The organism is Arthrobacter sp. TmtSoilC51 (assembly GCF_055388015.1).
In genome coordinates this window covers 284550-395797 of sequence record NZ_AP035877.1, presented here as the reverse complement: position 1 = coordinate 395797, position 111248 = coordinate 284550, and the positions used below count along the sequence as shown (strand labels likewise).

Sequence of the window (111248 nt, the reverse complement as noted above, 5' to 3'; positions counted from 1 at the left end):
CTCATTAACTCCCATACCTCGGACGATGGAGACACTTTGCGGTGAGACGACTTATCGAGACAAGCCGGTGTGGAGAAAAGTCCCGGGATTCCATGCTCCGCGTTCCGCTGCTAGGCGCTTGGGGATGCGGACCACAGGTGTCTCATAAACCTTTAGGTTTTCGAGCGTTACGCGCTGCATCGCGGCGCATCCCGAGTTTCGTCGTGCTCATATCGAATGGAGCCAGACCTGAGACACGAACGTCTGACGAAGCCCGTGCCCTCCAGTCCTGATGGCGGCACCACTACTAGCTAGGGCCTGGGGGTTCGGGACGCAGGCTGACTCCGCCGCCACGGCTCTACTCATGCCGCGGTGGGAGCCGTTCCGCATTTTTTGCTCGAGGTCTGCCCAGGTGGGCACCTAGAATGCTCTGCACGGGTTTGTCCTGTAAATTGAAGATAGTTGGAGAAGTATGCCAACCCAGCCGGTCTTTTCAGCCGGCTTTTTTCATGCCCTCGTGCGCCCCAAATTCCGCAACGACCCGTTGTGGTCAACGTGCGGATCTGTTTGTGGACACACCACCTGAAGGGGAGGTCGCGCCCATGGAGGTTCTTGCAGATTCTGCTGGACACCTGTTCGCACCTGCGCTGCTTGTCGCGATTGGGCACTTCGTGCTCAAACTTCTTCCCATGGTCTCCGACCGCGTGAACGAACGCACTGTCCGGTTGGCCAAGGCGAAGAACAAGCAAAGCAAATAGCGAAACGCGCCTTACTGAAGGGTAGGGAGAAGTCTGCCCAAAATCAGGAAAAACGGCCCTACATTCATGGGATACCGCTCGAATCCCCTGGTAGACCTGCTGGGCTTCATAGCCACGGAATGCCCTGCGTCGACCACGGATTGCATTGACCTATAGGTCCTCGCCTGAGCGCCCGGGTTGAGGGTTCGTCGAGTTACAGGTCCTCCAACGTGGGGTGTGCCGCAGCCGAAGCAGCTTGCTGCCCGTAGTGCGACGGCTCCGCGCACGAAGACCCCTCCTCCCTGCTAGTCGGGGGAGCGTTGAAACATATTTAATATTCCTGAACCCGTACGGTACCTTAGGCGCTATCACCGGCGGGCCGTGATCGTGAAGCCTGCGAGGCGCTGACAAAGGACCCAACGAAGAATAATCATCGTAGAGTGCTACAGAGCCTCCAGATCGGAAACTACGAACACGGGCAGCCGTGTTCCGAGTGGACGCAGCTGATTAGTTGGTACGATGCACGCTCTGACTACGCTCACGGAGGCCTGATCAGGATTCCACCGATAGACGGTATCCGAAATATTGCCGAGCTGGAGTCTACGATCCGGGCTCGCGTGCTGAACATCTACCTGGTACCAATCCTCACCTGGTTGAGTGAACATCCCGTCCAACCAGTGACTGACCTTGACGATGAACTGAATGCTATGACGGGGTGGAGGGACCTTGGCACTGAATGACACGGCCTGCCGAAGAATGCACTTTGTGCTCAATACATGTTTGCGTGGCAACAGATCCGAGCGCGGGCGACCTCGAGGCTCTACCAAGGGAATACCAGGGCTGCGGTTCCGATTTTTCCCGATTGGATCCGATCCAGGCTGGCTTCTGTACGCAGTCGGAGTAAAGAAAAACCCCGCCAATCCCCAGTGTTACTGGGAACTGCGGGGTTTTCGCTGGTGGCTCCGACCGGCGTCGATCCGGTGACCTTTCGATTTTCAGTCGAACGCTCTACCAACTGAGCTACAGAGCCTAGGTGACAAGTCACCTTGAGAACCGAAATTACTTCCGGCGCCCAGAGCGACCCTGACGGGACTTGAACCCGCGACCTCCGCCGTGACAGGGCGGCGCGCTAACCAACTGCGCTACAGGGCCTTGCGTTTGCAGTATCTCTACCGCGTTTTTTTCAAGGCTTCTAGCTTACCAGACTTTTTTCATCCGATTTACCACTTGCCTTGCGTACCCCCAACGGGATTCGAACCCGTGCCGCCGCCGTGAAAGGGCGGTGTCCTAGGCCGCTAGACGATGGGGGCCTGAACTCAATTCGGATTATGCGAGGAAAAACAACACTTTATGCGTTCTTTTCGGTTCTCACCCGTCCGAACTGGACTCTAAAACTTTAGAGCATAGATGGCGATATTCCCAAATCGAGGTCTGCACGCCCCTGAAATAGTGTCTACGGGACATGCTCAAGGAGGTCGCCGACCTGGCAATCGAGCGCCTCGCAGATGGCTGTGAGCGTAGAGAACCGGATCGCCTTTGCCCGGTCATTCTTGAGAACGGACAGATTGACGAGGCTCACCCCCACGCGACGACTCAGTTCCGTCAGGGTCATACCGCGGAGCTCCAGCAACTCGTCCAGCTTGCAGTGAATGGCGATCGTTTCTTCGGCCGGCATCAGACAAGGCCTTCAGTGTCACGCTGCAGGCTCCGGCCGAACTGGAACACGCCCGCCAGCAACACGAGTGCGGCGCCAGCCACCAAGGATGTGGGGTTGAACTCCGCGATGTACACCAAGGTTTCATCGGCGCTCCCCGGCATGGCTCCGAGCTGTTCTGCCAGCCGGTACTTGGCGGTGGAATCGAGGATCTGGGCGGCGCTCCCGGAGATGGCCAGGAGCGCACCGGCAAGTCCAACGACCGCAGCGGTGTGCGGGGCGAAGAGAACCTTGCTCGTGAGCCGATATGCCAGCAGGACCAGAAGGGAAACAACGCAGAGGACCGCGACCAGGTTCATGGTCGCCGACCACCCCAGCATGGAAGCCTCATATTCCGGGAGGGCAGGAACGGTCACCTGCATTTGTGAGTAGCGTCCCACGGCACCCAGGCGGAGTGTTTCCGGCTCCGGGATGGACGGGTCCAGGGGCAGCCGCAGGACCACCTCTCCGGCGCCATTGCTGATGATCGCCGATACAGTCGAAACGGATGTGGCAATACCCACCGCCACCGAGACAACAATGAGCACTGCCGAATCCACTCTCGAAAGCACCCGCACGCGCGCCAGCGACTCTGCGATGTTTCCTCGTAAACCCATAATTCCCCCACCAGTTATCGAAATTCGTTAACATCGATCATCGATAAGGTAACGCGGTGAACTGCACGTCGTCAAACATTGGCAGTTTCTTGCCGTGACGCGTCCGAAAACCGCCAGCCCGACTAGCCTCCCCGGCACTAGATTGGCTCTATGACAACCACCACCCCGGCCGAACCCGGCCAGCCGTCCCCGGGCATGCAACCGCGCAACACCCCCGCGCCCGCAGCTCCCATCAGCAAACTTGGCATCGCCGCCGTCGTCGTCACCGTGGTCCTGTGGGCCTCTGCGTTCGTTGGCATCCGGGCTGTTGGCCCGAGCTTCTCCCCCGGCTCCTTGACGCTCGGACGGTTGGCGGTTGCCGCCGTCGTTCTTGGAATCGTGGTGCTGCCCACCTTGAAAGTCTGGCCGCGCGGCAAGGAATGGTTGCCCATCGTGGCGTACGGCGTGATGTGGTTCGGCGGCTATAACGTGGCTTTGAACGCCGCGGAACACATGCTCGACGCCGGCACCAGCGCCATGCTGATCAATGTCTCGCCGATCCTCATCGCTGTCCTCGCCGGAGTGATCCTCAAGGAAGGCTTCCCGCGTTGGTTGCTGATCGGCAGTGCCGTCGCGTTCGGTGGCGTCGCGATGATCGCCCTCGGCTCGGGACAGCGTTCGACGGCGGATGTCGCCGGGGTGTTGTTGTGCTTGCTTGCCGCCGTGCTCGCCTCTGTGAGCGCGATCCTCCAGAAGCCGGTCCTTCGGAAGTTTACGGCCGGGCAAGCCACGTGGTTCGGCATCATGGTGGGCGCTGTTTGCTGCCTCCCGTGGACAGGGCAATTGATCGCGGAAGTCCAGTCAGCGCCGCTGCCGGCCACACTCGGCTTGGTCTATCTGGGCATCTTCCCTACGGCCATCGCCTTCACAACATGGGCGTATGCGCTGTCCTTGATCTCGGCCGGGAATCTGGCCGCCACGACGTACCTGGTCCCCGGCACCACCATCCTCATCTCCTGGGCCGTGCTTCAGGAAGTCCCAACCATCTGGGGACTGATCGGTGGCGTGGTGTGCTTGATCGGCGTGGCGCTGACCCGGCGCACGCCAAGGGTTGCCCGGCGCACGCCAAGGGTTGTCCGGCGCACTGCAAAGTGAGCTAGCGGGCCATACTCGCAAGGAGCTCACGGTGCGTGGGCGGATTGGCGCCTGGGCGGCCCACGGTAATGGATGCCGCCATGGATGCCGTGGTGCCGATCCGTTCCAGGACCGTGGGCGCTAGACCGTCGCTGCCACGCAGGAGCAGTCCCATAATGAGCGCCGACATGTATGAATCCCCGGCGCCGATGGTATCGGCCACGTCCGAGGGGATGGCGGGTACGGTGAGTTGGATGTGCCGGGTTGCCATGAGCGAACCGCTGGAGCCCTGGGTCACTACGGCGAGTCCAGTGCCAAGGGCCAGGAGGTGACCCGCAGTTTCCTCGAGCTCCTTGCCCGGGTACAGCCAGCGGGCGTCGTGCGCGCTCATTTTTACGACGTCCGTCAATGGCACCAACTCTTCGAACAGTGAAAGCGCCTCATGGTGGCTGCCGAGGAGGGCAGCGCGGATGTTGGGATCGTAGGTAATCATGCAGCCGCCCTGCGCTTGCTCCAACAGGCTCCGGACAACGCTGGCCCCAGGTTCAAGGAACGTGGCGATCGAACCTGTGTGCAGGATTTTTGGGGCATATGGCAGCGCGAGCGGAGCAAGTGCCCAATCAATCTCGAACGTGTACTCAGCCGAACCGTCGGCAGCGATCCGGGCGGTCGCCGTCGCCGTCTTGCCCAGCGACTTTGATCCGGGCAGCAGTACTACGCCGGCGCCTTGAAGGTGTGCGGCAATGGCGTCGCCCCGTTGGTCCCGTCCGATGGCGGTGAGCAGGCCCGCCTTCACATCCAGTCGGCCGAGTCCGTAGGCAACGTTGGCCGGTGAGCCTCCGGGATATTCGATCTCCCCATCGGGCGACTCCACGATGTCGATGAGCGCCTCACCCACCACGACGACGTCGAGGGGCTCGGGAGCGGAGGTAGGAGTGGCGGTCATGCGGTTCCTGTTCGTTCGTTGGTGAGATGCGGGGCTGGCCTACGGAATGCCGTTCGACGAGGTCGCATTCGAACAGTTCAGCATGACCAGGGGACGGTGCACCAGCGAGTATCAGCCACAGGGCGTCAATGTACCTTGTTGGGACTAGAGTCGGATCATGTCCGCGAATCTCCCTCCCGGCCTGCCCATCGTTCCCGACGGCGATCTCCCGTCCTCGCCGCTTCCGGAGCGGAACGCGGTGCACAGTCCGATCGAGCACGCTTCCAGCGGCGGTGCCGGGTTGCCCGGAATTGACGCGGATTTTCCTGCCGGTGCTCCGTTCGAAATGTCGGCGGAGGACTTCGAAGAAGCTGTGAGCGACGCTTTGCAGCTGATCCCGCCCAAAGCCGCCAGCGCCATGGACAACGTGGCGATCTTCATCGAGGACGACTACACCCCGCGGGCCGGCGAAGATCCGGACACCGTATTGCTTGGCTTGTACGAGGGCGTCCCGTTGACCGAACGCGACTCATGGTGGGAAGCGGGTTCGTTGCCGGACCGGATCACCATTTTCCGCCAACCCATCCTGGACATCTGCTCTACCCGCGAGGAAGTCATCGACGAAGTGGCCATCACGGTGATCCACGAGATCGCACACCACTTCGGAATAGACGACGACCGCCTGCATGAGCTCGGCTGGGGCTAGCCTTGTAAGCATGGGGCACGATCACAACCACTCCCACGGAGTAACGGCAACCGGCAAGCATCGGAAGCGGCTCATTGCCGTCCTGGCCATCACTTTGGGTGTGGTGGGCATCCAGGTGGTTGGTGCGCTGGTCTCTGGCTCGCTGGCTCTGCTGGCCGATGCCGGCCACATGTTGTCCGACGCCGCAGGTGTGTTCATCGCCTTGATGGCTGCCTGGATCGCTACGCGCCCGGCAAGTGATCAACGGACTTACGGGTATCAGCGGGCCGAAGTCCTGGCAGCGTTGGCCAACGCCCTGGTTCTCATCGTCATCGCCGTGGTGATTATGATCGAGGCCATCCGCCGGTTCGGGGAGTCCCCCGAAATCCATACGGACGTGATGCTGTGGGCGGCGATCCTGGGCGCAGTAGCCAACCTCGTCTCCCTGATGATCCTGCAAGGAGCGCAAAAGGAGAGCCTCAACGTCCGCGGGGCCTACCTCGAAGTCCTGGGGGACCTTCTTGGCTCGATCGCTGTCATTGCAGCGGCCATCGTCATCATGACCACGGGCTTCACCGCAGCCGACCCCATTGCCTCCGTCCTGATCGCCCTCATGATCATCCCCCGCGCCTGGCATCTGCTCCGCGATGTTGTGGACGTACTTCTGGAAGCCACGCCCAAGGGTGTGGACGTGAACATGATCCGCGAGCACATCCTTGCAGTGGACGGCGTGGTGGAGGCCCACGACATCCACATCTGGACAATCACGTCCGGGGTCCCCGTGTTCTCCGCCCACGTTGTGGTGGAAGACGAGGTCCTTAATGCCAGCGGGGCGGACAGCATCCTGGATCAGCTGGGATCCTGCCTGGGCCGCCATTTCGACACCGAGCACTGCACCTTCCAGCTGGAACCCGTCAGCCACTCCGAGCATGAGTCACACCAGCACGCCTAACGGGGTGCGTCACTTGGTGTTGTAATTACCGTTCCTGCTGCTCCATCCACAGTGATGATCTGGCCTGAGCTGATCCGCAGGGTTGCGTCGGGCACGCCCACCACGGCCGGTATGCCATATTCGCGGGCCACTACAGCGCCATGGGAGTTGGGACCGCCCATTTCCATGACCAGGCCGCCCGCGGTGAGGAACAACGGTGTCCAGCCGGGGTCGGTGGAGGGCGCTACCAGGATTTCGCCCGGCTCCAGATGGGCACCGACGGGGTCCATGATGACCCGCGCAGGGGCTGTGATGACGCCCGCCGACGCCGGACTGCCGGAGAGGGCTCCGGGAGAAGCTGGGGTTCCGCCAGCCGAAGCAGTGGCTTCAGGTTCTGTCCCGTCTGAGAGCAATACCCGCGGAATATGCCTGCGCCTCAGTTCCTGCGCGTAGTCTGCGCGGCGATCTGCCACGAGCTGGTGGAGCTTGTTGCCAGCCAAGGCAGTCTCTACTTCGTTGAGGTCCAGGAAGAAGATATCCTCGGCGCGTTCAATCCGCCCTGCCTCTGCCAGTTCTGCTCCGACCAGCGACAGCTGTTCCCTTGCCGAAGCCAAGCCGAGGACGAGGTTGTATTTGGGCAGCTCCCTCATCCCGGCAAACCTGCGCGTACGGTCCAACGCCGTGCGGACCAGCTTGGCGTGGAGCGGACTCTTTGCCCTTGCCCGTGCAATGAGTCTCGCTACCTGTTCGTCTGCCTCCTGTGCGGCTCTCTCGAACTGCTGGTCTGGTGCGTCCGCGCTGTGCTCGAGACGAAGATAGTTGACCACGACGCCGAGAATGTGTGTGGGGTCATCCGACCATCGGGGCATTCCAAGGTCGATCTCTGCCACAGCCCTGTGCCCATAGGTGCGCAGGAAAGCCTCCAGCCCGGATTGCGCAACTGCTGGTAAGGCTCTGTCCTTGTATTGCTGAACGAGTTCCTCGAGTGTGGGGTAGCTCAGGAAGGCCAAGGCCTCCGGGTCATCCCTGATGTCCTTGGCAAGCTGCCACAGGGCAAGGTCCATCTCGGTGGTGACGTTGTTGGGCAACCCACGAATGACTGTTTGGAGTTGGTCCCAGGAGGCTTGCTCGCCCAACACTTTCCGGACGAGTCCAAGCATCGCAAAGCCCAGAACAGGAAGGGGCAGGACTTGGGGAACCGTTGCGAATACTTCCTCCCCCAGGATTCTCTGCACGTGTGCAATTCGCTGATGGGCGGTGATGCCCTCCGGCACCCGGAGGGCATCGTGGAGTTCTGCCTCAAGCTGCTTTTGGCGCTTCATTGCAGCATCGGGACGGAAAAGGGCCCGGATCACCGTCTCCGGAACGCGGTACTTCGCCGCAACAGGGGCAACGTGCCTGATGAGTTTTATCGGAGTCTTGATGGTCACGGAAAACCGCGGGTCATCGAAAAGGCCACGAATCACCGCCGCCGAACGGGCCTCCATGATGTCAAAAATCCGTGGCACGATTGCCCGGCCCACCCTGCTGCGCAACACGGACGTGAAGTCGAAGAAGATCCTCTGCCCGACCTCATGGTAGGGCGAGGGCCCGGACCTTGGATCGGGGACGTCGAACGCAGCCCTGCGGGCAACACTGGAGGCTAACAGTCGGATACCCGCCAACCCCATGGGCGTCAGTGGCCTGGTGAGGCCCTGGGCGAGACTGAAGTTCAGGAAAGCGTGCTCGCCGGGAGTCGCCGGGAGGCGGGAATTCAGCGGATAGAGGGTGGTGATGGGTCTTGCCTGCGTGAGCCACAGCTTCCCGGACGAATCGATGGCCCATTCGGTATCCTGTGGCGCTCCAAAGTGGGCTTCCACCCGCCTTCCCAAGGCGGCCAGCGCCCGGATCTGGTCATCGTTGAGACACGGGAGAACCCCGTGGTTCCCTGCCTCCCCGGCACGGCCGGGCCCCCCAATACGTTCGGTGCCCCCACCTGCAAGCGAACGGATCTCCACCTGCCGGTCACCCAGCGTCCGCTTCAGGATGGAGTTGCTCTGCGTATCAACCACGTATTGATCGGGATTAACGGCACCTGACACCACGGCCTCGCCCAGGCCAGGGCTGGCATCGATTACAGCTTCACGGCGCCGTCCGGTGACAGGGTTGGCCGTGAACATCACTCCGGCTGTGGCAGAATCCACCATTTCCTGGACAACCACGGCCAGCGTCACCGTTGCGTGGTCAATCCCGTTGGTTGTCCGGTAGCTCACCGCGCGGTCCGTCCAGAGCGATGCCCAACACCGGCTTACAGCGTCAAGGACTGCCTCTTCTCCCACCACGTTCAGGAAGGTGTCCTGCTGCCCGGCAAAACTGGCGAAGGGCAGGTCTTCGGCAGTGGCGGAGGACCGCACAGCGACGGGGGCGGCGTCTCCCAACTTTTGATACGCCGCCCGGACCGACTCGGCGACGTCGGTGGGTACTCCGGCGTCGAGCACCAACGACCTCGCCCGGGCCGCGAGCCTATTGAGTTCGTCCAGGTCAGATGCCGCGGCGTCCTGCAGAAGTGCAACGACGTCCTCCATCCCAATCGCTGAGAGGGCGTAGCGGTAGGCGGACGTTGTGAGACAAAAACCTGGCGGCACCGGCAGGCGGGCGGCACTCAACTCGCCGAGATTGGCAGCCTTGCCGCCTACCTCGGGGAGCATGTCCGCCCGGATGTCGGCAATATCCCGAATGAACACCGGGGCGTTTACATCCGGGCCCGCACTGTTTTCCTGCCGGTGTTTCCCAGGCTGCTGGTTATCCATGGGCGGTGCGCGCCAGCGCTCTAAGCCGCGCCGAGCATGGGTCCGAATTTGGGACGGTCCGCGAGTCGCGGATCCTCGCGGTCCGGAACAACGAGGACCGGCCCCTTGGCGTGATGGAGAACGCCATCGGAGGTGGAACCAAGGAGCATGCCCGCGAAACCACCGCGGCCCCGCGTACCGAGGACAACCAGCTCCACCCCGCGGCTGGCCTCAACCAGGACGTCAACGGGTGAGCCGTCCCTCAGCTCGGTTTCCAGAGGCAGCTGGGGAAAATGGCTGCGAAGCCAGGCGGCACCTGCATCCAACTGCACTTTGATGTCCGCAAACAAGGCATCGCGGTCCAAGGGTGCCGGCACCCAGGCCAAGGAGCCGCTGTACTGCGGGACTGCGCATATGACGCGGAGCTTGGCCCCCATCCGCTGGGCTTGTTCGGCTGCCTCGAGGACGGCGACGCGGGCTTGCTCGGAACCGTCCACGCCCACTGCTACGACGTTTTCCACCGTGCGCGGCCCGGCCTTGGCGTGCTCAGCCTTGATGTGCTTGTCCGCGGTGTTCTCACCCAAACGGTCGGCGCAGTAGAGCGGGACCGTCACGGTAGGGCATTTAGCGTGGGCAGGCAAGGCGCTGCTGACCGAACCCAGGAGACGCCCGACGAAGCCGCCGCGGCCACGGCTGCCAAAGACCAGGAGCGCGGCGTTCGCGGAGAGATCCAGGAGGACACCCGCGGCATCGCCGTTCTCCACAGACGCATCGACATCGATGTTGTAACCCGAGACCTTATCCATGGCCTGCTTGACGATGGCTTCCGCGCCCTCGCGGATCACAGAATCGTCTACGGTGGCGTATCCGCCGTCGAGGCCGGATGCTGCGAAGATGGGCACCGAATACGCCGTGACTATATGCAGGGGAAGCTGGCGGCGTTCCGCCTCACGAGCAGCCCAAACCAGGGCGCATTGACCATGCTCGGAACCGTCCACTCCGACGACGATTCCACCAGGCGCCACTGCTTGGTCCTCGCCGTCCCGTGGTTCTTCAATGTGTCTGCCGTGCTGGTCCATTGGGCCCGCCTCTCCACCTACTGCTTGATGTTCCGGCCATTCTGCCAGAGGTTCTCCGTACCGGTGTTCCCTTGCTGGTGTGCAACCAATAGCCGGGGCCGAAGAAACCCGCGGGTTCTCCTTCCAATGCCCACTATTCTCGGTTGGCATTACCGAATCAAGGCGACTTTGGGCTATGTGCATAACGGTCCGGGCTCGGTTTTCGACACCTTCATCGACCTCTGGATTGCGCTGCCGATGAACATCCAAAACACGCAGTCGCCGAGGCTATCCATGGCAGAAAAAGTTCGGTAGTGTTCGAGTCACCGAATGGCCGGCAAAAGTGTCCCAGGACACAATCCGGCCATTTATTTGCGGCCGCTTGGGGAACTCGGACGCGATCCCACGCGCTGCTGAAAGGCACACACGTCAAGGAGGAACCCAAGCAGTGTCACTCACTCCTGATTCCGTCACGGAACGGACTACCACCGTGGTGATCGGCACCGGCCTCTCCGGGTTGGCTGTTGCCAGCGAGCTCAGCCGCTATGGCGTGGGTTCCATCGTGCTGGACGGCTTTGGTGCTTTATCGGCCACCGGACCATCAGTCCATACGGGAATGCTCCAACGCTGCGACGCTGCCGACCCCGCAGCAATGCAGGAACGCAACGAGATCCTGCGCCACTTGCGCAACTACGCCGCCAGCCACCATCTGGATGTCCGCAACACCACACGCGCTGTTCGCCTGGACTTCCTCGGTGGAGACTCCACGCTGCAACTTGGATATGGACTCGCAGCGAGCCTGAACACGGCCAGCCTCAAGGCCGGGCTAAGTGTTTACGGGCCGCTTGAATCCACCCCACGGCAATGGGCCGTGCATACGGCCAGTGGAGTCCTCCTGGCCGACCACATTGTGGTGACGCGCTGCGCCCAGAGTCAACTGCGCCGCATGCTGGCCGATCTCGGCATCGCCATTGGCCAGAACCTCGTGGCAGCCATGCGTGCCGTCGGCATGCACTTGGTGGGCGTTGGCGAACTCATCACCCCCACGCCCAAGGAAGTACTCCGGCAAGCCAAAGCCGTGGGGCAAGCGATCTCATCCAAGGTGGCTCTCCCAGCTGGGCCGGGCATCGCCCTGGCGTAGAAACCACCGAAGGCCAGTTCAGTCCTTGCCTTAAACGAACAAAAATTAACTCAAAAGAGCGGTACGTAAAGGGTCGATTGCTAAAGGGCCGGTTACGAAAAAAGGCCGATGCCTTCGAAGACTTTGGTCCTCGAAGGCATCGGCCTTTTGAGCTGGAGCGTGAAGCTTAGGCGCCAGCGCGTACGTACGTGATGGGGCCTGTTGCGGTAAGCCAGCTGATCGGGTGGATGCCCGTCTGGTTACCGTTGATGCCACCGCTGATGGCCTGGCCGTTGCCGATGTAGATAGCTACGTGGCCGGACTGGACGATCATGTCACCGGGCTGGGGGTCGCTGACAACCTTGCCGTAGTTCATGAACTGCATGGGTGCGAGGTCGCCAACCGGAATGCCTGCGGAGCCGAGGGCCCTTTCGACCATCGCGGTGCAGTCCTGGAAGATGCCGATCTGGGCGTAAGCCGAGGCGACCATGGCAGCGTTAATGCCACCAACAGCCGGAGCTGCAGCAGCAGGGGCAGCCGCGACGGGAGCGGCAGCAGTGGTTGCCGCCGCCTGAACGGTAGCGGTCGCAGGAGCCTTGGCCGCCGGGGCCGGAGCAACGGGCGCCGGCTTTTCAATAACGGGAGCCGCTACGGAAGCAACCGCAGGGCGCTCGAAGTTGACCTTGGCCGTGGATGCGGCCGTAACAACCTTGGTGGGACCCTCGGTGACGGTCTCGGCGACCGTAGCAGGGCTGGAGTCGCGCTGAACAGGGGTTTCTGCTGCGTGGGCAGCAATGGAACCCGTAAGGACGAGGCCCGAAGCTGCTGCGATGACAGCGGCCTGGCGACCTGCGCCCGAGGCGTTGCTGGCAACGGCCTTGGAGATTGAGATGAACGGATTAGGACGTACGCTGTCCGCCTTACGACGGCCGCGAAGAATGCGTGAAGACATGAAAGAGCCTCTCCCGATGCCTGCGAGGTTAGCTGTCGGATTCGGATGGGAGTCACCCGGCCACTATCCCCCGCTGTTCAGCGGAAGCTTCGTGACTTCACCCCAAGGCGCGCTCTGAAAGCGGGCCAAAATGGGTTCCCCGTCTCTGCCGTAGGTTTGTCTGCGAACGGATTCCGGACTGCGGCAGAGCTAGGCAATCAGGCCGGAAGTGCCCGCTACGTGGAACAGGCACAGGTACAACCGTACGGGAAGATCATCTCAAAGTCACATTTACGTAACGAGAAGTTCAGTTTTGGCGTGTCGCGGTGACCATTTCGAGATCTTCGCAAGTATGTAGAAAACCTTGTTATTCCGGGGAATTTTCGCCATCCGGGTCGTTGGGAACCGCGAGTTTCTTCCGGGCTGTAACAGCGAGGAAGATCACCAGGGCAATCGCCACCACGGCGAGGCCAACGATGCTCCAGGGGAAGGGCTGGGAAGCGGCCGGAGCCGGCTCAATGTTTTCGGTACCGGGGGCCGCCGTGCCCGCCGTCGGAACAGCCACCGAAGCCGACTGGGAGGCACCTGCCTGGCCGCTCGCCGTCGTCGTGCTTGTCCCGGATGCCGTAAACGTAAAGGTGCCCTCGATGGGGTGCGAGTCGGAGCTGACCACGCGCCAGACCACCGTGTATTCGCCGGCCGGAGCACCCTGCCGAAGTTTCTGCACGGCCATGTTGTCGATGATTTCCACTGCGCCGTCCGCCCAGTTTTCGCCACCAGAGGTGACAGTCACACCCGAGCCGATGGCCAGCGGCCGGTTGTTGAACGTGATGGATACCGACGCCGGCACTTCAGTCACCCGGGCACCGTTCGCCGGGTTTGTTGATTCGGCGACGTCGTGGGCGGAGGCCGGGGCGGCGGCAAACAGCAACGCTGAAGCGAAAGCCAGCGCGGCGACGACGGCGGCCAGAAGCGGGCGGATGGTACGCATGGGGCGGTTTCTCCTAGTGTTGGCTTCCTTACAGACTAGGCGAATCGTCCCAGCGGCCCACATTGGCGGGCATAGGATTTGAGAGCAAACTCCCCCGATCCCCGGAGACCTTCATGCTTAAACAAGGTTCTGCAATCGACCGTTACTTCAAGATCTCCGAACGCGGTTCCACGTACTCGCGGGAAATACGTGGCGGATTCGCCACCTTCTTTGCCATGAGCTACATCGTTGTGCTGAACCCGCTGATCCTTTCCGGGGCAGACTCCAGCGGAGCTTCGCTCGGCTTCACGGCCGTCGCGGCCACTACGGCCTTTGTGGCCGGTATCCTCACCATCCTCATGGGCGCTTGGGCGAAGCACCCCTTCGCCGTGGCAACTGGCCTTGGCGTGAACGCATTCGTAGCGGTGACAGTTGCCTCCCACCCGGAGCTGACGTGGCCGGACATGATGGGCCTTGTGGTGCTTTCGGGCGTCACCATGCTGATCCTGGTCCTCACCGGATTCCGCACGGCCGTTTTCAAAGCCGTCCCGGAAGCTCTCAAGACGGCAATCGTGGTGGGCATTGGCCTCTTCATCGCCCTGATAGGCCTTGTCAACGCAGGCTTTGTCCGGCGCATCCCGGATGCCGCGGGCACCACTGTCCCGCTCGGCCTGGGTGTGGACGGCAAGCTGATGGGGTGGCCTACGTTGGTTTTCGCTGTCGGCCTGATCCTGACCATCGCGTTGGTAGTGCGAAAGGTCCGCGGCGCGATCCTGATCGGCATCGTGGTCTCCACTGCCCTGGCCGCCATCCTCGAATTCACGCTCCATATTGGCCCAAGCTTCGACGGCAAGAACGTCAACCCTCGCGGCTGGTCCCTCGTGGCTCCCACACTTTCCGAATGGGGCGCTCCGGACCTCTCCTTGATTGGTAAAGCCAACCCCTTCGGCGCCTTTGAGCACCTCGGTTTCGTGGCCGCCGCGCTGCTGGCTTTCGTGATCCTCCTCAGCATCTTCTTCGACGCCATGGGCACCATGGTGGGCCTGGCCAACGAGGCCGGAACCGTGGACGAGCACGGCAACATTCCCAACGTGGACCGCGTCCTCCAGGTTGATGCCCTCGGGGCAATCGTCGGCGGCGGCGCATCCGTTTCGTCCAACCAGATCTTCGTCGAGTCGGGCGCGGGTATTGGCGAAGGTGCCCGCACTGGCCTCGCCTCCATTGTCACGGGCTTGCTCTTCCTGGTGGCGATGTTCTTCACGCCGCTCATCAACCTTGTCCCGTTCGAGGCCGTCGCTCCTGCGCTGGTGGTTGTGGGCTTCATGATGGTGTCCCAGGTGGGGAAGATCGACTGGCAGGACTGGGGCGTCGGCATTCCCGCGTTCCTGACCATCGCCCTCATGCCTTTCACGTACTCCATTGCCAACGGCCTCGGCGCAGGCTTCATCTCCTACGTCCTTATCCGTTCGTTCCAGGGCCGGGCGCGGGAAGTCCACCCGCTCATGTGGGCCGTTGCAGCGGCGTTCCTGCTGTTCTTCGGGATCGGAACTGTGGAGGAGCTGTTGGGCATCAAGTAGCGCTTAGCTGAAGTCCGGGATTCCGGACACGCCCCGTGCTGGATTGCTGGTTTTTGGGTCCGTCGTCAGGTGTGCTTGAAAGTATGGGATCAAGAACCAGCACCAGCCTCACCGTAGATGTCAGCCCGACGCCGTGGACCGGCCGCTTTGACGGCGACGGCGACGAACACCGACGCTGGTGGCAAGCCGTAACACCCCACAATTCCACAGCCGCCGCAGCTGCCTTACGCCCCGCCGTCGTCCTGGGTTTCTGCAGCGACGCTGGCGTGCGGCGCAACAAGGGCCGCGTAGGTGCCGCCGCGGCTCCGGCCGCTATCCGCTCGGCGCTGGCCCCGCTGGCCTTCCACCTTGACCGTGACGTGTTCGACGCCGGTGACGTGGTTGTGGAGGACGACTCACTGGAAGATGGACAACAGCGCGCCGGACGCGCCATTTCTGAACTGCTCGACGCCGGAAACCTCACGGTCGTGCTCGGCGGAGGCCACGAGACCGCGTTTGCCAGCTATTTGGGCCTGGCCGGTTCGGAGACTGTGCGTAGTGGCAAGCGGCTGGGCGTCCTGAACCTGGATGCCCACTTTGACCTGCGTGACGAGCCCACTCCGAGTTCCGGCACGCCGTTTCTCCAGATGGCCCAGGAAGAACGAGCCGCCGGACGCGAACTGCACTACGCCGTCGTCGGTATCTCCGAACCCAACAACACGCGCACGCTTTTCGACACCGCGGACCGTCTCGGCGTGAAATACCTGCTGGACGAGGACTGCTCCGCAGAGCGCGTGGAGACGTTCGTGGCCGACTTCGTGGCTGGAATCGATGTGCTTTACCTGACGATCGACCTGGACGTGCTGCCGGCTTCGGTGGCACCGGGCGTCAGCGCCCCTGCTGCGTACGGGGTGCCACTGCCCGTGATCAATGCCGTTTGCCGCCAAGTAGCCGCGAGCGGGACACTGCGGCACTTGGACGTTGCTGAGCTGAACCCGGGCTTCGACATCGATGGACGAACCGCGAAAGTGGCAGCACGGCTGGTGAACACACTGTTGGCCTAGGGCCTGTTCCCAGGCGCTGTCCTCCGTTTAGCCTGTGTGGAGGTGCGGAGGGACGGATGGCGATGGGCGCAACTCCTGTGCAGGACAAGTGGGCCTGGGTGGCCGGACCCGTTGCTGTCGCTTTGGGTCTTTCCGCGCACGTCGTCTCAGGTGGCAGCGCCCCGGCGATGCCCGTACTGCTGGCCTTTGTTGCCCTCGCTGCCCTGGCCGCGCAATTGATTGCCCGCTGGATCCATGGGCCTTTGCTGTTGTTGCTGTTGTCCGGCCTGGCCCAGCAGTTGCTGTTCTTTGGTTTCGACGCCTTGAGCGGCTCGTTTGCCGGCGCCGGATTCCTTGACCATTTGCACGGGCAGGCGCAGCAACCAGTGGACGTACCTGCGGACAGTCAGGCGGGCTCAGGCCAGGTGCACACTGCTGACCTCATGCTTTACACGCATGCTGCTGCTGCCATTCTCACTTTGCTGATGGCTGCGGGAGTATCCAAGCTGGCGCGGAGGGGCCGTCACGGAGGGCAACGTTCCGTAGCTTTTCCGTAGCCCTGCGAAAGCCAACGTAGCCCTGCGAAAGCCGGGGCAATGAACTTTGATCGTCCTGCCTTCGGGCGCCTAGTGTCGGTTGCACGTGGTGTACCCGAGAGGCCAGGGAGCTGCCTGCAAAGCAGCGCACGCGGGTTCGAATCCCGCCACCACGTCTGCTGGCCTTCGCGAGATGGCAGTTAATGCCGATGTTCTTCTCAAACATTGGCATCTACTGCCATCTCGCTGCGTTTAAGCGATCATGAAAGCATGTCCCCCAGGATCGAGCCGGCGGACGGGTTCCTGACCGACTACTACGAGCACGTGGCCGACGACGACGTCCGCAGCTACACACCGGAGACGCTGCTGGAACGGGCGCGCTACCACCGCTCGCTGGCCGAACGCCGTGAACCGGGACAAGCAGTCATCGGAGTCCTGAACGAAACGGACTCCAGCTTGGTGGCAATCGTCGCGGATGACATGCCCTACCTCCTTCCCTCCGTGACAGCCGAGATCGCCCGGGACACCGCTTCCATCCGGCTCCTGGTCCACCCCACTTTCAGCGTCACGCGGGACCCGGGCACCCACCGCCTCACCGACATCCATAGGGGACCTCACCGCTCGGGGCTACCAACCGGCGTCGAACGTTCCGATGGTGACGCGGCGGCGGCCGCAACTTCGAAGCCGGTCCTTTCCCCAGACGGGCACGACGCCGGACCGCTCACCGAGGCGTGGATAGCAATCGAGATCCCCCGGATTCCGGACGACGCGAGCGCCGAGGTCCTGGTTGGCCGGCTGAACATGGTTCTGGAGGATGTTCGGGCAGCCGCCGAGGACGCCGAGGCCATCCACGCGGAACTGGCACACGAAATCAGTGCCCTGGACGAGGCCGCCACAAAAGACCGGACCGCGCGCGAAGCCCAGGAGCTGCTGCGCTGGCTGGACGACGGGAACTTCGTGTTCCTGGGGTATCGCGGGCGCCGTGGGCTTGGACTTCTCCGGGATGCGGCCAGTCCTGCCGCCCCAAGCGATGTTCCTTCCGAGGCGCCCGTCCTTACCCTCACCAAATCCACCCTCCGCTCAACGGTCCTTCGCCGGGCCTACCTCGACGAGATCACCTTGGCCGCCCACAACTCCCAGGGAACAGATACTGAGGGCACAGATACCAGCGGGTGCACCTTTGTTGGCCTCTTCTCCCCCAGCTCAACCGCCCGTTCCGCACAGCAGATTCCGGTGATCCGGGACACGGTGGAGGAAGTGCTGCGGGCATTCGGCTACCCACGGGCATCGCATCATGGCAAGGAGCTTCTTGCGGTGTTGGAGGCTTACCCGCGGGACGAACTGTTCCACATCGATGCGGAGCAGTTGGCCATCCGTGCCCGCGAGATCCTGCGACTCCAGGAACGCCACAGCACCCGGCTGTTTCTTCGTCCGGACTCGTTCGGTCGGTTCATGACAGCACTGGTTTTCCTACCCAGGTATAGGTACAGCACGGCCGTCAGGCTCAACATTGAGCGCGAGCTGCGTGAAGCGTTTGGGTCCGACGCAATCGAGTTTGAGCTTCGGTTGGGCGAATCCGCCATGGCCCGCGTGTTCTTCCGGATCCTTTTGCCACAGGACCCCTCACGGCACGAAGGCACTCCCGCGGTGGTAGATGCCGCGGTCCTGGAGCAGAGGATCGTCGCCGCTACGAGGTCATGGGCGCAAGGCCTCGACGAGGCCCTCCAAGCAAGGTATCCCCGGAAGGAAGCGGCCCAGCTGTCCAGGCAATGGGCAACTGCGTTTCCGGCGAGCTATAAGGCCGATTACGAGGTGGAGGACGCAGTTGAGGACATTGCGAAGTTTGAAAGCTTCCCGGTTGCGTCCGCTGAACCGGGATCTGCAGACCAAGCCGACCCCCTCCTGACCGTTTACCAACGTCCTGGCACAGCCGTCCTCATTGAGGACGCCCGGATCCGCCTCTACTTAACCCGCCCGCAGAGCCTTACCGAGATCCTCCCCTTCTTCCATAACCTGGGTTTGAAGGTCCTGGACCAGCGGCCTTTCGACGTTCAGCGGGCCGACGGCCGGCAGTTCTTCCTCTACGACCTCGGCCTGAAGTTTCCCCGAGGCGTGGACCCCCTGGCCACGGGCGATCTGCTGGCCGGCGCATTCTGTGCCGCGATGCGCGGTGACGCGGAGTCGGACGCTTTGGACGCTCTGGTCATCAAGGAGGGCATCGACTGGCGGCGGGTCGCCATCCTCCGCGCTTACGCCAAGTACCTCCGGCAACTGGGGAGCACCAACTCTTATGGCTTCATCGCGGACACACTCCGCGGCAATGCCACGGCAACCCATGCCCTGCTGGAACTGTTCGAGGCGAAGTTCAACCCTGACCGCTTCGCTCCGGACTTGTTTGATCCGGACCTCGTCAATTCCAGCCATGGGGAAACCAGGCTGCCCGGGGGAGATCTGTTCGAAGAGGGAAGCAGCGAACTGAGCCACCGCACACAGGCCGTCCACGCAGCCCGAACGAACCTGACCAATGCCATCGACGCCGTCCCTGTCCTGGACGCCGATCGGTTGCTGCGTTCCCTCGCGAGCCTGGTGGACGCCACGCTGCGCACAAACTTTTATCTCGACAGACCCTTTATAAGCTTCAAGCTCAACCCCGCCAGCATCCCCGCTGCCCCTGCACCTCGTCCGAAATTCGAAATCTGGGTGTATTCACCGCGCGTTGAAGGCGTCCATTTGCGTTTCGGTCCCATAGCCCGCGGCGGCCTCCGATGGTCGGACAGGCGGGAAGACTTCCGCACGGAAATCCTGGGGCTCGTGAAAGCCCAGACCGTCAAGAATGCCGTGATTGTTCCCACCGGAGCCAAGGGCGGATTCTTCCCCAAACGTCTCCCGGATCCGGCAGAGGACCGTGCTGCCTGGCTCGCGGAAGGGCAGGAGAGCTACCGGACGTTCATCCGCGGCTTGCTGGATATCACGGACAACCTGGTGTCGGATCCCGACGGCGGAAGCAGCGGCCGCGTGCTCGCGCCGCCCCGGGTGGTACGGCACGACGGGGACGACTACTACCTCGTGGTAGCCGCCGACAAGGGAACAGCAACCTTCTCGGACATCGCCAACGCCCTCGCAGCCGAGTACGGGTTCTGGCTGGGTGACGCCTTCGCTTCCGGAGGCTCAGTGGGTTATGACCACAAGCAAATGGGGATCACGGCCCGAGGTGCCTGGGAATCCGTGCGGCACCACTTCAGTGAACTCATGATCGATTCCCGTGCCGAGGACTTCACGGTTGTTGGCATAGGAGACATGAGCGGAGACGTCTTTGGCAACGGGATGCTCCTGTCCCACCACATCAAGCTCGTGGCCGCATTCGATCACCGGCACATCTTCCTGGATCCCACACCGGACCCCGAGGTCTCCTACGCCGAGCGGGAACGGCTCTTCAAACTCCCACGCTCCTCCTGGGCCGATTACGACCGCACCAAGCTGAGCCCTGGCGGCGGAGTATTTGCCCGGACGGAAAAATCCATCCTGCTCACGGAACAAGCCAGACTGGCCTTGGGATTGGATGAAGGTGCCGATCCCCATGGCCAGTTGGCCATGAGCCCAGCCGAGCTTCTCCGTGCGGTCCTCTCCGCCCCCGTAGACCTCCTGTACAACGGCGGAATCGGCACCTATATCAAGGCATCCACGGAGTCCCATGCCGATGTGGGAGACAAATCAAACGACGCCATCCGCGTCAACGCCAACGAACTGCGTGCGCACATCATTGCCGAGGGCGGCAATCTTGGAGTCACCCAGCGCGGCCGGATCGAAGCTGCCTTGGCAGGCATTCTGGTAAATACCGACGCAATCGATAATTCAGCCGGCGTGGATTGCTCGGACCACGAAGTGAACATCAAGATCTTCCTCGACCGGATGATCTCCGCCGGCAGGATGTCCGCGGCAGAACGGACTGGATTCCTGCACTCACTCCAAAACGAGGTGGGACAGCTTGTCCTGAAAACCAATGATGACCAGAACGTCCTGCTCCTCAATGACAAGCAGCTGGCGTTGGAATGGAGTCCCAGCTTTGAACGGACCATGGACTGGCTGGAATCAGTCACGGACCTGGACAGGGGACTCGAATGCCTCCCCAGCAACGCCGAACTTCAGGCACGGGTCCTGACGGGCAAGGGACTAACCACTCCTGAACTCGCTGTTTTGGCGGCCTACGCCAAGATCGAACTCGCCCGAGAACTCACAGAGGGCGGTTTGTCCGATGATCCCTGGTTTTCTCAAACCCTTCGTGGCTATTTCCCCAAGCAAGTCTCAGCGCGGTTCGGTAAACATCTCTCCACGCATCCCCTGCGCCGGGAGATCGTAGCCACGGTGGTGGCCAACGACATGATCAACATGGGAGGCATCGCCTTCGCTTTCCGCGCGATGGAGGAGACGACGGTTTCTGCCTCCGCAGTGGCCCGGGCGTTCGTGGTGATGCGGAAGATCTGGGACTTTGACGCCCTCACCGGCAGCATCGCCCAAGTGCCGCCCACCACACCCCGTGAGCATGGAGCCGCCGTTGCCCTGGACCTGCGGCGACTGCTGGACCGGTCCGTCCGCTGGTACGTGACCCATGACTTCCGCGACAAGCCTATTGCCGATGCCTTGGCCAGGCTTGAGCCGCCGATGTCCTTGATGCGGGCGAACCTCACGAGCTTCCTTCATGGAGTCAACCCTGACCACGCCCAGAAACGCCTGGCCCATACAGACTCGGTGGGCTTGCCCCATGATCTGGGTATCAGGGCATCCGAACTGCTGGTCAGCTACGGATTACTGGACATTTCCGTTATCGCGGAGGAGCTGCAAGAGCCGGTGGAAGCAGTGGCCGAGGTGTACTTCGCGGTCTTCGAACGCATCTCGGCGATCCCCCTCCTGGAACACATCACCATGCTCCCCCGGGACACCCATTGGGAGTCGCTGGCCCGTGCTGCGTTGCGGGATGACATGTATCTGGTCCTCGCCGACATGACCAAGGCCGTGGTGCGGCACACACCCCGCATCTCTGGTGCGGTGACTGCCGTGGCGTCAGATCCAGTGGAGCGGATCATGGACTGGGAACGCGGAAACATCGAACAACTGGCCCGGGTCCAGGAAACCATCAAGGAGGCTATCAAGCCAGGTCCGGTGGACATTGCAGCGCTTTCAGTGGCGGTAAAACTCCTCCGTGCCATGGTTCGGAGATGAGGCATCGCCGACCATTGTTGCCGGTCATCTTACAAATATTGGGCCAAACGTCCTATGATTGATGGGTCGCCCTCGCATGCGGCAAGTAATAGGAGGCCCCCAAATGACCCCTGCAATGACTGCAGAACGCGAAATTCGCCTGTCCTTTTCCAAGGCAGACGAGATCCACGACGGACTTGAACGCGCCGTGGATGCATTGATCAAGGATGCAGCAGCAGATGCTAACTGCGGCATTCTGGTGACGCGGCACGAGCCCGGCACCTACACAGTGGCCCTGGACGAATCCGTTCCCTTCGGTCAGACCCACGAAGTCCTCGCTGCGTAATAGTTTGCAGTTGCAGTAGCCAAGCAAAAAGCCGGGGCCAAGGCCCCGGCTTTTTGCCGTTACGCCCGGCGGAGAGTTACGCCGTCGGACTTCATGAACAATTCCTTGCCTTCCTCGGTGACGCCAGGCCCTGAATGCTCAAGCCACACCACGTTTCCACTGCTGGAGACTTCCTCGATCAGCCCGGCGGCGATCACATGGGCATACTTGACTACCTCCACGCGCTCACCAACCTTAAGTTGCCTCCAGTCGGTAACCGTAGCCGAGTGTGCGTTTCGTCTGGAGAGGACTGCTCCACGTGCCTTCATTGAACTTCTACCCCTTTGTGGATGTTCGCTGTTGTGTATTGAGTTATTAACGGTTGACCGTCAAGCCCACGACACCGTTGGCGTGGACGTGACGTACACCATAAGTTCTACTACATTTGTCACGCCCCGGAGATTGCGTTGCGAACAATTTCCGGGACGTGACAAATTTGCCCATCAAATGAGCGTTTTATTCGACGTCAGGCCAAGTTCCCGACGGCGGATTCGGCGGCCGCACGGACCGCACCGGAGCCAACCAGGCGGTCAGCCGCTTCGAGTTCGGGCGACAGGAACCGATCGGTGCCCGGTCCCTGGACCACTTCGCGAAGCACCTCGAGCACAGCGGTACCGGCCGGACCCGGGGTGAGCGCGCCGTCGGACATCTGCGTACGCATGTCGATGGCGCGGGCGCTGGTGACCAGCTCCACTGCCAGGACGCGGCGGAGGTTCTCCACGGCCTTGCGCAGCTTGCGGGCCGCGTGCCAGCCCATGGACACGTGGTCTTCCTGCATGGCGGAGCTCGGGATGGAGTCCACGGATGCCGGAACGGCCAGGCGCTTGTTGTCCGAGACGAGGCCGGCCTGCGTGTATTGAGCGATCATGAGGCCGGAGTCGACGCCAGGATCGGCGGCGAGGAATGCCGGGAGACCGTGCGAGCGGGCCGGGTCCAGCATGCGGTCCGTGCGGCGTTCAGCGATGGAGCTGAGGTCCGCGACGGCGATTGCCAGGAAGTCCAGGACGTAAGCCACGGGCGCGCCGTGGAAGTTGCCGTTGGACGTGACGCGGCCGTCCGGGAGGACCACCGGGTTGTCGATCGCAGCGGCGAGTTCGCGGGACGCCACCAGTGCGGCGTGGTCCACGGTGTCGCGGACTGCACCGGCAACCTGCGGAGCGCAGCGCAGCGAGTAAGCGTCCTGCACCTTGGTGTCGTTGATCCGGTGGGATGCGACGATCGGCGAGTTGGACAGCACGCGGAGCATGTTATCCGCGCTGGCAGCCTGGCCGGGGTGCGGGCGCAGGGCTGCGTGCAGTTCCGGCAGGAACACCTGGTCGGTGCCCAGCAGAGCCTCGACGCTGAGCGCGGCGGTGACATCCGCCGTCGCGAGCAACATGCGGATGTCAGCGATGGCCATCAGCAGCATGCCGAGCATGCCTTCGGTGCCGTTGACGAGGGCCAGGCCCTCCTTTTCGGCCAGCGTTACCGGCTCGATGCCGTGCTGCGCGAGCAGCTCAGCAACAGTTTGCTTCCCGGGGACGCCGTAGAGTTCGCCGTCGGGACCGGTTGCTTCGCCTTCGCCCATCAGCACCAGGGCACAGTGTGACAGCGGGGCAAGGTCGCCGGAGCAGCCGAGTGAACCGAACTCGCGGACCAGCGGGGTGATGCCTGCGTTGAGGACGTCCACCATGGTCTGCAGCACCACGGGACGGACGCCCGTGCGGCCCGAGGCGAGGGTCTTGGCCCGCAGGAACATGATGCCGCGGATGACTTCGCGTTCAACGGCCGGCCCCATCCCCGCAGCGTGGCTGCGGATGAGCGACTTCTGCAACTGGGTACGGAGATCGTTGGGGATGTGGCGGTTGGCCAGTGCGCCGAAACCCGTGGAAATACCGTAGGCGGGAACGTCGCTGGTGGCGAGGCTATCGATGTGGGCGCGAACCTTGGCAACGTTATCCAGGGCTTCCTGGGAGATGGTCACCTTGGCATCGTGGCGTGCGACGGCGACGACGTCTTCCGGGGTCACGCCACTGGAACCGAGGGTAACGGTCAGGGGTTCGTGGGTAGTAATAGTCACTTGTGTTGCCTACTTTTCGTTCATGGGGATGCGGACGCCGCGTTCGTTGGCGACCTCGACGGCGCGGTCGTAGCCGGCGTCGACGTGGCGGATGACGCCCATGCCGGGGTCGTTGGTCAGGAGACGTTCGAGTTTCTCCGCGGCCAGATCCGTGCCGTCCGCGACGGAAACCTGTCCGGCGTGCAGGGACCGGCCGATACCGACCCCGCCACCGTGATGGATCGAAACCCAGGTAGCACCCGAAGAGGTATTGATCAGCGCGTTCAGCAACGGCCAGTCAGCAATCGCGTCGGACCCGTCGGCCATGGCCTCGGTCTCCCGGTACGGGGACGCCACGGAACCGGAGTCCAGGTGGTCACGGCCGATCACGATCGGGGCCTTGACCTTGCCCTCCTTCACGAGCTGGTTGAACAACAACCCGGCCTTGGCACGTTCACCGTACCCGAGCCAGCAAATACGGGCCGGCAAACCCTCGAACTCCACCCGCTCCGCCGCGGCGTCGAGCCACTTGTGCAGGTGCTTGTTCTCCGGGAACAACTCCTTGATCGCCGCGTCCGTCACCGCGATGTCCTCCGGATCACCCGAGAGCGCCACCCAGCGGAACGGGCCCAGGCCCTCGCAGAACAACGGGCGGATATATGCCGGGACAAAGCCGGGGAACTCGAACGCCCGGTCGTAGCCGCCCTTGCGTGCCTCGTCGCGGATCGAGTTGCCGTAATCAAACACCTCGGCCCCGGCGTCCTGGAACTCCACCATCGCCTGGACATGCCTGGCCATGGACGCCTGGGCCTTCTTCGTGAACCCTTCCGGGTCCGCCTCGGCCTCGGTGTGCCACTCCTCCACGGTGATGCCCTCGGGCAGGTAGGACAACGGGTCATGGGCACTGGTCTGGTCCGTGACCACATCAATGCTCAGCTCCCCGGCCTTGTGCCGGGCCAGCAGCTCCGGGAACACCTCCGCGGCGTTGCCCACATACCCCACGGACCAACCACGGCGCTCAGCCTTGGCCTTCTGGACCTTCGCGATCGCGGCGTCCAGGTCCGTTTCGACCTCGTCCAGGTACCGCTTCCCGGCCCGGCGGCGCAGGCGCGTCTCGTCCACGTCCACAATCAGGCACGCGCCGTCGTTCAGGGTCACGGCCAACGGCTGCGCGCCGCCCATCCCGCCACAACCACCAGTCAACGTCAACGTCCCCGCCAAAGGACCCTCAGTGGAACCAGCTGCGGCCGGGGCCGGGTGGCCGGCGGTGTTCTGCCTGGCGGCGGCCAGCTTGTTCCCCACCGCGGCGAACGTCTCATACGTGCCCTGCAGGATGCCCTGCGTGCCGATATAGATCCAGGACCCGGCCGTCATCTGCCCGTACATCATCAAACCCTCGGCCTCCAGGCGGCGGAACTCCGGCCACGTCGCCCAGTCCCCCACCAGGTTCGAGTTCGCCAAAAGCACCCGCGGAGCCCACTCATGGGTGCGGAACACACCCACCGGCTTGCCCGACTGGACCAGCAGAGTCTCGTCCTTCTCCATCGTCTCCAACGTCCGGGTGATCGCATCAAACGCAGCCCAGGACCGCACAGCACGGCCCGTACCGCCATAAACCACCAGATCATCAGGACGCTCAGCAACCTCAGGATCCAAATTGTTCATCAACATACGCAACGGCGCCTCGGTCTGCCACGACTTGGCAGTAAGCTCAGTACCCCGCGCGGCCTTAACCGGACGGGCACCAGTAGTGAAATCGGCGGGTGCCATAATGACTCCTTCGTCTTTGGGAAGTGTGTTGTGGAAAGATCTTCTGCTTCTACTAAAGCCCCTTTGCAAGCCCCCAGGAATGGCTTTTCGAGCGGTGCTGTCCGGGATTACAGACCCGCGCCGACCCTCGCATTCGCGCGACATTGAGCGCATGCTGGAGCCATGGCAACGTATCGTGTGACGACGCTCGTAGCGGCACCCCCAGAACGCGTCTTCGAGACCTGGACGGACCCGGATCGGTTCCGGGAATGGATCGGCGGAGTCACCCGCGTGACGGACCGCGTCGGCCCAGTCGACCAGGCCGGCAGCCGCTACACGGTGTGGTTCGGACGGATGGCCAGCCCCACAGAAATCCTCGCCGTTGAGCGGCCCTGGCACTTCCGCACGCGGTTCGGCAATGCGATCCTCAAGGGCGAGTCAGATGTGCGGTTTGCTGCCGAGGGCGATGGCACGCGCATCCACCAGGAGTTCGAAACCAGGGGATTTATCCCGGCGATCTTTGCGTGGCTTTTCTCCAGGGGATCCTACCGGGGTAGCTTCCGAGGTGAGCTGGAGACCTTCCGTAAACTCGTCGAGCGCGAAGCCTTGGGGCCGGGCTAGCCCGCAGGGCGGCCGTGTATTCTCACCGACAGTTCGTCGGCAGCCTTCCGGATGCGCGCAGCGAGTACCGGCCATTGCTCAGCCGGCACTTTGTCCTCCAGGAACGTGACGGCGACTGCCGCCGTCGGCCATCCCACGTGGTCAGTCACAGCGGCGGCGATGGAGCCGAATCCAGGCGTAATCTCGCCGTTTTCCGTGGCATAGCCACGCTGCCGCACCTGGTCCAGGTGGGAGGAGAGGGCGGAATACTTCATGATCGGAAATTCCACTTCGTTGCGGGACGTGAAGGCCGCGGCGTTCGGGTACAGGGCACGCACTTGCGACTTTGGCAACGCGGCGAGGATCGCGCGGCCCGAGGCAGTGAGGTGGCTGGGGAGGCGAACCCCGACGTCGGTCACCAGGCTTGGGCGGTTCTTGGCGCGTTCCTCCACGATGTAGAGGACGTCGCGGCCATGCAAGACAGCCAGGTGTGCGCTCTCGCCGATCGCATCAACCAACGCAGCAAGCATGGGCCGCCCCAGCCGGGACAGCGGTTCCTGCCGCGAATACGCGGAACTGAGTTCGAACGCACTGATGCCGAGCCCATAGCGCTGCTCCTCGTGCAAGTGGAGGACGAAGCCGTTGGCCTCCATCACGCCTAGCAGGTGGTACACGCTGGAACGCGGCAAGCCGAGCGCCGTCGCAATGTTCGACGCCGCCATGGGACCCCGGCGCGAGGCCAACAGTTTCAGGATGCGCAGCGTATTTTCGGCGGCAGGGACCTTGGACGTGGCCTTGCCTGGTGCCAGTGGCGTGGTGGTCATGGTTCCTCATTGCTTGAGACTGCTGAAAGGGACATCGACCACAAGTGTCCGGTATCCCGTACTCAAGCGTGCCCCCTAAGCCCGAGTGGCGCCAGACCATTACGTTACTTGGGTGTCTGAAATACCAGACTCATCTTCCACTTTGGGACCGTGGCAGCTCACACCGCGCCAACCTCCCGACGCCGTACGGCCACGACTGCGAACAGCGAAAGCGCCACTCCAATCCCGAGCATCCAAAAGCCTCCGCTCCAATCGGTTCCGGTGTTGGTAACCACTGGCGAGTGCGTGAAGGGAGACAGGTCCCTGAGCCACTTGTCGAAGCCCAGCATTCCGCCGTAGACACCCAGCACCACGCCCAATGCCAGCAACGCCCAGCCGACCGGAACAGTAGCCCGGGGAAAGGTAACAAAAACCGCAGCCGGCAACGCCAGGTAAAGCAGCGCAGCCGGGATTTGAGCCACGGCCGTTTCCCACACGTTGCCCACCTCAACGGCCGATTCACCGGAGACCAGCAATGAATACCAGGCGCCGAAGGCCGCGAACACCATCACCAGAACCACCGAGGCTGCCCCGAGGCCCAGAAAGCTGCCAAACCAACGGGTGCGTCCCAGCGGTTCCGAAAGTACCAGTTCTGCTGTGCCCGCCACTTCTTCCTGCCTCAATCGCAGAACGGCTTGGAGTCCGCACGCCGCCGCCAGGATGCCACCGATTTCAAATAGAACAGCAGTGACCAACTGCGTCATGGATGTTCCTTGTGCCTCGATCATGGCCCTGAGAATCACTGTGACGGAGGAATTCGTGATGCTGACCTGCTGGATGGCAGCGCCCAGCGTACCGGTGAGCAGGCCAGCGATAAACCCGCCGATACACCAACTGACGATCGCGCCCTGCTGGAGTCGTAGTGCCAGCGCGAAGGTTCCGCGGAGTGAGCGGCGGGCGTCCGTACGGCCTCGTCGTCCGGCCAACACGCTTGCGCCAACATCGCGCCTGGACATGACGACGGCGGTAAGCGAGACGCATACGACGCCAAGACCCAGCGGTAATAGCAGTGGCCACAATCGGTTTCCCGTGTAGGCAAACGTCTGCTGTCCCCAGCCGATGGGCGACATCCAGCTCGGCCACGCCGCCGTTACAGTGAGCCCGTCCTCGCTGACCTCGCCGGTCGCGTCACCGAAACCGCGAAGAAGATAGGCAGCCACCACCAGCCCCGCTGCCGCTCCGTTTGCCCCGCGCGAGGTACTCATGAATTCGGACGCAAGCAGTCCGAGCGTCAGGAACGCCAATCCAACGGCTCCGGCCGCAAGACCGGCCACGAGCGAACCTGCGGCGTCGAGCCCACCGGCGATAAAGCCGAACGCGACCGCCGCGGCCACCAGCACGTTCGCCACGAGCCCATGGATCACGGTCGCCGTCAACGGCATCCATCGGCCCGCTGCAGTGGACGCTACGAGCTCAGCCCGGCCGGTTTCCTCCTCCGCGCGCGTATGCCGTACAGCCATGAACGTGTTCATCAACCCGGCCAGGACGCCGATGAAGGCGAAGATCTGGAAGAACGTGAACGCGTCCAGGGCAGGGCCGCGGACCAACCCGCGGAGTATCAAGATAGCGGGTGTGGCCGTGGCAATATGCAGGATCTCGGCGCGGGAAGCATCGTCACCATATGCCGAGGCCACCGCTGTTGTGGCGAAATAGGCCAGTGCACCGATGGAAGCAACCCAGCTCAGGAGTTGCCAACGGTCGCGGCGGAGTCGTTGCCAATACAGATCCAGGAAGCGGTTCATCTCAGCGGCCCGTCCTGGCGGGCGGGCGGCGGCGCCGATGGTGAGTGCCGCCGTCGGCCTTCGCTTCTTCTGATTGGGGTGGAAGGGCAACGCCGTAGTGCCGGAGGAACAACTCTTCAAGCGATGGCGGAGCGACCAGCAGGCCCTGCACGCCCAGGCGACCAAGAATCGGCAGGACCTCGTGGACACGATCCGAATCGGCACTGAACTTCACCCGTCCTGCGGCCAAGGTGAGATCGTGGACCTGGGCGAGGCCTTGGAGGGCCCGGAGGTCCACCTGGTCCTGCACGAAAGAGATCCCTGTACGCGTCAGGTGGCGAAGGGAATCGAGCGTCCCGCCGTCCACTATTCGGCCTGCGCGGATGATGCTCACACTGTCGGCCAGCTGCTCCACCTCGGAGAGGATGTGGCTGGAGAGAAGGACAGTAGCTCCTTTCTCACCGACCAGCCGGCGAATCTCGCGGGTAAAGACCGCCTCCATGAGGGGATCCAAACCACTTGTCGGTTCGTCCAGAAGGTAGACCTCGGCGTCGGCAACGAGGGCTGCGATGAGCGCAACCTTCTGTCGATTGCCTTTGGAGTAGGCGCGGCCTTTCTTGCTCGGGTCAAAGTCGAAGAGCTGGCACAAACGCTCCTTGCGGCGTCGATACTCAGCGCGATCCGTCCCGCCGTCCCGCAGCCGGGAGAGGAAATCAATGGTCTCTCCCCCTGAGAGATTCGGCCAAATGCTTACGTCACCCGGCACGCTGGCCACACGGCGGTGCAATTCAACGGCGTCTGCCCATGGGTGCAATCCGAGGACGCTTGCACTGCCCGACGAGGCCCGTGCCAGGCCAAGCAGGATGCGCAGAGTGGTGGACTTCCCGGCACCATTCGGGCCGAGGAAGCCGTGGACTTGCCCGGCAGGGACTTCGAGGTCAAGGCCGTCGAGTGCCTTGACCCGACCGAAATTCTTATGGAGATCGACGGTCTGGATGACAGGGTCCATGGACCCGACGTTACGCAGGAACGGCGCCCCTGTGAAGGACAGGAAGGCCCTGTGCGCGTTAGGAAATCGTCAATATTTTCGGACACCTGCTGCGGGGTTGAGCCTCGCGGACATCGTATCTGAGATTCGACTGTGACTCCTGTCGCACTGTCTGCGATCGAAGACACCAAAGGCCCGTGAGGCCAATCACAAGACCGCCAAAAGTGATGTGCTGGTTAGCGATCCCCTCCCAAAGACGAGAAGGTTTTACCATGCAACAAACCACGCTGGCTTCGAAGGACACCGTCCTCCAGGCCGCCGGTACGGCACTTAGCCGTGGCCTCAACGTCCGTCACATCCGCTTTATGGCACTCGGATCCGCGATCGGCACGGGACTGTTTTACGGTTCTGCGTCCGCCATACAGAAAGCCGGCCCTGCCGTCCTGCTGGCCTACATCATCGGCGGCGCTGCTGTCTTCATGGTGATGCGTGCGCTCGGCGAAATGGCCGTCCGACACCCTGTGTCCGGCTCATTCGGCCAGTACGCCAGCAAATACCTTGGACCGTTCGCAGGCTTCGTGACCGGCTGGACGTACGTGTTTGAGATGGCGATCGTCGCAATAGCCGATGTCACCGCCTTCAGCATCTACATGGGCTTCTGGTTCCCACAGGTGGACCGCTGGATCTGGGTCCTCGCGATCATCTTGTTCCTGGGCGCCATGAACCTGTTGAGCGTAAAGGTCTTCGGTGAACTCGAGTTTTGGTTCTCGCTGATCAAGGTGGTGGCGATTATCGCCATGATCGTCGGAGGTGCAGCGATCGTCGTCTTCGGCTTCCAAACGGGCGACGGCGGTGGCGTGGCACCGGGGCTGGGGAACCTCGTGAACCATGGTGGTTTGTTCCCGAACGGTTTCGAGGGGCTCCTGGCCGCGTTCGCCGTCGTGATGTTTGCGTTCGGCGGGATCGAAACGATCGGCATCACCGCCGGCGAAGCAGCCGATCCCAAGAAGGTCATTCCACAGGCAGTCAACACTGTGCCGGTCCGCGTCCTGTTGTTCTATGTACTGACCCTGGGCGTGTTGATGAGCATCTTCCCGTGGAACGAGGTCGGCAGCAGCGGCAGCCCGTTCGTGCAGATCTTCGACGGCCTGGGCATCCCTGCAGCGCCGCACATTCTCAATGCCGTGGTCATCACTGCTGCCCTTTCCGCTATCAACAGCGACATCTTTGGAGCAGGCCGCATCCTGTTTGGCCTCGCCCAGCAGGGCCACGCTCCGAAGAGCTTCGGCAAGATCTCCCGGCACGGCGTCCCTTGGATGACCGTGGTGATGATGGGCGGAATCCTGCTTGTCGGCGTCGTGCTGAATGCCGTGATTCCCGAAGACGTGTTCGTGCTCATCGCATCGATTGCCACTTTCGCCACCGTGTGGGTGTGGGTGATGATCCTCGCTTCGCACGTTGCCATGAAGCGGGAGATCAAGCGCAAGGGGCTTCCGGCGTCGGAATTTGGTTCCCCATTGTGGCCGGCAGCCTCCATCCTGACTATCGCATTCATGGCCATGGTGATCGTGATTCTCGGGGTCTTCGAGGACACCCGCGTTGCACTCTATGTTGGCGCCACGTGGCTCGTCCTGCTGTTCGTCGCTTACAAGCTGTGGGTCCGCGGTGGTGGCCTGCGCCGCGCCGAGCTCGTGGACGAAACGGCCTGATTTCCAGCGCCGAAGTGACAGTTGATGCCAATGTTTGCGCGGAACATTGGCATCAACTGTCATCTCGCGGGGGCTCGCGAGGCTGGTTACCGCGCCGACCAGCCGCCGTCCATGGTGTAGCTCGCGCCGGTGACCATACCGGCGTCGTCGGAGGCCATCCAGGCCGCCAACGACGCCACTTCCTCAACCTCCACCAGCCGCTTTACTGCCGACTCCGTCAGCATTACCTTGGCCAGGACCTCTGCCTCGGGGATGCCGTGGAGCCGGGCTTGATCGGCGATCTGGCGTTCCACCAGCGGCGTCCTGACATATCCGGGATTGATGCAGTTGGAGGTGACGCCGTGCTCTCCACCCTCCAAAGCAGTGACCTTGCTGAGCCCTTCCAGGCCATGCTTCGCCGAGACGTACGCACTCTTGTACGCGGAGGCGCGGAGCCCATGAACCGAGGAAATGTTGATGATCCGGCCGAATCCATTGGCGTACATGTGCGGGAGCGCGGCCCGGATGAGGAGGAATGGAGCTTCCAACATCAAGGCCAGAATGCGCCGGAATTCGACGGGTTCGAACTCCTCGATCGGCGCAACCTTCTGGATGCCGGCGTTGTTGACCAGGATGTCGCAGTCGAGGCTCAGTGCTGCCAAGGCGTCGACGTCCAACAGGTCCACGGTCCAAGCCGTGCCGCCCAGTTCGTCGGCGAGCGCCGCTGCTCCGGAGGCATCGACGTCGGCCACTACCACTTTCGCCCCTCGGGCGGCGAGCGCCCGGGCACAGGCCGCCCCGATTCCGCTCGCGCCTCCGGTCACCAGTGCTTTGCGCCCGTTCAAGGAGTTGTCCATCAAATTAGCCTTTCGCGGCGGCGCCGGCAGGAGAAGTGGCAAGCCCGTGCCGCACGGCATCGGCCTCGTCCACGTCCTGCAGCGCGATGCCCTTGGTTTCCTTGAGCGAAACGACTGCGACGACGGTGATCGCGCAGGCGACGACGAGGTAGATCGCGGTGGGGAGCCATGAGCCCGTGTCCTTGAGCCACTGGGTAGCCAGGAGCGGAGCGAGGGAACCGGCGCAGATCGACGTGACCTGCGAGCCGAGCGACACACCCGAGTAGCGCATGCGGGTGGGGAAGAGCTCGGACATGATGGCTGGCTGCCCTGCGTACATGAAGGCGTGCAGGCACAGGCCGATGGTCACGGCGAGCACGATGATCACGGCGTTCCTGGTATCGAACATGGGGAAGGCGAAGAAGGGCCACGTCGCTCCGGCGATGGCGCCCACCAGGTACACGGGCTTGCGTCCCCAGGCGTCCACGAGCCTTCCAACCTGCGGGATGACCAGGAAGTGGATCACGTGCGCAATGAGCAATGCCAGCAGCAACGATGACGTGTCGTATTTGTGAACGCTCTTGAGGTAGACGATCGCGAAACTGACCACCAGGTAGTACATGATGTTCTCGGCGAAGCGGAGACCCATGGCCTGAAGGATGCCCTTGGGGTATTTGCGGATGACTTCGCCCACGCCGTAGCTGATGGCCTTCGATTCCTCCACCTGTGCCTTGGCTTCGAGGAAGATGGGCGCCTCGGTGACGTGGGTGCGGATGTAGTAGCCGACGAACACGATCACTGCGGACAGCCAGAATGCTACGCGCCAGCCCCAACCGAGGAAGGCTTCGCTGCTGAGGGTGGTGGACATGATGAACAGGACCAACGTGGCCAGGAGGTTGCCCACGGGTACTGCGGCCTGCGGCCAGGATGACCAGAAGCCGCGCGACTTGTTGGGGCTGTGTTCAGCTACGAGCAGCACAGCACCTCCCCATTCTCCACCGAGCGCGAAGCCCTGGATGAAGCGAAGCGCCACCAGCATGGCCGGCGCCCAATAACCCAGCTCGGCGAAGCCCGGGAGGCAGCCCATGAGGAACGTCGAGACGCCCACGATCACGATGGTCAGCTGGAGCGTGGGCTTGCGGCCGAGTTTGTCGCCGATCTGGCCGAACACGATTCCGCCGAGCGGGCGGGCTACGAAGCCAACCGCATAGGTCAGGAACGCCTGGATGATTCCGTCCAGCTCGTTGCCGCTGCTTGGGAAGAAGTATTTGCCGAAAACCAGTGTTGCGGCGGTGGCGTACAGAAAGAACTCGTACCACTCCACCACCGTGCCCACCATTGATGCGGCGACGATCTTCTTCAGGCCGGAGCCCTTGCCGGATTCTTTCCCGGCCCTTGATGTGGAGCGCTGCTCTACGCTCATATCCATCTCCTCAGTGTCCTCGTTGACCCTTTTGACAGTGCCCTATTGCGCGCTGTGATCCACAACACGGAATGCTCCACTGAGTATTACTGCAGATTCCTCGTGTCTCAATGACCAAAGAGGCACGAAGTATGTGCAAAATTGCAGATATGAATCCCAATCCGGACGATCTCCTGATACTTCTCGCCGTTTCACGCTCGGGAAAATTCACGACGGCGGCACAAGCCTTGGGACTGAACCACACCACTGTTTCGCGCAGGATAGCGGCGCTGGAAAAGGCACTGGGCGGGCGCGTCCTCGCGCGCGCCGCTGGCGGATGGGAAGTGACAGAGTTAGGCGCGGAGGCGGTCCTGGTCGCAGAGCGGATCGAAGCCGCGGTGGGCGCGCTGGGACCCAGCGACGGCGCACCCGACCCCATTACCGGCGTCGTACGCATGACCGCAACGGATGGCTTCAGCGCGTATATCGCGGCACCCGCAGTAGCCCGTTTGAGAAGGGAACATCCCGGGCTGAGCGTGGAGATCGTCACCGTGACGCGCCGGGCGTTGCAGCAGCGCTCGGGCCTGGACATCGAAGTGGTGGTGGGAACGCCGCAGGTTCACCGGGCAGAGGCGATCCAACTGGGCGAGTACCGGTTGGGGATGTATGCCTCGCGCGCATACCTGGCAGACAACGGGACGCCTTCCAGTATTGAGGAACTGACGCAGCACCAGCTGGTCTACTTTGTGGATTCCATGCTGCAGGTGGACGATCTCGACGCGCCGAGAAGGCTTGTCCCCTCCATGCGTGACGGCCTGAGCTCAACCAACGTTTTCGTGCATGTGGAAGCTACTCGAGCCGGAGCCGGCATCGGTTTCCTGCCTTGCTTCATGGCTGATCGCCACGCAGATTTGGTGCGGCTCCTGCCATCTGACTTCGCGGAGCTGCTCCCCTACTGGATGGTCCTCCGCCCGGATTCCATGCGCCGCCCCGCAGTGGCCGCCGTCGTACAGGCCCTGCGCGAGGAGACGGAGCGCCGCCGGGAGGAGCTACTGGGTTGAAGCTGGCGCCGGATCGTGCCGAATCGGCGTACCTGCGGCGAAGGCCCGGACCTGTGCGTCGTTCCAGATGTGGGCCGGCACGGCCCCTCCGAGCAGCTTGCGGGCCAGGGTTGGATCGTCCCCGAACGGCACGTGGCTGCCGGCCATGATCATATTCCCGTAGCGGCGGCCCTTGAGCATGGCGGGGTCCGCGATGATCATGGTGTGCTCAAAGGTATCGGCGATGGTGGCGGCGTCGGCGCGTGCGTTCTTCAAGTCGGGGGCATCGCCCGAGTTGACCACGTATAAGCCATCCGGTGCCAGCACGGAGTCGGCATGGGCATTGAACTCACGGGTAGTGAGGGCGCGGGGCGTGAAGGCTCCGGCGAAAACGTCCCGGATGATGAGGTCCCGGGTATCAGGGGTTAGGGACTCGGTCACCTCCCGGGCTTCACCCACACGGATCCGCAACAAAGGCGCCTTAGGCAGTTCGAACCAGCCACGGACGTAGTCGGCGAGCTTCCCATCAAGCTCCACCACCACTTGCCGCGCATCCGGATACGCCGCGTTGAAGTATCGCGCCATCGAACAGGCACCCCCGCCCAGATGCAGGGCGCGCAGCTTTGGCCTGGTCTCCCGCGGCCATCTCGATTCCACCAGAGCAGCGATCCAGCGCATGTATTCAAAGTCAAGGAACAACGGATCGGCAAGGTCAATATGCGAGCTCAGCACGCCGTTGATTTTCAGGAGCCAACCATTGTTGTTATCAGGATCGGGAATCAGCTCGCAGTCGCCGGTGTCGATGTAGTAGACGCCTGCTACGGGGCCGTTAGGTCGGGTGCCGCTGGGCACCTCAATGACGCCCACCGCGGACCTTCCCGCCCGGGCGGACTTGCTTGCCTTGCTGGATTTACCGGGTCTGGCCACTAAAACCGTCCTGCCTGATTCATGGCTCCAGCCTAGTGGAGCAGCGCATCATCGTGTTCCGCCGAAGGAGTTAATAAGGATGCTTAGCATTCTGCGCCAATGGGCCATAAGATCTCTTCATGGAAGCTTTGGGTTCGGTTTGGGTGGAGGTGTTTACGGTCGCGTTCGCCTGGCTGACCGTGGTCTGCCTATTGATTGCCCGGGTTCCCAAACCGCCCAGCCTCCTCGAGGAGGAGCCCCAGGAGACTGAACACCCCGGCACCATACAACCAGCGCCCGGAACTCGCCAAGGACGGCTACGGCATCTCCTGCCCGCGCCCCGCGCAGCCAAGCGTTCCCGGCCGCGCCACCATGAACACGCCTGAAGGCAAGGCCTCCAGACATTAAAGCCCGACGGCGGGACGCACCATCCGGTGTTCCGGCAGTGAGTACCACGAGGGATCGCACAGCTGCCGCTTGCCGTCGGGCACGAAACCGTTGCGGCGGTAGATCCTGTCGGGCAGGGCAGCTTCCTGCTTCGCGAAAAATTCCGGCGGCAGCAGGTGCCCATAACTCTCCCGCCATGACTGGATGTGCATGCGGGTCATGGCTTCGGCGTCGTCAACCACTGCCGGGCGAAGTGTGAAATCCATCCATTACCGCACTCTGGCCATGGCGAAACCGTCCCAGCCCTTGCTGCCCACAGTCTGGATTGCGGTGGCATCAAGGCGCGGATCCTGGCCCAGCATTTCCAAGGCCTTGACGATTCCCGGCGCGTTAACCTCGTCCCGCGCAGGCTCCAGGATGGAGCCGTCCCAAATGACGTTGTCGATCACGATCACCGTGCCTGAGTGGCCAAGACGGATCGCCCAGTCAAGGTAGTTGGCGTCGTTTTCCTTGTCCGCGTCGATGAACACAAAATCGAACGATTCCTCGCCTACCAGTGTGGGAAGAGTGTCCAAAGCAGGGCCTACCCTGATGTCCACTTTGTGTCCGACTCCTGCCGCGTCCACATTCGTCCGGGCGACGTCAGCGTGCTTCTGGAGGAACTCGCACGTCACCAGCCTGCCGTCGTCGGGAAGTCCCTGCGCCATCCAAATGCTGCTGAACCCGGCCAAAGTGCCAATCTCCAGAACGCGCCTTGCGCCGGACAGCTGCACAAGCATCCTGAGCAACTTCCCAGCATTCGGCGCGACTTCGATCTGCGGCATGTCCGCCTCGACTGCTGATGTCAGGGCGCGCTTATGGGCAGGATCAGGACGTACGACGACGTCAGTCAGGTAATGCTCGACGTCAACCCACCCTGGCTTGGCCACATGTTCAATCATGGCCCCCAGTCTTGCACTGGTCGCTGGCAGGGGAAAGAGCTATTCCGCGGTGGAGATGGCTTCTTCCAGGCGCTCTACCTTGCCGGTCAGTTCGCCGCTGTACCCGGGCCGGATGTCCGCTTTGATCACCAAAGACACGCGACTGCCGTAGCGGCCCACGGCCTCCGTAGCCCGCTTAACGACGTCAAAAACCTCGTCCCATTCGCCTTCAATCGTGGTGAACATGGAGTCCGTTTGGTTCGGCAGGCCGGACTCGCGGACGATCTTGACCGCGGCGGCCACGGCATCATGCACGGAGGCATCGGGGGTGGGTCCGCCGTTGATGGCGGATGCGGGCTGGCCTGAAGGGGCGACTGAGAATGCAAGCAACATGAAATCCAGTGTTTCACGTACCGGTTTGTCACATAACGGCCTACTCCCGCGTAACAACGGGCCAGCCCCGGTCCGTTGCTACCCTGACAAGCATGGAACAGCCCTCCGAACGCAAGCCCCTCAGGGCAGACGCGGCACGAAATGTGGACAAAATCATCACCGCAGCCCGGCAGTGCTTCCGGGAACATGGCCCCGAAGTTCCCCTGCAAACCATCGCCGCCACGGCAGGAGTGGGTCCGGCTACGCTGTTCCGCAACTTCTCGGACAAAGAGCAATTAGTACTTGCGGCCTTGTCCCGCCAACTCCGCCAGCACGTGGATCCTGTTGCTGACGCATCCCTCGAAGGCATGGATGCCGCCGAGGGCCTCATCAAGGTCATCGACGCCGTCATGCAAGTGGCGAGCGAAGACGCCAACCTGCTTGACGCCGTCGCAGGCCGACGCGGACTCCTCATGGGTATCACCGGCGGCCTCATCGGCTCCATGGCCACGCTCCTGGAGCGCGGTCAGGGTCAGGGGTCGCTGCGCCGCGACATCACCATCGAGGATATGGTCCGGCTCCTGGCCATGCTGATAGGCGCCGTGGACACCATGGAACCCGGTTCCGAAGCCTGGAAGCGTCCTGTAGCGCTCATTGAAGACGCCATCCGGACCGAACGTCCGTCGCGCCCGCTCCCGGAACAATCACCCATCCCGGGCGTGACCCTGACGGAGGACGTCTAACTACCGCCAGCGTTCACTCCCAGCCAGCGTCTGTAGCAAGGCCGTAACCAGCATCTGGAGGTAGGCCGCAACCGGGTCCAGGGTGGGATTAACGCCCGGGTTGGCCGGCCGTCCGTCGAGCTCAAGCCGTCAGGAGCTGGCTATGACCCACCACGTCAGCGCGATGATCAGCGCCCACCCGAGCGGAACCAGCGGGCTGGACAGGGAGAAGCTGGCTGAATGTATCGCCGCCTGCTTTGAATGCAGCCAAGAGAACCGCCGCTGCCGACAGGCGGCTCGCCGGAGCAGTCGTCTAGCGAAGCGGCGCGGCAACTTGGGTCCGTGGTACATTCACCAAGCGAGAGAACGCTCTTATTCAGAGGGAGCAGAATGACCGGTACGTGACCACACACCAGTCCTTTTCCCGTCTGTGGATGGTTTCAGGTCGAATCCTGGCAGGAGAGCGACCGAGAAAACAGGAGGGTAAATGCTCATGGCTTTACCCTCCTGTTTTCTATGCTTTGGTTGACATTCTGGTTCTAGTCGAACTTTCCGCCGTGTCTGTTGCGGGCCGAAAGATGAGGTCCGTCAGGACACCAGCGATCAGCGCCAAAGTGAAGAAAGAGACTCCACCCATGACAAACGAGACGGCCACAAGGCCGGTGGGAGCTGCATGGACCGCGTCAAAGAACAATCCGCCACCTATTGCCGCAACGATAAGGGTTGCCAGAACAACACCCCGGACACTTCTGGTTATCGTGAATTTCCAATACGTCGCTATCACGGCAAGCCCGAACAGGATAGCCCCGATCTGGATCTCCCAAGGAAACCTTTTGACAACGGAAAGGGCTGGCGCGCCGGACAAATCAAAAAGGTAGCCCTTCGTCATTCCTTCCGCCTGGATTGAAAGGTAGCCAATAACCAGAACAGTCACGACTGTCGATGCGGCGGCAATGAGGTGCTTAGCGTATGTCAGGGGAGACAACGCCCTCCTTGAATGGCCGGATGATTGTGTTGAACTGGAACTTGACTGCACTATTGCTCCTGCCAAGCTCGACCTGTTGAGGAAGCGTGGTGTTTCCCGTTTGAACGATGATGTGCGCAGTGTCCCTGCCAGTCAATGCGCCGCTAGGTGTGGCCATGGCCCTAAGTGGAGCCGTGTCGACATCCCCTGGGAGGAGATACGCTTCGGTCGTCCTGACCGACGTGCCGTTTTCTTGAACTCCGACACTGACACCTCGTTGAACGAACTCTTGCTTGGGTAGGCAAGACGCACCGACTAGGCCCGACTTGCCCGTGGGTTGGCTAATGACGCAGACCTGTTGACCCGTCGCATCGAGAGCCACCGAGTACCTTCCGAGGGCGTTCTGCGCGACGACCCTCACCGTCGAACGATCGAACTCTGCCGCGAGCTGCCGCGGGAGGCTGTTGGCTACGTTCAAATCCTCCCCTGTTTGGGGTTGCGAGATCGCGGGAACCAACGTTGCGTTGTCCAGAGGCGTTATGGGTTGTGCCATGGAGGGTGAAATGCCCATTGCAAGAGCAGCCAAGGAAAGACCTCCGGTGATGATGATTGCTGTTGAGCGCTTCTTCATTTCCTGCCTCCGTACCAAATTATGTCCATTGAATTCGTCAACGTCAGTCCTTGAACTGTTCGCAGAGAGTTTGCGGCTGTGCGTTGGGCATGTCCGCGTTCGCGTTCCACCAGCATTGCTCGAAGGCGCCGTAGTTGGGCGAGTGGTAGTAGCCCGCCCAGCCTCCGGCAGCGGCATACATGCTGTTTAGCCAGTACCCAGTCGCCCCGTCGAAGGTTGCGCTGTATTCGGTGGGATTTAGAAAGTAGGCACCTGGTTGGCCAACGTTGACGCGTCCGCCTGAGTCGGTGCCTGATATACTCGACCATTTTTGATTCTGGAAGCTGTAGCCGTCCTTGTACCGATAATTCCAGTACGCCTGCGCAGCGGGAGATCCGACCATAATCATGGCGGCCGCGACTCCGGCGATCACCGCAATGCGTGCGCGTTTGAATGGCTTAATTGCACGAAACAAGTTTCCCTCAATTCCCCAAAATGTCACCTCCCCGGTGAGATAACTGCACCGAGTATATGCACGGCCTCGTAATAATACAATCGCTGGAGAAATCATTCCGGGAGATCCACCGGTCCGCTGGCGTTTAGCCGTGGAAACCATTCCGTGCCCTGCCGATGAGGCCCTGGACGTACAGCGGGCCCTCGGCTCCCGGCTTTCCTTTCGATTTTGAGCTGCAACGCGGAGTTCGCGTGAACTGAGTCAGCCTCGAATCTGCGGCGGGCAGTACGACCTGCTGGCAAGCCATGATTAGACGTCGACACCGGGGGTGGCAAGTTTGAACATAAACCTCCCCACAAATCGGTGCGATGTTTTGAGGAAACATGACGCGGAAACGCGAAAATTTTCTTTAATTAAGCAAATATTCTCGTACGCGGCCACATCCAGCGAACCTAAGCCGAGGTATTTGACATTAGGCATTTGCAAGCCTTGGATAGATTTTGGGAACTTCCGCGACTCCCGTTCATCCATATTATTGGGCGCAATATTCGTTCATGACGGATCTCCTTTCAATGCTGGCGATTGAACGTGGTGAAGTGATCGAGGCGCGCGGTCATACAACCGACCAAAAGCCTCGGCCGGAACCGTCCGATGTAGATCTGACCTTCTTCACGGTCGCAAAGGCCGACGAGTTCCGGGGTCTTGCGCGTGAGGTGTTCGCTGAGCTGGGCTTCGAAGTGCAGGTCCACCCTGACCACGCCATTGATGCAGAAGGCCGCGGATACGGTTTCTGGAACGTGGCTGCAAATTGCCATAACCCACCGGAGTCAGAGTGGCGGGACACCATCCGACAGCATCTCCAACGAGTGCTGGCAAGCTTCGAGGCAGCAGATCCCTTCGAGGAAATGTCCCTAGAGGAAGTGGGCCGTCAAACCTATGCTCGCCTCTATGAGGAATCCAGTCTTCCCAGCCTCGAGGTCTACCCGCATCGGGAGTTCGCTCCCGGGGTCGTGGAGATGCTCGCTCTGGATCTTCCTGAAACAGTTGCAGTCTTCAGCCATGACCACGCCAGAAAGTTCGGCGGTTGGGAGGCTCTGCGGTCGCAGGGGATGACAAACCTACGTGCTCTGGACAATGAACAGCTTGAGACCCTGTAGGCGCCAGGAGAAGGGACCTTCACGGCCCTGCTCAGTGACTCGGTCTACACAGCCAGCAAAGCCATGCTGCTGCCGGGGCTAGCGACGGAGCTGACCGGACAGCAGGTCCGTGAAGACCTTGGATGGTTGATGAGCGTGCCGAACCGGTATCAGCTCGTCTGGCACATCATCGACAGCGACAGCGTCATCACAGCGCTCAACGGCATGGCCAGTTCTCGAAGCTACATTGCCACGCGGCTGACGGGGCCTAGCTGCAGTGAAAAAGAAAACCCCGCCAGTCTCACCTAAAGCCGGCTAGCCCCAGCCGAGCAGCCTCAACAGTGCTGCTGCGGCAGCACCCGAGATAACCACCACCAGGAACGGCGCGCGAAGCCAAAGAGCGACCGCGGCTGCCGCCAACGCACCAATCCGTGCGTCCAACACGAGCCCCTGTCCCGACGCGAGAGCGTTAACTACTGTCAGGGACGCCAGCAGCCCAATGGTCATGGTGCCTGCGATATGCATGATCCTCGGGCTCTGCAGCAGCTTGGCCGGGACAAAATAGCCCACCAGCTTGGTGAGGTAGGCAAGCGCGCAGGCGATGAGGATCCAGAGCCAAAGGTTCATTCGTTCCCCCTGATGCCAGTGTGATGATCTCTTTGCCCTTGCTTACGCTTTTCTGCGTACGGGTCTACGTCCGGCTCAAGTCCTTCATCCATGCGTGCATGGCTGAACCAACCGATCACACCAGCCACCAGCGCAGCCACCAGGATGGGAACTCCGGAGGGAACAAACGGCACGGCGAGAATCGTCGCAAGTGCACACGCCGCGGCGATGGCCCAGGGTTCGCGTCCCTTCAGACGCGGCCACAGCAATGCCAGGAACGCAGCAACCGCTGCACCGTCCAACCCCCACTGCTTGGGATCGCCCATGGCATCGCCGGCCAGCGCGCCAATGGCAGTGAAGATATTCCAGAGAATGAATATTCCGATGCCGGCAGTCCAAAAACCGCGGCGTTGTTCGTCGAGCTCCGACTGGCCGGACGCCGTTGCTGTTGACTCGTCAATGGTTAGGTGTGCTGAGATGTAGCGCCGCCATCCACGTGGACGCAGCATGGCGTTGATCTGCATGCCATAAATGCCGTTGCGCAGCCCGAGCAAAGCGCTGGCTGTCATGGCTGCTACGCCGGATCCACCACCGGCCACCACGCCGATGAATGCGAATTGCGAGCCCCCACTGAACAGCAAGAGGCTTAGCACCATTGTTTGCCAAAAATCGAAGCCGGATGCCACTGAAAGGGCGCCAAAGGACACCCCATAGAGTCCTGTGGCAATGCTCAGCGACAAGGCAATCTTGAAAGCTGGCGACTCCCTGAGTTTCGGGGGAACGGCTGAGCCTCCGCTCATTTCCGCAGGCTCCGGGACCACAAAATGAGTGGAACCTGAAGAGGCAGCCGAAGCGTGTGGATGCGTCGCTGGGCGGGTGTGCCGTCGGGACCATATGCACGGAGCAGGGCATCAATATGCCCTGCAAGGAATACAGTAAACATGGCTGTTGTGGCGTCGGCAGCCACTTTACGGGTGGCAGGAATGAGAAGCCCGAAGGCGGCAGTCGCCTCGAGCAGGCCACTGGAAGCGACCCATTCCTCACGGGACATGAGGGCAAGGGGACCATTCGGCTGGCCAGCCGGCTCGTCCCTGCGGCACAAGTAATCAGGTACCACCGGGTAGTAGAACCCTGGTGTACGGAAGTGCTTCATGGCACTGCCCAGGAGAAGTGCGCTCAGACCGATGGCAGAAGCGTTTTTGGTGGCACGGGCTGACCAGCGGAATGACATGAGACCACTCAATCACAAGCGCGGTGGTGCCCAAAGTTCGCTCCTACCTGCTAGGGACCTGGAGCTGGGCCAAGACCTGGGCGGGTCTGTTCGTGGTGATCTCATGGATGCCCAGGCCTTGGCACAGTGCCACGTCCTTCTCCGAGTCCACGGTCCAGACCCTGAATACCCTCCCGGATTCCAGCCAGCGTTGGACGTTGCGTGCGTGTTCCCTCACATAGTCGATTCCCGGTCCGGCAATGCCTACCTCACCGTGATCCAGGATGCGTTCGGCCTCCAACTGGGTTGCCTTCATGACGTTGGCCACCGCACCTGCCGTGATCGGCCCCAGTCCAAGCTCTTGCCGGAGCTCCTGGACCGAGAAGTTGTCCACCAACTGGCAAATGTGCTGGGCTGGGACCTTCTTCAGAAGGTGCTGGATCGAGTCGGAATCGAAGCTCATGAAGGAGACTTGAATGTTCTCCAGCCGGGACTCCCCCGGGGTCCAACCTTCACTGAGCAGCACGTCCAGGACCCGGTCCTCAAGGTTGAGCTGGTAGGGGCTGGGGTGCTTGAGCTCGATCGCCAAACCAATCTCGCGCCCGGCGCCACGCAGGATGTCCAGCAGTTCCGGCAAGGTAAGGAATTGATCAGCGATCCCGCCGTACGCATCGGGTATCCGGGCCCCCTTCCAGGAAGCGAAGTCCAGGGCCCTAAGTTCCTCGAGGGTTTTCTCCGAGACCGGTCCGGTGCCCGTGGAGGTACGGTCCAGGTTGGAGTCGTGCAGCAAGACGACGTGCTGGTCCCGCGTCAAGTGGACGTCGCACTCAACACCGTCGGCACCGTCCGCTATCGCCTTGAGGTATGCCGCACGAGTGTGCTCTGCGAACGCAGCGCTGGCACCGCGGTGTGCGTAGACCTTGGGCCGGCGAGGGGCGAAATCGTCGCTAGTCATGCAGCCACGGTAGCCCACGCGGCTGCACGCACGGGGCTACGCTGGGCTAATGCAGGTGAACTCTGAACAAATCCCAGCCGAAGACGTCACCAACCACGCCCAACCAGCCCAAGCGGCAGCTTCCGGAGCTACCCAACCCGGGTCCGCCGTCGTCGGGCGTGCTGTGGGAGACGAGGAAAAGGCAGCGGCTCTGCGCCGCATGAAACGCCTGGCGTTGGCCCTATTGATAGGCATGGCCATTGTGTTCATGGTGGCCTTCGCTTTCCAGAAGCAGTACCCGTGGCTTGAGTATGTCAGGGCTGCGGCCGAGGGCGGCATGGTGGGTGCGTTGGCCGACTGGTTCGCAGTGACGGCACTGTTCAAATACCCGATGGGCTTGAAGATACCGCATACAGCCATCATTCCGCGCCGCAAAGACCAGATCGGCGAATCGCTGAGTGAATTTGTGGAGAGCAACTTCCTGTCCCAGGAGGTTGTGCAGGACAAGTTGGCGAGCATTGATATTGCCCGCAAGGCCGGCCGTTGGCTATCCGAACCGGGAGGCGCCGAACGGGTGGCCAAGGATGGCGGCGCGATGATCCGCGGCGCGTTCACCGTGCTGAATGACGACGACGTGCAGGCAGTGATCGAGGGCATGGTCCGCAAGCACCTGCTCACCCCGCCGTGGGGACCGCCCGTGGGACGGATGGCGGAGCGGATCTTCGCTGACGGCCATCACCACAAGCTGGTGGACCTGTTGGTTGATCGTGCGGCCGATTGGATGGACGCCAACCACGCAACGGTAAACAGGCTGGTTTCGGACCGCTCGCCCGTGTGGGTGCCGACATTCGTGGATGGATTGGTGAGCGACAAGGTCTACGTCGAACTGCTGAAGTTCGTACGGGCAGTACAAGGCGACCAGAACCATCAGGTACGGAAATCGATCGATGCCTACCTGACGGACCTGGCGCAGGACCTGCAGCATGATCCGGCCATGATCGAGCGCGCCGAAACCATCAAGGCCCAGATCCTGGGCGATCCGGAAGTGCGGGAACTGGCATCCCGCACATGGGGAACGGTCAAGAACGCGCTGCTCACCGCCGTCGACGATCCCGACAGTGAACTCAGCCAGCGTTTCAAGGGCGCCGTCCGCGACTTCGGTTCACGGTTGGTCAACGACGCCGAACTGGCCGGCAAGGTCAACGCCTGGATTGGCGACGCCGCGGGCTACCTGGTCAACACCTACCGCTCGGACATTGCAGGCGTCATCTCGGACACCGTGGCGCGCTGGGATGCCGAGGAAACCTCGCAGAAGATCGAGCTGCAGGTGGGCAAGGACCTCCAGTACATCCGCATCAACGGAACCGTTGTGGGTGCCCTGGCCGGGCTCGCGATTTTCACGGTGGCGCACCTGCTGTTTGGCTAGTGCGGTCAGTGACGCACGCGGCGGCCGGCTCGTGCCGCGAAGTCGTCCAGCGCGTCGATGATGTCCCGTGCAAGCCATACGCTGATGCCTCGCACTTTCCCGGCGGGAGTAAGGACGCCGGCCGCTTCCAGCCGCTGCACTGCCCTGTACGCCGTTGCCTGCGAGACCTTGGCGTAATCGGCTGCCATCTCAGCGGTGATTGCAGGCTCGCGAGGCAAGAGCTCAAGGACTTTAAGCACCGATTCCTGAGCTGATCCGATCTTTGCGAGGAACTCCTTTTGGGCAGCCCGGATGTCCTCCGCCAGCAATCGGCCGTTTTCCACCGCGAGAATGGAAGACTCGGCAAAACGCTCAATGATGGGCAGGATGTTTCCCTGACGGTAGTCACCCAAAGCGTCGAAGTAGAGCCGGGTATTGGTCAGCAGCCCGGAAGAAACAGGGATGGTTACCTTTTCCGTTACCCCTTTAGCGCGGAGCAAGGCGCTGACGATCGCCCTACCCGTGCGGCCGTTGCCGTCCGCAAAAGGGTGGATGGTTTCGAACTGTGCATGTGCCAAGGCGGCTTGCGTCAGGGCGGGGATGTCATCTCTGCGCATGAACTCCACCAGGTCTTCCATCGCTGCCATAACACGGCCGTGATGGGGCGGCACGAACTCCGCTGAGTGAGGTGAGTTGCCCCGGATCCAGACCTGGCTGACCCGGTATTCCCCGGCTATGACTTGGTCGGAGGACGCCAGGAGGGTGTGATGCATGGCGCCGATATTCTGGACGCTGAGCTCTTCAGACAAGGCAATTGCAGCCTCCATGGCATCCACATTGGACGCAATCAGTGCAGCGTTAGGACTCGAGCGATCGCCTAATTGCGCCAGCACAATCTCCCGCGCACCGGCTGTAAGGTTCTCGATCTGGGAACTCGATGCCGACTCGCTTCGGAGCAGCAATGCTGCGAACGGCGCAGAGTCCTGTCCCAGCTCGGCGTCGAACCGGACCATTTCCACAGTGGCTGCCTCAACAAGCGACTGGGTCCGGGAATCAACCTGAGGATCGATGCCGGCAATTTCTGCCGGGATGGCAGCTTCGTAGGGGCCGCGGGCCAGGAGCCGTTGACGCCTGGACGTTCCCGGTTCTGCATCCGCGGCCCAAGGATGCAGTTCGTAGCTGATTGACGGCCACGCAGGCACACTGCCCATGACTCTCCTTGAGAAGATCGATAGTCCATTTTCTCATATTTTGCCATTGATGAGAAAATCGAGCTATTTAATTCTCACGATTGAACGCCAGTGAGAAAAACGGTCTTCTCACATCACCCCAGCAAATGAACCATCTGTCCCGGACGCGCTTGCCCCAGCAGGTCCAGGTCTTCGTCGCGAACAACTGCGATCACTGGGGACCCGCTCGTCGCCCGGTGGCCGGCTAGCGCAATGACAGGAAAGCCCGACGGCGGCAAAAGGACCGAGCCCGACAGCAACGGTTGGGGCTGGGGTGCTGGAGTCCGGGCCGGCCCAGTCGCACCAGCCAGCTCAAGCGGCCTACCGACAAGCCGGGCACCGACTCGGTCCGATTCCGGTGAGAGGACCCACGGTTCGCTGGTCAGCCGAAGCCAAGTGCCGACGTCGTAATTGTGGGCTTGCGGACCGCGTTCCACCCTGGCGACCACCGGACGTTCGGGGTCCGGGGCGCGGCGCGCAGCGTGGTTCCCCACCGGGATATTGTGGCCGTGGGAGCGTCCGAACGTCAGTGTGCCGCCAGCGTGCAGGGGCTCCGACCGAGGATCAATGCCTCCCTGAACCGCCAGGTAATACCGGATCCCGAAGAGCGCCGGCCCAAACTCCAGCACCGCTCCGGGGCTGACGCGAACGGCTTTGTTGAAAGGGAGTTCGGAGCCGTTGAGCTTGACCAGGCCTTCTGCGCCGGTGACAGCCAGGGCCGAGGCCGTGACAAAACGGAGACGCAGGCCACCCAAAAGTATCTCGAGGCCGCCCGCAGATTCAGGGTTTCCCAGCAGCGCATTGGCGAGGTGCAGGGAAGCGCGGTCCAAAACCTGCTCAGGTGCAAGGGCCAGGGTCAAGGGGCCTGGATCAACTGCGACGGCACCCATCAAACCTCCTCATGAACCTCTTGCTCAAGGCACGTTGCACGCAAGCTAGGCGAACGCATCAATCTCCACCCCCGCCTCCTCCAAGCCTGCGCGAACGGCCGCGGCCATGTTCACAGCTCCCGGAGTATCGCCATGGATGCAGAGGGAATCGGCGCTGACCGGGACAACTGTTCCGTCCACGGCGACCACTTCCTTACGGGTCGCGAGGCGAACAGCCTGGGCGACCACTGCGGCGGGATCGTGCAGCACGGCGCCTTCCTCGGATCGCGGGACCAGTGTGCCGTCAGGAAGGTACGCCCTGTCCACGAACGCTTCCCTGAACACGGGGTGTCCGGATTCCTCGGCCAGTTTCAGCCACGCCGAGCCCGGCAACCCCAACACCGGCAGCCCGGGATCGTAGGCATGGACGGCGGCAACCACGGCCTCGGCCTGGTCCGGGTCGTGGACGATCCTGTTGTACAGGGCACCGTGCGGTTTGACGTAATCCACGGACGCTCCCACGGCGTGGGCCATGCCGTCCAGGGCGCCGAGTTGGTACAGGACATCGCCGAACAGTTCGTCGAACGTCATGTCCAATGAGCGCCGGCCGAAGCCGGCAAGGTCCCGGTAACCTACGTGCGCTCCGACGCGAACGTCCAGTTCGAACGCGGCACGGCAGCTGTCCAGCATGGTCAGGGGGTCTCCTGCGTGGAAGCCGCAGGCCACGTTGGCGCTGCTCACGATGCGGAACATCGAGGCGTCGTCGCCCATGGTCCAGGAGCCGAACGACTCCCCCAGATCAGCGTTGAGGTCCACTGTTACCGCCTTCCAGCGTCAGATTGATTGTGTCGTTGGTGGGCGCGTCTGCGAGCAGTTCGCCAGGGATCGTATCGGGCAGTGGACCAAAGGCTTCCTTGGCAGTTGCAACAACGGCGCGGCCCATCATCAGGTTGCCCGCGCCACCCACCACTGCACCCACGCCAAACGGCAGGGCTCGTCCCAGGAACGCGGAGCCTTGCCGTTTCAGGAGATTCTTCAGGAACGCGCGTTGGATGGCATCGCGAATGACGCCAAAGCCACTGCCGGGAATCTTCTTGGTGAGCGTCGTGCCCCAGGCATTGGTCACGCCCTTTCCTCGCCCCAGGGACTGGCCACTGAGGGCACCCAGCAGAGACGTGCCTTCCTCGCCCAGCATGATGGCCATGACCATCGTCCTTGCCCGTTCCGGGTCTGTTAGCCGGATGCCGTGGAGCTCCGCCAGCGTCGAAGCGTACAGCGCCGTGGTCTCCAGGAACCCGACGGTAGCGAGGGCAGAGAGTCCCAGCGAAGCTGCGGTTCCGATACCAGGCACGACGGCGGTAGCCCCCACAGCGGCTCCCCCGCCTGTGATTGCGCCCAGGTAATGGCGCTCCAGTTTCGCGGCGAGCTGCGCGGGTGTTGCCTTTGGATGCCTGCGCTGCATTCTGCGCAGGTTTGCCAGGACAAGTGGCCGCTGGATTTCGACGGCGCGCAGCAAGACATTGTGTACGCCCGGCTTGGTGTTGCCTTGGGCGTCGAATACTGCGTTATGAGCTGTCTCTTGGGCGATTTTCACCGCCGGGTTGGGTCGCTTGGGCATCTTCACCTCTGCATGGCAGTTGGTCGTTTCGCGGAGAACTACTGCGTTCAGCCTATGCCACTGCCAGCTTGGTATGGCCCGTTGAGAGGCCCGTTCTGCGCGTTTTTGGGTGACGATTCAGCGCGGAGCGGACCTCTCAACAGAGCCGACCCGGCGTAGACTTGGTGCACTCACGGAAGCAGTCCAAGCACGGACAGGGAGTATCCGTAATGAACGCAAACGACCAGACAGAACACATCATCCGGCACCACACCGACGCTCCCGCAGAGGGAGAAACGGAGGGCTGGGTTTCGCACGATACCGGCATCCACAGCCAGGATCCTGCCGAAGGTCCGGACATCGACGACGCCCCACCGTCGGGTGCTTCGTAACTCCGGTCCCTCCGGCGCTTACAGCTGGTCGCCGCGCGTAAGGGGCGGGGCGCCCTGCTGAACCCGTGCGGTCATTTCGGGGCGGGGCCCGTGGTGTTGCGGATGACCAGATGCGGTGTTCGCACAAGATGCGCGGGCGGCGTCGAGCCTTCCAAGCGATCGACGGCGCGGTCCACGGCGGCTCGTGCCAAGACCGGGGCATCCTGGCTGACGGACGTCAACTGGACGTAGCTAAGGCGGGCGAATTGGCTATCGTCGTAGCCCAGGACGGACACGTCCTCGGGGACCCGGAGTCCTGCTGCCCGGAAGCTTTCCCAGATGCCCAAGGCACAGCGATCGTTGAACGCAACGACGGCGGTGGGCAGGTTCTCCAGAAGCTCACCACCAGCGCGCAGGCCGTCTTCTTCGGTGGCGCCACCGGGAATTACCCGCGGTTCAAGCCCGCGGCTGGTCATTTCTGCACGGAAGGCTTCACGCCGTTGCGGGCCAGAGACGGCGTCGCCGCCATCGACGTGGGCGATTTTCCGGTGTCCCAGCGAGGTGAGATATTCAAGCGCCATGCGGATACCGGCGTCGTCATCGCTGCTGACAGAGTCCAGGGATCCACCGACGTCGTCCCGGAGAAGGGAAACGACCGGGAGCCTTGCGGCGTAACCGGCCAACTCCTCCTCCCCCAGTGTTGGAGAAATCATGATGAGGGCTTCACAGCCCAAATCCAGGAGAGACTCCACGGCCCGCGATTCCGGCCGGCCGTTGGCTACTGCGCTCAGCGCGATGTCGTACCCCCGCAAGGTAGCTCCGGCGTAAGCGGCATCGACGATTTCGGTGTGGAACGGGTGCGACGTGGAAAAGCTGACGCCTAAGAGCCTCGTCCGGCTGCTGCGGAGGAGCCGTGCGCGGCTGTCGGGACGGTAGCCGAGTTCCTTGGCCGCCTTCTGGACCCTGAGGCGCGTGGCTTCCGAGGCTCCAGGGGCGTCCCTCATCACGATGGAAACGAGGGCGCGGGAAACTCCGGCTGCGTCAGCCACGTCCATCAAAGTGGGACGTTTTCCCATCATTGCCCTCCTTTGCCCGCAGCCAGTCTATAGAACGATCTATGAGGAAGGCGGTGGGAGGTGCTGCAATCCCGGACATGCGGCCGGCCGCGACTCAGACGACCGACCGCACTAGCCCGGTTATCGCAGTGACGGCGCCCCGGGTGGGCCCCAGAACCCACCACATCCATCACTGCTAACTCAGCGTTGTCCGCGGACATGCGCCGAAAAGGGCAACGGCACACTACGCGGTACAACGACTTGGGCACTGGATATGTGCTTTGACCTGCGCAAACGTGACGCGGGGTTAATTAAAAAGTTTTGGCACCGTCGCTAGCGTCCACGGCGCCCAGCCTCCTTGAACCTTAAAGGTTGCCGCAACGGCGACATTCTTGCCCTCGTCAGCGCACTAAACAGGTGTTGGAACGAGCATGGGATGCGCGGCAGGAGCCACATATGAACTCTCTCAACCAGGTATCGGCGATATTGGCCGCTATGACACTTGTCGACGCGCCCGATATCCATCTTCTGTTCATGGCAGTCCTGGTTTTCTTTGCGGGCATTGTTGGCGTTGGCAGCGTCCTGCTGCTCCTCCTCCTGACACCGCTTATCAGGCTGGCCCTAGGGCGTCACCTCCCTCATGCACGGCCTGGCGTGGCGCCATCTGAGCCGACTAAGCCGGACACCACCTAGAACGATCTAGACGTCTGCATGTCGATCATGCAACCATTGGTTCACTAGAACGATCTAGACGCGTGAATCGAGGAACAACAATGACGTACCTTCAGCACCCGGTCATCGAGGACCGGGCCGTCCGCATCGCTGTCATCGGCGCCGGCTGGATCGGCAGATTCCACGCCGAATCCATCGCCCTGCGCATCCCCAACTCCCGGTTGGAAGCGATTGCCGATCCAGTCCTGCCAGCCCTGGAATCCCTGGCAGGCCACCTTGGCGTCAACAAGATCAGCACCGATGTTGCTGACGTCCTTGCCGATCCGGACGTGGATGCCGTGCTGATCGCTACTCCCCTGCGGTTCCATTCCGAGCTGATCGCCGCTGCGGCCAAAGCGGGTAAGGACGTATTCTGCGAGAAGCCTGGCGGACGGACCATCGAGGAACTCGACTCTGCCATTGAAGCGGCGGCAAGTGCCGGCGTCGTGCTCCGATTCGGCTTCAACCGCCGCTACTCGAAGGATTTTGCCGCCGCCCGGAAGATGATCGACGACGGCACAGTTGGAATTCCGCAGTTGCTCCGCTCCCTTACACGGGACCCCGGCACCGAAGCCGGAATCAGCAACCCGGAGCGGATCGCCCCCGGCACCATTTTCCTGGAAACCCTCATCCACGATTTCGACACCCTCAACTGGCTGAATCCCGGCGCGGTCCCGGTGAAAGTGCACGCCGTCGCAGACGCTTTGGTTGCCCCCGAAGCCAAGGCCGCAGGGCTTCTGGATACTGCGGTGGTCACCGTCACCTACAGCAACGGCGCCATCGCTGTAGCGGAAGCCAACTTCAACGCGCTCTACGGCTACGACGTCCGGGGCGAAGTGTTCGGCTCGGCCGGCATGGTCACCGCCGGAAGCCCGCAGGCCAGCAACGCCACGAGCTATACGGCTACCGGCATCGGGTCAGCCACCTCGCGCCTGAACATCGATCTCTTCCACGACGCATACACAGCAGAGCTCGCCCACTTCGCGGACGACGTCGCCGCGCGCCGCGGCTTTGGGGGCGAGCGCCCGACGGCGGCAAACCCACCCGGCGCTGTTGCTGCTCCCGGTGGCGTGGACGCGCGCAATGCCCTGGCCGTTGCCTTGGCTGCGTTCACGTCGGCCCGGACGGGGCTGCCTGTTCACGTGTCCTCAATCGCCAATCTGCGTCCAGCCGAAACGGATTCAACAGCGCAGCTTCAGAGAGCAGGGCAGGGAGCATGAGCTTCCGCTTGGCGGTCTGCGCGGAGATGGTCTATGGCGAGCTGCCGTTGATCGATCGTGTGCGGAGGATCGACGAGCAGGGCTTCGAGGTGGAACTGTGGGATACCCGTGGCCGGGACATCGCAGCGCTCGCAGCAACCGGCGCCAGGTTCTCTTCCATGAGTGGCTACTTCGGCGGCAGCGTCATTGATCCCGCCACTGCCCATGAAGTCCTGGCCTCCGCAGAAAAGTTGATCCCCACGGCACTGGAGCTCGGTGTCGAGCGCATGGTGGTTCATCCCGCCGAACTCGGTGAGGGCGGGCGGGCCGTTCGCCCGGTCCAGCGGTCCACCGGTGAGATGTGGCTGACCGGCCTGCGAACCTTGGAACAGCTGGCTGAACTGGGCCAAAGGCACAGCATCGTGTTTGCCCTGGAAAACCTGAATACGGTCCTGGACCACCCCGGCATTCCCTTGGCGCGCGCCAAGGACACACTCGCCTTGGTCGAGGCCGTCAACCATCCCAACGTGAAGATGATGCTGGACCTCTATCACGCACAAATCGGCGAAGGGAACCTGATCGAACTTGTCCGGGCAGCCCAACCATTTACCGGTGAGATCCAGGTAGCAGACGTGCCCGGTCGCTTCGAACCGGGCACTGGCGAGATCAACTATCCCGCCATCGCAAAGGCGCTGCGCGGCGTCGGGTACACGGGAGTGATCGGCATGGAAGCGAGTGCGGTCGGTGGCCAGGGCATCGAGGCAGGCGACGCCGCCCTGGCAGCCTTCCGCGCCGCGTTCTCCTAGCCCGCGCCGCCCAACTCCCGCGCCGCCCAACTGAGGGACAGCACATGTCGCAACGGCTGCTCATAGCGACATGTGCTGTCCCCTACTTGGGTCAGTACTTGATGGTTTCCATGCGGCCACTGCGGAGTGAGATTACAGCAGCCTCGGCTATGGCCTGGGCCTTGAGTCCGTCTTCCAGCGAGGGCACCGAATCCGAACCTCCCTGCAAGGAAGAGGCGAAGGCGGCGAGGGCTGCCGCGTACGTTGGCTGCACGCGTTCGAACCAGCCGGGGTGCAGCCCGTCGTCCACAACCGAGCCACCGCTGTATCGGGAAACTGCACCGTTCCTGTGGCGGCGGGCCTCTACCATCCCTGTGGAGCCCATGATTTCGATGCGTTCGTCGTATCCATAACCAGTGCGGCGAACGGAGTCGATCTGCACCAAAGCACCTCCGGGCAGCCGCAACGTGACCGCGGAGGTGTCGACGTCGTCGTACTTCACGATGCCGGGCTCCGCTAAGGCCGAACCCGTGGCGAAGACCTCTACGGGGTCCAAGCCACTGAGCCAGCGCGCGAGATCGAAGAAATGTACGGTCTGGTCGCGCATCTGACCGCCTGAGGTGGCGATGTAGGACAGCGGAGGCATGGACGGGCCACGCGACGTCAGCTGGATCAGTTCCACTTTGCCGATCTGGCCTGAATCCACCACGCGTTTGAGCTCGGCATAATCGCGATCGAAGCGGCGGTTGAAGTCGACCATCAGAGGAACGCCGGCATCCTGCGCGAACGCAGCGACGTCCCGGGCATGGTTAAGGTCCAAGTCGATCGGCTTCTCGCAGAGCACCGCGATCCCAGCGGCGGCAGCACGGCGGAGATGCCCGGCGTGGGTGTCCGTGGAGGAGGCGATGAAGACGGCGTCAATCGCCGAGGCATCGAAGACTTCATCCAGGGTCGCGGCCACAGCAGCCCCCTGCACGGCCGCCAGGGTCTGCGCGCGTTGCTGGTCGACGTCGTAGACGAGCCGGAAATCGATGCCGGGATGGGCGGCGAGGTTGGTGGCGTGGACGGAGCCGATGAACCCGGCTCCGATGAGCGCGAAACGGAGCATGATCACACTGCTGCTTTCTCTGCGAGGGTACCGGGCACTTTCCACGCGGAGTCCTCGTGGTGGGAGGCGGCCACGGCCTCGACGAATTGGACGCCGATCAGACCATCGATGCCGGTAGGGAATGAGAGCTCGCGCCCGGGCAGCGCCAAGCCATCCCGACGCGCGCGTAGGGCCTCGGCGAGGTCGGAATAGAAGTTGGCGAAAGCTTCAAGGAAGCCCTCCGGGTGGCCCAGACCGACCCGCGTGAGCCGGGACGCGTCGTCGTGCAGGGTGCTGAGACCGTGCGTGAGGATGGTCGTAACCCCGGCAAGGTCCTGGACCTTGAGGTGGTGCGGGTCCTCTTGCTGCCATTCGAGGCTGCCTTTATCACCGAAAAGGCGGATGCGTAGCCCGTGGTTGTGGCCGGTGGCGGCCATGCTGGCCCAAATGCGCGCGGGGACACCCCCGGACATCTCCAACTCCACCGTTGCGTGGTCGAATACCCGACGTCCTGGAACCAGCGTTTTCAGGCGGCCGGAGAGGCGCTCTGCTTCCAGCCCGGTGATGTAGCGAAGCAGGTGGAAAGCATGCGTGCCAAGGTCTCCGACGACGCTCGGGAACCCGGCGATGTCAGGATTGGTACGCCAGAGGGCCTGCTTGTGGCCAGAGTCCTCCAAGGGCGTGGCCGCCCAGCCGGATGCGTGCTCGACGTCGGCAAACCGGATGGTGCCCAGTTCACCATTGCGGACCATGCGGGCAGCATGGCGAACCATCGCGTAGGCCGAATAGCAGTGCGGAACGGCGAGAATGGCGTCGTTTTCCGCAGCGATCCGGACCAGTGCGGCCGCTGTGGTTGAGTCCCTGGTCAGCGGCTTCTCGCACACCACCGAGATCCCCGCTTCGAGGAAGGTGCTGGCGATCTCGAAGTGGCTGTCGTTGGGAGTCGCCACCACCACGACGTCCACGCCGTCTTCCCGCGCCGACTCTGCCGCGGCCATTTCACGGTAGTCCGCATAGTTCCGGTCCTCAGGAACTCCGAGCTCGACGGCGATCGCCCGCGAAGCGCTGGCATCCCGGCCAAAGACTCCTGACTGTAGCTCGAAATGGTCATCCAAGCGCATGGCGTAGCGGTGCGTCCTGCCAATATCCGCGCCAGCGCCTCCTCCGACCATGCCAGCGATCAGACGCCGCGTATTGGGTGCACTCATGGAGATCCTCTTTGATGTTTTGGAATTTACTTGGACCGGTCCATGATGGACTCTGGGAAGGGACGGCGTCAAGCCCTCTAAGCTTGGAACGAACCTGACAGACCGGAACGAGACCCATGCCTGATGCACCATCCCCGGCCGGCGCGCCGGGCACCAAACCAACCATTCGCGACGTCGCAAGCGCCGCGGGCGTTTCCAAGTCCCTGGTCTCCCTCGTCCTACAGGGCTCAGCCAACGTCAGTGAGAGCCGCCGTCGTGCCGTCATGGAAGCCATGGAGCAGCTGGGTTACAGGCCCAACCGACTGGCCCAACGACTTTCCGGGCCGCGCAGCGGAACCATCGGAGTGATGCTCAATGACATCCGGAATCCGTGGTTCGTGGAACTTCTCGAAGGACTCACGGCCGCCCTGCACTCCGCGGGCGTTTCACCAGTCCTGGCCGATTCGTACACTGACCAGCGGGTGGGCCGAAGTTCGGTGGAGACACTCCTGGAGCAACGCGTCGACGGCATGGTGGTAGTGGGCACCACCAATGAATCCGCAGCGATCCAAAATGCTGCCCGAAACATCCCCGTGGTCCTTGCAGGGACCCGCGAACCGGTACTGGCCGGCGTCGACATCGTGGTCAATGATGACGACGCCGGGGCGCGGCAGGCGAGCGAACACCTCATCTCACTGGGTCACCGGCGCATTGCCCACCTTCAGGGGCCGGGCGAGGTTGGGAGGCTGCGGCGGGCCTCGTTCGAACGCACTATGCGCGACGCTGGCCTTGAACCGATCGTCGTAGCGGGCGGAGGCCTCACGGAGGAAAGCGCCTACAGTACAGCAAGCCGTTTGCTTGCCGACCCGGAGAGGCCCACTGCGATCTTCGCGTACAACGACGTCGCGTGCATCGGCGCGCTGTCAGCAGCAGACGACCTTGGACTTTCCGTCCCCCACGACCTTTCACTGGTGGGCTATGACAACACCTACCTGGCCAAAATCCGGCATCTGTCGCTGACTTCCGTGGACAACGGAAATCTCGCCGTGGGCGTGGAGGCCGGCAAGTTCATCCTGGAACGGCTCGCCGCTCCAGATCTCCCGGCACGACTCCACCTGGTGCCATCACAGCTCCAGGTCCGTGGTTCGAGCGGGCAGGCTCCGGCGTCCGGCTAACAACGGTTTCGCCCCGCCCACGTTCCCGCAGCAGCAGCACCCCGGCATTGGCGGCCACGATCAGCCCGATCCCCACCCACTGCCCCGCAGCCAGGTCCTGGTGCAGGATCACGGCGCCGATGACCGCGGCAAACACCGGGTTGATGCTCATGAGCACGCCGAACATGTTTGCGGGGACGCGCCGCAGTGCGATCAGATCGGCAACGTACGGCAGCACAGAAGCGAAGATTCCTGCCGCCACGGCGCAGAGAACCGCCAAGCCATCCACTGGTTGGCTGATGAAAATCACGACGGCGACAGGCAGGACCAGCGTTGCCGAAACCCCCGTAGCGGCTGCCGTCCCTTGAATGCCTTGGACTCGCTGGCCCACGGTCCGGTTCAGGAGGATGTAGGCAGCCCAACTGCAGGCGGCAATGAGCCCCAAGCCGATGCCTACCACGTCCATGGATGCTTCGGGCCGGGTGATGGCCAGGACGCCGATTGAAGCAACCACAGCGCAGAGCGCACTGCTCCTTCGTCGCGAGCTGATCAAGGCCACGGCCAGGGGCCCAAGGAACTCAAGCGTGACGGCAAGCCCAAGGCCAATCCGCTGGATGGACGCATACAGTCCGAGATTCATCGTGCCGAAAGAAACGGCGAGGAGAAGGACAGGCCACCATTGCCGCCAACTCAATTCCCGCAGCCGGGGCCGGACGATAGGCAACAACACAGCGGCCGCCACAAGCTGCCGTACCGCCACCACGCCCACGGGTCCCATGACAGGAAACGCAAACGAGGCCGTGGCGGCACCGAGCTGGTTGGAAAGCGCACTCGCCAGGAGGGTGGCCGCGCCACCGGCCTTCCGGGACGGCCTTACTCCCGCTGCATTGGTATCCATCATGGGGAAATTCTGCGCTTGGCCGATGTTTTCACTAAATGCACGGACGCGGCTATTTATACGGTGTGCGCATGAATAGGATGGGGCCCATGGACGTCGAATTGAGGCAATTGCGGTGCCTCCTGGCCGTAGTCGAGGAAGGCACGTTCACAGATGCCGCCATAGGCGTTGGAATGTCCCAAGCGGCCGTTTCGCGCAACATCGCCGGGCTGGAACAGGTTTTGGGCGTGCGGCTCCTGGAGCGGACCACGCGCAGTGTTGGCCTGACCCCCTCCGGCGAGCGCGTCGTGGCCACGGCACGGCGCGTCCTCTCACTCCTGGACGACCTCAAGAGGGAGGCCCGGTCCGGCACCGGCAAGATCCGGATCGGCTACGCGTGGTCCGCCTTAGGCGCGCACACCATGGAGTTCCAACGCCAATGGGCGGTCGCAATCCCGGGCGTGGAACTGCAACTCCTGCACTCCAACTCCCCCACGGGGGGCCTTGCAGATGGAACCACCGACTTCGCCATTCTTCGCCGCCTGCCGGATGCGGCCGCCGTCGAGCATGTCAGGATTGGCGAGGAGAAGCGGTACTGTGCCATGTCCTCGGACGATCCGCTGGCATCACGGCGTTCTGTGACACTGGCGCAGGTGGCCCAGCGACCCGTCGCCATGGACTTGCGGACAGGAAGCACAACGCTTGAGCTGTGGCCGGAGGAGGGGCGGCCGGACATCGTGCCCATTAACGATGTGGACGATTGGCTGACGACAATTGGCAGCGGGGCGGCTCGCGGCATGACTGCCGAGTCCACTGCTCACCAGTATCGACGTCGGGGCATCATCTATCGGCCGGTCCGTGACGCTCCGCCAGTGCCTGTGTACCTCGCGTGGTCCACGAAGCATCCACCGCAGGAGCGCGGGCGGATTGTGGCGTTGCTGATGGGGTTGTACGCGTGAAGCCTGCTAGCAGTCGTGGCGCAATCCTGAGCTAGAACGTTGCTGCATCGATGACAAATCGGTACCGGACATCGCTGGCGAGCACCCGTTCGTATGCTTCATTGATCTGGCCTGCCTGGATGACTTCCACATCTGCTCCCAGACCGCGGGCAGCACAAAAGTCCAGCATTTCCTGGGTTTGCCGGATTCCGCCCATCCTGGAACCACTGAGGTTTCGTCGGAATTCCACCAGCGACCAAGCGCGCTGGCTCAGCGGTTTGGAGGGCAGCCCCACGAGGACCATGGTGCCGTCCAAGGCGAGCAGGGAGAGATAGGCATCCACATCGATGTCCGCAGAAACGGTGTTGATGATCAGATCCAGCTGACCCTTCAAATATTCGAAGGTTTCGGGCTCGGACGTTGCATAGTAGCCGTGGGCGCCGAGCCGGACGGCGTCCTCTTGCTTCTTGAGGGACTGGCTGAGCACCGTGACTTCGGCTCCCAAAGCGGTAGCAATCTTCACGCCCATATGGCCCAGTCCGCCCAAACCGATTATGGCCACTCGCTTGCCTGGTCCGGCTTTCCAGTTGCGCAGCGGCGCGTACATGGTGATGCCGGCGCACAATAGTGGTGCCGCTTCCTGGAGGGAAATGCCGTCGGGGATTCTGAGGACGTAATTCTCATCCACCACGATGCTGGTGCTGTAACCGCCTGCGGTGGGCAGGCCGTCACGGCCGAACGAGTTGTAGGTGCTCGTGGCACCTTGCAGGCAATATTGCTCCTCGCCTGCACGGCAGTTGACGCATTCCCTGCAGGAATCAACGAAGCAGCCCACCCCCACACGGTCCCCTGGTGAATGGCGGGTGACTTTTGGACCGACGGCTTCCACCACTCCGACGATCTCGTGGCCAACCACCAAGGGGTAGTTGCTCGCCCATTCTCCCCGGGCAGCGTGGATGTCCGAGTGGCAGATTCCTGTGTACTTGATGGCAATCTGCACATCGAAGTCACCGGGATCGCGCCGTTCCACAGTGCCCGGCTCAAGTTCCGAGGTGGGAGAAGAGGCTACATACGCCTTCACGGTAGTGGGCATGTCATCCTTCTTTCGACGATGGGACCAGACGATGGGACCAGACGATGGACCCAGGCTGTGGCGGGGAAACGGGATCAGGAGACCGGGACGAACCCAAGGTTTTTGTCCACGACGTTCTGCAGGGGTTCGCCCTGGCTGAACCGTCGCAGGTTCTCCACGAACAATTGCCCAAGATCGTCAAGATAGTCTTCGGTGTCGCCGCTCATGTGGGGTGTGAGGATGACGTTGTCCATGCTCCACAGAGGATGTTCCGCGGGCAGCGGCTCGGGATGGACCACGTCCAGTGCGGCCCCGGCAATGGATCCGGAGGTCAGCGCCTCCACCAGGGCGTCAGTCCGAACCAGCTCGCCACGGCCCACGTTGATGAGGTGCGCGGTGGATTTCATCGCGGAAAGGACGTCAGCGTCCACGAGTCCCCTGCTGTCCTCGGTCAGGGGCGCAGCCAGCACAACGTAGTCAAAGTCCTGGATGATCCGGGCAAGATCCCGGGAGGAATGTATATGGTCGAATAATTCATCCCCCGGACGGCTGCTTCGGCCGGCACCACTGACCTGCAGCCCCACGGCACGGAAGAGCAACGCGATTTCCCGTCCAATGGAACCGGTACCCACCACCAAAGCACGTTGGCCTTGGATCTTTCGCGTAACCCTGTGCTGCCAGCGCTGAGCCTGCTGAAGCTTGAGGGAGCCCTGCGAGTCTTTCGCAATATCCAGGACGAAGCCCAGCGCAAATTCGGCAATTGCACGGCTCAGGACTCCACGGGAGTTCGTGTAGAGCACATCGCTCTGGATGAGCTCATCGAACAGGAGCTGGCTAACGCCCGCCGCTGAAACGTGGACCCACTTCAGTGAGGACGCCGCCTCCCAATTTTCCCGCAAGGCGGGGGAAAACGAATGCCACTGGTACAGGACATCCGCGCCGTCCATCGCTTCAGCGAGTCCCTCGGCTTTGGTCAGGCGAACCTCGGCCAGGGCCTCGATCTCCTCTAGCCGGGGAGGCAAGGCCTCCCGGTAAAGGGCCGCAACGACAGGTTTCTTGCGCTCAGGGAAAACCGTCATGACGACGCCGGTGCTCCCGCAGGATTGGTTGCCGTGCCGGCCTCAATTGAGCCAACCACATCAATGACATTGATCGCGGCCAAAACAGCGGCTGTGAACTCCGACGTCGACGAAGGGCCTCCCACGTCGCGGGTCCCGAGGCCTTCGCGTAGGGCGAATTCGAACGCCAGCTGGAGGTGCTCAGCGGCCTCCGGGTGGCCCAGGTGCTGCAGCATCATGGCGCCGGACCACATCTGGCCCACAGGGTTTGCCAATCCTTTCCCTGCGATGTCGGGGGCAGATCCATGCACGGGCTCAAAGAGCGAGGGGAAATCACCTTCGGGATTCAGGTTCGCGCTCGGTGCCACACCAATGGAACCTGTAACGGCACTGCCCAGGTCCGAGAGGATGTCGCCGAGCAGGTTGGAGGCAACAATAACGTCCAGGGTCCAAGGTTTGAGGACCAGGTGCGCGGCCAACGCGTCCACCAGCTCGCTGGAGAGCGTCACATCGGGGTAGAGGCGCGTGGTTTCCTCCACTACCTCGTCCCAGAAGGGCATGGTGTGGATGATGCCGTTGCTCTTGGTGGCCGAGGTCAGGTGACCCCTGCGGGAGGACGCGAGGGAAGCTGCGTAGTGCGCGGCGCGTGATACTCCCAAGCGGGTGAAGATGGTTTCCTGGACAGCGGTCTCGTGGGGCAGTCCGCGGTACATGCGTCCGCCCACCTCCGAGTATTCCCCTTCGTTGTTTTCCCGCACGATGAGGATATCGATCGGCTCCTTGGACGCCAGGGGCGACTTCACGCCGTCGAGCGTTTTTACCGGACGCAGGTTAATGTACTGCTGGAATTCGCGCCGGATGGGAATCAGCAGCCCCCACAGCGACTCGGCATCCGGGACGTCCGGCGATCCGACTGCTCCGAGGAAGATGGCGTCATGCTGCGCCAGTTGTTCCAGGCCGTCCACGGGCATCATGCGGCCATGCTGAGCGTAGTAGTCCGATCCCCAGTCGAAGTGCGTGAACTTCAAGCTGATGGAGTGGATTTCAGCGATCCGTTCGAGGGTTTCAATGGCCGCTGGTACGACTTCTTTGCCAATACCGTCGCCCGCGATGACGGCGATTTTGTGGGTAGTCATGATGCATTCCGTTCTGAGGTGCCCGTCAGCTGCTGCCAGCGGGTGGCTGGCTCCGCCAGTTTGATGATGGTGCTTTTGGGTTCGGTCATTTCGCGGACAGCGTGCTTGACGCCTTCACGGCCAACGCCGGATTTCTTGAACCCGCCAAATGGCATGGAGTCGATCCGTACGTCGCTCGTTTCGTTGATGACCACGGCTCCCACATGCAGCTTGTCGGCAATCGCCAAGGCGAGGTCGATGGATTCGGTGAAGACACCGGCCTGGAGCCCGTATTCGGAGGCGTTGGCCGCGTGGATGGCATCGGCGACCTGGATGAAGGGCATGATGCTGACCACCGGACCAAACACTTCTTCGCTGATGACGCGGGCGTCCGCCGGCACATCGGTGAGCACCGTTGGCTGGTAGAACGCGCCGCGGCGCTGGCCACCCACCTGGATGGTGGCGCCTGCAGCCCTGGCCTCCTCTACCCATGCCTCCACACGGCGGGCCTCCGCCTCGGTGATCAGGGGACCTATGTCCGTGCTGCGATCCATCTTCGCTCCGACGCGGAGCGCGCGGGTCGCCGTGAGCACCTTTTCCAGGACTTCGTCGAACAACGAAATGTGGACGTAGACGCGTTGGACAGACAAGCAGTTCTGGCCGGCCACACCGAACGCCCCGGCGACGATCGCCTCAGCCGCGGTTGCCGGTTCGGCGTCGGCGCAGACGATCGTGGCGTTGTTGCCGCCCAGTTCGGACAGGATCTTCTTGGCGCCAGCAGCGGCAGCAATGCGGTCGGCCGTCGCTGGCCCCCCGGTGAAGGAGATGAGGTCCACCTGAGGGTCGGTCACGATCGCCTCGGACACCCCGGGTCCGGACACGATCGCGGCAATGCGACCGGTAGGAACACCGGCCTCAAGCAGCAGCTGGACGAAAGCCAGGCCGGTCAGCGGCGTGCGGCCAGAGGGTTTAAGCACGACGCCGTTGCCTCCGATCAGCGCCGGGCCCAGCTTGTGTGCCACGAGGTTCAGCGGATCGTTGAAGGGCGTGATGGCAGCGATGATGCCGACTGGCTTGCGGTTGTACCAGCCGATCTTGTTGGCACCCGCCATGCTGTCCTCAAAACCGAGGGTCTCCCCCACGAGTTCGCTCGACGCTGCCGCGGAAAGCCGCAACGTCTCAATGCATCGGCGAACTTCACGCTCTGCCTCGTTGATGGTCTTGCTGCTCTCGGCGGCGATGATCTCCGAAAACCGTACCGACTGTTCGGCCAGGAGCAGTGCGGCTCGTTCCAAAGCCTCACGGCGTTCCCGGAGGGGCCATTCATCGTCCTGGAGGTGGCGATGAATGTGGGCAACCGCCCGGCGGACATCCTGCGGGGTTGAAGAACACACAGTGCCCAGCAGCACGCCGTCTTCAGGATCCCGGACTTCCAGGACCATGTCGGCTGTCTCCCAGCGGCCTTCGAGGAACGCGCCACCGGGAAGCGCCGCGACGCTTGCCCGCCTGTAGGCCGTTTCCTCACCTGTTTTTAGGCGCGCTCCAGCGACGGTTGTTGATGAACTCATGGGAACCTTTACCTTGCCTGGCTAACGGGGGGGTATCTACTTGATACGGTCGATGATCTTCGCGGCTCCGCCAATGAAGGGCAGGAACCATGGCGGGCCGAAGTGGCCGGGAACCGGCGGGTTCTTCAGGTCTTCCCACACATTTGCCGACTTGTCTCCAGCCATGTAGTGGGCCATCCGCTTACCCATGTGGGCGGCCATCTGAACACCGTGGCCGCTGTAGCAGAGAGAGTAGAAGAGGCCGTCGTGCTGGCCGGCATGGACCATCTGGTCCATGGAGAGATCCACCAGGCCACCCCAGATGTAGTCCACCTTGGCCTTGGAGAGGTACGGGAAGAGCTCGGTCATGGCCTTGTGCAGGATTTCTGCGCTCTTGACGTCGGAGTCCGGACTGGATAGAGCGAATCGGGCCCGGCCACCGAAGAGCAGACGGTTGTCCGGCGTAATCCGGAAGTAGTACGTCAGCATCTTGCTGTCAGAGGCCTGGCGCCTGTTCGGCAGGATTCGGTTCACCACCTCTTCGGACAGAGGCTCGGTGCAGATGATGAAGCTGCCCACCGGGATCACGCGGCGCTGCAGCCACGGGGTGAGATTGCTGGTGTAGCCGCTTGTGGCAACCAGGACCTGCTTGGCCCGGGTAATTCCGCGGGTGGTGTGAACATCGTGCACTGTCCCCGAGACCTTGTTCAGCTCGGTGACCGCTGCGTTCTCGCAGATGGCTGCGCCGTTGTCAGCTGCTACCTTCGCCAGCCCGTGCACGAACTTTCCTACGTGGAGACCCGCGCCCAGCGGATCCATCATGGCACCCTGGTAGAAGTCGGTGCCGATTTCGCTGTGGATCTCTGACTTGGGGATGACCTTCACGTTGTGGTCAACCAGATTCGCGAGCAACTCCTGGGACTTCAGGAAGCCATCGTAGTGGGACTTGTGGAACGCGAGGGAGAGCTTGCCGAAACGCTTGAAGTCACAGTCGATGCCGTTGTCGTGAACCAGCTTCTCGATGGTTTCGATGGCGTCGTTGTATTCGCGGAACATCTCAACGGCACGGGGAGCCCCGTAGCGTTTGACAGCGGTACTGAAGCCAATGGCCAAACCGGTGGTAGCCATTCCCCCGTTGCGGCCCGAGGCGCCCCAGCCAACGGTGTGGCGTTCGAAAACGGCCACGCTGGCGCCTTGCTTGGCGAATTCAAGGGCTGCTGAGAGCCCGGTAAAACCAGCACCGATAATCGCAACATCAACGTTTTCCGGGACCGGAGTGCGGCGGTAATCGCCGGAAGGCTCTGCAGTATCGAGCCAGTAGGGAACAAGTTTCACGGTATGACCTTTCGCCTGGAAGTCGGTTTAGAGACCGAGGTGCTTGTTGAGCTCGTCCAAGGACTTAACAGTGGTGAGGTCGTAGCCCTCGCCAATGGGGTCGTAGCCACGGTCCAGCATCCAGAGGTTGCGGAAGCCCATGTCGTGCATCGGATGCATGTCGTATCGGGTGTGCGAGGAGACGTGCAGGAAGTCCTCCGGCTTAGCGTTCAGGGTATCGAGCATGTACTCGAAGGCCTGGTAGCGGGGCTTGTAGGCCTGGGCCTGTTCTGCGGTCAGCACGGCGTGGAATTCAGCGCCGAGCTTGGGAATGCTGATGTCCAGGAAGCTGTCGTCCGCGTTGGACAACGCCACCAACTGGTAGTTGTCGCCCATGAGCTTCAGCGGCGCCGGCACGTCCTCGTGGGCAACCCATCCGCGGACAGCGTCAGCGAACGCTGCACCGGCACCTTCGGTGGGCCCAATGCCCCAGCGCTTGCACACCCGGTCAAAGGAATCCTGCAGGATCGCCTCGTACGGCTTGAAGTCGCCCAGGACCTCGTCGAAGCGGTAGCCGCGGAACTGCTTCTTGAACGTAGGCCACTGCTCTTCGGAGATGCGTCCATCAAGCAGCCGCCGGGTGGTGGGATCGATGTCGAAGTTGATCAGCGTGCCGTAGACATCGAAGGAGATGTACTTCGGCCGGAAGTTGGTCTCTGCCATGGGGTTTCCGTTCTTTTCGGGAGATGGAAGGGGGCTGGCCCCGCGTATGTGGAGGTATCGAAGGAGGCGAACTGAATCAAGAAATCGTGCCCGGCGGGCTGAAAGGTTCTTGCCCGATGATTCGACTCTAGGTCGCCAAATTGTAAATTGTCAACAGTTTCTAGGATGGTAATTAGAACCGTTCTCATCAAAAAGATACTCCAAAAAAGTTTCTGTCAATTGTTGACAATCTACTGTTGAGGAGGTTGCATTGCTTTAGATGACGGAGAGATCCGGATCACATTACAACCTAGAACTTCTCCCTCCCCAGTGACCAACTCCCTCGAAGGGAAGCACCATGAAGATTCGAACCAAGGCCCAGACTGCAGCTGCAGGACTTGCCGTACTACTCGCACTGAGCGCTTGCGGTGGAACAGCCAACAGCAGTGATTCCCCGGACAGCAGCAAGACTTCAAACACTACTGACATCTCCGAGGGCGTCCAGCCTGACGAAAAGGCCGTGAGCCTATTGCCGGCGTCCTACAAGGACAAGGGCGAACTGACGGTCGCCATGGACCTGCACTACCCGCCGACGACGTTCCTCGCCGAGGACAACTCGACGGCGATCGGCCTGAACCCGGACATCGCCCGCCTGGTGGCCAAGAAGCTCGGCCTGAAGCTGAAGTTCCAGGACACAAAGTTTGACACGATCGTCCCCGGACTGGACGGCGGCCGCTACGACTTCACCGCCACGACCATGTCCAAGACAGATGAGCGGTTGAAGGTCCTGGACATGATCGACTACTTCAAGGCAGGCAACTCCGTCGCCGTGGGCGCAGGTAATCCGCTGAAGCTCACCAACGAGACGCTGTGCGGTAAGAACATTGCCGTTACCCAGGGCTCGACCGGGCAGCTCAAGCGCCTCCCGGCCCTCTCGGAGCAGACCTGCACCTCCAAGGGCCAGCCAGCGATCAACGCCGTGACGCTGCCCAACGTCCAGGAGGCCCTGACGCAGTTGGCGTCCAAGCGCATCGATGGCATTCTCTACGACACAACTTCCCTCGCTTGGGCCGAGAAGCAGCAGCCCAAATCGTTCACCATCCTGACCCCCCAGATCAACGTCGGCGCCAGCGACCTCACCGCCATCGGCGTCAAAAAGGGATCTGCCCTGACCCCCGCCCTCCAGGCCGCCATCCAGTCGGTCCTGAACAGCCCGGAGTACAAGAAGTCCCTCTCCACCTGGGGCCTCGAGTCCGGAGCCATCACGGATGCGAAACTCAACTAGGAGAGGTGCTCCCATGGTGCAAACCATCAGTAACGGAAACAAACCGACAATGAACGGAATGGATCCGGCACTCAAGCCCCGCCTTCGTCGCAGAAGCACTTTTGAATACGTCGCATGGGTGGTTTCCATCCTGCTTGGCGCCGGCATCCTCTTCTCGGTCTCCACCAACCCCAACTTCAAGTGGGACGTCGTGGCCAAGTACTTCACCCACGAATCGATCCTCCGCGGGCTGATGCTCACCATCTTCCTTACGGTTGCAAGCATGGCCTTGGGCACCCTCCTGGGCCTGGTCATTGCGATCATGAGGTCCTCGAGCGTCAAGCCGATCGCGGCCACGGCAGGCGCTTTCATCACCCTGTTCCGTGGTACCCCGGTCCTGGTCCAGTTGATCTTCTGGTTCAACATCTCGGCCTTGTACCCGAACCTGACCATCGGCATCCCCTTTACCGACATCGGCACCGCGATCGACACGAACGCACTCATGGGTCCGATCACCGCAGCCTTGGTTGGCTTGACGTTGAATGAAGCCGCGTACATGGCAGAAATCATCCGCGGCGGGTTCTCGTCGGTGGGCAAGGGACAAATCGAAGCCGCGGACTCCCTGGGAATGAGCGCCGCTACGAAGATGCGCAAGATCATCATTCCCCAGGCCATGCCCTCGATCATTCCGGCCACCGGCAACCAGGTCATTGGAATGTTCAAGGAAACATCCTTGGTCAGTGTCCTGGGCGTTGCGGAACTTCTCCAGAGCGCCCAGCTCATCTACGCACGTACCTACGAGACCATCCCGCTGCTGATCGTGGCCAGCCTCTGGTACTTGGTGATGACGCTCCTGCTGAGCTACCCGCAGTCCAAGCTTGAACAGAAATACTCCCATACCTCCGCCCGGGTCCCCCGCAAGGCCAGGAAGGTTGTATTGACCGCACCGGAAGGCATCGCACGATGAGCAACGACGGCACGATCCTCGCCCGCCGAATTCGTAAGTCCTTTGGGCACAAGACCGTTCTCCACGATATTGACCTCGATATTGCCAGCGGTGAAATTTGCTGCATCATCGGACCAAGCGGCTCCGGAAAGTCCACACTGTTGCGCTGCATCAACGGCCTGGAGACCGTGGACTCCGGAATCCTGAAAGTCAATGGCGACGACTTCGGCTACTACGAGACCGACAACGCTTACCACGCGCTGCCCCCTAAGAAGCTTGCCCAGCAACGTACCCGGGTAGGCATGGTCTTCCAGCAGTTCAACCTGTTCCCGAACATGACCGCCCGCGAGAATGTCATGTCTGGTCCGGTGCTCGTCAAAGGTGCCGACAAGAAGGAATCCTCCAAGCGCGCCCAGGAACTGCTCACCAGCGTGGGCCTCGGCGCTTTCGGTGACCGCTACCCGGCCGAACTTTCCGGCGGGCAGCAGCAACGCGTTGCCATCGCCCGGTCTTTGGCCATGGATCCGGAAATCATCCTGTTCGACGAACCCACCAGCGCCCTGGACCCCGAAAAAGTTGGGGAAGTCCTCGGTGTCATGCAGGACCTCGCCAAGAAGGGCATGACCATGGTGGTAGTCACCCACGAAATGGGCTTCGCCCGCGAAGTGGCCGATTCCCTGATCTTCATGGACGAGGGCTTCGTTGTTGAACGTGGCGATGCCCGCGAAATCCTGAAGAACCCCAAGGAGGCCCGCACCCAGGCCTTCCTGAAGCAGGTGCTCTGAGCCATGGATGGAAAACTCGCCGTCATCGGCCTGGGCAGCATCGGAAGCATGGCACTCTGGCAGGCCTCGCGGCTTTCCGATGCCGTGGTCGGCTTCGAAGCACAGGCCCCGGGGCATGGACGCAGCGCTGTAGGCGGGGACACCCGGCTTTTCAGGATGCTGTACAGGGGAAAGCCTGACTACTACCCCATCCTGGAACGGTCCCGGGATCTCTGGGCCGAACTCGAAGCGGAAACCGGGCAGGACATCCTCACCCGCTGTGGCGGACTCTCCATCGGCACTGTTGATGGACCGTACATTCCCAAGTTGCTGGAAACTACCCGGATCAACGGAGCGAGCCACCAAATCCTCAGCCGCGAGGAGATGGCCGAACGCTACCCGCAGCACAACCTCCGGGCCGACGATGTCGCTGTTTACGATCCCTTTGGCGGCGCGCTCCGCACGGACCGGGCAGTGACCGCAGCGGTTTCAGCGGCACAGGCGAACGGGGCAACGGTCCTCAGCAATACTCCCGTCAGCAGCATCACCGAAACCGACGACGGCGTTGTCGTCACCTCGGGCGAGCAGTCCTGGACTTTCGAACGGGTGATCATCGCTTCGGGTGGATGGTCCCAGCGGCTTATGCCCGACTACCTGAAGGCGCACACGGAAACGCGCAGGATCTTCCTGAGCTGGTTCGTCGCGCGCGACGCATCCCAGTTCACCCCGGAAAAGTTCCCCATCTTCATCAGGATTTCAGGCGATCGCTCCATGTACGGGGCCCCCGCAGTGGACGGCGTCACGGTCAAAGCCACCCTGGACGGCCGCGGGGCAGCAACCCCCGCTGCGGACTCAGTGCCCAGGGAGCTGACCGAAGCGGAGATTGCGGAAACCACTGAGACGGTGACCGAGTTCTTCCCGGGCCTGGTTCCCAGCATCGTCCGTTCCGACGCTTTCCCTGATCTGTTCACCTCGGATTCGCAGCCCCTCCTGGGCTTCTTCACTGAGTCAGGCAGGATCTACTCCGCCACCGGGTTCTCCGGAGCCGGCTTCAAGATGGCTTCCGGTTACGGCCAGATTGCTGCCAACGAGGCACTTGGCAAGGGCGGGTTTGACGGCTTGGAATTCGCCCGTCCCCAGAGATTCAAGAACTAGCACCACAACGCGATTTGCGGCCGCCCGCCCACAAATCGCGTATTGTTGACAATCTACAGTTACTAAGAAAGTATGAAGCCATGGCAACACTTAGTCCCATCCTGAAGCAGGCAACGCCTGTAGTCGTTGACTATGCGTCCGGTAGTTGGATCCACGCCACAGACGGCAAGAAATACCTGGATTTCACCACCGGAATCGGCGTCACCAGCACCGGACATTGCCACCCGGACGTCGTGGCCGCAGCCCGCGAACAGGTGGGCAAGATTGTCCATGCCCAATACACCACCGTGATGCACAAGCCACTCCTGGAGCTCACGGAACTCCTCGGAGACGTCCTGCCCCAAGGTTTGGACAGTGTTTTCTACGCAACCTCAGGATCTGAAGCCGTGGAAGCCTCCATCCGTTTGGCCCGCATGGCAACCGGACGGCCCAACATCATTTCCTTCCAGGGCGGTTTCCACGGGCGCACGGTGGCAGCGGCTTCCTTGACCACCGCGGGAACCAAGTTCCGCTCGGGCTTCTCCCCCATCATGGGTGGCGTCCACGTTGCCCCGTTCCCGCACTGGTACCGGTACGGCTGGGACGAAGCCACCGCCGTCGAATTTGCCTTGAAGGAATTGGACCACCTTTTCCTCACCGTCAGTGCCCCAAGCGATACGGCCGGATTCATCATCGAACCCGTCCTGGGCGACGGCGGGTACATTCCCACGCCTGTCGCATTCCTCCAAGGCCTGCGTGAGCGCGCCGACAGGCACGGCATAGTGCTCATCCTGGACGAGGTCCAGGCAGGCGTCGGCCGCACCGGCAAGTTCTGGGGACATGACTGGGCCGGAATCACCCCCGACGTCGTCATCACCGCCAAGGGACTTGCCAGTGGCTTCCCCATCTCCGCGATTGCCGCCTCCGCCGATTTGATGGGCAAGGCCTGGCCTGGTTCGCAGGGCGGAACCTATGGCGGAAACGCCGTAGCGGCAGCGGCAGGCGTCGCAACATTGGGTGTCATCCAGCGGGAGAACCTCGTGGAGAATGCCTTGCTGCGCGGTGACGAACTGCGTGCAGGACTGGACAATCTGCAAACGGAATTCGCGGGAATCGGCAATGTTCGTGGCCGTGGCCTGATGCAGGGCGTCGAATTCACCGCTGTCGACAACACCCCGGACGCAGCAACTGCCCTTGCCGTCCAACAGGCCGCCATCAAGGAAGAGCTACTGCTGCTCACCTGCGGTCCGAACGGCAACGTCATTCGCCTCATTCCCGCCCTGAATGTCAGCAGCGATGAAATTCAGCAAGGCCTGTCCAAGTTCACGCAGGCGCTCAAGACGGCCACCTCCTAGTTCCCCTGATCACTGAAAGAGCCACCATGACCACCTCCTTTGATCCTTCCACCATCCCAACGGACCTGTTCATTGACGGAACGTGGCAGAAGGCTGCCAGTGGTGCCACCTTCGCCGTTGAGAACCCCGCCACGAACGAAGTGATTGCACATGTTTCCGACGGCGGTCCTGAAGACGCTGCCCTGGCCATCGAGGCAGCCGGACGTGCCCAGGCTGCATGGGGAAAGTCAACGCCCCGTGAACGCGCGGATATTCTCCGACGCGCTTTTGAACTGGTGATTGCCAACACCGACCGGCTCGCCGCCATCATGACCGCGGAGATGGGCAAACCCCTGGCAGAAGCTCGGGGCGAGGTGGCCTACGGCGCTGAAATGCTCCGCTGGTTCTCGGAAGAGGCAGTCCGCATTGGCGGTGACAGCGCCAGCTCCGTGGACGGAAACACCCGTATCCTCATCACCAAGGAACCCGTGGGCCCCTCCGTCCTGGTGACTCCGTGGAACTTCCCGCTTGCCATGGGCGCCCGCAAGATCGCCCCGGCCGTTGCCGCAGGCTGCACCATGGTGTTCAAACCTGCCGAGTTGACACCGTTGACGTCGCTTGCCCTGGTGGCCCTGTTCAAGGAGGCCGGCCTTCCCGACGGCGTGCTGAATGTTGTGACAACCTCCACCGCCTCCACGGTGGTTCGGACCTGGACTGACAGTGGCATCGCCCGAAAGATCAGCTTCACCGGTTCAACCGAAGTGGGCAAGGTCCTGCTGAAGCAGGCGGCCGACAACGTGATGCGCTCCTCCATGGAACTCGGCGGTAACGCCCCGTTCATCGTCCTGGCCGATGCAGACATCGAAAAGGCAGTGGACGGTGCCATGAAGGCAAAGATGCGGAACATGGGCGAGGCTTGCACGGCAGCAAACCGCTTCTTCGTCCACCGCTCCGTCGTAGAGGAATTTGGCGAGAAGTTCTCCAAAAAGATGTCAGAATTGCAGGTAGGCAACGGCGCTGTTGCTGGCACCGACGTCGGGCCCCTTATTGAGCAGAAGGGCCTGGAAAAGGTCGAAAGCCTCGTTGCAGATGCGGTCTCCAAGGGAGCACGTGTGCTGACCGGCGGAAGCCGTCCGGAAGGTCCCGGCTACTTCTACACACCCACCGTCCTGGTGGACGTGCCTATGGACGCAGCCCTGATGAGCACGGAAATCTTCGGCCCGGTCGCAGCGATCACCGCGTTCGACAGTGAGGACGAAGTTCTCCGCTTGGCCAACGATACTGAGTGGGGCCTGGTGGGGTACGTGTTCACAGAGAGCATGGACAAAGCCTTGCGGTTCTCCGCGGAACTGGAAGTCGGAATGGTCGGCCTGAACACCGGCCTGGTTTCCAACCCCGCGGCACCGTTCGGCGGCGTCAAGCAATCCGGACTCGGACGCGAGGGCGGAAAAATTGGAATCGAAGAATTCCTGGAGTACAAGTACACCGCAATAGCGGTCTAACAGTTTCAAAATTGCCGAAGCATGGAATGAGGGGATGTCAATGGCGGCACCGGAGGGAATGTTCGTATTGGAAGGCCGGCCCACGGCCCAGCTGATCGCTGACCAGCTGCGTGAGCTCATTGTCCAAGGGGCCTTCCGCCCTGGGCAGCAGGTCAATGAATCTGCCTTGGCCAGCCAGCTGAGCACCTCGCGGGGTCCGCTCCGCGAGGCTCTCCAGCGGCTGTGCCAGGAGGGGATCCTGGTGAGCAAGCGCAACCGCGGCGTCTTCGTGCTGGAACTTTCCACGCAGGATGTCAAGGAGATCTACGCTGTCCGTGAAGCCGTGGAGCTGGCTGCAGCCAATACCCTTTTGGACTCGGACACAGAGCAGGTGGCGGACACCTGCCGGGAGCTCAAGGGCATCATCCGGAACATGGCCAAGCAGGTTGCGGCCTCGGACTGGCAGGCCATTGCGCGTCTGGACATGCAATTCCACACCGCCTTCGTTTCAGGCACTGGGAACACGCGCCTGATACGCATTTATGAGACTCTTGCTGCCGAATCCAGGATGTGCATTTTGAGCCTGGAAGTGGCATACCCCCGCATCGATGCACTGGTGCAGGAACACCAGCAGATCCTGGACCTTCTCGAGGCCCGGGACCGTAGCGGACTTCAGCAGGCCATCAAGCGCCACATGCAGAAGGCCGTGGAGGACCTCACTTCCAGCCCGGAAGTAACGGGAATTACTGCTTAGGAAAGTCTCCATACAGTGAGGGCCCGGTTCAGATTCTGAACCGGGCCCATACTGTATATGCACTAGTTAGTGGGAACGTCCGTGACAACCCACATCTTCCGCAGCGTCTCATGGATGGTCCAGGTACCCGTCCATCCTGCCGGAGTAACGAACAACGTTCCGGGGCCAATGTCGAAGCTGCTTCCGTCTTCTTCTGTGATGGTCCCCTTGCCACTGAGGATCTGGCAGATCTCGTCGTAGCCCGGGCGGGTGCTCTTGAACACGCCCGGCGTAACCTCCCAGATGCCCGTCTTGTGGCCGTCGCGGGCCCACAGACGGAACGAGACTTCGGTCTGGCCCGGCGTGCTGGAGGTTGCTTTCGGGATGTGCTCGCCCGGGTCTTGGGTTGTTGCGTCGCTCATGACAGTGGCCTTGATCATGGATTCTCCTTCTGGGGCTGCGCCCTTTTTGAACGTGCCCGCCGTCGTTGGAAGAGCACGCATTCAATCCTAGCAATTGTCAACAATCGACGATAGGCTTGGACAAGAAAATATTCACCGACGTCCTGCCAGCGATGCCAGCCACCGTCACCAAGGAGAACAGCCCCCATGAAACTTGCCTGGAAAAGCAGCCTGGAAAACACCCCTGCCGCATGCAGCGCGCAGAGCCGGCGGATATCACTCTGGAACTCCCTGGAAGCCGGCGATGTAGTTTCCCTCAGCCGGCGCGGCTATGAGTATCACAGGGGTACGGTGGACGACCGGACTGCGGATGGGCAAACGATCTGGGTGGTAGACCACATCGGCGAACGGCGGCTCTTCCACATCGATGATGACTACGACCTGCTGGTCGCGTCCCAGGGCTGACAGCCCCTAGGCTGACAGCCCAACACCGGCAACCACCAAGCCTCTGGCCCCGGCAGGCCAGCAAGAGTACCGTCAAGGTGACGATGTAGCAGGACAGCCAGCGGCCAAAGACAGGCACTGACCGTCCTTGGTTCTAGAGGAGCCAATCAGTGGCTGGATGGAATGCTGATACGGCAGCCGGTCCCCTCGGCGCCGGGACTGTCACCTTGGTGGAAGGCACGTCCTTCTGCATCTCCCTGCCCAACGGGGACATTCACCCGGACCATCCCCACGGCATGTTCTTCCAGGACACCAGGGTCCTGTCCGATTGGGTCCTCACCATCAACGGCCAGTCGCTGGAGCCCCTGACCGCCCAGACGAAAGAGCCATACAGGGCCGCTTTCGCCAGCCGCGTCACACGGTCCGACGGGTATGCGGATACGCCGTTGATTGTGGAGCGCCTACGCGAAGTTGGCGTGGGAATGGTGGAGCACGTCACCGTGCGCAACCATTCGATGGAACCTGTGGAATGCTTGATCGAATTCGCGGTTGGGTCGGACTTCGCGGACGTTTTCGAAGTCAAGGAAGCGCGGGTCCAGAGGCAGTGGGAGGAATCCCGCGAATACAATCACAACACACTGACTATCCGCTCCCGTTGGCAGGATGTCCGGAAGTCCGTCGTCGTAAGTTCCGATAGCGCCCAGGCAACCCGCGAGGGCCTGGTCCACCGGACCACTATCCCGCCACGCGGCCACTGGAGCACCGTAGTCACTGTTGCTCCCGGGGCCGACGGAGGGGCGCCTGCGGCGCCTGTGGTGCGTCCCGCCGTCGGCGAACTATCCCGCAGCGATCAACGCCGCCAGGAATGGGTGGCCAAAATTCCGGTGCTGCATATGGGCAACCACTCCATCGAGAGGACGCTGCGGCGCAGCTATGACGATCTTGGCGCCCTTCGCATTGAAGACCCGACGCACCCGGACAGGGTGGTTGTTGCCGCTGGAGCTCCCTGGTTCATGACGCTGTTTGGCCGCGATTCACTCTGGGCCTCCGAAATGGCTATGCCCGTTGATCCGTCGCTGGCCCTCGGCACGCTGCAAACGCTGGCCGACCACCAGGGCAAGGTGGTGGATCCCGTCAGCGAGGAGGAGCCCGGGAAGATTCTGCACGAGGTCAGGCTGGATGTTTCCAGCGGCCTGTCACTCGGCGGCAAATCCGTTTACTACGGCAGCGTCGATGCCACTCCGCTGTTCGTGGTGTTGCTGGGCTCGGTCAGCCGGTGGGGTTTCGCCAAGCACACGATCGCAGCCTTGCTGCCTAACGCGGACAGGGCCCTGGACTGGATACGCGACTACGGCGACAAGGACGGCGATGGATTCGTCGAGTACCAGCGGCTCAACGACCGCGGGCTGATCAACCAGGGCTGGAAGGACTCGTGGGACGGCATCAATTTTGCGGACGGACGCCTCGCGGAGCCGCCTATCGCACTTTGCGAGGTTCAGGCGTACGTATACGACGCTTACATGGCACGGGCGTGGATAGCGTACGACGCCGGTGAGGCACCTTTGGCCCAGGAACTCGCCGATCGGGCGGCGGAGTTAAAGGTCCGGTTCAACGAGCAGTTCTGGATGCCGGAGCGCGGTTATTACGCCATCGCTTTGGACGGCAAGAAACGGCAGGTTGACGCGTGCGCCTCGAACATGGGTCACTGCCTATGGGTGGGGTTGGTGGACGAGGACAAGGCGCCGCTCGTGGCCCAACGGCTGATGTCTCCTGAGATGTTCAGTGGCTGGGGCGTACGGACCCTTGGAACGGATATGGGCGCCTACAACCCGGCCAGCTACCACAACGGTTCCGTGTGGCCGCACGATAACGCCGTAATTGCCGCTGGCCTGATGAGATACGGATTCGTGGAAGAGGCCCAACGAATTTCGACCGCCTTGCTCGAAGCTGCCGACTATTCCGAGGGGCGGCTCCCCGAGCTGTTCTGCGGTTTCAGCAGGGAGCAGTACAGCGAACCCGTGCCGTATCCCACCGCATGCTCGCCGCAAGCCTGGGCAGCCACCTCACCCATCCAACTGGTCACGAGCTTGATGAGGTACGACGCACACGTCTCACGTGGCGGGTTCTGGATGGATCCCCAACTGCCGGCGTCCTACGGCGACCTGCATATCACCAACGCGCCCATGGGTGGCGGCCGCGTGACCATCGACATCGCCGATTCCGTTCCCACCGTGCAGGGGCTTCCGGAAGGGATGGTGTTCCACAGAGGACACCGGCCATGGTTGACCGAACTTGTGCAGCAGGCCGGCCTTCGGAAGGAGGTCTGAGTGCTTACGAAGTTGTCATCAAGCCGGCCGCAGGGTGGGCGCCCTGGCTACCGACTGTTCCACGCATGATCCAGAGGGCTGGCGTACCGTGCAGGGCAGGCATTACTTCGCCCTTGGTAATAAGACGCATTCCCCTGGGATCACCCGCGACTGACCACCAGCCGGTCTTCGGGCAATGGTGCCCGGTGCGTGATGTTTCAACGAGCTCAGAGGACAGGCTTGCCGGGCGTCGCTTCTTCATGGGAGGTCCTTCACGCAAGGGGGGTTTCGGCGGATGCCTGACCCGGGTTTCAGGCAATGAACTAAGCGTAGCAATTGTCAACAATTGACGATAGTACCCGGCGGGAGGAATTTGACGCGGTTTAAGGATGCTGCTTCTGATTGGATGTGCTGAGGGACAAAACCGACTCCGCGGGCGCAGACTGATTCAATGAGCCGAGAAGTTTCAATGAACATCGAGCTGTTTCAATGAGCATCGAGCAGTGGTGGCCGCAGTTGAATCCTTCAACCCGGGAATGGTTGATAAACAACAACGGCGACACCGTGCCCCCGGAAATCGTTGCCGAGATCGCGGGGGCCGGCGGACCAGATGCAGCCGATTCATGGTGGGTTGCCGAAGAGGAAAGTCCGGGGCTGCAGCTGCCCGACGACGCCATCGATTGGATCGAGGCAATCGCCAACGAAGAAGCGCCCGAACAGTCGTAGCCGGCGCTTAGAGGTTTTCCACCAACGAGACGTCCCGGACGGCGCCCTTGTCAGCGGAGAGTGCCATGGCTGCGTAGGCGCGAAGCGCGGGAGACACCTGGCGGTCACGGTTCTTGGGCTTGTAGCCGCCGTTGACTTCGAGTTTTTCGCGGCGTTCGGCGAGGATTTCGTCGGATACCTGCAACTGGAGGGAGCGCGTCGTGATGTCGATGCTGATGATGTCACCGTTCTCAACCAGGGCGATGGCACCGCCGGAGGCAGCCTCAGGGGAAATGTGCCCGATCGACAAGCCGGAGGTGCCGCCGGAGAAGCGTCCGTCAGTGATGAGGGCGCATTTCTTGCCCAGGCCGCGGCCCTTGAGGAACGACGTCGGGTAGAGCATTTCCTGCATGCCCGGACCGCCTCTGGGGCCTTCGTAGCGGATGACCACCACGTCGCCTTCCTTGATGGTCTTATTCAGGATCATTTCCACGGCTTCGTCCTGCGACTCGCACACAACTGCCGTGCCCTCGAAGGTCCAGATGGACTCGTCCACACCTGCGGTCTTCACCACGGCGCCGTCCACTGCGACGTTGCCGCGCAGCACAGCCAGGCCGCCGTCCTTGGAGTAGGCGTGCTCCACGGAACGGATGCAGCCGCCCTCAGCGTCGGTGTCCAGGGAGGTCCACTGGTTTGATTGCGAGAACGCGGTGGAGGAGCGGACGCCACCGGGAGCCGCGTGCCACAGCGCCTGCGCCTCCTCGGTGGCCTTGCCGCCGCGGATGTCCCAGTCGTCCAACCAGCCGTCCAAGTCGGCGGAGTGGACGGAGTGGACGTCCTTGTGCAGGAGGCCGCCGCGGTTCAACTCGCCCAGCAGCGCAGGGATGCCGCCGGCGCGGTGGACATCTTCCATGTAATAGGTCTTGTCGCCGGCGACGTTCGGGGCCACCTTGGCCAGGCAGGGCACCTGGCGGGACTTGGCGTCCATCTCGGCCAGGCCGTAGTCCACGCCCGCCTCCTGGGCCGCGGCCAGCAGGTGCAGAATCGTGTTGGTGGAGCCGCCCATGGAGATGTCCAGGGCCATGGCATTGTCAAAGGCCTTGGCGGTGGCGATGGAGCGTGGCAGCACGGAGTCGTCGTCGCCGTCGTAATAGCGTTTCACGAGTTCGACGATTGTGGCGCCGGCCTTCTCGTACAGCGCCTTGCGGGCCGTGTGGGTCGCGAGGACGGAGCCGTTGCCGGGCAGGGCCAAGCCGATGGCCTCGGCGAGGCAGTTCATGGAGTTGGCGGTGAACATGCCCGAGCAGGAACCGCAGGTGGGGCAGGCGTTCTCTTCGATGAGGTTGATGTCTTCATCGGAGATGGACTCGTCCACGGCGTCGGCAATCGCGTTCACCAGGTCCAGGGAGCGCACGGACCCGTCTGTCAGCGTCACGCGGCCGGCCTCCATGGGACCGCCGGAAACAAACACCACAGGGATGTTCAGGCGCAGGGCAGCCATGAGCATGCCCGGGGTGATCTTGTCGCAGTTGGAGATGCAGACCAGTGCGTCGGCGCAGTGGGCGTTGACCATGTACTCAACGGAGTCCGCGATCAGGTCGCGGGACGGCAGGGAGTACAGCATTCCGGAGTGGCCCATGGCGATGCCGTCGTCCACGGCGATGGTGTTGAATTCGCGCGGCACTGCGCCGGCGGCGAGGATCGCGTCGGAGACGATCCGGCCCACGGGAGCAAGGTGGGTGTGCCCGGGAACGAACTCGGTGAAACTGTTGGCGACGGCGATGATCGGCTTACCGATGTCCGTGTTGGCGACGCCGGAGGCGCGCAGCAGTGCGCGGGCGCCGGCCATGTTGCGGCCGTGGGTGACTGTTCTGGAGCGAAGTGCAGGCATGGATACCATCCTGCTGATTTCTTACAACAGGTGGAAGACGGTGCTGCTACTAGTAGTGAAAGTACCAGAGTAATAGTGTTGGAGGAATGAAAGACGAGAGGCGAAAGGAACTGGGACTCTTCCTGAGGACGCGCCGCAACCAAGCCCTGAGGTCGGACTATGGTCTTCCTCCAGTGGGCCGAAGCCGGGAGCGGGGCCTCCGCCGGGAAGAGATCGCGTTCCTCTCCGGAGTCAGCGTCACGTGGTACACGTGGCTGGAACAGGGCCGGGATATCAGCCCGTCGCGGCAGGTACTGGAAGCCGTAGCCCGCACGCTGCATTTATCCGACACAGGGCTGGGCTACGTTCTGTCTTTAGGCGGCTATTCGTCCGCAATGCCAAAGGGACCAGTGGCAGCTGACGTGCCCCCACATGTGCAACGGCTCCTGGACGCCTTGGATCCCAACCCGGCATATGCACTGTCACCGGACTGGGGAGTTGCGGGCTGGAACAAGGCCTACGAGGCCCTGTACCCCAACATCGGAACCTTCGACGCCTCGGACAGGAACCTGTTGTGGCTTGTCTTCACAGACCCCTATGTCCGTGACCTGCTCCCCGATTGGGACGTGACCAGCAAACGGTTCCTGGCCGAGTTCAGGGCCGAGACCGGTCAGCGACTCGGCGATCCCGATGTTGAGTTCCAAGTTGAACGGCTTAGGCAAGCCAGCCCGGAATTCCAGGAAAGCTGGGACCGCTACGACATCCTCGGCTTCGAATCCCGCGAGCGGCTTTTCCACCACCCGGCCGTGGGTGTTCTGCAGCTGGAGCACCATCAGGTTTCACCATCTGACAGGCCGGATCTCCACATCGTGGTCTATACACCGGCACCCGGCAGCGACGCAGGCGAACAGATGCGGCGGCTGATGGGGAAAGGGGATTAGCGTGCGCGTTAGCACCAAAACGTGTCGCACATTTCCATTAAATATTTTCCGCTGCCAAATTGGCAGCTAACGCCCTTGCCAATGTCAATCGGGGACCCTTCCGACTATTGACACAACCACGGCAGCCCTTGACACTAAACGCATATACTTGGTTAGTCAAAGGGGGAATTGCTGCCGGATGAGCACACTCAGACCACAATTCATATTTGCGGCACTGGCACTAATGGCCGGGCTCAGCTCTTGCGCATCTGAAGCGCCCAAGCCTGGCGAACCGGAGTCAAGCCAACAGTCCGTAGCGACCGAATCAGCACCGTCCAATGATTCATACGCCAACGTCCCCCAGGACCAAATTCAAGAGGACGGGATGGACGTTGATTTTCTTTGGAATTCAGGGGACCCATTTTACGGATACAACAAGTATCCGGTTGTCGCGCGAGTGTATATCGAGTCCATCGATGGCGGGCGCGCATTCAGTCCGGTTTCCAAACAAAATGTTTTCCCGCAGACTTTTGGCAGGATGACAATCCGCGAAGTTTACAAGGGTGATATCACGCCCGGCGCACGAGTCAGCTATTCACGGGCTGGCGGAATCGTAACCTACGATGACTACTGGAATAGCCTCAATCAGGCGCAGAAGGACAAGATCCTTAGCCTAAACAACGGCGGGAAGCCCAGTGGTACAAAATACGTAGAAGCGAGGGCCACAGACGACATCGACGTTGAAGTGGGCAAAGAATACATAGCACTCCTCTTGCCGCAGTCTTCAGAGGATGGAACCCTCGTCGAATATTCCATAACCGGATATCAGTATGGCCTTCGGGAGACCAAAGGCTCCGGCGCCGGGACAAAGGCACTCAACAACGAGACGCAAACTTGGGAAACCCTTGGCAGCTTTGTGAAGCTGCCCTAGCTTTCAGCGCAACTCCCGGCGTAACAACTTGCCCCACTCTGTGAGCCATGCCATATTCATTCCATGATCAGCCTGTTGGACAGCTGGACTGCTGGACAAACCAAAGTCGTAAGGGTCGGTGCCGCCGAGGCAGTGCTTGCCACTCTGCGTGCTGCCATTGAAGACGGCAGCCTTCCAGTAGGTTCACGCTTGGATTCGGAAGCCACGTTGGCGCAGCAGTTCGGCGTCAGCAGGACGATGGTCCGCGAAGCCTTGAAGTCTTCAAACGCCTTGGGCCTGACCGTAACCCGGACGGGCAAGGGCACATTCGTCATCGCCGACAAAGTTGGCCAGGACCTGAAACTGGGCAAGTACTCGGCGCGTGAACTCCTGCAAGCACGGCCTCACATTGAAGTGCCGGCTGCCAGCTTGGCCGCGGAACACCGCAGCCAGCAGGATGTTGAATCACTCCGGGAAATCCTACGGGCCATGGATGAAGAAGAAGACCTGGAACAGTGGGTCATCCTCAATTCCGAGTTCCACGCGATCATCGCCCGGAGCAGCGGCAATGGCGTCTTCGCATCGATGCTCTCTGATATCGATGAGGCCATGGCCAACCAGTCCAGCACCTTGAACCAGATGGTGGACCGGAGGAAGGAATCCGGACTTGAGCACGCGGCCATTTTCGACGCCATCGAAAAAGGCTCAGCGGAGGATGCAGGGATCGCCATGATGCGGCACCTTCATGGCGTCGAAGGATCGCTTGGGGCTGTCCTGCCGGTTCCGGCGCCCTAAAGCCCCGGATCGAACAACACGGCCCACCACACCATTCGAACGGGTTCAACGACGAATCCGAAACGTCTCATTGCGCCCCGCGGGGTGCCCGACCATAGGAAATGATGACTCAAAAGTCGACCCCTTGGACACGGCCATGACAACGACTTCCATCAACGCCCCCACCCGAACCACCAACAAGACCCGGACCCAACTCACCAGGACCCAAATCCTCAATTACCTCGCTCGCAACGGCGCAAGCAAGGTTTCGGATATCACCGACGGCGTCACAGCCTGCAAGGACACCGTCAAGGCACGCCTCTCCGAACTTGAGGAAGAAGGATCCATCCGGGCCAACGTCCCTGCCGACATCCGCGGGAGAACCACACCCTACTACTCGCTCACCACGGCCGGCCTTCCGGCCGAAACACCAAAAACGGTCATCACCGTGCACATCCAGCACGCTGCTGATGGCCGGCTGACATTGGCATTCGACGACTTCCCCGGACTCACCACCACCGCCCGGAGCTTCGTCGATATCCCAACAGCGGCCCGCAGTGCCGCGTCACGCCTTACAGGCCATCTGGAGGACAGCTTCGCAGTCCACATCCGGTTCTGACCCAACGACGGCGGTACGCACCATCCGAGGGATGCGCGCCTCTGGTGCGGGCCGCCGTCGTTCGCCCGCGTCGTTTTGTGGGATTCCTCCCGCAGTATTGGTAAGGATACTTATTACCAATGCACACAACCCATGGCGTTGCGCCTTGGGAGAGCGCAGTATGGGTGGATGAACGCCACCAGCGCCGATCTCCCGGCGCAGGGTGGTCCTGCCGCATTCGGGACCCGCCTGCACCCGTGGAGTCGCTACGTGGCCCTGGGTGATTCTTTCACCGAAGGGGTAGGCGATCCGGAGCCCGGCAGCCCGGGCGGCCTGAGGGGCTGGGCTGACAGGGTTGCGGAAGAATTGAGCGCGGGGCACCATGACTTCGCCTATGCGAACCTCGCAGTACGCGGACGGCTGCTCCACGAGATCCTGGAGGAGCAAGTGGGCCCCGCCCTAGGCCTGCAGCCGGATCTGATCACGCTCAATGCCGGGGGAAACGACCTTCTCTTCCACAGGAGCGATCCCGACAAGCTTGCCCTTGAACTTGACGCCGGCGTGAAAATTCTGGCCGCCACCGGCGCAACCATACTGCTTTTTGCGGGCCCGGACTGGGGCGCAACCCCGGTGCTCGGACATACGCGTGGCAAAGTAGCCATCTTCAACGAAAACATGCGCATCATCGCTGCCCGCCACGACGCCGTGATCGCCGACCTCTGGGCGCTGCGCCAGCTCACCAACCCCCAGATGTGGGACCCGGACCGGCTTCATTTCTCCCCACTGGGCCAGCACACTATCGCCATGATGGTGCTGGATACGCTCAACGTCCCGCACACCCTGGAGCCAATGATTCCCAAAGCCCTGCCTCCCCGCACTTGGCGGGAGGCGAGGACGGACGACATCGTGTGGGCGCGGGAGCATTTGGTGCCATGGGTTCTTCGGCGTCTCACGCAGCGGCTGGCCGAAGACAACCGACACCCCAAGCGCCCGGATCCCGGACCTGTTTTCGGCGCTGGGATGCCGCCGGGGACGTACGTGGGAACCAACCCACACGACGACGCAGAACCCTAGGAACTAGCCCGTGGGTTGGGCTTCCGCTTGAGCGCGAATGCTCCAGGCGGACCAGTCCAAGGGGTGAACGGAGGGGCGTCCGAGCAGATACCCCTGGGCCGCGGTGACTTTCAGTGCCGTTACTTCCTTGAGTTCCGCTGGGGTTTCGATGCCTTCCGCAACCACCGCAGCGCCAACCTCGCGGGCTAGCTCCACCACTGCCCTGGCCCGGATCCGCTGCCCCTCGCTGCCCTCAATTCCTTCAATCAGATGGCGGTCAAGTTTGATGATGTCCGGGCTCAACTCGCTTAACCGGTCCATGGAAACGAAGCCTGCCCCGGAAGCGCTGACGGCGACACGCAGGCCCAGCGAGCGCAGCTGGCCAAGTCCGTCGTCGCGCGTTTGGCCTTCAAGTGCTTCCAAGCTGCCGGTCAGTTCGACGATGATCCGTTCAGGTGCCAGTGACGCAGCAGCGAGCAGGTTCCGCACCCTTGGGTCGCGGGACGTCGCGGGAGTGAGGTTCAACGCCACGTACATGTCGTTGGGAACATCTTTGGCCGCAGTCAACGCGCAGTGAAGGGCAGCGATCTCCAGTTCGGTCCCCAGGCCCGCTTCCGCTGCCTCGCGGAACCATACGTCCGCGCCCGCTCCGTCCTCACCGACAAACCGGGTGAGTGCCTCAACGCCCACCACGTTTCCATCGGGCAGGGCGTGGACGGGCTGGAAAGCCGTGAGCAGAAGCTTGTCCGCGAGGATCGCCTGGATGTCTTCGCGAACGTCTTGGCTGACGGGAACCGTCACCGTGCGCGCTGCGTCCGAGGACTCAAGGTGGACGCTCGAGGACTCGCGTTGCGCTGCAACGGCGGGCTCTGATGCCGACGTCTTCCGGGTTTCCAGCAGATGCTCCAGCAACGCCCCCTCGGGATCCTCTGGACGGGCTTCCACCAGCCGGCGAAGACTGTTCCTGGCCCCTTCACTCTTGGGATCCGAATCAGAGAGGATGGCATCGATGATGTCCATCACCTGTTCGCGCATCGTCATGTCCTGGGCGGACGGGGACGCCTCGACGCCCTCGGCTGATGGGTGGTCAGCACCGCCGCTCGGTGGAAAAGAGCCCGTTTCTTGAGCCATTGAATATTCCTTTATGAGTATCCCCCGCTGGCTAAGCCAGACATGACCTGGACCCGGAAAAGCATGGGTCCTGCCACGAATCTTACAGAGAATTCGTCCGTTCCAGTTAGGGGTTTGACCCAGTATGGGAAAACCGTGTCGTCCGGCCACCAGCACTGACATGCTTGAGGTGTGACGTCGACTTCCTTGGAATCCCGGACCGCGCTCACCTGGAAGCTTTTACCAGCAGCGCTTCTCTCCGTGTCCGGGGTGCCGTTTTTCGTGCTGGAAAACGATTTAGCCGGTTACGCACTCCTCGCGGCGAGTATTGCCACGGCTGCGTTTATCGACCACGGCTTGATGCGGCATCTGGCGTTGGTCGGTGCTGGAATGGCCATTATCAGCCTGGTGCCGCTGAACGCGGACCTGGGCATCGAGCACATGGCACTCATGGGTGGCGCCTTGGCTTTGGCCGTGCTGGTTCCGTGGCTTGCATCCCGCTTCCTGTATGGCGAAAAGATCATTAAGTTTCCCGTCAACACAGGCCGCAGATGGCCCCTGGCCGCGAAGCTATACCTGGTGGGCGTCGTAGCCCTTGGATACTTCATCCTTCCCGTTTACCTGATCCGGACCGGCGTCTACCAAAACTGGCCGGACGCCTCCGACCCCACTATTTTCTGGCGGCTCTTCCTTGGAGTGAACGCCGTGGGAATTTGGGACGAGCTGTTCTTCATCTGCACCACGTTCACGCTGTTGCGCCAACACTTCCCGGACTGGCTGGCCAACCTGCTGCAGGCTGTGGTCTTCTCGTCCTTCCTGTGGGAGATCGGCTACCAGGCGTGGGGGCCGCTGCTGACCTTCCCGTTCGCGTTGCTGCAGGGCTATACGTTCAAGCTGACGAAGTCCTTCACTTACGTGGTGTCAGTGCATCTGCTCTTCGATTTTGTCCTCTTCCTGGCCCTGGTACATGCGCACAACCGTGACTGGTTACCGATCTTCCTATATTGAGCTCACGTTCCGGCCCCAGGAGCAATCTCCCTGGCCATGTCATCCAGGAAGCGCGTCACCGTTTCCCGTTCCCTTGCGTTCAGGCGCGCTGCCGCCAGAAAGCGCCTGGCTTGCTGACGGCCAACGGTCCGCATGGCCGCCTGGTGAGTGTCAGGAGTGATCGCAATGGCAAGGGCACGCCTGTCGGAGGGATGCGCTTGCCTCGTGATGTGTCCCGCGCGTTCCAACCGGTCGAGCAACTTGGTGGTGGACGCCGTCGAAATGCGCAGGTGCGCAGCAATGGCGCCGGGGGTGGCGATGGCTCCACTGTTGGCACTGACTATCAGGTAGTGGAGGGCGCGCATGTCTGAATGGTTGAGCTTCATGTATTTGAGCGAGGCCTCAGACAGCCGATCTTCGGCATCACGCAGCCTTCCAAGGGCGCTCATCAGTTCACTGATTTGTTGAACATCGGCGTCCGATAGGCCTTCACGGTCCACGAGTTCATGCTGGGGATCGTTGACGTTTACGTCGTACATGCCCGTGGAAACCGAGGCTTCGATTTCATCCGGGCTGTTCATTCTGAGTATGTTACACCTATCTTCCTACATGGTAATCTTCTAGCTAGCTTGTCTAGCTATCTTGGAGTGGATCCTGAAATGGATCCTGAATGTAGAAGGCGTCCGAAGGAAGGCACAGGAATGAACGCGACGGAAATGGTCGTCCTTCTCGACGACGCCGGCCGGCCCATCGGCGAGGTGGACAAAGCAGGGGTCCACAGCAAGGAGACACCGCTCCATCTCGCTTTTTCCTGCTACCTGCTCAACCACGCTGGTGAGCTGCTCCTGACACGTCGGTCCCCCGAGAAGAAGACATGGCCAGGTGTGTGGACCAATAGCTTTTGCGGCCATCCGGCTCCGGGCGAGGACCCAGAGGATGCGGTTCTCCGGCGCGCCCGCCACGAACTCGGAGTGGACGTCAGGCGGATCGAACTGGTCCTCCCTGGCTTCCGCTACCGCGCGGTGGATCCTTCGGGCATCGTCGAGAATGAGATTTGCCCGGTCTATGTTGCACGGATACTGGGACCGCTCAGGCCAAATCCATTCGAAGTCGCTGACTACGCATGGGTCACTCCGGGACTCCTTGCGGAAGCCCTGGAGCGCGCTCCCGCGGTCTTCAGCCCATGGCTTGCACTGCAGTTTCCACAGCTCATCGAGGTTCAGGCCCTGGCGCTCGGAGACCAGGCATGACTGTCATGTCCAGTGCCACCCGCCGGAGCACTGAGCGTAGCAGGACTGATCGCAGCAAGAGTGACCTCTGCTCCGCCATCGAGGACGAACTGGGCGGACTCATGTCCAGCAAGGCTCTCGCGGCCGCCCCTTACGGCCCGGGTTTCGCCAGGCTCTGGGCCATTGCCAGCGAAAATGTGCTCGGCGGGAAATTTGTGCGCCCGTTGCTGCTCATGGAAACGTACGACGCCCTGCAACAGCCTGAAACACGCAGAGACCATCACTCCTCAAACCGGCAGACCGCCATCGGCATCGCGGCCGCCGTCGAGATCCTGCACTATGCCTTCCTCCTCCACGACGACGTGATCGACGGCGACCTAGTCCGTCGCGGCAGGCCAAACCTGATCGGGACCCTCCTGACCGAGGCCGGGTTCCCGGGCGGAGACGACAAGAACCAACAAGCAAAACTGCACTGGGCCCGGACAGGTGGGATCCTGATGGGCAATATGCTGCTGGCGGCTACGCACCAATCTTTCGCAAGGGCTGACCTTCCCCAGGCGTTACGCTTCCGACTCCTCGATCTCCTGGACCACACCATCAATGAGACGGTTGCTGGAGAGCAACTCGATGTTGGCCTGGGCGACGGCATCATCGCCCCCGAACTCGAGACAATCCTCATGATGTGCGGCTATAAGACCGCCACCTATACCTTCGAACTTCCGCTTCGCGCAGCCGCCGCCCTCGCCGGCGCTGAACCTTCCGTTGAGTCGGCGCTCGCGACGGCGGGCCGCCACCTTGGGCTGGCCTTCCAACTCCAGGACGACTTCTTATCCACGTTCGGGGATCCCCGCCAGCACGGCAAGGATCCCTTCTCCGATCTACGTGAGGGCAAGCAGACAGCAATCATCGCTTATGCCCGGATGACCAACGCGTGGCCGGACATCGAACCGTGGTTTGGCCAGCCCGAACTCAGCGGCCCGGAAGCGCAATACGTACGCCGCCAACTCGCCGACTGCGGCGCCGAGGCCTTCGTTCAGGGCCTGGTCCAAGAGCAATTGGCAGACTTCCACCAAATCCTGGGAAACCATGCAGCAGAGATTCCGGAAAGCGCACGCACCGTTTTGATCGATCTCGCCGCGCAACTGGAAGGACGGCGATCATGAGCATCGATATTGATACGTCCTTCACGCACTTCACGCGGACCGCCGAACGCGCCGCCAACCAGGTCATCGCCGCCTATTCCACGTCGTTCGGTCTCGCGACCCGGCTGCTCGGCCCCCGGCACCGCCAGCACGTACGCAATATTTACGCTTTGGTGCGGGTGGCCGACGAACTCGTGGATGGCGTCACTGCCGAAGCCGGCCTGAGCCACCAGCAGCAGAACGACGCCTTGGACCACTTCATTGATGAGACCCATCGCGCGCTCAAGATCGGCTACAGCAGCGACCTCATCATCCATGCCTTCGCCCAAACGGCACGAACCGCAGGCATAGATGAGTCCCTGACAGACCCCTTTTTTGCCTCCATGCGCATGGACCTCGGCGAGCGCGGGGCCCGTCAGGGCGCTCCGCTCCGGTTTGATGCCGAGGCACACCAGGGCTACGTTTACGGATCCGCGGAAGTGGTTGGGCTGATGTGCCTTTGCGTCTTCATGCGAGGTCAGAACATCGACGACGGCGACGCCGCGGCCTTGCGGTACGGCGCCAGCAGGTTGGGCGCTGCTTTCCAGAACATCAACTTTCTGCGCGACCTCTCCGATGACACTGACCGGTTGGGCCGCAACTACCTGGGCACAGCCGATCACCTCGAGGACCAGGATCGCGTGGAATGGGTGAAGACAATCCGGTCCCAGTTGGACGATGCCAAGGCCGTCATTCCCCTCCTTCCGCATGACGCCCGGGCCGCGGTCAGAAGTGCGCTCGCGCTGTTCGCTGCCCTGACCCGCCGCATCGAGCAGACAACCGTTGACGAGCTGTACCATTCCCGTGTTCGCGTTCCCGATGTCTTCAAGGCGGGACTGGCCGCCCGCGCAGTCGCGGCCACCTGGCTGGAGCCCCGCGGATGAGCCGCCCCCGAATGATACGGACAGTGGTGATCGGCGGTGGCATCGCTGGGCTTGCCACCGCAGCGCTCCTGGCGCACGAAGGCCATGAGGTACAACTTCTGGAGCGACTCGACCGCGTCGGAGGCCGAGCCGGAACGTTGGAGCGGAACGGTTTCCGTTTCGACACAGGACCTTCCTGGTACCTGATGCCGGGCGTCTTCGACCACTTTTTCGAGCTGCTCGGAACCAGCACCGCAGAACAGCTCGATCTTCGAACGCTCAGTCCCGCTTACCGCGTCTTCAGCGAACCAAACCACGACGGCGGCCGGCCGGATCCGCTCACCGTCCCGCTGGGCAGCGAACAGGTCATGCGGGCATTCGAGCAGGTTGAGCCGGGCAGCGCAGCGCGCCTCGCGGCCTACCTGGCCTCGGCAAGGCACACGTCCGATATGGCTGAACGCTTCTTCCTTTACAACCCCTTCACCAAGCTTCAATCGCTCATCCAGCCCGAGATCCTGCGCGGCCTGCCGGACCTGGCCCGCCTCCTGCTCACTCCCCTGGAGACGTTTGTCTCCCAGCGCTTTCAACATCCGGTGCTGCGGCAGGTTCTGGGCTACCCAGCCGTCTTCCTCGGCACAGATCCTGCCAACGCGCCTGCGATGTATCACCTGATGAGCGCACTGGATCTTGGCGATGGGGTCCAGTACCCCATGGGCGGCTTCCGGCAACTCGTCGAGCGCCTTGAAGCCTTGGCAGTTGACGCCGGTGTACGGATCCAGACCGGCGCTGAGGTCCTCCAGATCACCACGCGCGAAGCAGCCCTCCCGGGCGGCAAGGGCCATCTGGGCGGTTTGGGCCGCCGTCGTCGTTTGCCTGGCACCGCAAAGCGGGAGGTGACGGGTGTCCGGTGGCGGGAGAAGCACGGCTCTGGGGATAGGCAGCATTTCAGCGTGGCCGACGTCGTGGTTTCCGGCGCGGATCTGCACCATACCGAAACCACCCTCTTGGCCGCTGAGGACCAGAGCTATCCCGGTACATGGTGGCAGCGCCGAACCAGCGGCCCCGGTGCCGTGCTGGTGATGCTCGGAGTGAAGGGGCGGCTGCCGGAACTCCCGCACCACTCGTTGTTCTTCACCAAGGACTGGCAGGCAAACTTCGCGTCGATCTTCGGGGATCAGCCCGGTATCCCGGACCCTGCTTCGATCTACGTCTGCAAACCCAGCGCCACCGACCCGGATGTCGCCCCGCGGGACCATGAGAACCTCTTTGTGCTCATCCCCATCCCTGCGGACCCGGCAATCGGATCAGGCGGCCCGGACGGCACTGGCGACTCCCTGATTGAGAAGACTGCCGACGCCGCCATCGACCAGATCGCGGAATGGGCCAACGTTCCGGATCTCCGCGGGCGAATCGTGGTCCGGCAAACGATCGGCCCCGGCGACTTCTCCCGCGACTACAACTCGTGGAACGGGGGCATGCTCGGCCCTGCGCACACCCTGCGACAGAGCGCGATGTTCCGCGCCCAGAACGCCTCCAAGCGGGTGAGGGGGCTGTTCTATGCCGGCGCGACCACGGCACCAGGCGTAGGCGTGCCGATGTGCCTCATTAGCGCAGAACTGGTACTGAAACGGATTCGCGGGGATCACAGTGCCGGGCCTTCCGTCATCGACTCCAGCCCGCTGAAGCGCACCAACAGCAGGTTGGGCTAATGGGCATTGTTTATCTGGCCGCGCTGCTGGCCGGCATTGTGTGCATGCTGCTGCTCGACCATCGGTTCACCTTGTTCTTCTGGCGTGACGCCAAAGCTGCAGTGACGGTGACCGGCGTCGGGGTTTTGTTCCTGCTCGGCTGGGACTTGGCTGGTATCGGCCTGGGGATCTTCCTGCGTGGCGAGGGTGCGATCGCCACGGGGATGATGCTTGGACCGCAATTGCCCATTGAGGAGCCTGTTTTCCTGCTCTTTCTAGTGCTGTGCACCATGGTGCTCTATACGGGGGCACGGCGGTTTCTTTCGAGTAGACCTGCGAGGCCGCGTGAGAGGGAGAACGCATGACGTACCTGTGGCTCTCGCTCGCATTCGTCACTGTCGCCGCCGTCGCGGGCGTAGCCTTTGCCCGCAGAAGTACCAGCTCCGGCGAAAACAGTCATCACTGGAAAGCAGTTGGGCTTTCCTTCGGGGGCCTGGCCGTGCTGACTGCTGCGTTCGACTCCGTCATGATCGCGATGGAACTCTTCCACTACGACGCCTCACACATTTTGGGCCTGAAAATCGGGCTCGCACCCGTGGAGGACTTCGCCTATCCCCTGGCTGGCGTGCTGGCACTTCCCGGGCTCTGGGTGTGGTTGACGCGGGGGCCGGAAGCAGGCCGGGACAGGGGCCGCAAAGGTCTCGCCCATCAAGCAGTAGTCGCCTCACGCCCCGTCAGTTGGATCAACACGGCCTATCCTTTCGCGGCAGCCATGTTCCTGACCACCCGCGAGGTGGACTGGGTCTTGGTGGTGGGAACGCTTTACTTCCTTATCCCCTACAACCTGGCGATGTACGGCATCAACGATGTGTTCGACTACGCGTCGGACCTTCAAAACCCACGCAAGGGCGGCATCGAAGGTGCCCTGCTCCGGCCCGGACTGCACCGCCCCATACTGTGGCTCGCGACCATTACCAATGTGCCATTCCTTGTGGTGTTGGCATTGGCGGGTAGCCCTGCGACCTGGCTGAGCCTCGGGGTGAGTGCCTTCGCCGTGGTTGCCTACTCTGTAGCAGGACTCCGTTTCAAGGAACGCCCTGTCTTGGACTCGCTGACGTCGAGTACGCACTTCGTGAGTCCCGCCGTCGTGGCGTTGACGCTGGCGGGCGCCGACGCGACGCCGGGGCTGGTCATCCTGCTCGCCGCATTTTTCATGTGGGGCATGGCGGCGCACGCTTTTGGAGCAGTGCAGGACATTGAGCCGGATCGGCAGGCCCACATCGCTTCAATAGCGACAGTCTTCGGTGCCCGGCGAACGGTGCGACTCGCCGTCGTGCTTTGGCTGGTGGCGGGTCTCGCCATGCTGGCCACGCCCTGGCCGGGGCCGCTCGCAGCGGTGATCGCCGTCCCATATATCGCCAATTGCGCGCCCTGGTGGAACGTCACGGATACGACGGCGGCACGCACCAACGTTGCATGGCGCCGATTCATCTGGCTCAACTACGGATCGGGATTCCTGGTCACGCTGATACTGATCCTGCAGTGGAACCTGACGTCATGAAGGGTTAGGTTCCGCATCCTTTGGTTGTTCGCCGGTTGGGTCGTCGTCGATGGTGTCCACGGCCTCGCGCATGTTCTGCAAGAAGTCCATCACCACCCGTGCTTCTTCCGGGCTCAGGGCACTGGCAACGTCCAAAATGCGGCGGTGCATTCCACCCAGAGTGTGCCGGACTTCCTGATCCGATCCGGGGGTGGGGCGCAGAATCAAGGCCCGGCGATCGGTAGGGTGCGGTTCCCGCCGGATGTGGCCCGAGTCCACCAGGCGATCGATCAGCGTGGTCATTGACGCCGACGTTATGCCCAACCGATCGCCCAGGTCCTTTGGCTTCATCACTTTGCCCGCGGCTTCGGCTTCGAAAAGGTACCGCAAGGCCAGCAGGTCCTTTTCGCCCATGCCCATGGCAGAACGGGTCCTCCGACGCATGGCCTGTTCCGAGACGCGATAATCCCGCAGGGCGTTCAGAACATCAACGGCAAGGGCTTTCTGTCCAGGGTCCTTGCCGTACCAATAGCCCTTCGCGTGGCCGTTTGCATCCATCCCTGATCCTTCGATAAGCGTGAAGCTTGTTTCCCTAGCTTCTGATACTAAGTCAGGGTGCTGGGCGAACGCATTTACGTGCCTCCACACAAGACATCGCGGGTTTTCCACATAGGTACTTTTGTGCGCGAAGAAAGTCTGTACGTGCTGGCAGAGTGTGGGTATGGAGCGGATTCGGGACGGGCAAACAGTTACGGTGGCTTCCGCTGCGGCTGGTCCTATTCCTGTGCCTGGTGGCTCGGCGGTTGGGGCGTTGCTCGCCGTGTTGGGCTCTTTTCGCGTCAGCGCGGACAGCGCCGGTCTAATCGACCAGATAAGGGGCCTGGAAAACGCGAAATCCGCCATCGCAGCCTTGCAGGCGAAAGCGTCGGTGGCGTTTGACCTGGCCCAGCGCCATGAACAAGCGGCTGCCGGGGTGCCCGTATCGGAGCAGGGCCAGGGTGTCGCTGCGCAGCTCGCGTTGGCCCGGCGCGAATCGCCCAACCGCGGATCGCGTCTCCTCGGATTGGCGAAGGCCCTCGTCACGGAGATGCCCCGCACCATGGCAGCCCTGGAAACCGGGCAGCTCAACGAATGGCGGGCCACCCTGCTCGTGAAGGAAACAGCCTGCCTGTCCGCCGAAGACCGCTGCGCGGTGGATGAGGAGCTCGCCCCCGATACCGGAACCTTCGAGGGCGCCGGAGATCGGGCGATCATCGCCGCCGCGAAAGCCGCCGCCTACCGCCGGGATCCCCGATCCATCACCCAGCGCGGGGCCCGCGCCGCAACCGAACGGCACGTCAGCCTTCGCCCGGCGCCGGACACCATGACCATCCTCACCGCACTGCTGCCCGTCGGCCAAGGCGTCGCCGCCTACACCGCGCTCACACGGCACGCGGACTCGGCCCGATCCGGCGGTGACACCCGCACCCGCGGCCAGCTCATGGCCGACACCCTCATCGACCGCCTCACCGGCACACCCGGCGGCATCACCGGCGTTGACGTCCAACTGGTGATGACGGACCGCACGCTCTTCCAAGGCGATGCCGAACCCGCACGGCTCCAAGGCTACGGAATCGTCCCCGCAGAATGGGCAAGAACGTCACTCGCTGGCGGACCCCCTGAAGCCGAGCGCGGTGAGGACCGTCCTACGGAACCCGCGCACACTGGGTCTGGCCCCACGGAGCCCGGACCCGCGAGGCGCAGCCCCACTGACCCAGGCACAGCGAATGACTTCAAGGTGTTTCTCCGCCGGCTCTACACCTCCCCCGCCAGCGGCGAACTGCTGGCCATGGACTCCAAAGCACGACTCTTCCCGCCGCGGCTCAGACGATTCATCGAAACCCGCGACGACACCTGCCGCACCCCCTACTGCGACGCACCCATCCGCCACATCGACCACGTCATTACCTGGCACGACGGCGGACCCACCAGCCTGGAAAACGGCGCCGGGCTCTGCGAAGCCTGCAACCAAACCAAAGAAAACCCCGGCTGGAACGCAAAAACAATCAGCGGCAGCCGACATCAACTGGAAGTCAGCACCCCCACGGGACACACATACCAATCCAAAGCCCCACCCCTGCCAGGGCACACTCGCGCCCCAGCATCTACACCTCCACCGTCTTCACGGTCTTCGGCGTCTTCACCATTAACCGGGTTTTCCATGGAGGGGCATCTGTTGGAGAACGTTTTGCTGCATCGAGACCACTACAACTGACACCTGATCGAATCCCGGGTACCAGGGTTATGCCGAACAAGCTTCCTTCAACGCTTGGACCGACTCAGCCGGAACCTCGTCTCCAGCTTCAGCAATCTGGTTGAGCGGAGTCGTGATTTCAGCGGGAACACCGGCTGTGCGGGCAGCAGTGACCAACCCACCGAGCACCTGTTTGTCCTCAACACTGACCAATCCGTCCTGGACCACGGCACAAATTTGCTTGTTGACTTCCGCGGCTGCAGCCGTGGCTACCTTCGAGGCTGCTTCGCTGGCGGCGGTTCATGAGGTCCAGCTCGCTCGGCCAAATGTATCGGTGCGGTGTCCGATCGATCCGCGCATCCCGCCCGTCCGCCAGGTCCGGACCGAATCGCACGTGATGCGGGATGACGTGCTGGTGAAGCACGTCATAGGTGTCCACCAGGAGATACCCGGATTCGCTCACTTCCACTGTTCCCCCGTGTCCGGGTGGGAGAGAACGAAGCTGTGGCACCCATTCCAGATCACGTAATGATTGACATGACATAACTCACATTCTGTAAGCTTGATTGAAAGTCACGCAGCCGGCTTCCCTTGATCTATTTCGGGAGGTCCGCATGGCCCCGAATTCCCTCAAATCCGAGATCCTTCTCGCCCATGGAGTCGCATCTTCCGCGGCTGCTGTCGCTCGAAGAAGAGCAGCAGGACACCATGTTGCGCCCAACAAACCTGACGCGCTCCTCGGAGCGATAGCCGTACGGCAACTGTTTCACCGCTGGCCTTTGGTTCCGTCCCGCGAACTTGAACGCATCCGCCACGTCCTCATCCATTGCGACCAGCTGGGCTCAGCCGACACACACCATTTGTCCGAGCCTGCCCAAGCGCTGCTTGAGCTCATCAACAACGAGTTGGATCGGCGTCGTTCATCGGGTCATTCGACGGCGGCCAACACGAAGGCAGCCGACATAATGCAGCCAGGCGCCGCCTAATGGCCGGGCATTTTGAAGTCTTTGACGCCATTGGGGGCGACTGCCGGGTGCGCCTGGTCGACGACGACGGGACCGAACTCGCGCTCACCGTCACCTACAGGGACAAAGGTGCAGCGGCCAAGGCCATCTACACGCTCAGGGAGATCGCAGCGAGTGGCCTCATTGAGGACCACACGTCTGCGTTTCCCTCGCGCCGCTGAACGCACTAGCGGTCGCTCCCAGGGACGGGAACAACCGCTAGTGCATCCAACTAATATGTAGTTTCGTTTGTCAATGGGCGTGGGGAAGCGATCCCGGGTTGGTTCCGGGGTCGCTTCCTTTTTGGTCCGGGGGTGTGCTTGTGTTCGGGGGGTCCAGCGTGTCGTTGGCGACGGCGTGGTCAGACTAATATGCGCGGGTTGATTACCGCAGGACGAGGTGTCCGGCCTGGAGATTATCGCTTCTCTAGGGATCGGGCGTGGCCTTGATGGTTGCCCATAGTTGGGTCGCGGGTTGCTCCAAGCGCTGCCGGTGTAACCGGTGGTCCCCTCCTTTTGTGCGGGTGCTCCCCCGGACGTTTAGAGGTTTTGGTGTTGCGTTGTCCGTTGGGCTTCACTGGCCAGTGACCAGCACCACCCGGCAAGTTCGCGGGCGATCGCGACATCGGCGATCACGGGACGTTTCCGGTGTTCCTGGTAAACGAGCCAGCGTTCGTGGAGGCGTTTGTTGCCGGCTTTGCCACGGGCTCTTGCCCAGGGGGTTGCCGCTTCCCAACGGGACAGCAGCTCTTTGGAGGGGTGGGTGTAGGCGCGGCGGTGGTGCCAGGCCGCTTCGACCAGGAGCCTGCGGGCGTGGGTGTTGCCTGTTTTCGTGATGGATCCCTGGGAGCGGTGCCCGCCAGATGAACTCTCGCTGGGAACGAGTCCGAGATACGCGCCTATCGTCGAGCCGGTAAAGCGGGTCCAGTCGCCGATTTCGACGGCCAGACCGAACGCTGTCAGCGTGGAGACACCCCGCAAGCACTCCAAAGAGCGCACCACGGGAGTGTATTCGCTGTCATAGGCCATGGTCCGGATGGCTTGATCGGCCCTGTCACGGCGGACAAGTGTTTCAATGACGGACTCCACGGCGAGGTCGTAGGCCAGTTGCAGTGCCGGTGAGTCAAAGTTCTGGGAGTAGAGCCAGGACAAGTGCTCATGGGTCCAGGTTCTGCCGCCGGTGTAGTGGATGCCTTGGCGCAGCAGGAGTTTGGAAACCCGGTGCCGGGCGCGCATCAGATCACCACGGATATCCTCGCGGGCACGGACCAAGTCCCGGGCAGCTTCCTGAGAGGGGCTCGGGACCGTGACCTCGGTGATCTGGTCCAGTTTCAACAACCGGGCCAGATGCAAGGCATCGTTGCGGTCTGTTTTGACCCTGTCCCCGGGCGGGCGTTGGAGTTTCGAGGGAGCCGCGACCAGACACTCGATCCCAGCAGCCAGCAAAGCCCTTGCCAGCGGAAAACCGGTAGGACCGGCCTCATACACCACCTGGCACGGGCCCGGCAGTGTCTTGATCCATCCCAGAATCTCCTGATGGTCCGGCGTCAGCCGTGCCCGGGAAATCTCGCCGGTCTGACCATCAATCGCGCACGCGACGACAGTCAAAGCGTGGACATCCAAGCCCACATGAGTACGCTCAAACATAGCTGGAACCTCCAAACTTCAAATGTGGCTCTACCCCCCTAAAACGAGTCTGGGGCAACCCACGGGATGCTTTGAAGAGAAGGTTCCAGCCCCACACCCATAGCCCTGGCCCGCCGGAACCCCCACCCCACACGTCCTTCTGATACGGGCCAGACCCGGCCGGGCAAGGCTCCGGAGCGCCATCAACAAACAAACCCCCCGAAGGCCCGCCCAAAGCTGGCGCTCCGAAACCTTGCCCGGCGACAATCGCCCCCTCAGAAGGAAACCAACCAGCCAAACCGCAGCCAGCCCATACATATCGTCTAGTCCAAGTCGCTGAGCCGTTCAGGCCCGCACGATGGGGAGTCCCGCCGTCGGGAAGACGCTGGGAAAGATCGACGGCGGTGGGACGGGCACCGTCTCGAGCGGCACCGTGACGGTGTCCGCGCCGACGGTGACGTCGTGATCCCGAACCCGGACGGGTAGCGGCTCATCGCTGTAACCCGATCCGGTCACGAGTGCCAGCCCGATGGATCCTTGCGCGAGATCCACGGACAACAGGCGACCACGGACCTTGAGCCGGAAGGAGAGGCCTTCCCACTCGCCGGGCAGCCGCGGATCGAAGCGCAGTACCTCGCCCTGATCGCGCATTCCGGCGAAGCCGCAGACCAACGAACTCCAAATGCCGCCGGTGGAGGCGATGTGGACGCCGTCGATCGTGTTGCCGTGTGAGTTGTCCAGGTCAATGAACAGTGCCTCGGTGAAGTGCTTCAGCGCGACGTCGCCATACCCAACCTCGGCGGCCATGATGCCTTGCACGCAGGCGGACAGGGTGGAGTCTCCGGTGGTGATGGGATCGTAGAAGTCGAAGGCACGCTGCTTTTCCTCAGCCGAGAAATCCTGCCACTGGAGGAACATTGCCAGCACGGTATCTGCCTGTTTGAGGACTTGGTGCCGGTAGATCACCAGGGGGTGGAAGTTCAGCAGCAGCGGATACTTGGACTTGGGCGTATTCCAATCCCACGGCTCCAAGGTCATGAAGTCGTTGTCCTGGCTGAACACCTCCAAGTGGGGATCGTACGGCAGGGACATGCGCTCGGCAGCTTGGCGCCACACCATGCGCTCGGTTTCGGCGATGCCCGCGTGTTCCAGCGCAGCCGCGGCGCGGAGGTTAAACCGGGCCATGACGTTGGTGTAGAGGTTGTCGTTAACCACGGCGGTGTATTCATCCGGACCGGTGACGCCGTGGATGTGGAACATTCCGTCTTTGCCGAAGAAGCCCAGGGAAGCCCACATGCGCGCGGTCTCAATCAGCAGCTCGGCGCCGATGTCGGCACGGAAGCTGGCGTCGCCGCTGGCCCATTCGTAGCGGTTGGCGGCAAACGCGATGGCTGCGGCGATGTGGAACTGGGCGGTTCCTGCGGCATAGTAGGCACTCGCCTCCAGGCCATTGATGGTGCGCCACGGGAACAGCGCGCCGTCCACGCTGAGTTCCTTGGCGCGGACACGCGCATCCGGAAGCATGGCGTGCCGTGATTCGAGCACTTTCCGGGCACCGACGGGGTTGGTGTACGTCAGGTACGGGAGGAGGTAGACCTCCTGGTCCCAGAAGTAGTGGCCCTCATAGCCGGAGCCGCTCACGCCCTTCGCAGGGATACCGGCAACGCCGGCCCGTGCCGTTGCCTGCGCCAACTGGAAAAGCGCCCAACGCACGGCTTGCTGAAGTTCGGGCTGTCCCCCGATCGAGACATCCGCGGTGGTCCAGTACTGGCTGTAGTGCGCCTGGCTCTGCGCGAGGATTTCGGAGAACGGCAGCAGGTTGGCTTCGGCTTCCGCGGCCAGGCTCTCACCGCCATCGTCATCGGCTGTCAGGGTACGCCCTGCCACGACGTAACTGACCGTCTTCTCCAGACGGAACGCTTCGCCGGCGTTGATGGCCAGGACGTAGCGAACAGACGATTCATCCTCTGCCACAACAGTCTCAAAGGGCTGGCCTTCGGCGGAGATCCAGTGATCAACTGCCATGGCGATGCGCTGGCGCGATTCTGAGGTCTCCCATGCCAGCCGCAGGGAGCCATCGGCGCCTTGGAGGTGAAGCGGCAACAGGACACGGCCGGCGTGCCGGCCGGATCGGCGGGGGTCGTGGACCGAGTGGTCCTCCACAGGCTGGTCCTGGCGGTTTACGACGCCGGAGATGATGTCCGCGGACACGTCACGGTCAGCGCTCACAGACAGTTCCAGGCCAAGACATCCGCGGGAATCGAAACCAACGGCCCGGCGCTCTACCGTTGTGACAGTAGCGCCTGAGCGGCACGCCCACGTGGTGGTTTCCTCGTAGACGCCTGTGGAGAAGTCCACGCTCCGGTGATAATCCAGCACTGTGGATTCGGCCAGGCTGAGGGCCTCGCCGTCGATTGATACCGTGAAGTTGTTGGCGTCCGGAACATACACAATCCGCTGGCCAGTCCGTGCGAAACCATAAGCATTCTCGGCGTGCTTGATGTCCCAGATCTCGTGGAAGCCGTTGATGAACGTGCCGGGAAGTTCGCCGTCGCCGCGTGTGGAATGGGCGCCACGGATGCCGAGGTGGCCGTTGCCAAGGGCGAACAGCGTTTCCAGGGTTCCCTCGTCACCGGGGACGTGGATACTTTCCACGAGCTTCCAGGGCTCGCAGGGAAAGCGCAGCCGATCAGAGCTGATGAGTGCCATGGGCTAAAGAGGTCCTTCGAAAAGTTGGGTCAGAGAAGATCGTTGAGGTCGTCGACCACCAGCGTGGCGCCGGCGTCGAGCAGTGTTTGGCGGCCAGCACCGCGGTCAACGCCAATGACGGCCTGGAAGTTGCCGGCACTGCCGGCCTGCACGCCGGAAACGGCGTCTTCCACCACAATGCATTCCTGGGTGGGGACGTCCAGCAGGGACGCAGCGTATGTGAACGTGGCGGGGTCCGGCTTGCCTGGGAGCCCGACGGCGGCAGCTACCTGACCATCGACCACAACTGTGAAGTGGTGGTCGAGTCCGGCTGCCTTCAGTACAGCGGGGGCGTTGCGTGAGGAGGACACGACGGCGACCTTGAGTCCCAGCTCCAGCGCGGCGTTGATGAACTTGACCGAGCCGGCGAAGGGCTCGACGCCGCGGGTGTCCACGATCTCGTTGAAGATGGCGTTCTTGCGGTTTCCCAGGCCTTGCACGGTTTCATTTGTGGGGGCGTCGTCCGTGGGCCCTTCCGGCAGCGTGATGCCACGGGAAGTCAGGAAGTCCCGGACGCCATCGAAGCGCGGCTTGCCGTCGATGTGGTCGAAGTAGTCGCTCTCCTGGTAGCTCTGGGGGTGGCCGGCCTCAGCGAGGTAACCATCGAACAGTTCCTGCCAGGCCTGCTCATGCACCACGGCGGTGGGCGTCAGCACGCCGTCGAGGTCGAACAAGAGCGCCGAAGCGCCAGTCCAGGCATTACGAAGATCAGTCATGTGCATAGTTCCGTTCAGCGCTTGTGGCGCGTGGTTTTGCGTTCGATGAGCTTGGTATCGAGCAAGTGATTGGAGGGTGGGTTGGGGGGATCTGTATTCAAAAGTCGTTCGCACAGCAGGTTCGCGGCGAAGGCACCCTGGTCGGCAACGGGTTGCGCCACGGTGCTCAGTCCCAGGAACCAGCTCATGGGATGGTCATCGATTCCGATCACGGAAACGTTTTTGGGCACGGACATGCCATGTTCCCGCAGCGCCATAAGAGCGCCGAACGCAGCCTCATCACAATGGGCGAACACTGCAGTGGGCCGTGCGCCGCGGGTGATGAGTTCGGTCATTGCCCGGCGGCCGTCGTCGATGCTTGGCCCAGCAGCCACTACAAGGTCCGGGTGGACGGTGAGGTGGTGTTCATCCAGTGCACGCCTGAAGCCGTGGAACCGTGGGGTCTCAGTCACAACGGGGTGTTCATTGCTCGAGAGAACGGCCAAGTCCCAATGGCCCAGCCCCAGCAGGTGTTGGGTGGCCTGCCAGGCTGCGTGCTCGTCATCGATACCAACATTGTCCCACGGAACATTCCGCATGCCCACGCTGGCAATTGCCAACCCGGATGCTTCCAACGCCTCCACTTCGGCGGGGTCGAGGTCGACATTGAGCAACAGCAGCCCATCCACCCTTTGTGCCAGACGTTCAAGATCGCCGAAGACTTGCTTACGGACGCTGGTCTTGTTGCGAAGGCTGATAAGGATGGTGTCGTAACCGCTGTCGCCGAAGACCTCTTCTGCTGCCTCCACGGCCTGTGCGAAGAACCACGCTGTGGCGGTGGGGGCGACGATGGCCACGGAACCCGTGCTGCCGCCGGCCAGTCTTGATGCTGCAGCCGAGGCTTTGTAGCCCAGCTTGTTTGCGGCTTCCGCCACTTGCCGCTGAGCCTTTTCGGAAACGTTGGGGAGATTCCTCAGAGCCCTGGACACCGTACAAATGGACAAGCCGGAGAGGACTGCAACGTCCTGGATTGTCACCCTGTGAGTCCTAACCATGCAACACGGCCTCAACCCTTTCCATACTCGATTACACCTTGGGGTAACGGCCCTGGGCCCCGGGACAACTCCACATTGGGGCGGCCGCAAGCCAAAAGTGTAAGCGCTTACAATTTTGTCATTCAATAGTGTGTGGCCGAATACGAATTTGTGACGCGAATCTCACGGAAAGATTGATTCTGGCCCGCTGATGCCGTCTAATCCGGGGCCTGTTTCAGGAACGTCAGTGCTCGTTTAGTACGTAGTACTTAAGGAACGCACTGACGTCCACCAGCTCCGGCGGCTCGATCCTGTGACCCATTCCCGGGTAGGTACGCGCCGTCAGGGCTACGTTCGCCTGCAACCACTCCTGGGTGTGGGCGATGGCGTCTTCGTTGATCACCGGGTCCGCTTTATCGCGGCCCCAAAAGAAGGGCGGAGGCGAATCAAAGGATTCGCTGAGCGCCAGGAGGTCGTTGTCCAGGACAAAGCCGGACAACCCCACCGTTGCCTTGAAGGCGTGGGGCCGCAGCCGCAGGAGCGTGCTGGCCATGGCCATTCCCTGCGAGTAGCCCAGCAAGCTGACGCTGCTGTGGTTCTCCTTCACGGTGTTGATCCAGTTGAAGACGGAGTTGGTGGAGGCAATGACATCGGCGAAGTCGTTGGTCAGGAAGTAGTCCAGGAGGAACCAGCCGTAGTGGTCGCCGATGTCCTTGGGGCCGCGGAGCGCCGCGCAAGTGAATTCTGGGGGAAGATACGGAAACAGCTCCACCATGCGCTGCTCACTGGTGCCGTAGCCGTGCATCATTACCAGCAACGGAGTGCCCGCGCGCTCGTTTTCTGGCTTCGACCAGACCACTGAATCCATGGGACGAGCCTAGTAGACTGGCCCCATGACACCGCAGGAACTGGCCAACCTGGCCCATCTGCGGCGCGCCCGCGATTTCATCGATCGCGAGTACGCGCGGCCCTTGGATGTTCCCACCATGGCAGCCGGCGCCCTCATGTCGCCTGCGCATTTCTCCCGCCAGTTCAAGGCAGCTTACGGTGAATCGCCGTACAACTACCTCATGACCAGGCGCATCGAACGGGCCATGGCCTTGCTGCGGACGGGAACCAGCGTCACGGATGCGTGCATGGAGGTGGGCTGTACGTCCCTGGGCTCTTTCAGCTCACGCTTCACGGAGATCGTGGGCATAACGCCCAGCGAGTACCGTTCCCGCGAACACCACGCTGTGAAGGCGATGCCCACCTGCATCGCCAAGCAGCACACCCGCCCTGAAAGAAAGGGCAACAACAACCTGAGCAGGATTGAAGAAGCGCCCGAGCCACAGCTGCAATAGCGTGTGAGACATGAACATTTCATTGAAGTACGCACACGTTACCGTCAACGATCTCGATGAGTCGCTTGCTTTCTACCGCGATGCCCTCGGCTTCGAAGTCCGCAACGACGTCGGCTCGGACGGCCAGCGCTGGGTTACCCTCGGCAGCGATGCCCAGCCCGACCTCGAACTCGTTCTTTCCCCTCCACACGCCGGCCGTTCCAAGGCCGATGGCGACGCCATCCAGGAGCTGCTCACCAAAGGCGTCATGCCCATGCTCGTGTTCACCACGGACGATCTCGATGCCACGTTTGAAAAGCTGCGCGCCTCGGGCGCCGAAGTCCTCCAGGAACCGATTGTGCAGCCTTGGGGACCCCGCGACTGCGCCTTCCGCGATCCGTCCGGCAACATGATCCGCATCAACCAGGGCTAACGCACAAGCATCCGTACTCTAGTGGCTCAGCAGTCCAGCGTTCGAACGCTCGCCGTACTCATGCGTCGATGCGATGGCGGCAGAAACGACGTCGGACAAACGAAGCCGCCGACTGTAGGCCTGGCGCTGCAAGCGCTCACCACTTCCGCGACGAAGGATCTTCGCCACGCCTGCGCGCGCCAGTGCCAGGTCGCCGGATTTTGTCAGCGCCCCGCGGACATGCCGCAGCAAGGCCCCTGCCACATCGGCGGCAGGATAGGGTCGTTGGTCCATCGGATGAATCAGTTGATCGTTGATGCCAAAGCGGCTGGACCGCCAGTTGGCCATGCGCAAAAGGCTGGTCAAAGCGTCCGACGCCGGCTCCCCCTTACGCCACTGCGTTGCCGCGGTCTCTACTAGAGCCCGGGCAATCACCGCGATGGTGAGGGCATCTTCGGCGTACAAGCAGACGTCCGCTATGCGGAGTTCAACGGTGGGATGTCCCCTGGAAAGACGGGCATCGAAGTAGATCATGCCCTCATCCAGGGGGACGCCAGTGCGCAGAAGGTTCCCGAGCACCGTACGGTAGCCCTCCGCAGAACCGAAGACGTCCATGGGTCCAGCAGTAGGCCACCTGTTCCAAATCTGGGTCCTGTAACTGGCAAAGCCTGTGTCGGAGCCCATCCAGAACGGGGAATTCGCACTCAAGGCAAGGAGCACCGGCAGCCATTGGCGCATCCTGTCCAGGATGCCCACCCCTTCATCCGGCGATTCGATGGCCACGTGGACGTGGAATCCGCACGTGAGCTGCTCGCGCGAAATGAGTCCGAACTCGGTTCCCATGGTTGCATAGCGTGGGTTGCCCAAGGTGGGCGTCGCGTGGAACTCGGGGGGCGTGGCCAAGGCTGCCACCCGGGCCCCCAAGGTTCGCGCAGCGGAGTCGGCCAACGCCCGCCCAAGGCGGATCTCGTCGCGAAGCTCCGCTGCCGTCCGGCAGGGCCGGGAATTGACCTCAATCTGTTCCTGTTTGAACTCCGATTTGAGGGATTCACCGGCCTCCGGATTGCTGGCTGTGTTCATGTGGGGTTGGGCGGCTATGTCCAGGATGCCCGCGGCAAACGGGAGCGGCATCCCGTCAACGGGATCTGCGATCAGCAACTCTTCCTCGACGCCAAATGTGCGCATAGCCACCCCTCCCCGCAGTAATGAAATTAGCGACCGTAGCTATCCGACGTGGCGCGGAACCTCCATCTGGAAGCCGCAACGGCAATGGAGCACCTGTGTTTGCAGGTAGACCTCGAGCAGGCTCGGGCCGCCCGGATCATCCGTGCTCCGGGGTGCCTCGATGATGCTTTCGGAGGGACGTCCCAGCGTCATGGGCTCACCACAATGCGTGCAGCTGAACCACAGGCCCGCTGCGGACGTAGACAGGAATTCGGTTTGGATCTCCGGTACGAGTTCGGCCAGGGGCACGGGGTGGGCGTAAAAAGTGTCGCACTCACTGCAGGTGTAGCTGACTTCAACGATTTCGGACTGGTTCGGCTCTGCTTCTACAACGGTCTCAACGAAAATGTACGAATCAGTATCGCAAACTGTGCACCAAGGCCGGGTGGCGGTGTCAAAAGTTGCGGGTTTCGCCCCAACCACAGGTTTCGGGGCGGGAATCGGGGAACCAAGCGTCATTGCCATTCTCCTTTTATGCACGTATCCACCGTGAGGTGGCTTCCGACAACATATTGAATCGCGTCGGGAGAAGCTGATTGCTCCTCAAGGAGGCCTGCATGGATGCACGCGGCGAGCCGGCCGATAGTGGCCACAGCTTCAGGTGCAGTTCTTGGACCATCTTGGATGGCTCCAAGTCATGAGTCTCCAAGGGCTATCTGCTTAACCCACCTATGAATGTAGTTCACTAGTGGCGGGCGTCACAAGTGTGCAAGGTCCGATCCAGGCCCAGGAACTACGGCCTACGGCTCAAAGTGGGCCACGGGTGCTTCGTTGGCCACGGTCTTGATGAGCTGCTCAGCCACGTCCCTGAGTTTTTGGTTGCGGCCGTTGGATGCCTTGGTGAGGATCTTGAACGCCTCGTCCTGGCTACAGCGGTTTTGGCCCATGATGATGCCACAAGCCAGGTCAATGACAGTCCTTGACTGCATGGCAACCTGAAGGTCATCGGCGTGCTGCTGCTTGATGCCAATCCTGACGGCCAACCTCAGCGACCGCTCGGCCTGGCTGGCGTACAGCTCACAATTCCGGATGGTCTCGTCGTCGTACACATTGGCTTTCGGGGCGAAGAAGTTCAGCGCCGCGGTAGCTCCCTCATCCAACTCCAGCGGCACGCAGAGGGCCGAGAGGTGCCCTCGTTCTGCAATGACAGTGCAGTAATCACGCCATCTTTCCTCAGTGGCAGTATCGGGAACATGCACCGTGCTGTGGCTTCGCATGGCCTCCAGGCAGGGACCATCGCCGTAAGCTTGCTGAACTTCATCGATCAGCCTCGCTTCATGGGTGCTCCCGGCCACAGTGGCAGACCGGCGGCGCCTGCTCAATGTGATCCCGCACAGGACATCCAGGCCCACGGCTTCGGAAACGGAGGCCGCGGAGAAGACTGCAAGATCATGCAGGAAACCCGCTACATCATCGCTGTCAATGACGAGGTCCTGAAGTTGTTCAGGCACTGAAACATCGTCGAGTGGCGGGGCAGTATCTGGCCGGGCTGGGACATCGTCCGGCACCGCAAAATCAACGTGCATTTCGTCCATGCCTCAGTCTACGATCGTCCAGTCCCATCTCGTTAGCCCTCGAAGAACAAGCCCTGGAATCCTTGCATCTGCGGTACACCTATGTGCACAATCTAGCTACGTCCGCTTCGCCGGACAGGCTTTACCGCTCATGCAGACGGGCACCACGCATTCACAATGCAGAGGTGAATCCATGTCGGCCCAGCCCGCGTCCAGAGTTCCGGACGAAGCCCATCAACCAGACGAGCCCCTATGGTGTACGCGCTGCAATTCCGACCAGCATCTGGTGGTGGACTCGATCCAATCCCACTACCCTCCCGCACCCAACACGGTGGATGTTGCCTACGAATGCCGCACCTGCAATTACTCCTACGACCAGACTGCCACCGTCCAGAGGGTGGCAGTCGTCCTGAACCGGCCTGGGGGCTCCCAGGGCATACTCCAATTTGGAGGCCAGTATCTGCATTGCGGCGAACCCATGAGGACCACCAGCTGCGAACGGCGGCGGATCCAGGCTCCTCTTGTATTGAAACCCGGCAGCCAACTACGCATGTACGAGGTCATCATCAATACCCGGATCCTAGGCTGCCCATGCGGCTTCCACATGGAAATCCCGGACTAACGTGTCACCCAGACTCCGTGAGCTACGAAATCCAGTTTTGACAGAGGCGGACGCACAGAGAGGAAAACATGCAGACCGAATCAAAGAGGGACGAGTCTCGAGTTACCGATTCTGATCACAGGCCGGTCAGAAAGCACAAGCTGCCGGATCCACCGGACCCGGACAATCTTCCTATCGACTACCCCGCCTCCGGGTGGGACTCCTCCCGGTACTCCTCAAGCGTCGCGCGCGAGCTTCATCGGCGGGCTAGTCATCTGAGGAGCGTTTGACCTTGGGTGGATTCCCGCCGGACCCTTCTCATCCCGATCCCACCAGGGAGCCGGGTCCCACACCTGAACCCGTTCCGTTGCCCGAGCCGGGGCCTCCCCCCGTACCGGATCCGACGCCGGGGCCAACAGTGCCGTCACCGCCAGGCCCCGAGCAAGCTCCCGGAGAACCGCCCGCACCCGCCATTTAGGCGCACGCGAAGGTTTCCAACCCCATAGACCGGATCCCAGCAAATCCCCCAGTCAGGATCCGAAGGAAGGGCATGTCGCACTACAGGGAGTGTGGCATGCCCTTTGGTGTGCCCGGAACTACCCATCATCGCAACAGCACTGCCCATCCCCCCAACAGCAATCTTTGTTTGTGTTGGTTTCTATTGACTTACCAACATAAACAAAGATAGAGTCAAGCAATTCCACATCGTTGTGACAGCAGTCACCTGATGCGACTGCACTGACAAATGGCTTTACCGCAATGGAGGGTAAGTGTTCGCTGAAGAGCGCCAACAACTGATCTCCGCACTCGTCGCCGAGCGCGGACGGGTGAGCGTCACTGACCTCGCCGACCGTTTCAGCATCACCACGGAGACCATCCGCCGGGATCTGGCAGCCCTTGAAGTTTCAGGGAGCCTGCGCCGCGTTCATGGCGGGGCCGTCCCTTCGGACCGCTTGAGCACCCGTGAGGAGAGCATCCTGGAACGCGCAATCCAGCGCCAGTCCGAGAAACACCGCATCGCTGCGGCCGCACTTGCCCTGATACCCGAGCTCACCACCGGCAGCATCCTGCTGGACGCAGGCTCCACAACCGAGACCCTGGCAGACCTGCTCGCCCAGCGGACACCCGCAGCCAACGGCAACGAGGAACTCGTGGTCATCACCCACGCCATTCCCATTGCCGGCAAGCTGTCCTCCACAGCCGGCATCGCCCTCCAGATCCTGGGTGGCCGCGTGCGCGGGCTGACCCAGGCCGCCGTCGGACAGTCCACGGTGGAGGCCGCCTACAAGCTTCGTCCGGACATAGCGTTCGTCGGTGCCAACGGCATCCACTCCACCTTCGGGCTGAGCACGCCAGATCCTGAAGAAGCCGCGGTAAAAGCCGCCTTCGTCAAGTCAGCCCGCCGCGTCGTGGCATTGGCCGATTCTTCCAAACTGGACGCCGAGACGTTGGTCCAGTTCGCCACCCTGAAGGATGTTGACACTTTGATCACAGATAGTGAGCCCTCCGCGGAACTCGCCGCAGCCCTGGCCGAGGCCGGCGTAGACGTGGTGATCGCATGATCGTCACCTTGACCGCCAATCCAAGCTTGGACCGCACAGTGGAGCTTCCGGCGCCACTGGCCCGCGGCGAAGTACAGCGGGCTGTCGCCGTCCATCAGGAGTCCGGCGGAAAGGGCGTTAACGTTTCCCGCGCCCTCGTGGCCTCCGGCCTCGAAACATTGGCCGTCCTTCCGGGCGCCGACTCGGACCCGGTCCTTTCAGGGCTGCACGACGGCGGCGTGCCGTTCGCCGCCCTGCCTATCGGTGAGGCGCTTCGCAGCAACGTCACCCTCACCGAACCGGACGGCGTCACCACCAAGATCAACGAACCCGGCCCGGAGCTGAGCCTCGAACAGCAGGAAGCCCTGATCGGGCTGCTGCTGGAGCGCTCCCGTGGCGCCAGCTGGGTGGTTCTCGCAGGCTCGCTCCCACCAGGAGTGCCTGCGGATTTCTACGCCACAATCACACGTCGCCTTCGGTCGACCGCTGATGGAACGGCCGCCCCCGGCATCGCCATCGACTCCTCCGGGGCTCCGCTGGCGGCAGCTTTGACAGGCGATGCCGCAGGAAAACCCGATCTCCTCAAGCCCAACGCGGAAGAGCTCGCAGAGCTCGCGGCCGCTGCCGGCTTCACCAATGTCTCCACCGCTGACGAACTGGAAGCAGACCCGGCCAAAGCCGCCCAAGCTGCTGCCGCCGTCGTCGAAAGCGGTGTGGGCGCCGTTCTGGCAACACTCGGATCCAAGGGCGCAATCCTGGTGACGGCTGATGGGGCGTGGCTTGCTACGCATCCGCCCATCCAGGCCGTCAGCACGGTGGGCGCCGGGGATTCTGCACTGGCCGGCTACTTGCTGGCTGCTACCCAAGGCGGTTCCGCCCAGGACTGCCTTCGTCAGGCCGTGGCACATGGTGCCGCTGCTGCTTCGCTGCCGGGCTCCACTGTCCCAGCAGTCCACCAGACAACCCCCAACGCCGTAACCATCACGGCCCTCCAGAAGGACTAACAGTGACCCAGCTGATCACACCCCAATTGGTCATCCTCGACCAGAACCTGGGCGGCTCCCCCGCCGACGTCATTCGCGTCCTGGCCGGCAAGGTCGCCGCCGCTGGCCGTGCTTCCGAGGTTGAAGGGCTCTTCACCGATGCCTTCGCCCGTGAGCAGAAGACCGCAACCGGCGTCCCCGGCGGCATCGCCATCCCGCACTGCCGCTCCAATGCAGTCACGGAACCTGCCCTCGCTATGGCCCGCCTGTCCCACAAGGTGGACTTCGGCGCCAAGGACGGCCCCGCGGACCTCATCTTCTTCATCGCGGCACCGGAAGGCGCTGACCAGGAGCACCTGAAGCTCCTCTCCAAGCTGGCCCGCTCGCTCATCAAGAAGGACTTCACGGCAGCACTGCGCGCCGCATCCACGGAACAGGACATCGTGGACCTGGTGGATGGGGCCTTGGCGGACAAACCGGCTGCAGCTGCATCCGAACCTGCCCCGGCTGAAGCTGCTGCCGCATCAACCACGACGGCGCCTGCCGGACCCAAGCGCATCGTCGCCGTGACCGCGTGCCCAACCGGCATCGCCCACACCTATATGGCGGCTGACTCGCTCGTTGCCGCAGCCCAGGAAATGGGCGTGGACCTCCAGGTTGAGACGCAGGGATCCTCCGGCGCAAAGCCGTTGGATCCGGCCATCATCGCTGCTGCTGACGCGGTGATTTTCGCGGTGGACGTCGATGTCCGTGGCAAGGAGCGCTTCGCCGGGAAGCCGGTCATCAACGCTCCCGTCAAGCGCGGCATCGATGAACCCACCAAGATGGTGCAGGAGGCATTGGCCGCTGCGGATGACCCGCACGCCCGCCGCGTCCCGCACTTTGGCGCTGAAGAACAGGCCGAGCGTGCTGCTGAGGAAAAGGGCGAGCACATCGGCCAGAAGCTGAAGCGCGCACTCCTCACGGGTGTTTCGTACATGATCCCGTTCGTTGCCGGTGGCGGCCTGCTGATCGCCTTGGGCTTCCTGTTGGGTGGATACGACATCACCGGCTTCGCGGATAAGATGCTCGCCAACAACAGCATCTTCAACCTGCCTACCGAGTACCCGGCACTCGCTTGGGGACCGCTGGGCGCCTATATCGGTGCTGTGCTGTTCAAGATCGGCGCACTGTCCCTCGGATTCCTGGTTCCCGCGCTGGCCGGCTACATCGCCTACGCCATCGCTGACCGTCCCGGCATTGCCCCCGGTTTTGTTGCCGGTGCTGTGTCCGGGTTCATGGGCGCAGGCTTCCTCGGGGCAATTGTTGGTGGTTTGCTGGCCGGCTACATCGCCTTCCAGATCGGCAAGCTCGATGTTCCCCGCTGGCTGCGTGGCCTGATGCCTGTGGTCATCATCCCGCTGCTCGCCTCCCTCGTGGCCTCCGGCCTCATGTTCCTGATTCTCGGCGCTCCGATCGTGGCCCTGACCAAGGCACTCAACGCTGGCCTCTCGGGCCTGACCGGCGCTGGCGCCATCCTCCTCGGCGTCATCCTCGGCCTCATGATGTGCTTCGACCTCGGTGGCCCTGTCAACAAGGTTGCCTACTCCTTCGCTGTTGCGGGCCTCGGCACGGCAACTGTGGCAAACCAGGCACCGTGGCAGATCATGGCCGCCGTTATGGCTGCGGGCATGGTTCCGCCGCTCGCCATGGCCCTGGCTACCGTGCTGGATAAGAAGCTGTTCTCCTTGGCCGAACGTGAAAACGGAAAGGCCGCCTGGCTTTTGGGTGCATCCTTCATCTCCGAAGGTGCCATCCCCTTCGCAGCCGCAGACCCGCTCCGCGTCATCCCTGCCAGCATGGTGGGTGGCGCAGTAACCGGCGCACTGTCCATGGCATTTGCGGTCACGTCCAAGGCACCGCACGGTGGCATCTTCGTGTTCTTCGCAATCGACAATTTCCTGTTGTTCTTCCTGTCGATCGCTGTGGGTGTAGTCATCACCGCGCTCTTGGTAATTGCCCTCAAGCGCTGGGCTGTCCGCAAGCCGGTTGAAGCCGAGGCAGTTCCCGTCGCGGCGGGCGTGTAAACGCCAGCACGCAAAAACCCCGTCAGCCCAACAGCACCTAAGCAATCAGAGGACCAGATACATGCAGACCTTCTCAGGCGTAGGCGTTGCCCCCGGGCGCGTCCTGGCACCGGTAAAGCAGATGCCGAAACCGGTCCAGGAACCCGCATCGCAGATGCACGGGACAGTCAACATTCCTGCCGACGTAACCGTTGAATCGCAAGGGCAGCGCATCAAGGACGCTGCCAAGGCGGTCCAGGCGGAACTGAGGGCCCGCGCGGCTACGGCCAGCGGCGAAGGCAAAGAAGTACTGGAAGCAACAGCTTTGATGGCCGCCGACCCCATGCTGGTGAAATCGGCCATCAAGCTGT

General features: G+C 62.2%; 109 protein-coding genes, 4 tRNA genes, 1 pseudogene and 1 riboswitch (1 of these 115 only partly in view). Of the genes and pseudogenes, 58 read left to right on the top strand and 56 right to left on the bottom strand.

Annotation, left to right across the window (positions count from 1 at the left end; translation table 11 throughout):
* Window positions 1–581: 581 nt before the first annotated feature.
* Window positions 582–737 (top strand): hypothetical protein, encoded by a 156-nt coding sequence (locus ACZ5G6_RS01955; RefSeq protein ID WP_223935525.1) that lies wholly within the window; start codon window positions 582–584, stop codon window positions 735–737.
* A 933-nt stretch (window positions 738–1670) separates the two neighbouring features.
* Here the strand turns inward: ACZ5G6_RS01955 and ACZ5G6_RS01950 are convergent.
* The 5 genes from ACZ5G6_RS01950 to ACZ5G6_RS01930 form a co-directional block, all read right to left on the bottom strand.
* A tRNA-Phe gene (locus tag ACZ5G6_RS01950) sits at window positions 1671–1746 on the bottom strand.
* Window positions 1747–1794: 48 nt separating this feature from the next.
* Window positions 1795–1868: transfer RNA gene (locus ACZ5G6_RS01945), tRNA-Asp, on the bottom strand.
* Between the two features lie 85 nt (window positions 1869–1953).
* Window positions 1954–2026, bottom strand: a tRNA-Glu gene (locus ACZ5G6_RS01940).
* A gap of 143 nt (window positions 2027–2169) precedes the next feature.
* Window positions 2170–2391, bottom strand: coding sequence for a helix-turn-helix domain-containing protein (locus ACZ5G6_RS01935; protein WP_223935524.1), 222 nt, complete (start codon window positions 2389–2391; stop codon window positions 2170–2172).
* Window positions 2391–3026 (bottom strand): hypothetical protein, encoded by a 636-nt coding sequence (locus ACZ5G6_RS01930; protein WP_223935523.1) that lies wholly within the window; start codon window positions 3024–3026, stop codon window positions 2391–2393. Before ACZ5G6_RS01930 ends, ACZ5G6_RS01935 begins: the two co-directional genes overlap by 1 nt.
* 150 nt (window positions 3027–3176) lie before the next feature.
* Here ACZ5G6_RS01930 and ACZ5G6_RS01925 point away from each other — a divergent pair, with 150 nt between their 5' ends.
* The gene (locus ACZ5G6_RS01925) at window positions 3177–4160 is read left to right on the top strand and encodes a DMT family transporter (RefSeq protein ID WP_498689030.1); all 984 of its coding nucleotides are present in this window, start codon (window positions 3177–3179) and stop codon (window positions 4158–4160) included.
* A 1-nt stretch (window position 4161) separates the two neighbouring features.
* Here ACZ5G6_RS01925 and ACZ5G6_RS01920 read toward each other — a convergent pair whose 3' ends face one another.
* On the bottom strand, window positions 4162–5085 hold the full coding sequence (locus ACZ5G6_RS01920; RefSeq protein ID WP_223935521.1) for a carbohydrate kinase family protein: 924 nt from the start codon (window positions 5083–5085) through the stop codon (window positions 4162–4164).
* Window positions 5086–5242: 157 nt separating this feature from the next.
* Here ACZ5G6_RS01920 and ACZ5G6_RS01915 point away from each other — a divergent pair, with 157 nt between their 5' ends.
* Window positions 5243–5770: a metallopeptidase family protein gene (locus tag ACZ5G6_RS01915; RefSeq protein ID WP_498689028.1), complete on the top strand. Its 528-nt coding sequence runs from the start codon at window positions 5243–5245 to the stop codon at window positions 5768–5770.
* Window positions 5771–5780: 10 nt separating this feature from the next.
* Window positions 5781–6701, top strand: a complete 921-nt coding sequence (locus ACZ5G6_RS01910) for a cation diffusion facilitator family transporter (RefSeq protein ID WP_498689027.1) — start codon at window positions 5781–5783, stop codon at window positions 6699–6701.
* Here the strand turns inward: ACZ5G6_RS01910 and ACZ5G6_RS01905 are convergent.
* Window positions 6698–9469: a PEP/pyruvate-binding domain-containing protein gene (locus ACZ5G6_RS01905; RefSeq protein ID WP_498689025.1), complete on the bottom strand. Its 2772-nt coding sequence runs from the start codon at window positions 9467–9469 to the stop codon at window positions 6698–6700. The two genes, ACZ5G6_RS01910 and ACZ5G6_RS01905, sit on opposite strands and share 4 nt — an antisense overlap.
* A gap of 20 nt (window positions 9470–9489) precedes the next feature.
* Window positions 9490–10527: a universal stress protein gene (locus ACZ5G6_RS01900; RefSeq protein ID WP_223935517.1), complete on the bottom strand. Its 1038-nt coding sequence runs from the start codon at window positions 10525–10527 to the stop codon at window positions 9490–9492.
* Window positions 10528–10653: 126 nt separating this feature from the next.
* Here ACZ5G6_RS01900 and ACZ5G6_RS01895 point away from each other — a divergent pair, with 126 nt between their 5' ends.
* Together ACZ5G6_RS01895 and ACZ5G6_RS01890 are read left to right on the top strand one after the other, a co-directional pair.
* Window positions 10654–10821 carry a hypothetical protein gene (locus ACZ5G6_RS01895; RefSeq protein WP_498689024.1) on the top strand — a complete coding sequence of 56 codons (168 nt, stop codon included), beginning with the start codon at window positions 10654–10656 and terminating at the stop codon, window positions 10819–10821.
* Window positions 10822–10954: 133 nt separating this feature from the next.
* A complete protein-coding gene (locus tag ACZ5G6_RS01890; protein ID WP_223935516.1) occupies window positions 10955–11647 on the top strand; it encodes an NAD(P)/FAD-dependent oxidoreductase in 693 nt (230 codons plus the stop codon).
* 166 nt (window positions 11648–11813) lie between these two features.
* On the opposite strand, the gene ACZ5G6_RS01885 is transcribed toward ACZ5G6_RS01890, so the two are convergent.
* Complete coding sequence (locus ACZ5G6_RS01885) at window positions 11814–12578, bottom strand: NlpC/P60 family protein (RefSeq protein ID WP_223935515.1); 765 nt, start codon at window positions 12576–12578, stop codon at window positions 11814–11816.
* A 3-nt stretch (window positions 12579–12581) separates the two neighbouring features.
* Window positions 12582–12750, bottom strand: a riboswitch (cyclic di-AMP (ydaO/yuaA leader).
* A 174-nt stretch (window positions 12751–12924) separates the two neighbouring features.
* Window positions 12925–13548 (bottom strand): copper resistance CopC family protein, encoded by a 624-nt coding sequence (locus ACZ5G6_RS01880; RefSeq protein ID WP_223935514.1) that lies wholly within the window; start codon window positions 13546–13548, stop codon window positions 12925–12927.
* Window positions 13549–13661: 113 nt separating this feature from the next.
* Here ACZ5G6_RS01880 and ACZ5G6_RS01875 point away from each other — a divergent pair, with 113 nt between their 5' ends.
* The 6 genes from ACZ5G6_RS01875 (at window position 13662) to ACZ5G6_RS01850 (ending at window position 22204) form a co-directional block, all read left to right on the top strand.
* Window positions 13662–15104, top strand: a complete 1443-nt coding sequence (locus ACZ5G6_RS01875) for an NCS2 family permease (RefSeq protein ID WP_223935513.1) — start codon at window positions 13662–13664, stop codon at window positions 15102–15104.
* A gap of 83 nt (window positions 15105–15187) precedes the next feature.
* A complete protein-coding gene (hutG, locus tag ACZ5G6_RS01870) occupies window positions 15188–16147 on the top strand; it encodes a formimidoylglutamase (protein WP_223935512.1) in 960 nt (319 codons plus the stop codon).
* 62 nt (window positions 16148–16209) lie between these two features.
* A complete protein-coding gene (locus ACZ5G6_RS01865) occupies window positions 16210–16683 on the top strand; it encodes a hypothetical protein (protein WP_223935511.1) in 474 nt (157 codons plus the stop codon).
* A gap of 84 nt (window positions 16684–16767) precedes the next feature.
* A tRNA-Cys gene (locus ACZ5G6_RS01860) sits at window positions 16768–16838 on the top strand.
* A gap of 94 nt (window positions 16839–16932) precedes the next feature.
* Window positions 16933–21879 (top strand): NAD-glutamate dehydrogenase, encoded by a 4947-nt coding sequence (locus ACZ5G6_RS01855; protein ID WP_498689020.1) that lies wholly within the window; start codon window positions 16933–16935, stop codon window positions 21877–21879.
* A gap of 103 nt (window positions 21880–21982) precedes the next feature.
* On the top strand, window positions 21983–22204 hold the full coding sequence (locus ACZ5G6_RS01850) for a hypothetical protein (RefSeq protein WP_498689018.1): 222 nt from the start codon (window positions 21983–21985) through the stop codon (window positions 22202–22204).
* Window positions 22205–22263: 59 nt separating this feature from the next.
* Here ACZ5G6_RS01850 and ACZ5G6_RS01845 read toward each other — a convergent pair whose 3' ends face one another.
* The 3 genes from ACZ5G6_RS01845 to hutU all read right to left on the bottom strand — a co-directional run bounded on the left by ACZ5G6_RS01845 (window position 22264) and on the right by hutU (window position 26051).
* A complete protein-coding gene (locus ACZ5G6_RS01845; protein ID WP_223935508.1) occupies window positions 22264–22512 on the bottom strand; it encodes a hypothetical protein in 249 nt (82 codons plus the stop codon).
* A gap of 197 nt (window positions 22513–22709) precedes the next feature.
* Window positions 22710–24302, bottom strand: coding sequence for a histidine ammonia-lyase (gene hutH / locus ACZ5G6_RS01840; protein ID WP_223935507.1), 1593 nt, complete (start codon window positions 24300–24302; stop codon window positions 22710–22712).
* A gap of 9 nt (window positions 24303–24311) precedes the next feature.
* Window positions 24312–26051 (bottom strand): urocanate hydratase, encoded by a 1740-nt coding sequence (hutU, locus tag ACZ5G6_RS01835; protein WP_498689016.1) that lies wholly within the window; start codon window positions 26049–26051, stop codon window positions 24312–24314.
* A gap of 162 nt (window positions 26052–26213) precedes the next feature.
* Here hutU and ACZ5G6_RS01830 point away from each other — a divergent pair, with 162 nt between their 5' ends.
* Window positions 26214–26651, top strand: a complete 438-nt coding sequence (locus ACZ5G6_RS01830) for an SRPBCC family protein (RefSeq protein WP_223935505.1) — start codon at window positions 26214–26216, stop codon at window positions 26649–26651.
* Here the strand turns inward: ACZ5G6_RS01830 and ACZ5G6_RS01825 are convergent.
* The 3 genes from ACZ5G6_RS01825 to ACZ5G6_RS01815 all read right to left on the bottom strand — a co-directional run bounded on the left by ACZ5G6_RS01825 (window position 26648) and on the right by ACZ5G6_RS01815 (window position 30223).
* Entirely contained in the window at window positions 26648–27454 is an 807-nt protein-coding gene (locus ACZ5G6_RS01825) for an IclR family transcriptional regulator (protein WP_223935504.1), read from the bottom strand. The two genes, ACZ5G6_RS01830 and ACZ5G6_RS01825, sit on opposite strands and share 4 nt — an antisense overlap.
* Before the next feature lie 158 nt (window positions 27455–27612).
* Window positions 27613–29235 carry an ABC transporter permease gene (locus ACZ5G6_RS01820; RefSeq protein WP_498689012.1) on the bottom strand — a complete coding sequence of 541 codons (1623 nt, stop codon included), beginning with the start codon at window positions 29233–29235 and terminating at the stop codon, window positions 27613–27615.
* Window position 29236: 1 nt separating this feature from the next.
* The gene (locus ACZ5G6_RS01815; protein ID WP_498689010.1) at window positions 29237–30223 is read right to left on the bottom strand and encodes an ABC transporter ATP-binding protein; all 987 of its coding nucleotides are present in this window, start codon (window positions 30221–30223) and stop codon (window positions 29237–29239) included.
* Between the two features lie 251 nt (window positions 30224–30474).
* Here ACZ5G6_RS01815 and ACZ5G6_RS01810 point away from each other — a divergent pair, with 251 nt between their 5' ends.
* Window positions 30475–31911 (top strand): amino acid permease, encoded by a 1437-nt coding sequence (locus ACZ5G6_RS01810; RefSeq protein ID WP_498689007.1) that lies wholly within the window; start codon window positions 30475–30477, stop codon window positions 31909–31911.
* An 86-nt stretch (window positions 31912–31997) separates the two neighbouring features.
* Here ACZ5G6_RS01810 and ACZ5G6_RS01805 read toward each other — a convergent pair whose 3' ends face one another.
* Together ACZ5G6_RS01805 and ACZ5G6_RS01800 are read right to left on the bottom strand one after the other, a co-directional pair.
* Window positions 31998–32747 (bottom strand): 3-hydroxybutyrate dehydrogenase, encoded by a 750-nt coding sequence (locus ACZ5G6_RS01805; RefSeq protein ID WP_223935500.1) that lies wholly within the window; start codon window positions 32745–32747, stop codon window positions 31998–32000.
* Between the two features lie 4 nt (window positions 32748–32751).
* Entirely contained in the window at window positions 32752–34149 is a 1398-nt protein-coding gene (locus ACZ5G6_RS01800; RefSeq protein ID WP_498689005.1) for an MFS transporter, read from the bottom strand.
* A gap of 149 nt (window positions 34150–34298) precedes the next feature.
* Between ACZ5G6_RS01800 and ACZ5G6_RS01795 the strand changes: the two genes are divergently transcribed.
* Window positions 34299–35189: a LysR family transcriptional regulator gene (locus ACZ5G6_RS01795; RefSeq protein ID WP_498689003.1), complete on the top strand. Its 891-nt coding sequence runs from the start codon at window positions 34299–34301 to the stop codon at window positions 35187–35189.
* Here ACZ5G6_RS01795 and ACZ5G6_RS01790 read toward each other — a convergent pair.
* The 4 genes from ACZ5G6_RS01790 to ACZ5G6_RS01775 form a co-directional block, all read right to left on the bottom strand.
* Complete coding sequence (locus tag ACZ5G6_RS01790; RefSeq protein ID WP_498691721.1) at window positions 35178–36020, bottom strand: spermidine synthase; 843 nt, start codon at window positions 36018–36020, stop codon at window positions 35178–35180. The genes ACZ5G6_RS01795 and ACZ5G6_RS01790 overlap by 12 nt on opposite strands.
* Window positions 36021–36478: 458 nt before the next feature.
* Window positions 36479–36727: a hypothetical protein gene (locus ACZ5G6_RS01785; RefSeq protein ID WP_498689002.1), complete on the bottom strand. Its 249-nt coding sequence runs from the start codon at window positions 36725–36727 to the stop codon at window positions 36479–36481.
* 3 nt (window positions 36728–36730) lie between these two features.
* Complete coding sequence (locus ACZ5G6_RS01780; protein WP_498689000.1) at window positions 36731–37402, bottom strand: O-methyltransferase; 672 nt, start codon at window positions 37400–37402, stop codon at window positions 36731–36733.
* A gap of 39 nt (window positions 37403–37441) precedes the next feature.
* Window positions 37442–37774 carry a thiamine-binding protein gene (locus ACZ5G6_RS01775; protein ID WP_223935493.1) on the bottom strand — a complete coding sequence of 111 codons (333 nt, stop codon included), beginning with the start codon at window positions 37772–37774 and terminating at the stop codon, window positions 37442–37444.
* A gap of 92 nt (window positions 37775–37866) precedes the next feature.
* Between ACZ5G6_RS01775 and ACZ5G6_RS01770 the strand changes: the two genes are divergently transcribed.
* Both ACZ5G6_RS01770 and ACZ5G6_RS01765 read left to right on the top strand, forming a co-directional pair.
* Window positions 37867–38496, top strand: coding sequence for a TetR/AcrR family transcriptional regulator (locus tag ACZ5G6_RS01770; protein ID WP_498688997.1), 630 nt, complete (start codon window positions 37867–37869; stop codon window positions 38494–38496).
* A gap of 652 nt (window positions 38497–39148) precedes the next feature.
* Complete coding sequence (locus tag ACZ5G6_RS01765; protein ID WP_477515849.1) at window positions 39149–39382, top strand: hypothetical protein; 234 nt, start codon at window positions 39149–39151, stop codon at window positions 39380–39382.
* Between the two features lie 731 nt (window positions 39383–40113).
* Here ACZ5G6_RS01765 and ACZ5G6_RS01760 read toward each other — a convergent pair.
* The gene (locus ACZ5G6_RS01760) at window positions 40114–40524 is read right to left on the bottom strand and encodes a hypothetical protein (RefSeq protein ID WP_477515848.1); all 411 of its coding nucleotides are present in this window, start codon (window positions 40522–40524) and stop codon (window positions 40114–40116) included.
* A 533-nt stretch (window positions 40525–41057) separates the two neighbouring features.
* Here ACZ5G6_RS01760 and ACZ5G6_RS01755 point away from each other — a divergent pair.
* Complete coding sequence (locus ACZ5G6_RS01755; protein ID WP_498688994.1) at window positions 41058–41660, top strand: hypothetical protein; 603 nt, start codon at window positions 41058–41060, stop codon at window positions 41658–41660.
* A 63-nt stretch (window positions 41661–41723) separates the two neighbouring features.
* A complete protein-coding gene (locus ACZ5G6_RS01750) occupies window positions 41724–41948 on the top strand; it encodes a hypothetical protein (RefSeq protein WP_498688992.1) in 225 nt (74 codons plus the stop codon).
* A 6-nt stretch (window positions 41949–41954) separates the two neighbouring features.
* On the opposite strand, the gene ACZ5G6_RS01745 is transcribed toward ACZ5G6_RS01750, so the two are convergent.
* The 4 genes from ACZ5G6_RS01745 to ACZ5G6_RS01730 are packed head-to-tail and all read right to left on the bottom strand — an operon-like array spanning window position 41955 to window position 44410.
* Complete coding sequence (locus tag ACZ5G6_RS01745) at window positions 41955–42266, bottom strand: AzlD domain-containing protein (protein ID WP_223947666.1); 312 nt, start codon at window positions 42264–42266, stop codon at window positions 41955–41957.
* A complete protein-coding gene (locus ACZ5G6_RS01740) occupies window positions 42263–43045 on the bottom strand; it encodes an AzlC family ABC transporter permease (protein WP_223935488.1) in 783 nt (260 codons plus the stop codon). The genes ACZ5G6_RS01745 and ACZ5G6_RS01740 overlap by 4 nt, the downstream gene beginning before the upstream one ends.
* Window positions 43042–43476 carry a DoxX family protein gene (locus tag ACZ5G6_RS01735; protein WP_223935487.1) on the bottom strand — a complete coding sequence of 145 codons (435 nt, stop codon included), beginning with the start codon at window positions 43474–43476 and terminating at the stop codon, window positions 43042–43044. The genes ACZ5G6_RS01740 and ACZ5G6_RS01735 overlap by 4 nt, the downstream gene beginning before the upstream one ends.
* A gap of 43 nt (window positions 43477–43519) precedes the next feature.
* A complete protein-coding gene (locus ACZ5G6_RS01730; RefSeq protein ID WP_223935486.1) occupies window positions 43520–44410 on the bottom strand; it encodes a glycerophosphodiester phosphodiesterase in 891 nt (296 codons plus the stop codon).
* Window positions 44411–44459: 49 nt separating this feature from the next.
* On the opposite strand from ACZ5G6_RS01730, the gene ACZ5G6_RS01725 reads away from it, so the two are divergent.
* The gene (locus tag ACZ5G6_RS01725; RefSeq protein WP_498688989.1) at window positions 44460–45815 is read left to right on the top strand and encodes a DUF445 domain-containing protein; all 1356 of its coding nucleotides are present in this window, start codon (window positions 44460–44462) and stop codon (window positions 45813–45815) included.
* 5 nt (window positions 45816–45820) lie between these two features.
* Here ACZ5G6_RS01725 and ACZ5G6_RS01720 read toward each other — a convergent pair whose 3' ends face one another.
* From ACZ5G6_RS01720 to ACZ5G6_RS01705, 4 genes are all read right to left on the bottom strand, one after another.
* Window positions 45821–47005, bottom strand: coding sequence for a Fic family protein (locus tag ACZ5G6_RS01720; protein ID WP_498688988.1), 1185 nt, complete (start codon window positions 47003–47005; stop codon window positions 45821–45823).
* A gap of 113 nt (window positions 47006–47118) precedes the next feature.
* The gene (locus ACZ5G6_RS01715) at window positions 47119–47913 is read right to left on the bottom strand and encodes a 5-oxoprolinase subunit C family protein (RefSeq protein ID WP_498688987.1); all 795 of its coding nucleotides are present in this window, start codon (window positions 47911–47913) and stop codon (window positions 47119–47121) included.
* A 45-nt stretch (window positions 47914–47958) separates the two neighbouring features.
* Complete coding sequence (locus ACZ5G6_RS01710) at window positions 47959–48708, bottom strand: LamB/YcsF family protein (protein WP_498688986.1); 750 nt, start codon at window positions 48706–48708, stop codon at window positions 47959–47961.
* Window positions 48692–49510, bottom strand: a complete 819-nt coding sequence (locus tag ACZ5G6_RS01705; protein WP_223935481.1) for a hypothetical protein — start codon at window positions 49508–49510, stop codon at window positions 48692–48694. Before ACZ5G6_RS01705 ends, ACZ5G6_RS01710 begins: the two co-directional genes overlap by 17 nt.
* 209 nt (window positions 49511–49719) lie before the next feature.
* On the opposite strand from ACZ5G6_RS01705, the gene ACZ5G6_RS01700 reads away from it, so the two are divergent.
* The gene (locus ACZ5G6_RS01700; protein ID WP_223935480.1) at window positions 49720–49881 is read left to right on the top strand and encodes a hypothetical protein; all 162 of its coding nucleotides are present in this window, start codon (window positions 49720–49722) and stop codon (window positions 49879–49881) included.
* Window positions 49882–49952: 71 nt separating this feature from the next.
* On the opposite strand, the gene ACZ5G6_RS01695 is transcribed toward ACZ5G6_RS01700, so the two are convergent.
* The gene (locus tag ACZ5G6_RS01695; RefSeq protein ID WP_498688982.1) at window positions 49953–50939 is read right to left on the bottom strand and encodes a LacI family DNA-binding transcriptional regulator; all 987 of its coding nucleotides are present in this window, start codon (window positions 50937–50939) and stop codon (window positions 49953–49955) included.
* 432 nt (window positions 50940–51371) lie between these two features.
* Between ACZ5G6_RS01695 and ACZ5G6_RS01690 the strand changes: the two genes are divergently transcribed.
* The 3 genes from ACZ5G6_RS01690 (at window position 51372) to ACZ5G6_RS01680 (ending at window position 53631) form a co-directional block, all read left to right on the top strand.
* A complete protein-coding gene (locus ACZ5G6_RS01690; protein WP_498688979.1) occupies window positions 51372–51608 on the top strand; it encodes a hypothetical protein in 237 nt (78 codons plus the stop codon).
* A gap of 80 nt (window positions 51609–51688) precedes the next feature.
* The gene (locus ACZ5G6_RS01685; protein ID WP_498688977.1) at window positions 51689–52846 is read left to right on the top strand and encodes a Gfo/Idh/MocA family oxidoreductase; all 1158 of its coding nucleotides are present in this window, start codon (window positions 51689–51691) and stop codon (window positions 52844–52846) included.
* Window positions 52843–53631 (top strand): TIM barrel protein, encoded by a 789-nt coding sequence (locus ACZ5G6_RS01680; protein ID WP_498688975.1) that lies wholly within the window; start codon window positions 52843–52845, stop codon window positions 53629–53631. The genes ACZ5G6_RS01685 and ACZ5G6_RS01680 overlap by 4 nt, the downstream gene beginning before the upstream one ends.
* 91 nt (window positions 53632–53722) lie before the next feature.
* Here the strand turns inward: ACZ5G6_RS01680 and ACZ5G6_RS01675 are convergent, their stop codons facing one another.
* Window positions 53723–54718, bottom strand: a complete 996-nt coding sequence (locus tag ACZ5G6_RS01675) for a Gfo/Idh/MocA family protein (RefSeq protein WP_498688973.1) — start codon at window positions 54716–54718, stop codon at window positions 53723–53725.
* 2 nt (window positions 54719–54720) lie between these two features.
* Complete coding sequence (locus tag ACZ5G6_RS01670) at window positions 54721–55905, bottom strand: Gfo/Idh/MocA family protein (RefSeq protein ID WP_498688969.1); 1185 nt, start codon at window positions 55903–55905, stop codon at window positions 54721–54723.
* A gap of 116 nt (window positions 55906–56021) precedes the next feature.
* On the opposite strand from ACZ5G6_RS01670, the gene ACZ5G6_RS01665 reads away from it, so the two are divergent.
* Complete coding sequence (locus tag ACZ5G6_RS01665; RefSeq protein ID WP_498688967.1) at window positions 56022–57059, top strand: LacI family DNA-binding transcriptional regulator; 1038 nt, start codon at window positions 56022–56024, stop codon at window positions 57057–57059.
* Here the strand turns inward: ACZ5G6_RS01665 and ACZ5G6_RS01660 are convergent.
* On the bottom strand, window positions 56953–57816 hold the full coding sequence (locus ACZ5G6_RS01660; RefSeq protein ID WP_498688965.1) for an EamA family transporter: 864 nt from the start codon (window positions 57814–57816) through the stop codon (window positions 56953–56955). The two genes, ACZ5G6_RS01665 and ACZ5G6_RS01660, sit on opposite strands and share 107 nt — an antisense overlap.
* Window positions 57817–58025: 209 nt before the next feature.
* Between ACZ5G6_RS01660 and ACZ5G6_RS01655 the strand changes: the two genes are divergently transcribed.
* Window positions 58026–58874, top strand: a complete 849-nt coding sequence (locus tag ACZ5G6_RS01655; RefSeq protein ID WP_498688963.1) for a LysR family transcriptional regulator — start codon at window positions 58026–58028, stop codon at window positions 58872–58874.
* A gap of 31 nt (window positions 58875–58905) precedes the next feature.
* Here the strand turns inward: ACZ5G6_RS01655 and ACZ5G6_RS01650 are convergent, their stop codons facing one another.
* The 6 genes from ACZ5G6_RS01650 to ACZ5G6_RS01625 form a co-directional block, all read right to left on the bottom strand.
* Entirely contained in the window at window positions 58906–59946 is a 1041-nt protein-coding gene (locus ACZ5G6_RS01650) for an NAD(P)-dependent alcohol dehydrogenase (protein WP_223935471.1), read from the bottom strand.
* A gap of 74 nt (window positions 59947–60020) precedes the next feature.
* Window positions 60021–61004, bottom strand: coding sequence for a D-2-hydroxyacid dehydrogenase (locus ACZ5G6_RS01645; RefSeq protein ID WP_223935470.1), 984 nt, complete (start codon window positions 61002–61004; stop codon window positions 60021–60023).
* Window positions 61001–62119, bottom strand: a complete 1119-nt coding sequence (locus tag ACZ5G6_RS01640) for a tartrate dehydrogenase (protein WP_223935469.1) — start codon at window positions 62117–62119, stop codon at window positions 61001–61003. The genes ACZ5G6_RS01645 and ACZ5G6_RS01640 overlap by 4 nt, the downstream gene beginning before the upstream one ends.
* Window positions 62116–63666: an aldehyde dehydrogenase family protein gene (locus ACZ5G6_RS01635; protein WP_498688959.1), complete on the bottom strand. Its 1551-nt coding sequence runs from the start codon at window positions 63664–63666 to the stop codon at window positions 62116–62118. The genes ACZ5G6_RS01640 and ACZ5G6_RS01635 overlap by 4 nt, the downstream gene beginning before the upstream one ends.
* A 36-nt stretch (window positions 63667–63702) precedes the next feature.
* The gene (locus ACZ5G6_RS01630; RefSeq protein WP_498688957.1) at window positions 63703–64980 is read right to left on the bottom strand and encodes an NAD(P)/FAD-dependent oxidoreductase; all 1278 of its coding nucleotides are present in this window, start codon (window positions 64978–64980) and stop codon (window positions 63703–63705) included.
* A 27-nt stretch (window positions 64981–65007) separates the two neighbouring features.
* Complete coding sequence (locus ACZ5G6_RS01625) at window positions 65008–65682, bottom strand: haloacid dehalogenase type II (protein ID WP_223935466.1); 675 nt, start codon at window positions 65680–65682, stop codon at window positions 65008–65010.
* Window positions 65683–66019: 337 nt separating this feature from the next.
* Here ACZ5G6_RS01625 and ACZ5G6_RS01620 point away from each other — a divergent pair, with 337 nt between their 5' ends.
* From ACZ5G6_RS01620 to ACZ5G6_RS01590, 7 genes are all read left to right on the top strand, one after another.
* Entirely contained in the window at window positions 66020–66946 is a 927-nt protein-coding gene (locus ACZ5G6_RS01620; protein WP_498688955.1) for an ABC transporter substrate-binding protein, read from the top strand.
* Window positions 66947–66995: 49 nt separating this feature from the next.
* Window positions 66996–67892, top strand: a complete 897-nt coding sequence (locus ACZ5G6_RS01615) for an amino acid ABC transporter permease (RefSeq protein WP_498688952.1) — start codon at window positions 66996–66998, stop codon at window positions 67890–67892.
* Window positions 67889–68656, top strand: a complete 768-nt coding sequence (locus tag ACZ5G6_RS01610) for an amino acid ABC transporter ATP-binding protein (RefSeq protein WP_223935463.1) — start codon at window positions 67889–67891, stop codon at window positions 68654–68656. Before ACZ5G6_RS01615 ends, ACZ5G6_RS01610 begins: the two co-directional genes overlap by 4 nt.
* Window positions 68657–68659: 3 nt before the next feature.
* On the top strand, window positions 68660–69790 hold the full coding sequence (locus ACZ5G6_RS01605; protein WP_498688947.1) for an FAD-dependent oxidoreductase: 1131 nt from the start codon (window positions 68660–68662) through the stop codon (window positions 69788–69790).
* Between the two features lie 80 nt (window positions 69791–69870).
* Window positions 69871–71124 carry an aspartate aminotransferase family protein gene (locus ACZ5G6_RS01600; protein ID WP_498688946.1) on the top strand — a complete coding sequence of 418 codons (1254 nt, stop codon included), beginning with the start codon at window positions 69871–69873 and terminating at the stop codon, window positions 71122–71124.
* Window positions 71125–71150: 26 nt separating this feature from the next.
* Window positions 71151–72605 carry an NAD-dependent succinate-semialdehyde dehydrogenase gene (locus ACZ5G6_RS01595; protein ID WP_498688944.1) on the top strand — a complete coding sequence of 485 codons (1455 nt, stop codon included), beginning with the start codon at window positions 71151–71153 and terminating at the stop codon, window positions 72603–72605.
* A gap of 40 nt (window positions 72606–72645) precedes the next feature.
* Complete coding sequence (locus ACZ5G6_RS01590; protein ID WP_223935459.1) at window positions 72646–73338, top strand: GntR family transcriptional regulator; 693 nt, start codon at window positions 72646–72648, stop codon at window positions 73336–73338.
* Between the two features lie 62 nt (window positions 73339–73400).
* Here the strand turns inward: ACZ5G6_RS01590 and ACZ5G6_RS01585 are convergent, their stop codons facing one another.
* The gene (locus ACZ5G6_RS01585; RefSeq protein ID WP_498688941.1) at window positions 73401–73757 is read right to left on the bottom strand and encodes a cupin domain-containing protein; all 357 of its coding nucleotides are present in this window, start codon (window positions 73755–73757) and stop codon (window positions 73401–73403) included.
* A gap of 168 nt (window positions 73758–73925) precedes the next feature.
* On the opposite strand from ACZ5G6_RS01585, the gene ACZ5G6_RS01580 reads away from it, so the two are divergent.
* Window positions 73926–74183 (top strand): hypothetical protein, encoded by a 258-nt coding sequence (locus tag ACZ5G6_RS01580; protein WP_223935457.1) that lies wholly within the window; start codon window positions 73926–73928, stop codon window positions 74181–74183.
* A gap of 149 nt (window positions 74184–74332) precedes the next feature.
* On the top strand, window positions 74333–76489 hold the full coding sequence (locus tag ACZ5G6_RS01575; protein WP_498688939.1) for an amylo-alpha-1,6-glucosidase: 2157 nt from the start codon (window positions 74333–74335) through the stop codon (window positions 76487–76489).
* A 4-nt stretch (window positions 76490–76493) separates the two neighbouring features.
* On the opposite strand, the gene ACZ5G6_RS01570 is transcribed toward ACZ5G6_RS01575, so the two are convergent.
* Window positions 76494–76730, bottom strand: coding sequence for a hypothetical protein (locus tag ACZ5G6_RS01570; RefSeq protein ID WP_223935455.1), 237 nt, complete (start codon window positions 76728–76730; stop codon window positions 76494–76496).
* Window positions 76731–76957: 227 nt separating this feature from the next.
* Between ACZ5G6_RS01570 and ACZ5G6_RS01565 the strand changes: the two genes are divergently transcribed.
* Window positions 76958–77194: a hypothetical protein gene (locus ACZ5G6_RS01565; RefSeq protein WP_223935454.1), complete on the top strand. Its 237-nt coding sequence runs from the start codon at window positions 76958–76960 to the stop codon at window positions 77192–77194.
* A gap of 7 nt (window positions 77195–77201) precedes the next feature.
* Here the strand turns inward: ACZ5G6_RS01565 and ilvD are convergent, their stop codons facing one another.
* Window positions 77202–79064: a dihydroxy-acid dehydratase gene (ilvD, locus tag ACZ5G6_RS01560; RefSeq protein WP_498688936.1), complete on the bottom strand. Its 1863-nt coding sequence runs from the start codon at window positions 79062–79064 to the stop codon at window positions 77202–77204.
* Between the two features lie 86 nt (window positions 79065–79150).
* Here ilvD and ACZ5G6_RS01555 point away from each other — a divergent pair, with 86 nt between their 5' ends.
* The 5 genes from ACZ5G6_RS01555 to ACZ5G6_RS01535 all read left to right on the top strand — a co-directional run bounded on the left by ACZ5G6_RS01555 (window position 79151) and on the right by ACZ5G6_RS01535 (window position 83319).
* Window positions 79151–79984: a helix-turn-helix transcriptional regulator gene (locus ACZ5G6_RS01555; protein WP_498688935.1), complete on the top strand. Its 834-nt coding sequence runs from the start codon at window positions 79151–79153 to the stop codon at window positions 79982–79984.
* 178 nt (window positions 79985–80162) lie between these two features.
* Window positions 80163–80894 (top strand): hypothetical protein, encoded by a 732-nt coding sequence (locus ACZ5G6_RS01550; RefSeq protein ID WP_498688933.1) that lies wholly within the window; start codon window positions 80163–80165, stop codon window positions 80892–80894.
* 66 nt (window positions 80895–80960) lie between these two features.
* Window positions 80961–81668, top strand: coding sequence for a FadR/GntR family transcriptional regulator (locus ACZ5G6_RS01545; RefSeq protein ID WP_223937454.1), 708 nt, complete (start codon window positions 80961–80963; stop codon window positions 81666–81668).
* Between the two features lie 136 nt (window positions 81669–81804).
* Window positions 81805–82266 carry a helix-turn-helix domain-containing protein gene (locus ACZ5G6_RS01540; protein WP_223935450.1) on the top strand — a complete coding sequence of 154 codons (462 nt, stop codon included), beginning with the start codon at window positions 81805–81807 and terminating at the stop codon, window positions 82264–82266.
* 168 nt (window positions 82267–82434) lie between these two features.
* Window positions 82435–83319, top strand: coding sequence for an SGNH/GDSL hydrolase family protein (locus ACZ5G6_RS01535; protein WP_223935449.1), 885 nt, complete (start codon window positions 82435–82437; stop codon window positions 83317–83319).
* 3 nt (window positions 83320–83322) lie between these two features.
* Here the strand turns inward: ACZ5G6_RS01535 and ACZ5G6_RS01530 are convergent, their stop codons facing one another.
* On the bottom strand, window positions 83323–84429 hold the full coding sequence (locus ACZ5G6_RS01530; protein WP_223935448.1) for an EAL domain-containing protein: 1107 nt from the start codon (window positions 84427–84429) through the stop codon (window positions 83323–83325).
* 171 nt (window positions 84430–84600) lie between these two features.
* Between ACZ5G6_RS01530 and ACZ5G6_RS01525 the strand changes: the two genes are divergently transcribed.
* Entirely contained in the window at window positions 84601–85416 is an 816-nt protein-coding gene (locus ACZ5G6_RS01525; RefSeq protein WP_223935447.1) for a CPBP family intramembrane glutamic endopeptidase, read from the top strand.
* A gap of 2 nt (window positions 85417–85418) precedes the next feature.
* Here the strand turns inward: ACZ5G6_RS01525 and ACZ5G6_RS01520 are convergent, their stop codons facing one another.
* Complete coding sequence (locus ACZ5G6_RS01520; RefSeq protein WP_223935446.1) at window positions 85419–85976, bottom strand: MarR family winged helix-turn-helix transcriptional regulator; 558 nt, start codon at window positions 85974–85976, stop codon at window positions 85419–85421.
* A gap of 120 nt (window positions 85977–86096) precedes the next feature.
* On the opposite strand from ACZ5G6_RS01520, the gene idi reads away from it, so the two are divergent.
* The 6 genes from idi to ACZ5G6_RS01490 are packed head-to-tail and all read left to right on the top strand — an operon-like array spanning window position 86097 to window position 91917.
* On the top strand, window positions 86097–86645 hold the full coding sequence (idi, locus tag ACZ5G6_RS01515; protein ID WP_498688930.1) for an isopentenyl-diphosphate Delta-isomerase: 549 nt from the start codon (window positions 86097–86099) through the stop codon (window positions 86643–86645).
* A complete protein-coding gene (locus ACZ5G6_RS01510; RefSeq protein WP_498688928.1) occupies window positions 86642–87787 on the top strand; it encodes a polyprenyl synthetase family protein in 1146 nt (381 codons plus the stop codon). Before idi ends, ACZ5G6_RS01510 begins: the two co-directional genes overlap by 4 nt.
* On the top strand, window positions 87784–88689 hold the full coding sequence (locus tag ACZ5G6_RS01505) for a phytoene/squalene synthase family protein (RefSeq protein ID WP_223935443.1): 906 nt from the start codon (window positions 87784–87786) through the stop codon (window positions 88687–88689). Before ACZ5G6_RS01510 ends, ACZ5G6_RS01505 begins: the two co-directional genes overlap by 4 nt.
* Window positions 88690–88700: 11 nt before the next feature.
* Complete coding sequence (gene crtI / locus ACZ5G6_RS01500; protein ID WP_498691719.1) at window positions 88701–90377, top strand: phytoene desaturase family protein; 1677 nt, start codon at window positions 88701–88703, stop codon at window positions 90375–90377.
* Window positions 90377–90721: a lycopene cyclase domain-containing protein gene (locus ACZ5G6_RS01495; RefSeq protein ID WP_223935442.1), complete on the top strand. Its 345-nt coding sequence runs from the start codon at window positions 90377–90379 to the stop codon at window positions 90719–90721. Before crtI ends, ACZ5G6_RS01495 begins: the two co-directional genes overlap by 1 nt.
* Window positions 90718–91917, top strand: coding sequence for a prenyltransferase (locus ACZ5G6_RS01490; RefSeq protein ID WP_223935441.1), 1200 nt, complete (start codon window positions 90718–90720; stop codon window positions 91915–91917). Before ACZ5G6_RS01495 ends, ACZ5G6_RS01490 begins: the two co-directional genes overlap by 4 nt.
* On the opposite strand, the gene ACZ5G6_RS01485 is transcribed toward ACZ5G6_RS01490, so the two are convergent.
* Window positions 91912–92454: a MarR family winged helix-turn-helix transcriptional regulator gene (locus ACZ5G6_RS01485; protein WP_223935440.1), complete on the bottom strand. Its 543-nt coding sequence runs from the start codon at window positions 92452–92454 to the stop codon at window positions 91912–91914. The genes ACZ5G6_RS01490 and ACZ5G6_RS01485 overlap by 6 nt on opposite strands.
* Before the next feature lie 163 nt (window positions 92455–92617).
* Between ACZ5G6_RS01485 and ACZ5G6_RS01480 the strand changes: the two genes are divergently transcribed.
* Complete coding sequence (locus ACZ5G6_RS01480; RefSeq protein ID WP_498688924.1) at window positions 92618–94150, top strand: HNH endonuclease; 1533 nt, start codon at window positions 92618–92620, stop codon at window positions 94148–94150.
* Window positions 94151–94177: 27 nt separating this feature from the next.
* Here the strand turns inward: ACZ5G6_RS01480 and ACZ5G6_RS01475 are convergent.
* Window positions 94178–94426: pseudogene (locus tag ACZ5G6_RS01475) on the bottom strand (hypothetical protein); the annotation flags it as partial.
* Between the two features lie 317 nt (window positions 94427–94743).
* Between ACZ5G6_RS01475 and ACZ5G6_RS01470 the strand changes: the two are divergent.
* Both ACZ5G6_RS01470 and ACZ5G6_RS01465 read left to right on the top strand, forming a co-directional pair.
* Entirely contained in the window at window positions 94744–95115 is a 372-nt protein-coding gene (locus tag ACZ5G6_RS01470; protein ID WP_498688922.1) for a hypothetical protein, read from the top strand.
* Window positions 95115–95315, top strand: coding sequence for a YegP family protein (locus tag ACZ5G6_RS01465; RefSeq protein ID WP_223935437.1), 201 nt, complete (start codon window positions 95115–95117; stop codon window positions 95313–95315). The genes ACZ5G6_RS01470 and ACZ5G6_RS01465 overlap by 1 nt, the downstream gene beginning before the upstream one ends.
* Before the next feature lie 357 nt (window positions 95316–95672).
* Here the strand turns inward: ACZ5G6_RS01465 and ACZ5G6_RS01460 are convergent, their stop codons facing one another.
* From ACZ5G6_RS01460 to ACZ5G6_RS01440, 5 genes are all read right to left on the bottom strand, one after another.
* On the bottom strand, window positions 95673–96779 hold the full coding sequence (locus tag ACZ5G6_RS01460) for an IS110 family RNA-guided transposase (protein WP_498685838.1): 1107 nt from the start codon (window positions 96777–96779) through the stop codon (window positions 95673–95675).
* A gap of 324 nt (window positions 96780–97103) precedes the next feature.
* Window positions 97104–99467 carry a glycoside hydrolase family 65 protein gene (locus tag ACZ5G6_RS01455; RefSeq protein WP_498688919.1) on the bottom strand — a complete coding sequence of 788 codons (2364 nt, stop codon included), beginning with the start codon at window positions 99465–99467 and terminating at the stop codon, window positions 97104–97106.
* 29 nt (window positions 99468–99496) lie between these two features.
* Window positions 99497–100228 (bottom strand): HAD family hydrolase, encoded by a 732-nt coding sequence (locus ACZ5G6_RS01450; RefSeq protein WP_223935435.1) that lies wholly within the window; start codon window positions 100226–100228, stop codon window positions 99497–99499.
* 8 nt (window positions 100229–100236) lie between these two features.
* Window positions 100237–101238, bottom strand: a complete 1002-nt coding sequence (locus ACZ5G6_RS01445; RefSeq protein ID WP_498688917.1) for a LacI family DNA-binding transcriptional regulator — start codon at window positions 101236–101238, stop codon at window positions 100237–100239.
* Between the two features lie 241 nt (window positions 101239–101479).
* On the bottom strand, window positions 101480–102103 hold the full coding sequence (locus ACZ5G6_RS01440; RefSeq protein WP_498688915.1) for an alpha/beta hydrolase: 624 nt from the start codon (window positions 102101–102103) through the stop codon (window positions 101480–101482).
* A gap of 25 nt (window positions 102104–102128) precedes the next feature.
* Here ACZ5G6_RS01440 and ACZ5G6_RS01435 point away from each other — a divergent pair, with 25 nt between their 5' ends.
* Window positions 102129–102578, top strand: coding sequence for a helix-turn-helix transcriptional regulator (locus ACZ5G6_RS01435; protein WP_223935432.1), 450 nt, complete (start codon window positions 102129–102131; stop codon window positions 102576–102578).
* Window positions 102579–102588: 10 nt separating this feature from the next.
* Window positions 102589–102990 carry a VOC family protein gene (locus ACZ5G6_RS01430; RefSeq protein WP_498688913.1) on the top strand — a complete coding sequence of 134 codons (402 nt, stop codon included), beginning with the start codon at window positions 102589–102591 and terminating at the stop codon, window positions 102988–102990.
* Between the two features lie 18 nt (window positions 102991–103008).
* Here ACZ5G6_RS01430 and ACZ5G6_RS01425 read toward each other — a convergent pair whose 3' ends face one another.
* From ACZ5G6_RS01425 to ACZ5G6_RS01415, 3 genes are all read right to left on the bottom strand, one after another.
* Complete coding sequence (locus tag ACZ5G6_RS01425) at window positions 103009–104154, bottom strand: glutamate--cysteine ligase 2 (protein WP_498688911.1); 1146 nt, start codon at window positions 104152–104154, stop codon at window positions 103009–103011.
* A gap of 39 nt (window positions 104155–104193) precedes the next feature.
* Window positions 104194–104652, bottom strand: a complete 459-nt coding sequence (locus ACZ5G6_RS01420; RefSeq protein WP_223935430.1) for a hypothetical protein — start codon at window positions 104650–104652, stop codon at window positions 104194–104196.
* A 281-nt stretch (window positions 104653–104933) separates the two neighbouring features.
* Complete coding sequence (locus ACZ5G6_RS01415; RefSeq protein ID WP_223935429.1) at window positions 104934–105728, bottom strand: GAF and ANTAR domain-containing protein; 795 nt, start codon at window positions 105726–105728, stop codon at window positions 104934–104936.
* Between the two features lie 172 nt (window positions 105729–105900).
* Here ACZ5G6_RS01415 and ACZ5G6_RS01410 point away from each other — a divergent pair, with 172 nt between their 5' ends.
* The 5 genes from ACZ5G6_RS01410 to ptsP all read left to right on the top strand — a co-directional run.
* Window positions 105901–106329 (top strand): hypothetical protein, encoded by a 429-nt coding sequence (locus ACZ5G6_RS01410; RefSeq protein ID WP_223935428.1) that lies wholly within the window; start codon window positions 105901–105903, stop codon window positions 106327–106329.
* Between the two features lie 749 nt (window positions 106330–107078).
* Window positions 107079–107870 (top strand): DeoR/GlpR family DNA-binding transcription regulator, encoded by a 792-nt coding sequence (locus ACZ5G6_RS01405; protein ID WP_223935427.1) that lies wholly within the window; start codon window positions 107079–107081, stop codon window positions 107868–107870.
* The gene (locus tag ACZ5G6_RS01400) at window positions 107867–108853 is read left to right on the top strand and encodes a 1-phosphofructokinase family hexose kinase (RefSeq protein WP_498688908.1); all 987 of its coding nucleotides are present in this window, start codon (window positions 107867–107869) and stop codon (window positions 108851–108853) included. The genes ACZ5G6_RS01405 and ACZ5G6_RS01400 overlap by 4 nt, the downstream gene beginning before the upstream one ends.
* A gap of 2 nt (window positions 108854–108855) precedes the next feature.
* Window positions 108856–110898, top strand: coding sequence for a PTS fructose transporter subunit IIABC (locus ACZ5G6_RS01395; RefSeq protein WP_498688906.1), 2043 nt, complete (start codon window positions 108856–108858; stop codon window positions 110896–110898).
* A gap of 61 nt (window positions 110899–110959) precedes the next feature.
* Window positions 110960–111248, top strand: partial view of a phosphoenolpyruvate--protein phosphotransferase gene (gene ptsP, locus ACZ5G6_RS01390; RefSeq protein WP_498688904.1) — the beginning only. It continues 1436 nt past the right edge of the window; 289 of the gene's 1725 nt are visible here — the first part of the coding sequence; the start codon lies at window positions 110960–110962; its stop codon lies beyond the right edge, outside the window.

Bases quoted from the DNA above. Each gene is read 5' to 3' on its own strand.
- ACZ5G6_RS01825 (WP_223935504.1), bottom strand. From the start codon at position 27,454: ATGACCACCACGCCACTGGCACCAGGCAAGGCCACGTCCAAGGTCCCT.
- ACZ5G6_RS01755 (WP_498688994.1), top strand. From the start codon at position 41,058: ATGACGGATCTCCTTTCAATGCTGGCGATTGAACGTGGTGAAGTGATC.
- ACZ5G6_RS01855 (WP_498689020.1), top strand. From the start codon at position 16,933: ATGTCCCCCAGGATCGAGCCGGCGGACGGGTTCCTGACCGACTACTAC.
- ACZ5G6_RS01550 (WP_498688933.1), top strand. From the start codon at position 80,163: ATGAGCACACTCAGACCACAATTCATATTTGCGGCACTGGCACTAATG.
- ACZ5G6_RS01595 (WP_498688944.1), top strand. From the start codon at position 71,151: ATGACCACCTCCTTTGATCCTTCCACCATCCCAACGGACCTGTTCATT.
- ACZ5G6_RS01510 (WP_498688928.1), top strand. From the start codon at position 86,642: ATGACTGTCATGTCCAGTGCCACCCGCCGGAGCACTGAGCGTAGCAGG.
- ACZ5G6_RS01695 (WP_498688982.1), bottom strand. From the start codon at position 50,939: ATGATGGGAAAACGTCCCACTTTGATGGACGTGGCTGACGCAGCCGGA.
- ACZ5G6_RS01725 (WP_498688989.1), top strand. From the start codon at position 44,460: ATGCAGGTGAACTCTGAACAAATCCCAGCCGAAGACGTCACCAACCAC.
- ACZ5G6_RS01740 (WP_223935488.1), bottom strand. From the start codon at position 43,045: ATGAGCGGAGGCTCAGCCGTTCCCCCGAAACTCAGGGAGTCGCCAGCT.
- ACZ5G6_RS01770 (WP_498688997.1), top strand. From the start codon at position 37,867: ATGGAACAGCCCTCCGAACGCAAGCCCCTCAGGGCAGACGCGGCACGA.
- ACZ5G6_RS01530 (WP_223935448.1), bottom strand. From the start codon at position 84,429: ATGGCTCAAGAAACGGGCTCTTTTCCACCGAGCGGCGGTGCTGACCAC.
- ACZ5G6_RS01655 (WP_498688963.1), top strand. From the start codon at position 58,026: ATGGACGTCGAATTGAGGCAATTGCGGTGCCTCCTGGCCGTAGTCGAG.
- ACZ5G6_RS01920 (WP_223935521.1), bottom strand. From the start codon at position 5,085: ATGACCGCCACTCCTACCTCCGCTCCCGAGCCCCTCGACGTCGTCGTG.
- ACZ5G6_RS01400 (WP_498688908.1), top strand. From the start codon at position 107,867: ATGATCGTCACCTTGACCGCCAATCCAAGCTTGGACCGCACAGTGGAG.
- hutG (WP_223935512.1), top strand. From the start codon at position 15,188: ATGGGATCAAGAACCAGCACCAGCCTCACCGTAGATGTCAGCCCGACG.
- ACZ5G6_RS01520 (WP_223935446.1), bottom strand. From the start codon at position 85,976: ATGAACAGCCCGGATGAAATCGAAGCCTCGGTTTCCACGGGCATGTAC.
- ACZ5G6_RS01910 (WP_498689027.1), top strand. From the start codon at position 5,781: ATGGGGCACGATCACAACCACTCCCACGGAGTAACGGCAACCGGCAAG.
- ACZ5G6_RS01480 (WP_498688924.1), top strand. From the start codon at position 92,618: ATGGAGCGGATTCGGGACGGGCAAACAGTTACGGTGGCTTCCGCTGCG.
- ACZ5G6_RS01830 (WP_223935505.1), top strand. From the start codon at position 26,214: ATGGCAACGTATCGTGTGACGACGCTCGTAGCGGCACCCCCAGAACGC.
- ACZ5G6_RS01885 (WP_223935515.1), bottom strand. From the start codon at position 12,578: ATGTCTTCACGCATTCTTCGCGGCCGTCGTAAGGCGGACAGCGTACGT.
- ACZ5G6_RS01435 (WP_223935432.1), top strand. From the start codon at position 102,129: ATGACACCGCAGGAACTGGCCAACCTGGCCCATCTGCGGCGCGCCCGC.
- ACZ5G6_RS01930 (WP_223935523.1), bottom strand. From the start codon at position 3,026: ATGGGTTTACGAGGAAACATCGCAGAGTCGCTGGCGCGCGTGCGGGTG.
- ACZ5G6_RS01455 (WP_498688919.1), bottom strand. From the start codon at position 99,467: ATGGCACTCATCAGCTCTGATCGGCTGCGCTTTCCCTGCGAGCCCTGG.
- ACZ5G6_RS01580 (WP_223935457.1), top strand. From the start codon at position 73,926: ATGAAACTTGCCTGGAAAAGCAGCCTGGAAAACACCCCTGCCGCATGC.
- ACZ5G6_RS01540 (WP_223935450.1), top strand. From the start codon at position 81,805: ATGACAACGACTTCCATCAACGCCCCCACCCGAACCACCAACAAGACC.
- ACZ5G6_RS01820 (WP_498689012.1), bottom strand. From the start codon at position 29,235: ATGAACCGCTTCCTGGATCTGTATTGGCAACGACTCCGCCGCGACCGT.
- ACZ5G6_RS01880 (WP_223935514.1), bottom strand. From the start codon at position 13,548: ATGCGTACCATCCGCCCGCTTCTGGCCGCCGTCGTCGCCGCGCTGGCT.
- ACZ5G6_RS01810 (WP_498689007.1), top strand. From the start codon at position 30,475: ATGCAACAAACCACGCTGGCTTCGAAGGACACCGTCCTCCAGGCCGCC.
- ACZ5G6_RS01485 (WP_223935440.1), bottom strand. From the start codon at position 92,454: ATGGATGCAAACGGCCACGCGAAGGGCTATTGGTACGGCAAGGACCCT.
- ilvD (WP_498688936.1), bottom strand. From the start codon at position 79,064: ATGCCTGCACTTCGCTCCAGAACAGTCACCCACGGCCGCAACATGGCC.
- idi (WP_498688930.1), top strand. From the start codon at position 86,097: ATGAACGCGACGGAAATGGTCGTCCTTCTCGACGACGCCGGCCGGCCC.
- ACZ5G6_RS01905 (WP_498689025.1), bottom strand. From the start codon at position 9,469: ATGGATAACCAGCAGCCTGGGAAACACCGGCAGGAAAACAGTGCGGGC.
- ACZ5G6_RS01430 (WP_498688913.1), top strand. From the start codon at position 102,589: ATGAACATTTCATTGAAGTACGCACACGTTACCGTCAACGATCTCGAT.
- ACZ5G6_RS01915 (WP_498689028.1), top strand. From the start codon at position 5,243: ATGTCCGCGAATCTCCCTCCCGGCCTGCCCATCGTTCCCGACGGCGAT.
- ACZ5G6_RS01490 (WP_223935441.1), top strand. From the start codon at position 90,718: ATGACGTACCTGTGGCTCTCGCTCGCATTCGTCACTGTCGCCGCCGTC.
- ACZ5G6_RS01720 (WP_498688988.1), bottom strand. From the start codon at position 47,005: ATGGGCAGTGTGCCTGCGTGGCCGTCAATCAGCTACGAACTGCATCCT.
- ACZ5G6_RS01850 (WP_498689018.1), top strand. From the start codon at position 21,983: ATGACCCCTGCAATGACTGCAGAACGCGAAATTCGCCTGTCCTTTTCC.
- ACZ5G6_RS01750 (WP_498688992.1), top strand. From the start codon at position 41,724: ATGCTGCTGCCGGGGCTAGCGACGGAGCTGACCGGACAGCAGGTCCGT.
- ACZ5G6_RS01875 (WP_223935513.1), top strand. From the start codon at position 13,662: ATGCTTAAACAAGGTTCTGCAATCGACCGTTACTTCAAGATCTCCGAA.
- ACZ5G6_RS01465 (WP_223935437.1), top strand. From the start codon at position 95,115: ATGGCCGGGCATTTTGAAGTCTTTGACGCCATTGGGGGCGACTGCCGG.
- ACZ5G6_RS01935 (WP_223935524.1), bottom strand. From the start codon at position 2,391: ATGCCGGCCGAAGAAACGATCGCCATTCACTGCAAGCTGGACGAGTTG.
- ACZ5G6_RS01805 (WP_223935500.1), bottom strand. From the start codon at position 32,747: ATGGACAACTCCTTGAACGGGCGCAAAGCACTGGTGACCGGAGGCGCG.
- ACZ5G6_RS01600 (WP_498688946.1), top strand. From the start codon at position 69,871: ATGGCAACACTTAGTCCCATCCTGAAGCAGGCAACGCCTGTAGTCGTT.
- ACZ5G6_RS01625 (WP_223935466.1), bottom strand. From the start codon at position 65,682: ATGGCAGAGACCAACTTCCGGCCGAAGTACATCTCCTTCGATGTCTAC.
- ACZ5G6_RS01670 (WP_498688969.1), bottom strand. From the start codon at position 55,905: ATGAGTGCACCCAATACGCGGCGTCTGATCGCTGGCATGGTCGGAGGA.
- ACZ5G6_RS01570 (WP_223935455.1), bottom strand. From the start codon at position 76,730: ATGAAGAAGCGACGCCCGGCAAGCCTGTCCTCTGAGCTCGTTGAAACA.
- ACZ5G6_RS01865 (WP_223935511.1), top strand. From the start codon at position 16,210: ATGGGCGCAACTCCTGTGCAGGACAAGTGGGCCTGGGTGGCCGGACCC.
- ACZ5G6_RS01690 (WP_498688979.1), top strand. From the start codon at position 51,372: ATGAACTCTCTCAACCAGGTATCGGCGATATTGGCCGCTATGACACTT.
- ACZ5G6_RS01730 (WP_223935486.1), bottom strand. From the start codon at position 44,410: ATGACTAGCGACGATTTCGCCCCTCGCCGGCCCAAGGTCTACGCACAC.
- ACZ5G6_RS01420 (WP_223935430.1), bottom strand. From the start codon at position 104,652: ATGACGCTTGGTTCCCCGATTCCCGCCCCGAAACCTGTGGTTGGGGCG.
- ACZ5G6_RS01800 (WP_498689005.1), bottom strand. From the start codon at position 34,149: ATGAGCGTAGAGCAGCGCTCCACATCAAGGGCCGGGAAAGAATCCGGC.
- ACZ5G6_RS01425 (WP_498688911.1), bottom strand. From the start codon at position 104,154: ATGCGCACATTTGGCGTCGAGGAAGAGTTGCTGATCGCAGATCCCGTT.
- hutU (WP_498689016.1), bottom strand. From the start codon at position 26,051: ATGGCACCCGCCGATTTCACTACTGGTGCCCGTCCGGTTAAGGCCGCG.
- ACZ5G6_RS01460 (WP_498685838.1), bottom strand. From the start codon at position 96,779: ATGTTTGAGCGTACTCATGTGGGCTTGGATGTCCACGCTTTGACTGTC.
- ACZ5G6_RS01735 (WP_223935487.1), bottom strand. From the start codon at position 43,476: ATGTCATTCCGCTGGTCAGCCCGTGCCACCAAAAACGCTTCTGCCATC.
- ACZ5G6_RS01685 (WP_498688977.1), top strand. From the start codon at position 51,689: ATGACGTACCTTCAGCACCCGGTCATCGAGGACCGGGCCGTCCGCATC.
- ACZ5G6_RS01535 (WP_223935449.1), top strand. From the start codon at position 82,435: ATGAACGCCACCAGCGCCGATCTCCCGGCGCAGGGTGGTCCTGCCGCA.
- ACZ5G6_RS01955 (WP_223935525.1), top strand. From the start codon at position 582: ATGGAGGTTCTTGCAGATTCTGCTGGACACCTGTTCGCACCTGCGCTG.
- ACZ5G6_RS01620 (WP_498688955.1), top strand. From the start codon at position 66,020: ATGAAGATTCGAACCAAGGCCCAGACTGCAGCTGCAGGACTTGCCGTA.
- ACZ5G6_RS01650 (WP_223935471.1), bottom strand. From the start codon at position 59,946: ATGCCCACTACCGTGAAGGCGTATGTAGCCTCTTCTCCCACCTCGGAA.
- ACZ5G6_RS01715 (WP_498688987.1), bottom strand. From the start codon at position 47,913: ATGGGTGCCGTCGCAGTTGATCCAGGCCCCTTGACCCTGGCCCTTGCA.
- ACZ5G6_RS01410 (WP_223935428.1), top strand. From the start codon at position 105,901: ATGTCGGCCCAGCCCGCGTCCAGAGTTCCGGACGAAGCCCATCAACCA.
- ACZ5G6_RS01450 (WP_223935435.1), bottom strand. From the start codon at position 100,228: ATGCACATGACTGATCTTCGTAATGCCTGGACTGGCGCTTCGGCGCTC.
- ACZ5G6_RS01900 (WP_223935517.1), bottom strand. From the start codon at position 10,527: ATGGACCAGCACGGCAGACACATTGAAGAACCACGGGACGGCGAGGAC.
- ACZ5G6_RS01765 (WP_477515849.1), top strand. From the start codon at position 39,149: ATGGACCGCGTCAAAGAACAATCCGCCACCTATTGCCGCAACGATAAG.
- ACZ5G6_RS01680 (WP_498688975.1), top strand. From the start codon at position 52,843: ATGAGCTTCCGCTTGGCGGTCTGCGCGGAGATGGTCTATGGCGAGCTG.
- ACZ5G6_RS01675 (WP_498688973.1), bottom strand. From the start codon at position 54,718: ATGCTCCGTTTCGCGCTCATCGGAGCCGGGTTCATCGGCTCCGTCCAC.
- ACZ5G6_RS01495 (WP_223935442.1), top strand. From the start codon at position 90,377: ATGGGCATTGTTTATCTGGCCGCGCTGCTGGCCGGCATTGTGTGCATG.
- ACZ5G6_RS01585 (WP_498688941.1), bottom strand. From the start codon at position 73,757: ATGATCAAGGCCACTGTCATGAGCGACGCAACAACCCAAGACCCGGGC.
- ACZ5G6_RS01665 (WP_498688967.1), top strand. From the start codon at position 56,022: ATGCCTGATGCACCATCCCCGGCCGGCGCGCCGGGCACCAAACCAACC.
- ACZ5G6_RS01745 (WP_223947666.1), bottom strand. From the start codon at position 42,266: ATGAACCTTTGGCTCTGGATCCTCATCGCCTGCGCGCTTGCCTACCTC.
- ACZ5G6_RS01590 (WP_223935459.1), top strand. From the start codon at position 72,646: ATGGCGGCACCGGAGGGAATGTTCGTATTGGAAGGCCGGCCCACGGCC.
- ACZ5G6_RS01895 (WP_498689024.1), top strand. From the start codon at position 10,654: ATGCCCACTATTCTCGGTTGGCATTACCGAATCAAGGCGACTTTGGGC.
- ACZ5G6_RS01415 (WP_223935429.1), bottom strand. From the start codon at position 105,728: ATGGACGAAATGCACGTTGATTTTGCGGTGCCGGACGATGTCCCAGCC.
- ACZ5G6_RS01615 (WP_498688952.1), top strand. From the start codon at position 66,996: ATGAACGGAATGGATCCGGCACTCAAGCCCCGCCTTCGTCGCAGAAGC.
- ACZ5G6_RS01470 (WP_498688922.1), top strand. From the start codon at position 94,744: ATGGCCCCGAATTCCCTCAAATCCGAGATCCTTCTCGCCCATGGAGTC.
- ACZ5G6_RS01925 (WP_498689030.1), top strand. From the start codon at position 3,177: ATGACAACCACCACCCCGGCCGAACCCGGCCAGCCGTCCCCGGGCATG.
- ACZ5G6_RS01705 (WP_223935481.1), bottom strand. From the start codon at position 49,510: ATGCCCAAGCGACCCAACCCGGCGGTGAAAATCGCCCAAGAGACAGCT.
- ACZ5G6_RS01605 (WP_498688947.1), top strand. From the start codon at position 68,660: ATGGATGGAAAACTCGCCGTCATCGGCCTGGGCAGCATCGGAAGCATG.
- ACZ5G6_RS01845 (WP_223935508.1), bottom strand. From the start codon at position 22,512: ATGAAGGCACGTGGAGCAGTCCTCTCCAGACGAAACGCACACTCGGCT.
- ACZ5G6_RS01640 (WP_223935469.1), bottom strand. From the start codon at position 62,119: ATGACTACCCACAAAATCGCCGTCATCGCGGGCGACGGTATTGGCAAA.
- ACZ5G6_RS01775 (WP_223935493.1), bottom strand. From the start codon at position 37,774: ATGTTGCTTGCATTCTCAGTCGCCCCTTCAGGCCAGCCCGCATCCGCC.
- ACZ5G6_RS01660 (WP_498688965.1), bottom strand. From the start codon at position 57,816: ATGGGACCCGTGGGCGTGGTGGCGGTACGGCAGCTTGTGGCGGCCGCT.
- ACZ5G6_RS01565 (WP_223935454.1), top strand. From the start codon at position 76,958: ATGAGCATCGAGCAGTGGTGGCCGCAGTTGAATCCTTCAACCCGGGAA.
- ACZ5G6_RS01700 (WP_223935480.1), top strand. From the start codon at position 49,720: ATGAACGCAAACGACCAGACAGAACACATCATCCGGCACCACACCGAC.
- crtI (WP_498691719.1), top strand. From the start codon at position 88,701: ATGATACGGACAGTGGTGATCGGCGGTGGCATCGCTGGGCTTGCCACC.
- ACZ5G6_RS01610 (WP_223935463.1), top strand. From the start codon at position 67,889: ATGAGCAACGACGGCACGATCCTCGCCCGCCGAATTCGTAAGTCCTTT.
- ACZ5G6_RS01785 (WP_498689002.1), bottom strand. From the start codon at position 36,727: ATGGATTTCACACTTCGCCCGGCAGTGGTTGACGACGCCGAAGCCATG.
- ACZ5G6_RS01440 (WP_498688915.1), bottom strand. From the start codon at position 102,103: ATGGATTCAGTGGTCTGGTCGAAGCCAGAAAACGAGCGCGCGGGCACT.
- ACZ5G6_RS01635 (WP_498688959.1), bottom strand. From the start codon at position 63,666: ATGAGTTCATCAACAACCGTCGCTGGAGCGCGCCTAAAAACAGGTGAG.
- ACZ5G6_RS01555 (WP_498688935.1), top strand. From the start codon at position 79,151: ATGAAAGACGAGAGGCGAAAGGAACTGGGACTCTTCCTGAGGACGCGC.
- ACZ5G6_RS01815 (WP_498689010.1), bottom strand. From the start codon at position 30,223: ATGGACCCTGTCATCCAGACCGTCGATCTCCATAAGAATTTCGGTCGG.
- ACZ5G6_RS01780 (WP_498689000.1), bottom strand. From the start codon at position 37,402: ATGATTGAACATGTGGCCAAGCCAGGGTGGGTTGACGTCGAGCATTAC.
- ACZ5G6_RS01795 (WP_498689003.1), top strand. From the start codon at position 34,299: ATGAATCCCAATCCGGACGATCTCCTGATACTTCTCGCCGTTTCACGC.
- ACZ5G6_RS01645 (WP_223935470.1), bottom strand. From the start codon at position 61,004: ATGACGGTTTTCCCTGAGCGCAAGAAACCTGTCGTTGCGGCCCTTTAC.
- ACZ5G6_RS01505 (WP_223935443.1), top strand. From the start codon at position 87,784: ATGAGCATCGATATTGATACGTCCTTCACGCACTTCACGCGGACCGCC.